A 114,076-nucleotide genomic window follows, 5' to 3' on the forward strand; every position below is an offset into this window, starting at 1 on the left:
TCGGGCGTCCACATCAGGTTGATGAAAAGCTCGCGTTCAAACGCCAGGCCGTCTTCAAACTTCTTCTTGGTGGCGGCTTCCACGGCGTCCACGCACTTGAGCGGCGCGGGGAAGTTTTTGGCCATGCCCTTGACCATGTTGCGGGCAAACTGGAAGTAAGCGTCGCCATTGGGGTGCTTGGCACGCAGGTCGCGCACCAGCGGCAGCGGCCGGGTGTCGGAGACCGACTGCGCAAACGCCAGGGCTTCCTGGGCCAGCGACTCAGGCGAGGCGGAAATCTTGTCGAACAGCTTCTGGCCGGGGATTTGCGCGAGTAGCTCGCTCTTGACGGGTTCACCGCTGACGATCATGTTCAGTGCCGGCTCTACGCCCACCACACGCGGCAGGCGCTGCGTGCCGCCTGCGCCGGGCAGCAGGCCCAGTTTGACTTCAGGCAAGGCCACGTTGGTGCCGGGGGAAGCGATGCGGTAGTGGCAGCCCAGGGCCAGCTCAAGGCCACCGCCCATGCAGACGGAATGGATCGCAGCGACGATGGGCTTGGCGGAGTTCTCGACCACGCGGATCACGCTGTGCAGATTGGGCTCGGACATCGCTTTTGGCGTGCCGAATTCCTTGATGTCGGCGCCGCCCGAAAACGCCTTGCCCGCGCCGGTGATCACGATGGCCTTGACGGCGGCATCGGCATTGGCTTTCTGGATGTTGTCGGCCAGGCTCTGGCGTGTGGCGTGGCCCAGGCCGTTGACGGGTGGGTTGCTCAGCGTGATGACCGCGACGGGGCCGTGAACTTCGTAAAGGGTTGTCATTGCGTTGCTCTTTCCTTGATGGGAGTTTCAGTTTTCAGTTGTCTCGGCTGGCGCTGCGGCCCGGCAAATGCAGGTCGCCTAAAAAAGTACGACCGTTCTTTTCCATTGTAGGGCGCGTTTATGACGGCACAAGGTCCGGCGTGGGCTGTTCAGTCTATTTTTGTCCCTGCGGCGACACGCACGGGACAATCCAAACTGTTTTTTACACTTCCAGCCACTCTTTGCGGATGTAAGCATCGGCCCGCAGGCTGTCGGGCGTGCCGTCAAACACGATGCTGCCGTGGCCCATCACCAGCGCGCGGTCAGAGATCGCCATGGCGATCGTCAGCTTCTGTTCGATCAGCAGTACCGAAATGCCCTTGGACTTCAGCGTTTGCAGATATTGGCCGACCAGTTCAACGATCTTGGGCGCCAGGCCCTCGGTGGGTTCGTCAATGATGATGAGGTCGGGGTCGCCCATCAACGTGCGGCACAGCGTCAGCATCTGCTGCTCGCCACCCGAGAGTACGCCCGCCTCGGTGTGCTGGCGCTCGCGCAGGCGGGGAAACATCTGGTACATGTCTTCAAACGACCAGCGCGAGCCCTTGCCCGAGCCCTTCTGGCCGAGCAAGAGGTTTTGGTGCACCGTGAGCTTGGGGAAGATGTCGCGGTTCTCGGGCACATAGCCGATCCCCAGGTGGGCGATCTGGTAGGCCTTCTTGCCGACGATTTCTTCTTTCTTCCAGAGGATGGAGCCCTGGCAATCTACCAGGCCCATGATGGCCTTGGCCGTGGTGGAGCGGCCCGAGCCGTTGCGGCCCAGCAAGGCCACGATCTGGCCGGGCTGCACATCGAAATTCACGCCGTGCAGTACGTGGCTTTTGCCGTAGAAGGCGTGGAGGTTTTTTATCTGGAGCATCAGTGGCCACCTCCATGTGCTTGGGCATCGGCAACGGATGAACCGAGGTAGGCTTCCTGAACCCGCTGGTCTGCCCGGACTGCCTCTGGCGTGTCGTAGGCAATGATTTCGCCGTAGACCACCACTGCGATCTTGTCGGCCAGGCCAAACACCACGCCCATGTCGTGCTCCACCGTCAGCAGGGTCTTGCCCACCGTGACTTCCTTGATCAGGTTGATGAAGCGGCTGGTCTCGGAGCGGCTCATGCCGGCCGTCGGTTCGTCCAGCAGGATGACATTGGCGCCGCCGGCAATCGTGATGCCGATTTCCAGCGCGCGCTGCTCTGCGTAGGTGAGATTGGTGGCCAGCACGTCACGCTTTTTGTCGAGCTTGATCATGGCCATCAGTTCCTCGGCCCGCTGGTTGGCGTCGTCCAGGTCGGCCAGGAAGCGGAAGAAGGTGTACTTGTAGCCCAGGCTCCACAGCACACCGCAGCGCAGGTTTTCAAACACGCTGAGCTTGGGGAAGATGTTGGTGATCTGGAAACTGCGCGACAAACCCAGGCGGTTGATCTCAAACGGCTTTTTGCCGTCGATGCGCTGGCCGTTGAGCAGCACCTGGCCGCTGGTGGGCTCAAACCGGCCGCTGATCAGGTTGAACAGCGTGGACTTGCCCGCGCCGTTGGGGCCGATGATGGCGACGCGCTCGCCGGCCTTCACCTGCAGGTTGGTGCCGCGGATGATTTCGGTTTTGCCGAAGCTCTTGCGCAGGTCTTTGAGTTCAAGCGAATAGGTAGCCGTGCTCACAATAGTTCCCTTCGCTTGATTTCTTTTTCAATCTCATCCTGGATTTCACCCCATTGCGTCAAAAACCGCCGGCGTGTGAGCTCAAAGAGTCCCAGACCCGTGAGCAGCACAAAACCGGCGCCCAGCCAGCTGTTGATGTTGGTGGCGTTGAGCCGCACACCCATAAAGCCCAGCTCTGCGCCCAATGCCGCATTGAGCTGCAGGTGGTAAATCATCTCCACCATGGCCGCCGCGCCAACCAGCGCGGTCAGTGCCGTGATGCCCAGGCCGAGGTAGCCGACCCACAACTCCCTGAGCTTGCCGAAGGACGCGATGCGCAGGTTCATCATGATCAGGCTGGCAATGCCGCCCGGCGCATACATCACCATGAAGAGGAAGATCAGGCCCACATACAGCAGCCAGGCCATCGACAGTTCAGACAGCAAAATCAGCGCCAGCACCAGCAGGCCGGCGCCGATGATGGGGCCGAAGAAGAAGGTCGCGCCGCCCAGGAAGGTGAACAGCAGCAGGCTGCCCGAGCGCACGCCGCTCACCACTTCCGCCGTGACGATTTCCGAATTGATGGCGGCCAGCCCGCCGCCTATGCCGGCGAAGAAGCCGGCGATGATGAAGGCGTAGTAACGCACGCGCTGCGTGTTGTAGCCGATGAATTCCACGCGCTCGGGGTTGTCACGCACGGCATTCAATATGCGGCCCAGCGGCGTGCGGGTAAAGGCAAACATGGCGGCCGTGCAGATGAAGCAATACACCGCGATCAGGTAGTACACCTGGATCTGCGGGCCGAAGCTGATGCCGAAGACCGGCTTGCCATAGGCCCGGTTGGTGGTGATGCCGCCCTCCCCGCCGAAGAACTCGGGGAACATCAGCGACATGGCAAACACCAGTTCGCCCACGCCCAGCGTGATCATGGCAAAAGTAGTGCCGGCCTTTTTGGTGGTGACGTAGCCGAACAGCACGGCGAAAAGCAAGCCCGACAAGCCGCCCACCAGGGGAATCAGCGGCAGCGGGATGTAGAAGGTGCCCTTGGCGGCCAGGTTCATCGCGTGCACCGCCAGGAAGGAACCCAGCCCGGCATAGACCGCATGGCCGAAGCTGAGCATGCCGCCCTGCCCCAACAGGATGTTGTAGCTCAGGCAGATGATGACCAGGTAGCCGGCCTGCGACAGCATGGTGAGCGCCAGGCTGCTTTTGAACATCATGGGCGCGGCGATCAGCAGCAGCGCGTACAGCGTCCAGAGCACCCAGCGGCCGACGTTGTAGGGTTTGAATTCGTGAAACGGTCTTGTCATGGTGGTCAGCCTTCCCGTGTGCCCAGGAGGCCTTTGGGCCGGAAGATGAGGATCAGCACCAGGAACAGGAACGGCAGGATGGGTGCGACCTGCGAAATGGTGAGCTTGAGCAGCGGATAGCCAAAGGTTTCCGGCGTGACCGTGTAGCTGAACTTCGCCAGCAGTGTCATGAGCGACTGGTCCATGGCCACGGCGAAGGTCTGGATCAGGCCGATCAACAGGGATGCGAGGAAGGCGCCGCTGAGCGAACCCATGCCCCCCACCACAACGACCACAAAAATGATGGCGCCGACCGAGCCGGCCATGGCAGGCTCGGTCACAAAGGTGTTGCCGCCGATGACGCCTGCCAGGCCGGCCAACGCCGCACCACCCCCAAACACCAGCATGAAGACGCGCGGCACGTTGTGGCCCAGCGCTTCCACCGTCTCAGGGTGCGTCAGCGCGGCCTGGATCACCAGCCCGATGCGCGTGCGCGTCAGCAGCAGCCAGATGCTGATCAGCATGACGATGGAAATCAGCATGATGAAAGCACGGGACTTGGGGAAGTTGGTGCCGAAAACAGTAAAGAGAGGCCCCTCCAGCCCGGGCGGCAGCACATAGTTGACGGCCGACCGTCCCCACACCAGTTGCACCAGCTCCAGCAGCAGGTAAGACAGGCCGAAGGTCACCAGCAGTTCCGGCACATGGCCGAACTTGTGCACCTTGCGCAGGCAGTACCGTTCAAACAGGGCGCCCATGGCAAACACCAGCATCGGGGCGACCAGCAGCGACCACCAGAAGCCGATCACCTGCGAGGTGCTGTAGGCAATATAGGCCCCGACCATGTAGAACGAGGCATGGGCGAAGTTGAGCACGCCCATCATGCTGAAGATCAGCGTGAGGCCGGAGCTCAGCATGAACAGCAGCAAGCCGTAGCTCAGGCCGTTCAGGAGCGAGATGGTGAAAAATTCCAGATTCATCAATGACCGCCTGAAGCTGTAGCTCTGGTTGGAGGGAGATTGGAGGGCAAGAAGGTCGAGGTAAGGGTCAGCCCTAAAGAAAAAGGCCCGAGGATTGGTCGGGCCTTCGCCTTGCGGACACCCCTCAGGGCATCAACCCGGACGTTTCATCTGGCACGAGGTCGGCGTGCTGGCCACATAGGGCTCGTAGTACTTCACAGGCACAAAGGTGTAGCCGGTGTTCTCCGCATCGTAGGGGTACTTGCCGCCGGCTTTTTCCCATTTGTCGATGTAGAGGCCTTGTTGCAGCTGGTGGTCGGTCTTGCGCATCTCGACGTCGCCGTTAAAGCTCTTGAAGCGCAGGCCTTCCATGGCCTTGGCCACCACGGCCGGCTCGGTCGATTTGGTCTGCGCCATGGCTTCGGTCAGGATGGTGAAGGCGTGGTAGATCGCGCCGGTATAGAAGTCGTCGTTGAACTTCTTTTTGTAGTCGGCCTGGATCTGCTGGATTTCACCGCCCATGTTGAGGTGGTTGTACGAGACCATGTAGACACGGCCGGCAGAGGCTGCGCCCAGCGCTGTCGGCGTGCCGGTGACGCCTGCGTAGTAGGTGTAGAACTTGACGTTGTTCAGGCCGGCCTCGTTGGCGGCCTTGACCAGCAGCGAAAGGTCGGAGCCCCAGTTGCCGGTGATCACGGTATCGGCGCCCGACTGCTTGATCTTGGCGATGTACGGTGCGAAGTCACGCACCTGGGCCAGGGGGTGCAGGTCTTCGCCGACGATCTGGATGTCGGGGCGCTTGCTGGAGAGGTTGGCCTTGGCGAACTTGGCGACCTGCTGGCCGTGCGAGTAGTTCTGGTTGATCAGGTAGACCTTCTTGATGTCCGGCTGGTCCTTCATGAAAGCGGTCAGCGCTTCCATCTTCATGGAGGTGTCGGCATCCAGGCGAAAGTGCCAGTAGTCGCACTTGCTGTTGGTCAGGTCAGGGTCCACCGCCGCGTAGTTGAGGTAGACCACTTCCTTGCCGGGATTGCGCTCGTTGTATTTGGACAGCGCGTCCATGATGGCCAGCGCCGGGCCGGAGCCGTTGCCCTGCACCACGTAGCGCGCGCCCTGGTCAATGGCCGACTTCAGCGCGTTGGTGGTTTCCTGCGGGCTGAGCTTGTTGTCGATGCCGATGATTTCGAACTTCACGCCGGCCTTGTTCTTTTTGCTGAACTGCTCGGCCAGGAACTGGAAGCCCTTGAGCTGGTTGGTGCCGACGGCAGCCATCAGGCCGGACAGCGGATCGAGCCAGGCGATCTTGACGGTCTGGTTGAGGTTGACGGCGCCGGGCGCCGGCGCTGCGGTAGCGGCTTTGGCCGGAGCGGCGGCCTTGGCAGGCGCCTGGGCCAGCGTCATGCCGCTGTAGAGCATGGAGGACACCGCCAGGGCGATGCCTGCATGCTTTGCGAAAAATCGGTTCTGGGTTGTCATCCCTTGTCTCCTGAAAATTTATGAATTTGTGAACGAAATCTAACGGGGAACCGGCAAAGGTTAGGTTAAAAAATGCTGCACTGCGTCAGGGAATGCCCTACTGATGTCACGGACGTGACCACCGGTTCAGGCACCATGTTCATTCGCTGGATGTAGAGCGCCCTGCCTCTGCTGGTGGCCGAATCTCCCTCCCCGTTCGCCCTGAGGTATCGAAGGGCTGGTGCCCAAAGGCTTCGATACCTCAGCCCGAACGGAGAACCCACGCGCTTCGCTTCGAACTGTTGATGCGCGGCCCTCTCACTTTTGTATTACGACTGTGGCAATTTGTAATCCTTCAGGATCTCGCGCAGCTTGGTTTTGAGCATCTTGCCGGTGGCTCCTAGCGGGATGGCATCGACAAAAACCACGTCGTCGGGGATCTGCCATTTGGCGGTTTTGCCGTCGTAGAAACGGATCAGTTCGTCGCGTGTGACGTCCATGCCCGGTTTTTTGACCACGGCGATGATGGGGCGCTCATCCCACTTGGGGTGGGCCACGCCGATACAGGCGGCCATGGCAACGGCCGGGTGGGCCACGGCGATGTTTTCTACGTCAATCGAGCTGATCCATTCGCCGCCGGACTTGATGACGTCCTTGCTGCGGTCGGTGATCTGCAGGTAGCCTTCGGCGTCAATGGTGCCGACGTCGCCCGTGGGGAACCAGCCGTCCACCAGCGGGTCGCCGCCCTCGCCTTTGAAGTACTCCCGCACAATCCACGGGCCCTTGACATACAGGTCGCCAAAGACTTTGCCGTCCCACGGCAGCTCCTTGCCGTCCGGATCGACGATTTTCATGTCGACACCGTAGATGGCGCGCCCCTGCTTGAGGCGTATCTTCATTTTTTCGGCTTCCGGCAGCGCGTCGTGTTTGTTCTTGAGCGAGCAGAGCGTGCCCAGCGGACTCATCTCGGTCATGCCCCAGGCGTGCAGCACTTCGACGCCGTAGTCTTCGCGGAAGGCATGGATCATGGCGGGCGGGCAAGCCGAGCCGCCGATGACGGTGCGGCGCAAGGTGGAAAACTTCAGCCCGGCAGGCTTCATGTGCGTCAGCAGCATCTGCCACACCGTGGGCACGCCGGCGGCGTAGGTCACCTTCTCGGCTTCGATCAATTCGTAAATCGATTTGCCGTCCAGCGCGGGGCCGGGGAAGACCAGCTTGGCCCCGGTGAGCGCGGCTGAATACGGGATGCCCCAGGCATTGACGTGGAACATGGGCACGACCGGAAGGATCGAATCACGCGCAGAGATGCTCATCACATCGGGCAGCGCAGCCGCGTAGGCATGCAGCGTGCTGGAGCGGTGGCTGTACAGCGCGGCCTTGGGGTTGCCCGTGGTGCCGCTGGTGTAGCACATGCTGGAGGCGGTGTTTTCGTCAAAAGTGGGCCAGGCATAGTCGGCGCTTTGCGCGCCCACCCAGCTTTCATAGCTCTGCAGGTTGGGAACGCCCGAGTCGGCCGGCAGCTTGTCGACATCGCACAGCGCGATGTAGTGCTTGATGGTGGGGCACCTGGCGTGCACGGCCTGCACCAGCGGCAGGAAGCTCAGGTCAAAACACAGCACCTGGTCTTCGGCGTGGTTGGCGATCCAGGCGATCTGGTCGGGATGCAGGCGCGGGTTGATGGTGTGCAGCACGCGGCCCGAGCCGCTGACGCCGTAGTAGAGCTCCAGGTGGCGGTAGCCGTTCCAGGCCAGCGTGGCCACCCGGTCGCTGAAGGCGAGCTTCAGGCCGTCCAGCGCATTGGCCACGCGGCGGGCGCGGTGGCCAAGGTCTTTGTAGGTATAGCGATGCAGGTCGCCCTCGACGCGGCGCGACACGATTTCCGCGTCGCCGTGGTGGCGCTCCGCGAATTCGATCAGTGATGAGATCAGCAGGGGCTGGCTTTGCATCAAACCTAACATCGTCCGTTTTCCTTTTAACTTTGTGCCGCCCGCAGGCTTGCTGTTGAACCGAAATGCCGTGAAAGTGCATCCTACCCCGCACATTTGCGGGAGGCCCTTGGGGAAATCCTCAGCAGCGTTACTTCAAGTGGCACACCGGCTCACCGATGGGCCTAATGTCGTTCGTGCGCGCAGGGGGCGCAAGCCATGTCGTTCTACCGACAGTTCCTAGGTAGATACCCCGCCTTGAGCGGCGCCTCCTGCTGGCTCCGGCGCACAGCAGCCGGGGGACAATCCACGCCATGCCATTTCAAACCGCTCCCGCGCATCACCGCTTTCTGCTCGGCCAGCCCTGGTTCCCGTCTTTGCCGGCCGAACACCAGCAGCGCCTGCTGGAGCGCACGTTGACGCAAAACGGTCACAAGGGCGAGGTCTTGTTGGCGGCGGGTGTGCCGGTCCAAGGCTGGTATGCGGTGCTGTCGGGGCTGGTGAAGCTGCAAAGCATGTCGTCGGAAGGCCGCGTTTCCGCCTTTCTGGGTGTGCCCGACGGCGAATGGTTTGGCGAAGGCTCAACCCTGAAAACCGAGCCGCGGCGCTACGATGTGATTGCCCTGCGGGACACCACGCTGCTGTGCCTGCCGCGCAACCTGTTTGATGAACTGCTGGCCACGTCGCTGGACTTCAACCACTTCCTGGTCGCGCACCTGAACCGGCGCCTGGGCCAGGCCATGACCATCATCGAGGCGGGCCGCGTGCGCGCGCCCGAGCAGCGTGTGGCCCTCTATTTAAGCCGCGTGTTCTGGCAAGGGCGGCGCAAGCTGCTGTTGTCGCAGGAAGAGCTGGGGCTGCTGGCCGGCCTGTCGCGGCAAACCGTCAACAAGGCCCTGCAAACGCTGGAGGGGCTGGGCCTGGTGTCGCTGGAGTTTGGCCGTGTGGCCATGCTGGACGAGCAGGCGCTGGCGGCCTATGCCCACCGGCCGGCGGGCGTTTAACCCCCCTGCAGCAGGGCTACCGTGCCAACAGCACAATAGGCACATGACCTCTGCGATAGATGCCCCTGCTGCCGACCTGACCTGGGTCAACAGCTTTGCCGGCCTGGGCCCGGATTTCTACAACGAACTCCAGCCGACGCCTTTGCCCTCCCCTTACTGGGTCGGGAAAAGCCGTGCGCTGGCGCGCGAGCTGGGCCTTGAAGACACCTGGCTCGAATCGGCCGACACATTGGAGGCGCTGACGGGCAACCGACTGCTGCCAGGCTCAAGGCCGCTGGCCAGCGTCTACAGCGGCCACCAGTTTGGCGTCTGGGCCGGGCAACTGGGCGACGGCCGGGCTTTGCTGCTGGGCGAGTTCGACACCCCGCGCGGGCCGCAGGAAATCCAGCTCAAGGGCGCCGGCAAGACGCCCTATTCACGCATGGGTGACGGCCGCGCCGTGTTGCGCAGCTCGATCCGCGAGTTTTTGTGCTCCGAAGCCATGCACGGCCTGGGCATACCGACCACCCGCGCGCTCTGCGTGACCGGCTCGGATGCGGCCGTGCGGCGCGAAGAAATCGAAACCGCCGCCGTGGTGGCCCGCACGGCACCCAGCTTTATCCGCTTTGGGCACTTTGAGCATTTCAGCTACAACGACCAGCATGCGCAGCTGAAAACCCTGGCCGACTATGCCATAGACCGCTTCTATCCGGCCTGCCGGGAGGCGCCGCAGCCTTACGCCGCGTTGCTGGAAGCCGTGAGCGAACGCACCGCCCACCTGATGGCCGCCTGGCAGGCCGTGGGCTTTTGCCATGGCGTGATGAACACCGACAACATGAGCATCCTGGGCCTGACGATTGACTACGGCCCGTTCCAGTTCCTGGATGCGTTTGACCCCGGCCATATCTGCAACCATTCAGACACTCAGGGCCGCTACGCCTACAACCGGCAGCCCAACATGGCGTACTGGAACCTCTTTTGCCTCGGGCAGGCCTTGCTGCCCTTGATCGGCGACCAGGAGCAGGCGTTGGCGGCACTGGAGCCCTACAAAACCCTCTTTCCCGACGCGCTGCAGGCCCGCATGCGCAGCAAACTCGGCCTGGCCGATGAACAGCCCGGCGACAAGGAACTGGTCGACGGCACCTTCAGGCTGCTGGCCGGCAGCAAGGCGGACTACACCATCTTCTGGCGCCGCCTGAGCGGTTTTACCCCCCAAGCCGGCCATGAGCCGGTGCGCGACCTGTTCTTTGACCGGGAAACCTTCAATGCCTGGGCGCTACAATATTCAGAGCGCGTAACCCACGTGGATATTGGGCTGCGGGCCGATTTGATGATTAAAAACAACCCCAAATTCGTGCTGCGCAACCACTTGGGCGAAGAAGCCATACGCGCCGCGAAACTAAAAGACTTTTCCGGGGTCGATACCTTGCTTGCGCTGCTGCAGGCCCCATTTGATGAACATGCCGGCCATGACAGCTTTGCCGGCTTTCCGCCTGACTGGGCTTCATCGATTGAAATCAGTTGCAGCTCGTAACATCAACCCCAGACACCAACGCCAGGACACGACATGAGCGCCAAAATCCAGAAAACCGATGCCGAATGGAAAGCCCTGCTGGCCGAAAAAGGGGCCGAACCGGCTGCTTTTGAAGTCACCCGCCATGCCGCCACCGAGCGGCCTTACACCGGCAAATATGAAGCTGTGTGGGATGACGGCAGCTACCACTGCATCTGCTGCGGCGCCAAGCTGTTCGACTCCGAAACCAAATTCGACGCAGGCTGCGGCTGGCCCAGCTTTTCCGAAGAGGCCGTGCCGGGCGCGATCGAGGAAATCGTGGACCGCAAACACGGCATGGTGCGCACGGAAACGGTGTGCGCCAGCTGCGGCGCGCATTTGGGCCATGTGTTTCCCGACGGGCCCTCGCCGACGGGGTTGCGCTACTGCATGAACTCGGCCTCGCTGGATTTCAAAAAGAAGTGATGGCCCTTGGCTCCGTTCGCCCTGAGCCTGTCGAAGGGCTGTTCGCACATCAAAAGGCTTCGCCCCTTCGACAAGCTCAGGACAGGCCAAGCTCAGCCCGAACGGGATGAAACATTTCCCACCATCAAGTTGGCGGCCATCAGGCTACTCACGATAATCACCGCATGAAAATTCTTTTCGACTTTTTGCCGATCGCCCTCTTCTTCGGCATGTTCAAGTACGCCGAAGGCAACAAGGACTGGGCAGCCGCCACGGCCACCGAGTGGCTGGGGTTTATGGTTTCAGGCGGTGTCGTCGGCCCCGCTGAAGCGCCAGTGCTGCTGGCCACCGTGGTCGTGATCATCGCCACGCTGGCGCAAATCCTCTGGCTCAAGGTGCGCGGTCAAAAGGTCGACACCATGCTCTGGATAAGCCTGGGGCTGGTCACCGTGCTGGGCGGCGCCACGATTTATTTCCACAGCGAAAACTTCATCAAATGGAAGCCCACCGTGCTCTATTGGGTCATGGGCGGTGCCCTGCTGTTCGGCCAGTTGGTGTTCAAGAAAAACGGCATCAAGTCACTGATGGGCGCGCAGATGACACTGCCTGACGCCATCTGGCGCGTGGTCAATCTGAGCTGGGTCGGCTTTTTTGCGGTGATGGGGGTTCTCAACCTCTGGGTCGCCTTTAATTTTTCCACTGCCACCTGGGTCAATTTCAAGTTGTTCGGCGGCCTGGGCCTGATGCTGGTCTTTGTGCTGGTGCAGGCGGTCTACCTGAACAAGCACATCAAGCAGCCGGACGCCTCGCCATGATGGCCGGCGTTTCAACCGCCCTGCCCATTCGCGCCGACCTGATCGAGCAGCAACTGAGGGCGCAGCTTCAGCCCACCCGGCTGGAAGTGCTGGACGAAAGCGCTGCCCATGCGGGGCATTCAGGCGCCAACGCCGAGGGCTACGGCAGCCACTTTCGGGTGCGGATTGCCAGCCCGCTCTTTACCGGCAGGAACCGCGTGGCGCGCCACCGGCTTGTGTATGATGCACTGCAAAATTTCATCGACCAGGGGCTTCACGCCCTGGCCATCGAAATCATCGAATCACCCTGAAATCCCTGACCTGCCCCGAGCTTCGATCCTGGATCAGGCAACAGCAAACGGGCGAGCATCATGCTGCCAACACCATCACCAAATTACCAAAAGGACTGCAAAGACATCATGAAGAAACAACTCTTACTGGCTACCACCGTTGCCGGCCTGCTGGCCTTTGGCGCGCAAGGCGCCCTGGCGCAGAACGTCGCCATTGTCAACGGCAAGGCCGTGCCCAAGACACGCCTGGATTCGCTGGCCCAGCAGGTCGTCAAGTCCGGCCGCGCGGTCACGCCTGAAATGGAAGGCCAGCTGCGCGAAGAAGTTATCGCGCGTGAAGTCTTCATGCAGGAAGCCGACAAGCTGGGTCTGGCCGCCAGCGAAGACGTCAAGGTGCAAATGGAACTGGCCCGCCAGACCATCCTGATCCGTGAACTGTTTGCCGACTACCAGAAGAAAAACCCGGTGACCGAAGCCGAGATGAAAGCGGAGTACGACAAGTTCGCCGCAGCCAACGGCGGCAAGGAATACAAGGCGCGCCACATCCTGGTGGAAAAGGAAGCCGAAGCCAAGGAAATCATTGCCAGCCTGAAGAAAGGCGGCAAGTTTGACGAAATCGCCAAGAAAAAATCCAAGGACCCCGGATCCGGCGCCAAGGGCGGCGACCTCGACTGGGCCAACCCGTCGAGCTACGTGCCTGAGTTCACCGAGGCGCTGGTCAAGCTGAACAAGGGCCAGACCACCGAAACGCCGGTAAAGACCGAGTTCGGCTACCACGTGATCCGCGTTGACGACATTCGCACGGCGCAATTGCCGTCGTACGAAGAAGTCAAACCCCAGATCGCCCAGCAGATGCAGCAGCAAAAACTGGCCGCTTTCCAGAACGACCTGCGCAAAAAAGCCAAGGTCGAATAAAACCAATTTGGGCGCGGTGCAGACTGCCCTCCTCGGTTCCAAAAGCAGCCTTTCGGCTGCTTTTTTTCTTTGAGGTCCCGTATAAAGGGCAAATTGCTGATTGACGAAGGGGATTGCGGCCGTTCCAATGGCTCACATCCACCAGGAGGTTCCCATGTCCATCAGCCTTAAATTTTCAGCCGTATCCGCAGCGTTCCTGCGAGGCCTGCTTCTTGGCGCCGCCGTGTTCGCCACCACCCTCGCGTCAGCGCAAAACGGCAAGACCGAAGTGCTCTGGCTGGGGCAAGCCGCCGTGCGCATCACAACACCCACCGGCAAGGTCATCATGATCGACCCTTGGCTGACGACCAACCCCAAGACACCGGCCAATTTCCGCACGATCGAGTCAGTGGGCAAGGTCGACCTGATCCTGGTGACGCATGGCCATTTCGACCATTTCGCCGACGCACCCGCCCTGTCGCTGCTGAACAAGGCGCCGATGTACGGCCCGGCGGGGCTTAACCAGTCGGTGATCGCACTGGGCATCCTGCCGGCCGAGCTGGCGCCGCGTTTCGGCAAAGGCGGCACCATCCAGCCCTTTGGCCCGGGCGGCGTGAAAATCACGGCCGTGCACGCTGAGCATTCGTCCGAGCTGGGCTGGAAGAATCCGGCCACCGGCAAGGAAGAAGTCCATGTCGGCGGTGAGCCCGTCGGCTACATCATCGAGATGGAAAACGGCTTCAAGCTTTGGCATATGGGCGATACCGGCGTCTTTGGCGACATGCGCCTGATCGGCGACATGTACCGGCCCGATCTGGTGCTCATTCCCATAGGCGGGCACTTTGTGATGAACCCGGTGGACGCCGCGATGGCGGTTCGCGAGATGATCCGGCCCCGCTTCGCGCTGCCTATCCACTACGGCACCACACCGGTGCTTCGCGGCACACCCGCCGAATTCAACGCGGCACTCGGAACCGCACCTGGAACCGCGCGCATGGTGACCCTCGATCCCGGCCAAAAAGTCGATTTCTGATGCGTGCGTTGGCCCATCGTGCTGTGGTCTTCGGGCTGGCGGCATTGCTGACGGCCTGCGCATCGCGGCCGCTTCCCCCGGCCCCGCCTGTGACTGAACTGGCGCCCGGCGGAACGCTGCGGGCGGCCATCAACTTCGGTAACCCCATCCTGGCCGTGAAAGATGCGGCCAATGGCGAGCCACGCGGCGTTTCCGTGGACTTGTCGCGCGAACTCGGGCGCCGCCTGGGCGTGCCCGTGCAACTCGTCACCTTCAACTCGGCCGGCAAGGTGGTCGAAGCGGTGAGGGATGCGCAGGTGGACATTGCTTTTGTCGCGATTGATCCGGTGCGCGGTGCCGACATGCTGCAAACCCCGCCCTACGTGATCATCGAAGGCGCTTACCTGGTGCGCAACGATTCACCGATCCGGCGCAACGAAAACGTAGACCAGGCTAACAACCGCGTTGTAGTGGGCAACGGCAGTGCCTACGACCTGTATCTGACCCGTGAGCTAAAGGCCGCGAAGCTGGTCAAGGCCCCCACATCACCGGCTGTGACCGACGTCATGATCGCGCAAAACATGGAGGTGGCCGCCGGCGTGAAGCAACAACTGGAAGCGGACGCCAAACGCGTAGGAGGCGTGCGCCTGCTGCCGGGGCGTTTTATGGTCATCAACCAGGCCATGGGCTTGCCCAAGGGACGTGAAAACGCGGCACGCTACCTGGCGGCTTTCATCGAGCAGATGAAAGCCTCAGGTTTTGTCGCGGCTGCACTGGCGCGCCATGGGATTGAAGGCGCTGCGGTAGCACCGCCTTCTGCCCCCTAAAAAGGGCTCAACCCACCCACTTGCGTGCGTTGTGCCAGAGGCTCATCCAGGGGCTGTGCTCGCTGCTGTTGCCTGACGTCCAGCTCTTCTGGATGTTGCGGAACACCCGCTCGGGGTGCGGCATCATCGCCGTGAAGCGGCCGTCGGCCGTGGTCACCGCCGTGAGGCCGCCGGCGCTGCCGTTCGGGTTGGCCGGGTAGGCTTCCGTCGGCTTGCCTTCGTTGTCGGTGAAGCGCATCGCGGCAATTGCCCTGGAGGCATCGCCCCGGAAAGCGAAATTGGCGTAACCCTCGCCGTGCGCCACTGCGATCGGCAGGCGGCTGCCGGCCATGCCTTGCAGGAAAATGCTGGGAGACTCCATCACCTCGACCATGCTCAGGCGGGCTTCAAAGCGTTCGCTGCGGTTCGTGGTGAAGCGCGGCCAGGCTTCAGCGCCCGGAATAATGTCGGCCAACTCGGCAAACATCTGGCAACCGTTGCACACGCCCAGGCCGAAAGTGTCCTGGCGCGCAAAGAAGGCCTTGAATTCTTCTGACAGCACCGGGTTGAAGGTGACGGAGCGCGCCCAGCCTATGCCTGCGCCCAGGGTGTCGCCGTAGCTGAAGCCGCCGCAGGCCACGATGCCCTTGAAGTCGGCCAGCTTGGCGCGGCCGGTTTGCAGGTCGGTCATGTGCACGTCGCAGGCCTCAAAGCCGGCCTGCGTGAAGACATAGGCCATTTCCACATGCGAGTTGACGCCCTGCTCACGCAGCACCGCCACGCGCGGCCGCGACGACAGGTTGAGCGCCGGGGCTGCCGGCGCTTTGGCGGGCTCAAACGTCAGCGCAACATGCAGGCCCGGGTCTGCCGGGTTGCCGGCGGCCGCGTGTTCGTTGTTGGCGCAGTCGGGGTTGTCGCGCTGCTGGCAAATCTTCCAGCTGACCGAATCCCAGACCTGGTGCAGGTCTTGCAGCTTGGCCGAGAACACGGCCTTGGTGTCGCGCCAGACCTGGATCTCGCCCTTGCCGACTTCAAGCGAAGCATGCTGCGGCCGGGTCTTGCCGATGAAGTGGCTGAATTTGGACAGGCCGTGTTCGCGCAGGGTCTGCATGACTTCGTTGCGCGCTGAGGTCGCCACCTGGATGACGGCGCCCAGCTCTTCGTTGAACAGCGCCTTGAGCGTGAGTTCTTCGCGGCGCGCGCCGACCTGGCTTGCCCAGTTCTTGCTGTCGCCCGTATCCATGCGGCTGTCGGAAATGCCGTCGCCTTCAACCAGCAGCATGTCGATGTTGAGCGACACGCCGACGTTGCCGGCAAAACCCATTTCGCAGACCGCGGCAAACAGGCCGCCGTCGCTGCGGTCGTGATAGGCCATCAGCTTGCCATCCTTGCGCAGCGCATTGATGGCGTTGACGAGGTTGACCAGGTCTTTCGGGTCGTCCAGGTCGGGCACATCGCCCTCTTCCTTGTCGAGTGTTTGCGCCAGGATGGAGCCGCCCATGCGGTTTTGGCCCTTCCCCAGATCGATAAGGATCAGGGTGCTGTCGGCCTCATCGCGGTTCAGCTGCGGCGTGAGTGCGCCGCGCACATCGGGCAGCGTGGCGAAAGCGCTCACGATCAGCGAAACCGGCGAGGTGACTTTCTTGCTGTCAGCGCCTTCGCTCCACACGGTGCGCATCGACAAGGAATCCTTGCCAACGGGAATCGATACGCCCAAGGCCGGGCACAGTTCCATGCCCACGGCCTTGACGGTTGCATACAGCGCGGCGTCCTGGCCGGGCTCACCGCAGGCGGCCATCCAGTTGGCGGATAGCTTGACGCGCGGCAGCTCGATCGGCGCAGCCAGCAGGTTGGTGATGGCCTCTGCCACTGCCATGCGGCCGGACGCGGCGGCGTTGACGGTGGCCAGCGGCGTGCGCTCGCCCATGCTCATGGCCTCGCCGGCAAAACCGCTGTAGTCGGCCAGCGTGATGGCGCAATCGGCCACCGGCACCTGCCAGGGGCCGACCATCTGGTCACGGTGCGTGAGGCCGCTCACGGTGCGGTCGCCGATGGTGATCAGGAAGCGTTTGGAGGCGACGGTCGGGTGGCTGAGCACCGCAATCGCGCTTTTCTGCAAGTCGACGCCGGTCAGGTCGATGGGCTTGATCGCGTGCTCGACGGACGTCACGTCGCGGTGCATCTTCGGCGGCTTGCCCAGCAGCACATTCATCGGCATATCGACTGGCGGGGCGGCGTCCTTGTCGGACAGCACCAGCTGCTTTTCTTCCGTCGCCACACCAATCACTGCAAACGGGCAACGCTCACGCTCGCAAAAAGCCTGAAACTGCGCCAGCGATTCAGGCGCAATCGCCATCACGTAGCGCTCCTGGCTCTCGTTGCTCCAGATTTCCTTGGGTGAGAGGCCGCTTTCTTCTAGCGGCACACTGCGCAGGTCAAACTTCGCGCCGCGCCCGGCGTCGTTCACAAGCTCAGGGAAGGCGTTGGAAAGACCGCCGGCGCCGACGTCGTGGATCGCCAGGATCGGGTTGGCCGCGCCCAGTTGGGCGCACTGGTTGATGACTTCCTGCGCACGGCGCTCGATTTCAGGGTTGCCGCGCTGTACCGAATCAAAGTCGAGCTGGGCCGCGTTGGCGCCCGAGGCCATGGAGCTGGCTGCGCTGCCGCCCATGCCGATGCGCATGCCGGGGCCGCCCAGCTGGATCAGCAAGGTGCCGGCCGGGAACAGGATCTTTTTGGTCAGCGCCGCGTCAATCGTGCCGACGCCGCCGGCGATCATGATGGGCTTGTGGTAGCCCCAGCGCTGGCCGCCCACGGTTTGCTCATATTCGCGGAAGTAGCCGTTCAGGTTGGGCCGGCCGAACTCGTTGTTAAAGGCCGCGCCACCCAGCGGGCCTTCGGTCATGATTTGCAGCGGGCTTGCGATGTGCTCCGGCTTGCCGTAGCCGCCATCAAACAGCCTGGACACGGTAAAACCGGTAAGGCCAGCCTTGGGCTTGGAGCCGCGGCCAGTCGCGCCTTCGTCGCGGATCTCGCCGCCCGCGCCGGTCGAGGCGCCGGGGAACGGGGAAATCGCTGTGGGATGGTTGTGCGTCTCGACCTTCATCAGCACGTGCATTTGCACGTCATCGGTGGCGCTATAAGTTTGATAGCTACCCGCCAAGGCTGCGTCTGGGCTGGAGGCCGATTTGGCATAAAACCGCTGGATTTTGTAGCCTTCCATGACGGAGGCGTTGTCGGAATACGCCACCACCGTGTGCTGCGGGTGCAGCTTTTCGGTGTTGCGGATCATGCCGAACAGGCTGATGCCCTGCGCCACGCCGTCAATCGTGAAGTCGGCGTTGAAGATCTTGTGGCGGCAATGCTCGCTGTTGGCCTGGGCAAACATCATCAGCTCGACGTCGGTCGGGTTGCGTTTGAGCTGGGTGAAGGCGTTGACCAGGTAGTCGATTTCATCGGCTGCCAGCGCCAGGCCAAACTCGGCGTTGGCTTTCTCAAGTGCGGCCTTGCCGCCTGCCAGCACGTCAATGGTCTGCAGCGGCGCGCCCTGCAGCTCGGTGAAGAGGCCGGCCGCCTGTGCGCGGTCGAACATCACGCTTTCAGTCATGCGGTCATGCAGCAAGCCGGCGACCTGCTCGCGCTGGACGTCGGTCAGGGCGGTTTTGCTGAAAAAGCCGGATTTCAGCGTGACGCGGTATTCGGTGATGCGCTCAATGCGCTTGACGGCCAGCCCGCAGTTGTGGGCGATGTCCGTCGCCTTGGAGGCCCAAGGCGAGACGGTGCCAAAACGCGGCGAGACGATAAAAACCAGTGCGTCGTCGGCCTTGCCGGCGGTAGCGGTGCACGGTTCACCGTAAGTCAGCAGCGCAGCGAGTTGGGCTTTGGCCGCGTCCGAGGGCGGCGATTCGGTCGCCACCAGGTGCACAAACCGGGCGCTGATGCCCACGATCTTGTCGTGGATGGCTTGCAGGCGGGGAAGGAGTTGCTGGACGCGGAAGTCGCTGAGGGCGCTGATCCCATGGGGTTCGCCCTCAAAAGTCGTCAGGTGCAGGGTCACGGTAGCGGTGGCCTTGTAGTGGGAGGTGGGCAGCTCATGGCTGTTTTGGAGGTTTTTAACCCTCCCTGCAAGCGCCTGTTTGGCCGGCTTTTGCGGGGTAGGCGTTAACCCGCAATTTTATCAGCGACTGGGGAGCTGCCGAGCCCGCTGGACGCCAGACACGGGCACTTTCTCGGCTCATTCAGGCCAAAAAAAGCAAAAGCCCTTGCCCCCCATGCTGAAAATGCATGTACCAGGGAGCGGTGGGATAATCAGGGCCATGAGCATTACTTACAAAGACGCGGCAGGCATTGAAGGCATGCGCCTGGCCGGACGGCTGGCTTCCGAGGTTCTGGACTACCTCACCCCCTTCGTCAAACCGGGCGTCACCACCAACGAAATCGACCGGCTGGCCCACGACTACATGACCCAGGTCCAGGGCACCATCCCCGCCACCCTGGGCTACGGCCCCCCGGGCTATGTGCCCTACCCCAAATCGCTGTGCACCTCCGTCAACCACCAGGTGTGCCACGGCATCCCCAACGACAAGCCGCTGAAAAAGGGCGACATTGTCAACATCGACGTGACCGTGATCACCAAAGACGGCTGGCACGGCGACAACAGCCGCATGTACCTGGTCGGCGAGGCCTCGATTGCCGCCAAGCGCCTGTGCAACATCACTTTTGAAGCCATGTGGCAGGGCATCATGCGCGTCAAACCCGGCGTGCGGCTGGGCGACATCGGCTTTGCCATCCAGACTTACGCTGAAAAACAGGGCTTTTCGGTCGTGCGCGAATTCTGCGGCCATGGCATCGGCAAGAACTTCCATGAAGAACCGCAGGTGCTGCACTACGGCCGCCCCGGCACGCTCGAAGAACTCACGCCCGGCATGACCTTCACCATCGAGCCCATGATCAACGCCGGCAAGCGCGATATCAAGGACGGCCCTGAAAAAGACGGCTGGAGCATCGTGACGCGCGACCATTCGCTCTCGGCCCAGTGGGAGCACACGATTCTGGTGACCGACACCGGCTACGAAGTGCTGACCCTGTCCGCCGGAAGCCCTCCGATTCCGGCTTTTGTGCCCCAGGGCAGCCCGGTACAGGCCGCGGTCAGCGCCTGATCGGCATACCTCGTGCCCGAGCTGCGCACTTCCCAGGAGCCGGCGGGCCCCGCCGGCATGAACGAGCTGGCGCAGGTGCGCGAGCACTACAAGGCCGGGAAAGCCGCCCTTCTTGCGACGCTGGCGGCCAGCGGTGCATCTTCCCGCGGTATTCACAGCCTGCTGCAAAAATTCGCCCGCCATGCCGACGCCACCTTGCAGCTGCTGTGGCAGCGCGCCGGCTTTCCTGCCGCGGCCTGCCTGGTCGCTGCGGGCGGCTTTGGCCGGGGTGAACTGTTCCCCCATTCCGATGTCGACGTGCTGCTGCTGCTGCCGGAAGACACCGATGTGGACGCCGACCCGGCCCTGAAGGCCAAGGTCGAGAGTTTTATCGGCGGCTGCTGGGACGTAGGCCTGGAAATCGGCTCCAGCGTACGCACGGCTTCCGGTTGCGTCGAAGAAGCAGCCAAAGACGTCACGGTGCAGACCTCGCTGCTCGAGGCCCGCCTGGTTGCCGGCTCCAAAAAGAACTTTCTGCAGCTGCAGAGCCGGCTGGCCGCGGTGCTGGACCCGCAGGCGTTTTACGTCGCCAAAACGCTGGAGATGCGCCAGCGCCACAACAAGTTCGAGAACACGCCCTACTCGCTCGAACCCAACTGCAAGGAATCACCCGGCGGCCTGCGCGACCTGCAGGTGATTCTGTGGGTGGCACGCGCCGCCGGGCTGGGCAAATCCTGGGACGACCTGGCCCGCAACGGCCTGGCCACAGCCTTTGAAGTGCGGCAGATCAAGGCCAACGAAGCCTTGCTGAGCCTGATACGCGCGCGCCTGCACCTGATTTCCGGGCGGCGTGAAGACCGCCTGGTGTTTGACCTGCAGACTGCCGTGGCCGAGTCCTTCGGTTATTCGGCCGAAGCCGACGATGGCAGCAAAGTGCCGCGTCGCGCCAGCGAGGCGGTGATGAAGCGCTACTACTGGGCCGCCAAGGCGGTGACGCAGCTCAATCAGATCCTGCTGCTCAACATTGAAGAGCGCCTGAACCCGAACACCTATCCGCTGCGCCCCATCAACGAACGCTTTTCCGACAAGGCCGGCATGCTGGAAGTGGCCAGCGACGACCTGTACGTGCGCGAGCCGCACGCCATCCTTGAAACCTTTTTGCTGTACGAAACGACGGTCGGCATCAAGGGCCTGTCGGCGCGCACGCTGCGTGCGCTCTACAACGCCCGCGGCCTGATGAACAGCAGGTTCCGCAGTGACCCCGTCAACCGCGACACCTTCCGCCAAATCCTGCAGCAGCCCGAGGGCATCACGCACGCCATGCGGCTGATGAACCAGACCTCGGTGCTGGGCCGTTACCTCTGGATCTTCCGCAAGATCGTCGGGCAGATGCAGCACGACCTGTTCCACGTCTACACAGTGGACCAGCACATCCTGATGGTGCTGCGCAATGTGCGGCGCTTTTTCATGGCCGAGCATTCGCATGAGTACCCCATGTGTTCGCAGCTCGCCGCCGGCTGGGACAAGCCCTGGATCCTGTACATCGCCGCCCTCTTCCACGACATTGCCAAGGGCCGCGGCGGCGACCATTCCGAGCTGGGGTGCAAGGACGTGCGCGTTTTCTGCCGCCAGCACGGCATAAGCACTGAAGACTCCCAACTCATCGAATTCCTGGTGGGCGAGCACCTGAGCATGAGCCGCATCGCCCAGAAAGAAGACCTGAGCGACCCGGAAGTGATTGCGGCATTTGCCAAACGTGTGGGCAACGAGCGTTACCTGACAGCGCTCTACCTGCTGACGGTGGCCGATATCCGCGGCACCAGCCCCAAAGTCTGGAACGCCTGGAAAGGCAAGCTGCTGGAGGACCTGTACCGCTACACCCTGCGCGTGCTGGGCGGCCGCGCGCCCGACGCCGATGCCGAGGTGGAAGCCCGCAAACGCGAAGCACTGACCACGCTGGCCTTACACGCCGAACCCTTTGAGGCGCACAAGGCGCTGTGGGATACGCTGGACGTCAGTTACTTCATGCGCCATGAAGCTGCCGACATCGCCTGGCACGCACGCCAGCTCTCGCGCCACGTGGGCAAGGCCAAGGCGATTGTGCGCGCGCGACGCTCGTCGGCCGGCGAAGGCATGCAGGTGCTGGTCTACACGCCCGATGCGCCTGACCTTTTTGCGCGCATCTGCGGCTACTTCGACGAAGCCGGTTTCAGCATTTTGGACGCGAAGATCCATACCGCCAAGAACGGCTACGCCCTGGATACCTTCCAGGTTGTCAGCCCGACTCTGGCCGACCACTACCGCGAGCTGGCGGCCATGGTGGAGGCCGACCTGGACCGCACCATCGAGAACCCGGGCCCGCTGCCGCCGCCGAGCAAAGGCCGCGTCTCGCGCCGCGTCAAAAGCTTCCCCATTGCGCCGCGGGTGGACTTGCATCCCGACGAAAAAGCCCAGCGCTGGCTGCTCAGCGTCTCGGCCAGCGACCGGGCCGGCTTGCTCTACCGCATCGCCCGTGTGCTGGCTCGCCACCGCATCAATCTGCAACTGGCCAAGGTCAGCACGCTGGGCGAGCGCGTGGAAGATACCTTCCTGATCGATGGGCCCGAGCTGCAGCACAACAAGGCGCAGATCGCGATCGAAACTGAGCTGCTCGAAGCGCTCAATAGCTGATCGTCAGATGGCGGGTTTGCGCAGGTACTGCAGCAACCGTCCCTTGTAAGCGCCGCCCACCCCCGGCAACTGGGTCACACGGGTCTCGGTGCGCGAATAGCCCAAAGCATCCATCTTGCGATTGAAACTGGCCCGGTTGCCGCGATCGGGGTCCACGATCAGCACTTCGGTGTGCGGCAGCGCATGCAGCTCGATGAACTGCGACAGCAGCTCCGGCTGCCCGCGGTCGTACAGCACGTCGCTGCCGATGATCAGGTCAAATCGCTCCAGCAGCGGGTTGGCGCGCCCCCAATTGCCCGTCTGGTATTTCATGGCCGGCAGATGGTTGAGTTTGAGGTTTTCCAGCAGGAACGCAGCGGCCAGCGGATGGCAGTCGCTGGCGGTGATGTTGCCGCCGCGGCGATGCACCACCAGGCTGGCGAGCGCCAGGCCGCAACCGAGCTCCAGGATGCGCTTGCCTTCCAGCTCAAAAGTCAGCATGGCATGGGCCAGCACGCGGCCCGAGGGCCAAAGCAGCCCGAATATCGGCCAGGCCGAGGAGGAGATGCCTTCGCGCTCGGCCTCACCGAGGGGATCATGGAATTGCTGCCGGTTTAGCAGCGAGCGCAGCTGCAAGTCGTCACCGCTGCCGCTGACGGTTTCAAACTTGAGGAGGTAGGGCAATGGAGAAGCAGTTCCGGCGATGGGAACTGCCCCCGAAACGGGAGCGTGCGACATCCGGAAAACTTTCCTTGCGTACCACACGCTCAAACGGGGCGAGATAGCCCTCAACCCGGCCAGTGTACGCCCCTCAGCCTTCCCGGCCCGTGCTCTGGCTCATTCCATTTTTCATTCAATGCGAGCGCAGGCGCACCGCCGCAGACAGTGCTGGAGCACGGCAAGACGGGGCAAGGACCGATCGTGTTGAAGGAGAAATGGAATCAGTCGTCGTCGGACGCGTCCAGGCCGGGGAACAGCACTTCCGTAAACCCGAACTGGCTGAAGTCGCGAATGCGCATGGGATAAAGCTTGCCGATCAGGTGGTCACATTCGTGCTGCACGACCCGCGCATGAAAGCCGTCCACCGTGCGCTCGATGGCGTCGCCGTACTGGTCGAAGCCGCTGTAACGGATCCGCGAGAGGCGCGGGACAAGGCCCCGCAGGCCGGGCACGGAAAGGCAGCCTTCCCAGCCGTCTTCCTCCTCAGGGCCCAAGGGCGTGATCAGCGGGTTCAGCAAGACGGTGCGGGGAACGACCGGCGCGTCTGGATAGCGCGGGTTGACCGTATCGGTGCCGAAGATCACCAGTTGTAAATCAACACCGATTTGGGGAGCCGCCAGGCCGGCGCCATTAACGGCGCGCATGGTGTCGAACATGTCCGAAATGAGCAGGTGCAACTCGTCGGTGTCAAACGCCGTGACGGGCTGGGCCACGCGCAACAGCCGCGGGTCGCCCATTTTGAGAATTTCGCGAATGGTCATGCGCCGATTATCGCGGCGCAGTGCAGCGGTGAAAAGTCTTTAGCGCCAATACCTGTGCCGATACGGGCGGTAGTAATAGCCCGGTGCAGGCGCCACCACGATGGGGGCCGGCTGGACATAGACGGGCCGGGACGGGTAAACAGCCACCGGGCCTGGATCAATGGGGGCCACGACGCAACCCGACAGCAAAGCGGCCAGGCCGGCGGCAGCGGCCAAGGCAGACAAACGTTTGTAGTTCATGAAAAGCTCCTGTGTTCCTGTGTACAGGTCTTTTCAACGCCCGGCGCAGCCGCCCGGCCTGACGTCCGGCGTGCAAACCCCGGTAACGCCATGTAAGCCGCACCGCGCCGGCGCTATTCGGTGGTGCTGGCGCTCCAGTAGGCTTGGCTCACCATGGGCAAATCACCCAGTTGTGCGACGAGGCGGTCCATGGCGGCGCCATCCACCGCAATCGCCACCAGCGTCGCCTGGATCTTCACGCCTTCCTCGCCAAAGGCGTACACCTCCAGGTCGTTGGTGGGGTAATGCAGCGCTTCCAGCGATTTCTCGAGGATGGCCAGCACTTCTTTCTGGTGGGCTCCACTGGTGACGACGTAGACCGTATTGGTCACCTCGGCGGACTGCACATCCAGCGGCAACCGGTTGATCTGGTTGACGATGGGCCGCAGCAGCGTGTTGGCGGCCAATACAAAAAGCGTCGCGATGCCCGCCTGCACCACGAGGTCCGCACCTGCGCAGGCCCCCACCGCACCTGAGCACCAAAGGGTCGCCGCGGTATTGAGGCCACGCACATTGCCCTCCTCGCGCATGATCACGCCGGCGCCCAGAAAGCCGATGCCCGAGACCACATACGCCACCACATGCACCGCACCCGAAGCACCTGTCAGCCGGTTCGCCATGTCCACAAAAATCGCGGCGCCCACAGCCACCAGCACATTGGTCCTGAGCCCGGCCGTGCGTTGCCGATACTGGCGTTCAAAGCCGATCAGCGCGCCGAAGACGAAGGCGGAGGACAGGCTGACGAGCGAGTCCAGAAGGTCGGGGATGCTGATGGTTTCAAGCGCCTGCATGGGACCGTCTCCGGAAGTTAACTATCGGCCAGCATGGCCAGCATGGCCAGCAGCGCCGCTTCGTCAATCACGGGAATGCCCAGCGTTTGCGCCTTGACCAGCTTGCTGCCGGCCTCCTCGCCAGCCACCACGTAGTCGGTTTTTTTACTGACAGAACCAGCCACCTTGCCGCCGGCCGCCTCGACCTTGTCTTTGGCCTCGTCGCGGCTCAAGGTCGGCAGCGTGCCGGTGATGACAAAGGTCTTGCCGGAAAGCGGCTGCGGGGCGCGTGCGGCCGGCTCGCCCTCCTCCCAGGTCACGCCGCAGGCGCGTAACTGCTCGACCACTTCGCGGTTGTGCGGCTGCTCAAAGAAGGTGCGGATGCTCTGGGCCACGATGGGGCCGACATCGCTCACTTCCAGCAATTGCTCCTCGGTGGCATCCATGATGGCGTCCAGCTTGCCGAAGTGGCGTGCCAGCTCTTTGGCGGTGGCTTCACCCACATGGCGTATGCCCAGACCGAACAGGAAGCGCGGCAGCGTCGTCTGCTTGGATTTTTCGAGTGCTTCAAGCAGGTTGTTGGCCGATTTTTCCGCCATGCGGTCCAGGCTGGCCAGCGCCGTGAGGCCCAGCTTGTAGAGGTCGGGCAAGGTGCGGATCACATTGGCATCCACCAATTGTTCGACCAGCTTGTCACCCAGGCCTTCGACCTCCACGGCACGCCGGTGCGCGTAATGCAGGATGGCTTCCTTGCGCTGGGCGCCGCAAAACAGGCCTCCGGTGCAGCGGTAATCGGCCTCGCCCTCTTCGCGCACGGCATCTGAGCCGCAGACCGGGCATTTGCGCGGCATGGTGAACTGCGGCGCATCCTGCACACGTTTGTCCAGCAGCACGCTGACCACTTCGGGAATCACGTCGCCGGCGCGGCGCACGATGACGGTATCGCCGACCCGCACGTCTTTGCGGCGGGCTTCGTCTTCGTTGTGCAGCGTGGCGTTGGTGACGGTGACGCCGCCCACAAACACCGGCGCCAGCTTGGCTACAGGCGTGAGCTTGCCGGTGCGGCCGACCTGCACTTCAATGGCCTGCACTGTGGTGAGCTGCTCCTGCGCCGGGTATTTGTGCGCCACGGCCCAGCGCGGCTCGCGCGTCACAAAGCCCATCTTTTTCTGCAGCGCCAGGCTGTTGACCTTGTAGACCACGCCATCAATGTCATAAGGCAGGCTGTCGCGCTGCTTGCCGATGGCCTGGTGAAATGCTATCAATTCAGGAGCGCCTTGTGCAAGCTGCGTCTGGGCTGCAACCGGAAAACCCCATGAACGCAGCTTCAGCAGCAACTGGAAATGGGTCTCAAACGCCGGGCCGCCCTCTTCCGGCGGCGAGATATCCCCCAGGCCGTAGGCAAAAAAGCTCAGGCGCCGCCGCGCGGCCAGGGCCGGATCCAGCTGGCGCACACCGCCGGCCGCCGCGTTGCGCGGGTTGACGAAGGTCTTCTCGCCTTTCGCACCTTGGGCGATCTTCTCGCGCTGCTTTTCGTTCAGCGCTTCAAAATCCGCGCGGCGCATGTAGACCTCACCGCGCACTTCCATGACCGGCGGAGCATCGGCTGGCAGTCGAAGCGGAATCTGGTTGATGGTGCGGATGTTCTGCGTCACGTCCTCACCGACTTCACCGTCGCCGCGCGTGGCGGCCTGCACCAGGATGCCGTTTTCATAGCGCAAGCTCATGGCCAGGCCGTCGAACTTGAGCTCGGCCACGTACTCGACCGGCGGGTCGGACTCGGCCAGGCCCAGCTCCTTGCGCACGCGGGTGTCGAAGTTTTGCGCGCCGCTGGCTTCGGTATCGGTTTCGGTCCGGATACTGAGCATGGGCACCTTGTGGCGCACGCTCGCAAACTGGTCCAGCGGCTTGCCGCCCACGCGCTGGGTCGGCGAATCCGCTGTCAGCAGTTCGGGGTGGGCTGCCTCCAGCGCCTGCAACTCCTTGAACAGCCTGTCGTACTCGGCATCGGGAATGGTCGGCTCGTCGAGCACGTAATAGCGGTGCGCGTGCAGGTGCAGCTCCGCGCGCAGAGCAGCGACGCGCGCCGCGTCGGAGCTCGGCTGCGGCGAAGGTTCAGGCTGCGCAAACAGGTCTTTGGTGGCCATGGAAAAAATCGGAAACGGGCAAAAAACCCGGGGAAATCAAGAGAAAAGGCGGCGGCCCAGCACCGAGCCCGCCGACAAATCGCGGCTGTCCAGCGTGTCGTACAACTGTTCCAGGTCGGCGTGGATGACTTCCATCGCCTCGGGGCGGATCAGGTTGCCGTTGTCGTCGATGATCACGCCGTCCATGTTGGCGGCCAGGGACAGCGCGGCTTCGCACATGCGCGCAAACGGCTGCTCGGAGCGCAGCACCTGGGGCACATCCAGGGAGAGTGTGAGTTCGCGCAGCGCGGTCTGCTCGGGGTCTTCGGCCATGGCGGCTTGCGTGTCAAAGGCCAGGCCCAGGATGGGCGCGTGGCCCTGCTGGTTGGCCGGCAGCACCATGCGCCCGGGGATGGAGCCGGCGACAAAGCCCAGCCGGGCCGCACTTTGCTGCACGTAGCCAGGACTCCAGGCGGTGTTGACGGCGCGCAGGGTAAAGCTCAGCTGTGCATCGTGGCCGCTGGCGAACTGGTCCAGCTCGCGGGCACGGGCGACTTCGTCGAGCATTTCCGGAAATTCGGGCTCACCGCCGATGGCGTCGGCAAACGCCTGCGCCTTCATCACAAACTCGGAGTATTCGATCTGGTTGAGCGCGCCGGTGCGGTTGGCCAGTTGCACGCCGCACTGAAAAGCGCTGTAGCGGTGGCCGGCCGTGGGGAATTCCCATTCGCCGGTGATCACGCTCAGGCCTTCCACGCCAAAAGGCTTGCTGCCGGCGCGGCGCGTGCTGGGCATGGCGGCCAGTGCGGCTTCACCCGAGACCACGCCCTCAATCACCACCGGCGCGACGGCGTCGATCAGCACGTCGAGGCCGGGTTTTCTGTCGGGCGCCATGGCGGTGAGCGACGCCAGCGATGCCAGCCCTGAATCGACGTCAAAACTGGGCTCCAGCCGTTCAGTGACTGCGCCTTCGCCATCTGGCGTCGCCGTAGCCTCCTGTTCGGGCGCGGGTGCCTCCGGCGTGGCCTGCTTGGGCAGGTTTCGGCGCGACGACCAGGCGCTGTGGGCCACCACGGCGGCCAATACCAGCCCGCCCGCCACCGCCAGACTGATCTGCAATGTGCTCATGGTGGATCAGGCGGCTTCGGCAAAACCGATGGCGGCTTCCATGTCCACCGCCACGATGCGTGACACGCCCTGCTCCTGCATGGTCACGCCGATCAACTGCTCGGCCATTTCCATGGCAATCTTGTTGTGGCTGATGAAGAGGAACTGCGTTTCCTTGCTCATGGAGCGCACCAGCTTGGCATAACGCTCGGTGTTGGCGTCGTCCAGCGGCGCGTCGACCTCATCGAGCAAGCAGAACGGCGCGGGGTTGAGCTGGAAGATGGCAAACACCAGTGCGATGGCCGTGAGCGCTTTTTCACCGCCTGAGAGCAGGTGGATGGTCTGGTTCTTTTTGCCGGGCGGCTGGGCGATCACCTGCACGCCGGCGTCGAGGATTTCCTCGCCCGTCATCATCAGCTTGGCGTTACCGCCACCGAAGAGCTCGGGGAACATACGACCGAAATGGCCGTTGACGGTGTCAAAGGTGCTCGAGAGCAAATCACGCGTTTCGATGTCGATCTTCTTGATCGCGTCTTCCAGCGTGGTCATGGCTTCGTTCAGGTCTGCGGACTGCGCGTCGAGGAACTGCTTGCGCTCGCGCGCGGTGCTCAGCTCGTCCAGCGCGGCCAGGTTGACGGCGCCCAGCGACTGGATTTCGCGGTTGATGCGGTCGATTTCGCCTTGCAGGCCGGTCAGGCGCACATTGCCGGACTGGATGGATTCCTCCACCGCGGCGAGGTCGGCCTGCGCGTCAGCGAGCAACTGCGCGTATTGCTCAAAGCCCAGGCGCGCGGCCTGTTCCTTCAGCTGGAACTCGGTGATGCGCTGGCGCAGCGGGTCCAGCTCGCGCTCGAGCTGCAGCCGGCGCTCATCGCTGGCGCGCAGCTTGTTGGTCAAGTCGTCGTACTGGCTGCGTTTGGCGCCCAGGTCGGCTTCGCGTTCCAGCTTGACGCTCAGCGCGCTTTGCAGGCCGGCCTGCGCGGCGGCGTCGGTCAGGCGTGTGAGTTCTTCGCGGGCCTGGGCTTCTTCGGCGGCGATGGAGCCGGCCTGCTGGGCGGCGATGTCGATGGAGCGCGCCAGTTCGTCACGGCGTGAGGCCAGGCTGCGCAGCGCAAACGCGGCTTCCTGCGCCTGGCGTTCGAGTGTGCGTTGCTGCTCACGTGATTCGCCGAGTTTGCGTTCGGTTTCGATCACGCGGTCGTCCAGCTGTGCATGGCGCTCCTGGCTGTCGGCCAGTTGCATGTCGAGCTCTTCAAAGCGGCCTTCAGCGGTGACCTTGCGCTCTTGCAGTTCGCCGAGCTGTGCTTCGATTTCAGCCATGTCGGCCTGGATCTGCTCGCTACGGGCGCGCGTTTGTTCCGCCAGCTGCGTCAGGCGCAGCACTTCGACCTGCAGCTCATGGGTGCGGCTTTGGCCTTCGGCGGTTTCACGGCGGGCCGTGGCCAGGCGCTGGGCGGCGTCGGCATAAGCGGCTTCTGCGCGGATCAACGCGGAGCGGGCCTCTTCGCTGATCAGGGCCTGGGCCTTGAGCTGTTTGTCGAGGTTTTCAATCTCTTGCGCGCGGGCCAGCAAGCCGGCCTGCTCGGAATCCTGGGCGTAAAAGCTCACGCTGTGGTGCGTGACGGCGTGGCCGCTTTGCACATAAATCACCTCACCGGCCTGCAGCTTGTCACGCGCGGCCAGGGCATCGTCCAGGCCCTGGGCTGTGTAGCAGCCTTGCAGCCAGTCTCCGAGCAACGCGGATTGGCCGGCGTCGTTCAGGCGCAGCAGCTCGGTCAGCGGCTTGAGGCTGATCGCGGCATTGGCGCGTGCGGGCGCGGCGGCGCTGGGCGGTGAGTAAAACGAGAGCTTGGCGGGCGGTGTGTCGCGGCCGTCGGTGCCGGCAAAGCCGCGCACCATGTCGAGCCGGCTGACTTCCAGCGCGCCCAGGCGTTCACGCAGCGCGGCTTCCAGGGCATTTTCCCAACCTTGTTCGATGTGGATGCGGCTCCACAGGCCTTGCAGACCATCGAGGCCGTGCTTGGCCAGCCAGGGCTTGAGCTTGCCGTCGGTCTTGACCTTTTCCTGCAGGGCCTTGAGCGCTTCCATGCGCGCCGACAGGTCGGCCCGCTTGGCGGATTCGGTGTTGACGGTGTGCTGCAGCGTACGGCGCTCTTCGTCGAGCTGGGGCACGCTGTCGGTCAGCTCGTGCAGGCGGGCTTCGGCTTCGGCCTGGGCTTCCTGCGCGGCGGTGAACTGCGTGTTCAGGTTGGCCAGGCGGGCTTCGTCGGGGGCGTTGAGGGCGTTGCGGTCGGCGGTGAGCTTTTCCAGGCGCAGACCCAGGCTGCGCGACTGCTCTTCGATGTTGCGCTGGTCGGCGGCCAGCACCTGGATTTGCTGCTGCACCTGGGCGACGCTGGCGCGTTGCTCGTTGGCTTTGGCCTGGGCCTGGCGCAGGGCGTCTTCCAGCGCGGGCAACTGCGTCTGGTGCTCTTCGGTCTGCGCGGCCAGCAGCTCGGCTTTTTCTTCGGCTTCAATGGCTTGCGCGGCCAGGTTTTCCGTCTCGACGGCGGCGTCTTCCTTGCGCGTGGCCCACTGGGCGGTTTGTTCTTTCAGCTGGGCCAGGCGTTGCTCGACGCGCTGGCGGCCGTCGACGACGAAGCGGATTTCAGCTTCCAGCCGGCCGACTTCGGCGCTGGCCTCGTACAGCTTGCCCTGGGCCTGGTTGACCTGGTCGCCGGCGGAGTAATGCGCCTGGCGGATGGTTTCCAGGTCGGCCTCGATGTGGCGCAAGTCGGCCACGCGGCTTTCCAGGTCGTTCACGGCTTTTTCGGCGTCGGCCTTGACCTTGGACTGGTCGGCTTCGCTTTCGGCGCGTTTGAGGAACCACAACTGGTGCTGCTTCAGGCTCGCGTCGGCGTGCAAGGTGTTGTAGCGCATGGCCACCTCGGCCTGCTTTTCGAGCCGGTCCAGGTTGGCGTTGAGCTCGCGCAGGATGTCTTCGACGCGGGTCAGGTTTTCGCGGGTGTCCGACAGTCGGTTGGCGGTCTCGCGGCGGCGTTCTTTATATTTGGAAACACCGGCTGCCTCTTCGAGGAAAAGTCGCAGCTCCTCGGGCTTGGACTCGATGATGCGGCTGATGGTGCCCTGGCCGATGATGGCGTAGGCGCGCGGGCCCAGGCCGGTGCCCAGGAACACGTCCTGCACGTCGCGGCGGCGCACCGGCTGGTTGTTGATGTAGTAGCTGGAGGTGCCGTCGCGCGTCAGCACGCGCTTGACGGCGATCTCGACAAACTGGCCCCACTGGCCGCCGGCGCGGTGGTCGGCGTTGTCGAACACCAACTCGACGCTGGAGCGGCTGGCGGGTTTGCGCGTCGTGGTGCCGTTGAAGATGACGTCCTGCATGGACTCGCCGCGCAGCTCGGAGGCCTTGCTTTCACCCAGCACCCAGCGTACCGCGTCCATGATGTTGGACTTGCCGCAACCGTTGGGGCCCACCACACCGACCAGTTGGCCCGGCAGTACAAAATTGGTGGGCTCTGCAAATGACTTGAAACCAGATAGCTTGATCGAATTGAGACGCACGGCTGTCCCTGTTTTTGTGAAGCTGAGGCTAGCCTTAAGCTAACTCGTTGTTTTTTATAGCGTTTTACAACAAACGCTGGCATATCGGGTGCTGCTTTCGGCAAGCGGCACGGTCCGTCATGTTACCCGAGCAGGACGCAGTTTTTGCCGGGAAAAAGGCCCTTGACGGAGCCAGCGTGAAACACTTTGCTTCGCACGGCAAAGGCCCCCGGTTTCGGGTCCCGGGCGCCGCTCTGGCCCGGGCCGGCCAGACATCCGGAAAATTCAAGCGAAATCGGCCTCCAGCCCATATCCCACCTGGGCAAGTTGCTATGAATTTGATAGTAATCAGGGCAAAACGCGGCAGGCGCCGCCGCTTGCCTGCCAGGGGCCGGCAAGGCAAGGCTGGATAATCCGGGTATGAATCCCCTGCTTTCACGCCTTCAGCCCTATCCTTTTGAGCGGCTGCGCCTGCTGCACGCCGACATCACCCCCAACCCGGCCTACAAACCCATCAGCCTGGGCATTGGCGAACCCCGCCACGCCACGCCGCAGCTCGTCAAAGACGCGCTGACGGCCAGCCTGAACGGCCTGGCCAGCTACCCGGGCACCCTGGGCGAGCCCAAGTTGCGCCAGTCCATGGCCGACTGGATGGCCCGCCGCTATCAGTTGAAGCTGGACCCGGCCACCCAAATCCTGCCGGTCAACGGATCGCGCGAAGCGCTGTTTTCACTCGCACAAACCGTGCTGGACGCCAGCAAACCGGGCGCCACCGTGGTCTGCCCCAACCCGTTTTATCAAATCTACGAAGGCGCGGCCCTGCTGGCCGGCGCCCAGACCTGGTATGCGCCCAGCGACCCGGCACGCAACTTCGGCATCGACTGGGCGGCTGTGCCGGCCGAGGTCTGGGCCAAAACCCAGCTGGTGTTTGTCTGCTCGCCCGGCAATCCCACCGGCTCGGTGATGTCGCTGCCCGAATGGAAGCTGCTGTTTGAACTCAGCGACCGCTACGGCTTTGTGATTGCCTCGGACGAGTGCTACAGCGAGATCTACTTCCGCGACGAAGCGCCGCTGGGCGGCCTGCAAGCGGCCTCGCAGCTGGGCCGGCATGACTTCAAGAACCTGATCTCGCTCACCAGCCTGTCCAAACGCAGCAATGTGCCCGGCCTGCGCAGCGGTTTTGTAGCGGGCGACGCTGCGCTGATCAAGCCGTTTTTGCTCTACCGCACCTACCACGGCAGCGCGATGAGCCCTATCGTGCAGGCGGCCAGCATCGCGGCCTGGAATGATGAGCAGCACGTGGTCGACAACCGCGCCATGTACCGCGAGAAATTCGCCAAAGTCACGCCCATGCTCTCGGCCGTGATGGACGTCGCCCTGCCCGACGCGGGCTTTTACCTGTGGGCGGCAATTCCCGAAGCCTTCAAGGGCTCGGACCCCGCGTTCTCGCGCGAGCTGCTCGCTCTTTACAATGTCGTGGTGTTGCCGGGCAGTTACCTGGCACGCGATGCGCAGGGGCACAACCCCGGCGCCGGCAGAATCCGCATGGCACTGGTGGCAGAAACCGCCGAATGCGTAGAGGCGGCAGAGCGCATCGTCCAGTTCATCCAATCCAAAGTTCACTGAAAAAACCATTCTCATGACTCAAGCCAACCTGCAAGCGCTCCAGCAAACCATTGACGCCGCCTGGGAAGACCGCGCCAACCTGTCGCCCAAATCGGCGCCCAAGGACATCCTGGAGGCCGTGGAGCAAACGATCTCCCAGCTGAACAACGGCTCGCTGCGCGTGGCCACCCGCGAAAGCGTCGGCGTGTGGACGACGCACCAGTGGATCAAGAAAGCCGTGCTGCTGAGCTTTCGCCTGCAGGACAACGAACTCATGCGTGCCGGCGACCTGGGCTTTTTCGACAAGGTCAAAACCAAGTTTGCACACCTGAGCGAAAGCGAAATGCGCGCCACCGGCGTGCGCGTGGTGCCGCCCGCCGTGGCGCGCCGCGGCAGCTTTATCGCCAAGGGCGCGATCCTGATGCCCAGCTACGTCAACATCGGCGCCTGGGTCGGTGAAGGCACCATGGTCGACACCTGGGCCACCGTGGGCAGCTGCGCGCAGGTCGGCAACAACGTGCACCTTTCCGGCGGCGTCGGCCTGGGCGGCGTGCTCGAGCCTTTGCAGGCCAACCCCACCATCATTGAAGACAACTGCTTTATCGGCGCGCGCTCCGAAGTGGTCGAAGGCGTGATCGTCGAAGAGAACTCGGTGATCTCGATGGGCGTTTACATCGGCCAGAGCACGCCGATTTACGACCGCGAAGCGGACACCGTCACCTATGGCCGCATTCCCGCAGGCTCCGTGGTCGTGTCGGGCAACCTGCCCAAGGCCGGCGGCAAGTACAGCATGTACTGCGCGGTGATCGTGAAGCGCGTGGATGCAAAAACGCGCTCCACCACCAGCCTGAACGACCTGCTGCGCGACTAGACATGGCCCCCACGCTTCTCGCTTCGCGTAGCACGCTGCCCCCCGAGGGGGCCGCTGCGCCTGCGGCCCGGCAAAGCCGGTTCCGCGGCCCCTGCTGGCGAGAAACCGTAAGCCGAGTGGCCGGCGTTGTATTTCATTTCAATCAAGAGGGCGGACTATGAGCACGATGGAAAGAATCCTTCGTTTGATGGCGGACAAAAAAGCGTCGGACGTTTACCTGTCTGCGCACTCTCCCGCCCTGATCAAGATCAACGGCCAGGCGATTCCCATCAATGCGCAAATCCTGCCGCCGGACGCGCCGCGCAACCTGCTGGCCGAAGTGCTGCCGCCCGAGCGCATCGAGGAACTCGAGGAAATGGGCGAGCTCAACATGGCCCTGCCCATCGCCGGGCTGGGCAACTTCCGGATCAGCGGCTTCCGCCAGCGCAGCACCTACGCCGCGGTGATCCGTTTCATCCCGAACGAGATCCCGCCGCTGCAAAGCCTGAACGTGCCAGCCATCCTGGCCGACCTGATCATGGAAAAGCGCGGTTTGCTGCTGATGGTGGGCTCCACCGGCGCCGGCAAGAGCACCACGCTGGCCGCGATGATGGACCACCGCAACGAAAACACCCTGGGCCACATCCTCACGATTGAAGACCCGGTGGAGTTTTTGTTCACCAACAAGAAGTCGGTGGTCAACCAGCGCGAAGTCGGCAGCGACACGCAATCGCTGCAGGTGGCGCTGAAAAACGCGCTGCGCCAGGCGCCCGACGTGATCCTGATCGGTGAAATCCGCGACCGCGAAACCATGTCGGCCGCCATTGCCTACGCGCAGTCGGGCCACCTGTGCCTGGCCACCATGCACGCCAACAACAGCTACCAGGCGCTGAACCGTATCCTGAGCTTTTACCCGGTGGAAGTGCGCAGCACCATGCTGGGCGACCTGGGCGCAGCCCTCAAGGCCATCGTGTCGCAGCGCCTGCTGCGCACCCAGGACGGCGGCCGCACGCCGGCCGTCGAGGTCATGCTCAACACCAAGCTGATTTCAGAGCTGATTGAAAAAGGCGACTTCTCAGGCGTCAAAGAGGCGATGGAAAAATCGATGGCCGAAGGCTCGCAGACCTTTGAGCAAGACATCGCCAAGCTGATTGTCGAAGGCATCGTCACGCGCAAGGAAGGCATCCTGTACGCCGACTCGCCGACCAACCTGATGTGGCGCCTGGAAAACGACTTCGCCGTCAAGGCCAAGACGCTGGAGCCCGAGGACGACCCGGATGACGAACCGTCCTTTACCGAGATCACGCTGGACGTCAAGCATTAAAAACACGGCCGCGCTCGTTTTCGGGCCGACTTGAACCCGACTGAACGACATGTCCCGAACCCTGCATCTCGCTGAACAGCTGATTTCCCGACCCTCCGTCACGCCTGACGACGCCGACTGCCAGGCCATGCTGATCGCGCGGCTGGCCCCGCTGGGCTTTCAATGTGAAACCATCGTCAGCGGCCCGGAGAGCTTTCGCGTCACCAACCTGTGGGCCAAGCGGGAAGGGAAATTCAAGGGTTTTAGCCCTCTAGCCCAGGCAGGACATGGACAATCCGCTCCTGAATTGATAGCAAATGGTGGTAAAGCCAAGACGCTTGTATTCGCCGGCCATACCGACGTCGTACCCACCGGCCCACTCGACCAGTGGCTCAGCCACCCCTTTACCCCCAGCCACCGCGACGGCAAGATGTACGGCCGCGGCACCGCCGACATGAAGACATCCATCGCGGCCATGGTGGTCGCGGTGGAGGAATTCCTGGCCGCCAACCCCGACCCAGGCCTGTCGATCGCCTTCCTGGTGACCAGCGACGAGGAAGGCCCGGCGGTCGACGGCACGGTCGTCGTCTGTGAGCAGCTCAAGGCACGCGGCGAAGTGCTCGACTATTGCATCGTGGGTGAGCCGACCTCGGTCGGCCAACTCGGCGACATGATCAAAAACGGGCGCCGCGGCACCATGAGCGGCAAGCTCACCGTCAAGGGTGTGCAGGGCCACATCGCCTACCCGCACCTGGCCAAGAACCCGATTCACCTGTTTGCCCCGGCGCTGGCCGAACTGGTGGCCACCGAATGGGACCAGGGCAACGCGTTTTTCCCGGCCACCAGCTGGCAGGTGTCCAACATCCATGGCGGCACCGGTGCTTCCAATGTCATCCCGGGCGAGCTGGTGGTGGACTTCAACTTCCGCTTCTGCACCGAATCCACGCCGGAGAGCCTGCAGCAGCGCCTGCAGGCGGTGCTCAGCCGCCACCAGCTTGAATACGACCTGAAATGGACGCTGGGCGGCTTGCCCTTCCTCACTACCCCCGGCACCCTGGTCGACGCCGTGCGCGGCGCCATCCAGGCGGAAACCGGCCTGCAAACCGAGCTGTCGACCACCGGCGGCACCAGCGACGGCCGTTTCATCGCCAAGATCTGCCCTCAGGTCATTGAGTTCGGCCCCATCAACGCCACCATCCACAAGATCAACGAGCACGTACTGGTGAGCTCGCTGGACCCGCTCAAAAACATCTACAAAGGCGTGCTGGAACGGCTGGCCCAGGTGGAAGCGGCATGACGGGCGCCACGTCCCCCGCGCCCCTGACGGTGCTTGCGCTGGTCGAGCAATCCGCCGCCCGGCTTGACGCAGCGGGCCTGAGTTATTCAGACGGCTTTGGGCAAGGCACGACCAACGCCTTTGATGAAGCCGCCTGGCTGGTGCTGTGGAAGCTGGGCCTGCCGCTGGACGACCTCGATTCAGTGGAGAATCGGCCCGTAGCCCAGGCGGAATATGAACAGGTTGCTATGCTTTTGGAAGCACGCATCCAGACCCGCAAGCCCGCCGCTTACCTGACGAATGAAGCCTGGTTGATGGGCTTGCCCTTTTACGTGGACGAACGCGTGATCATCCCGCGCTCGCTGATTGCCGAGTTGCTGGCCGACGCCAGCATCGACCCCTGGCTGGGCGAGCATACGCATCGCGTGCTGGACCTGTGCACCGGCAACGGCAGCCTGGCCGTGCTGGCGGCCATCACTTACCCCGAGGTGGTGGTCGACGCCGCCGACATCAGCCTGGATGCTTTGGAGGTGGCGCGCATCAACGTAGACCGCCACCACCTGGACGGCCGGGTCACGCTGATCGAGTCCGACGGGCTGGCGGCCTGCCCGGGTCTGTATGACCTGATTCTGTGCAACCCGCCTTACGTCAACGCAGCCAGCATGGCGGCGCTTCCGGCTGAATTTCGCGCCGAACCCGGCCTGGCGCTGGACGGCAACCGGCACGGCGGCACCGACGGCATGGACTTCATTCGAGACCTTATTCAAAACGCCGCACGCCATATGAGCGAAAATGCCGTACTGGTGCTGGAAATCGGCAATGAGCGCGAGAATTTCGAGCGCGCCTTCCCGACGCTTGAACCGCTGTGGTTTGAAACCAGCTCGGGTGCCGACCAGGTTTTACTGCTCACCCGCGAACAACTGACTTGAAGGCCTGAGCAGACGCTCAGCCCCCGGCCAGGTGACTGGCGCGACGCTTGCACGGCAGGCGTATGCCCCGCCCCGCCGCCCGACTACTTTTCCTGAAGCTGCTATTAAATGATTACCCTTAAAAACGTCGTGCTGCGCCGCGGCGCCAAAGTGATTCTGGACGGCGCGTCCGTCACCCTCAACCCAGGCGAAAACGTCGGCCTGGTGGGGCGCAACGGCGCGGGCAAGTCCTCGCTGTTTGCGATGCTCAACGGCACCCTGCATGAGGACGGCGGCGAGTTTTCGATCCCCACGCAGTGGCGCATGGCGCAGGTCGCACAGGACATGCCGGAAACCGAGCAAAGCGCCACCGACTACGTGATCGAAGGCGACGTGGTGCTGATGGCCGCGCAAGCCGAGGTGACGGCCGCCGAGGCAAGCGGCGACGGCGACCGCATGGCACATGCCTACATGGAGCTGTACGACTCCGGCGCGCATGACTCGCAGGCGCGCGCGCAGGCGCTGATCCTGGGCCTGGGCTTCAAGGTCAGCGAACTCGACAACCCGGTCAACAGCTTCTCCGGCGGCTGGCGCATGCGCCTGCAGCTGGCGCGCGCGCTGATGTGCCCGTCTGACCTGCTGCTGCTGGACGAACCTACCAATCACTTGGACCTGGACGCGCTGGTCTGGCTGGAAGCCTGGCTGAAAAAATACCAGGGCACCATGCTGGTGATCAGCCATGACCGCGAGTTCCTCGACGCCGTGACCGACGTGACGGTGCACATCGAAAGCGCCAAATTGACCCGCTACGGCGGCAACTACAGCAAGTTCGAAGACCTGCGCGCCGAGCAGATGGCGCTGCAACAAACCGCGTTTTCCAAGCAGCAGGACAAAATTGCCCACCTGCAGAAGTTCATCGCGCGCTTCAAGGCCAAGGCCAGCAAGGCCAAACAGGCGCAAAGCCGTGTCAAGGCGCTGGACCGTATGGAGAAGATCGCGCCGCTGCTGGCCGAGGCCGACTTCACCTTCGAGTTCAAGGAGCCGGCCAACCTGCCCAACCCGATGCTGTCGATGCAGAACGCCTTCTTCGGCTACCCGCCGCCCGAAGACGCACCGGCCGGCACACCGCCCACCGTCATCGTCCAAAACGTCAGCAAGTCGGTGCTGGCCGGGCAGCGCATCGGCATCCTGGGCGCCAACGGCCAGGGCAAGTCCACGCTGGTCAAGACTGTGGCGCGCGCACTCGCGCCCATTGAAGGCGAGATGATCGAGGGGAAGGGCCTGAACATCGGCTACTTTGCCCAGCAGGAGCTGGACGTGCTGCGCCCTGCCGACAATCCGCTGGAGCACATGATCCGCCTGGTCAAGGAGGTCACGGCCGCCGGCAAGATGGGCAACCAGCCCACACGCGAGCAGGACTTGCGCAGCTTTCTGGGCAATTTCAATTTCGGCGGCGACATGGTCAAGCAGGCCGTCGGCAGCATGAGCGGCGGCGAAAAAGCGCGGCTGGTGCTGTGCATGATCGTCTGGCAGCGCCCCAACCTGCTGCTGCTCGATGAGCCGACCAATCACCTGGACCTGGCCACGCGTGAGGCGCTGTCAATGGCGCTCAACGAGTTTGAAGGCACCGTGATGCTGGTCAGCCACGACCGTGCCTTGCTGCGCGCCGTCTGCGATGAGTTCTGGATGGTGTCGCAAGGCGGCGTCGCACCTTTTGACGGCGACCTGGACGATTACCAGAAATACCTGCTCGACCACGCCAAGCGCCAGCGCGAGGAGGCGAAGAAAACGGGCGGCGCGGGACCGGCCGCTGCCAAGTCAGCGGCGCCGGCCGCAGCGCCTGAACAAAAGAAACCCGTGCCGCGCGAGACGCCCGAGCAACGCAAGCTCGACGCACAACGCCGCCAGCAGCAGGCCGAGGCGACCAAGCCGCTGCGCAAGGAAATCGAAAAGATCGACCTGCGGATGAAAGCCCTCACCACCGAGCGCGACAGCCTGCAGGCGCTGTTGACGACTACCACCGCGCCGGCAGAGATCGCCCAGACCGGCAAGCGCCTCAAAGCCATCGAAAGCGAAATTGACATGCTGGAAGAGCGGTGGCTTGAGCTGACGGAACAGATCGAGACTGCTGCGGTGTAAAGTGGAATAAGCCCTTCACCGGCCCCCCGGTTGCAAGAACAGGGCCGCCCTTGAAAGGATTGGACCCATGCCTACTGCCCTGCAAATGGCGTCTGATGACGCCTCGCTCGCAGCCGCCGTCAAGCGCAGCCGCAAGCTGCTGAACAAGCGTGCCATGGTTGCCGCTGCGGCCAGCGCTGTGCCTGTTCCCGGCCTCGACTGGATGGTGGACGCGGCGATGCTCTCCAAACTCATTCCCGAGATCAACAAGGAATTTGGCCTCACGCCCCGGCAGCTTGACCAGCTTGAACCCAAAAAGCGTGACCAGGTCCAGAAAGCCGTCACCATGGTGGGCTCGGTGCTGATCGGGAAATTCATCAGCCGCGACCTGGTCATCAAGGCCGCCACCAGGATCGGCGTGCGGCTGACGACCAAGCAGGTCGCCAAATATGTGCCGCTGGCCGGCCAGATCGTCTCGGCCGCCGTGGGCTACGCCGCGATCCGCTACTTCGGGGAAGAGCACATGAAAGATTGCATACGCGTGGCCAGGCAGGCACAGCTTGATGTCCCCGCGCTGGGGTATTCGGCCTGAGTCCATCGCAGCGCCGAATTCGAGATGCGGGGACAAAGATATCGCCCCCGGAAACCGCATCCAGAAAACGCGTCCACAAAGACAAAAGGACTTGGCCTTTCGGCCAAGTCCTTGATGTACTGGTGGGTTCTGACAGATTCGAACTGTCGACCTACGGATTAAGAGTCCGCTGCTCTACCAACTGAGCTAAGAACCCGGAATTCTTCTGGTGGGACCAGCGGGGGTCGAACCCACGACAAACGGATTAAAAGTCCGCTGCTCTACCAACTGAGCTATGGTCCCAAGAACACATCTTGCAATGCATTCCGGTTTTTTACTGCTTCGAGGGCAGCAAAGCCTTGAATTATAGCGTGATTTTTTAGCGCTCCGCAAACTCAAGCGGCAATTTTGTCGAGCGCCCAGCCTGCCGCGCACAGCCCGAAAGTAGAGGTCACGCTCACGACCGAACCGTAGCCATGGCAGTTCAGGCTGCCGTCGGTTTGGGCTGCGGCACCGGGCTGCAAAACGGCCTCACGGCTGAACACGCAGGCCACGCCGATTTTGCCCTTGCGCGCCGCACCGTGCTCCTTGCGCAGCCGGTAACGCAGCTGCGCGAGTAAAGGGTCATGCGTGACCAGCGACAAATCATCGACGTCGACGCGATGCGCCAGGCGCTTGCCGCCGGCCGCGCCGACGCTGACAAGGTTCACCTTGGCGGCCATGGCCCATGCGGCCATGGCCGTCTTGGCCCTGACCTGGTCGCAGGCATCGATCACGGCGAACAGCTTGCGGTCAAACCCGGCTTCAAGTCCCAGGATGCCTGGCCAATTGGCGGCATCGACAAACTCTTCAATGACGTCGACGCGGCAGCCCGGGTGGATTTGCGCGATGCGTTCACGCATGGCTTGCACCTTGGCCTGGCCAAGCGTGCTGTCCAGCGCATGGACTTGCCGGTTGATGTTGGATTCGGCGATATGGTCAAGGTCGATCAGGGTCAGGCGTGCAACGCCGCTTCGGGCCGCAGCCTCGGCCGCCCAGGAGCCCACGCCGCCCAGGCCCACCACCACGATGTGTGCCTGGCGAATCCTTTGCGCACCGGCCGCACCGTACAGCCGCGCCAGGCCGCCGAAGCGGCGCTCCAGGTCCGCAGGAAGTTCTTCAACCAGGGATGTCATGGCTGTGAATGGATGCGCGCGTCAGGCCGAGCGCTCAAGACGCCAGACCTGGTATTTCAGCCCGGCCACGCAACCGGCCAGGATTGCGGCCAGCGCCACAAAGCTGGTTGCGCTCAAGGTCGAAATACCCGACAGGCCCTGGCCCACGGTGCAACCCATGGCGCAGACACCGCCGACGCCCATCAGCGTGGCGCCAACGAGGTGGTTGGCCGTGTCCTCGGCATCCCGGAACCCTTCCCAGCGGAAATTGCGCGAAGACACGGCATAAACGGCCGAGCCGGCGACCACGCCAAACACCGACACGATGCCGAGCGTCAGAACCTTGCTCTTGTCGCTGAAGAACATGAACCAGTCCACGGTGTAGGCGACGGGTGAAACAAAACTCAAAGCCTCAGCCCTGCCCGAGTTGGTGGCCAGAAAGGCCTCCTGCAGTGTTTCAGGATGCTCGGCCACATAGCCGAGCCGTCCGCTGACCCACCACATGGCCGCCACCACGGCGCCTATGCCCAGGCCGGCGAGCAAATTATCGAAGCGCCGAAAGTCCTCGCTCAACAGTGCCCAGACGATCAGGCCCAGGCCGATCAATACAGCCAGGCCGATCCCGGCGGCTGCAGGTGAAATGCCGATCGCACCTGCAACCCAATTCGGCAAGGTGGCGTTGACCGTGAAATCGACGGCCACTTTATCGACGGTTGCAACGCGAACAACAGCGGTAATACCCTTGAGTGTGGCGAAAGCGGCGATGCCCATCACAGCGAACACGACAACGGACTTGAGGCTGCCGCCGCCAATACGCACCAGCGTCTTGCTGCCGCAGCCTGAGGCCAGCACCATGCCGAAGCCGAACATGGCCCCACCCACCAGTGCGGAGAGCCAGATAAAACGGTTGGAGGCATACAGTGTTTTGGCGGGGTCAATCACACCGGCCGCGGCCATGGTGAAAAAGCCGATCATGGCAACGCCGATGGCCATGCCCCACATGCGCATCCGGGTCCAGTCGCCCATGTTCACGATGTCGCTCACGGCGCCCATGGTGCAGAAATGCGTGCGCTGGGCAATGGCGCCAAAAATCATCGAAAGAATGAAACCGGCCCAGAGAACCTGAGCCGTAAGACTGTTGAGTGCTGAGGTATCCATCGCCCAATTTTAGGGCGTAATGCTCCCGGCACCCCGGGCGTAGCAAATGGCCCGCCCGGCTACGGATTACTTCAGCTTGGACAGACGGTCTTTGGCCACAGCGGCGGCTTCCGCCTGGGGATAAGCCTTGACCAGATCCTCAAGCGTCTTGCGTGCCGACCGGGTGTCTTTGAGTTCAATCTGGCAATTGGCCAGTGACAGCAATGCTTCCGGTGCGCGCAAGTGATCGGGCTCTGCCGTCACCAATGCCCGGAAGTTGGTCACTGCGTCGCGGTAGTTGCGCAGGGCGTACTGCGCATTGCCCAGCCAGAACAGGGCCGAGGCGCGGTAGCCGGTCTGCGGGTAGCGCTTCATGAAGGCCACGAAACTGGTCTGCGCAGCCGCAAAGTCGCCTTTGCGCAGTGTTGCCAGCGCGGTTTCGAACTCCTGCCTTTCAGCGGGTTCGGCCACAAACTCCTTGCCGTCCACGGTGACCTTGCCCGGCTCGAACTTGCGCAGGCGCTCGTCGACGCCCGTCGTCAGGTCTTTCTGGGTGCGCTGCATTTCGGCAACGTTTCGCGTGAGGTTTTCGTTCTGCCCACGCAGGCTGGCCAGTTCGTTGCGCAAGGCTTCAATCTGGTTCGACAGATCGAGCAGGCTGCGCCGCAGCTGGGCATTGTCCTCGGTGGTTTTGCGCACTTCATCGGCCATGCGCTGCTGTGAGGTGTCTACCTTCTGCCGCAAATCGAGAATCGCCTTGCGGGCTTCGTCGTCTTCAAACAGGCCGGCGTGTGCACTGAACGCCAGCATGCCGGCCGCGACCGTCGCGGCAATCCGGAACATGTTCACGGTGAGCGCCCTGCTTAGCGGTAGTTGAGTTCAGCGCGGCGGTTCTTCGCCATGGCTTCTTCGTCGGAGCCGGCCACCGCAGGTTTTTCCTTGCCGAAGCTCACGGCTTCCACCTGGGCATCCGAAACGCCCAACAGACCGAGTGCACGGCGAACGGCTTCAGCGCGTTTTTGTCCCAGCGCCAGGTTGTATTCACGGCCGCCGCGCTCGTCGGTATGGCCTTCGATGGCCATTTTGCGGGTCTTGTTGGCGGTCAGGTACTTGGCATGGGATTCGATGGCGCCCTGGAACTCGGGTTTGACCACATAGCTGTCAAAGTCAAAGTAGATGACTTTGGTGGTGTTGGCAGGGCCGGCGAGTGAAGCGTCGGTGCCTTGAACTTCCACCGGCGTCACGCCACTGCCGGTGGCGCCCGATGCATTGCCGCCTTGCTGGGTTTGGCCCGTGCGGTCTTCGACGGGTACGTCGTTCAGCTTGACGCCGGAACCGCAGGCCGTCAGCGTGGCCGCCAGGATGAGGGAGGAAATGACTGAAAAAATGGTGCGCTTCATGAAGTACCTCTACAAAAAATAAAAATGGGCTGAATCAACAATGATGCTTAACGCTGGAAGGGGCCCCAATCGGGCTCGCGGATATCGCCGCTGGCGCCTGACAGTTTGGCCTTGATCTTGCCGTCCAGGGTGGTGGTCATGAGGGCTTCCCTGCCCTGCTGCTGGGTGGCGTACACGATGAGGCGGCTGTTGGGCGCAAAACTCGGGCTTTCGTCGGCCGAGGTGTCGGTGATTGGAGTGACGGTGCCGGTGGCGAGTTCCATGACGTGCAGCTTGAAAGCGCCGCCCACCCGGGAAACATAAGCCAGCCAGCGCCCGTCGGGGCTGACCGCCGGGGAGATGTTGTAGCTGCCGGTGAAAGTGACCCGCTCGGCATTGCCGCCGCCGGGGCTCATGCGGTAGATCTGCGGCGCGCCGCCGCGGTCGCTGACGAAATAAATATAGCGGCCGTCCGGCGAGAAAGCAGGCTCGGTGTCGATGCTGGAAGACTGGGTGAGCCGCTTCGGGTCCCCTCCGTTCAGGCCAATCGCGTAAAGCTGCGAGCCGCCGTCTCGGCTGAGCGTGGCCACCAGCTGTTTTCCATCCGGCGACCACGCAGGCGCGCTGTTGGATCCCCGGAAATTGGCGAGCAGCCGCCGCTTGCCGCTTGCCACGTCATGCGAATAGATGACAGGTTTGCGGGACTCAAACGACACATACGCCAGTTGCGCGCCGTTGGGCGACCACGCGGGAGAAATGATCGGCTCAGGGCTGGTCAGGGCCGACTGGGCGCCCTCCCCGTCGGAATCGGCCACCCAGAGGTTGAACTTCTGGGCTGCCTTGGTCACGTAAGCGATGCGCGTCGAGAAAACGCCTTTCTCGCCGGTAAGCTTTTCATAGACAAAATCCGAAATCCGGTGGGCCGACAGCCGCAGGTCCGCCGCACCCACGGTGTAGCTCTGGCCGCCCAGGTCTTGCCCGCGCACGATGTCCCAGAGGCGCAGGCGGACGTCGTACCGGCCGTCGGCCAGCAGCGACACGCTGCCTGTGACCATGGAGTCCGCGCCCTTTTGCCGCCAGACGCCCAGGTCAGGGCGGGTATTTTCATCGGCCGCGACGCCGGTGGTGTCGACCGGGCGGAACATGCCGCTACGTTCAAGATCAGCTCTCACGATGGCGCCGATTTTTTGCGGCGCCTGCGCATCGCCGCGAAAGGCGGCCACGGCGATGGGCAACTGGGTCAGGCCGACGCCGGAGACCTCGATGCGAAACTGCGCAAAGGCAGGCACGGCGGGAAGTGCCCCTGCGGCCAGCAGGCTGACCAGCGTACGGCGGCGAAGAGGACAAAAAGTAGGTGCAATGCTCATAGGGGAGATTTGGATCCGTTCAGGGGAGTTATTTTGACGGGCGAAGAAGGCTCAAGTTCACGAAGGCCTTTTTCGGCCAGGATCACATCGGTTTTCATGCGTTCAAGCACCCTTTTCTTGTTGATGGATTCCTGGTTGCGCGGGTTCTCGCGATGCCAGAGGTGAAAGACTTCGGTGCCCATGAAACCGTTTTTGCGATGGACGCCCAGATGGTGAAGCCTGAGCACGAGGTCGGCATCTTCGTGCCCCCATCCCTCGAAGGTTTCGTCAAATCCATTGACACCGGCAAAGTCCGAGCGCCAGACACCCAAATTGCAGCTGCGTATGCCATGCCAGTGAAAGCCTTGTTTTACCCTGAATAAACGCCGCGGCCAGCGAAGGAGGTGCAATAATTTGTTGCCGTCCCCCCTCAATCGCGCGCCCAGCCAGAACCATACAGGACGGCTGGGTAAATCAATGGCGCCATTGACTACACGTTCTGTCAGACGTTGGCTGATAAGCACGCGGCTGCCGTTCAGGAAGCAACCTTTTTCCGCAAGCCGCGTGTGCGCAGCCACAAAAGCCCTGTTCGGGACACAATCCCCGTCCAGGAAGACGAGGTAGTCGCCGGCGGCCAGGCTGGCGCCCAGGTTGCGCGCCCGCGCTGCTGTAAAACCCACGTCCGGATGCCAGACATGCCGCACCGGACACTTGAACGCAGGACACTGGTCAAACAACATCTGCACCTGATCCGGTCGGGAGCCGTCGTCGGCCACCAGCACCTCATGCCGTTCATCGCACTGCGCCGACAGCGAGCGCAACACGGCCAGCAAGGCGTCGGTGCGGTTGTAGGTCAGGACGACAAAGCTGATTTTCATTGCCCGGCCGGCGCTCCCTTGCCGTCGCGGCGCAGCAGCCACAGCTTCAGGTAGCGGTAATAGGTGCCTTCCGCATTCGAGATGGCCAGGACCAGCCCCATTTTTCCGTCCAGAAAACCCAGGCGCAAAAAATAGGTGCGAATGAAAGCCCAAAGGCCGTGCACTATCGCCTTGCCGACCGAGCCGCTGCGGCCTTTGTTCAGCAGGCTTTGGGCGCCCGCTGTGGAGTAACGGTTGGCCTTGTCGAGGACGGCCTCGAAATCCCGGAAGCTTTCGTGCAGCAGGTGCGAATTCAGTTGCCCGACCGGTCCCTGGGAAACAACTTTCTCGTGCACAAGATCGTCGCTGAAGCGGGCCGCGGTACGGCGAAACAGCCGGGTAACCCGGTCGGGGTACCAGCCCGAATGGCGCATGTACTGCCCGCAATAGCTTGAAAGGCGCGGAAACGAATACACGTCGGACGAGGGAGCCTTGATGCAGGCGAGGATTTCCATCTGCAGCTCGGGTGTCACCCGCTCATCGGCGTCGATGGACAACACCCAGTCGGAACTGGCCAATGCCAGGGCCCGGTTCTTCTGGATGCCGAAGCCCGGCCAGTCGGGACTGACGCCGACTTCAGCGCCCAGCGAGCGCGCGATCTTCACGGTGTCGTCGGTGCTCCCGGAGTCCAGCACCACAACCTGGTCCGCGAAGCTCACGGAGCGAAGGCAGGCCCCGATGTTGTGGGCCTCGTTATGGGTGATGACGGTGACGGACAAGCTTGCCAACGAATGCCTTTGCAGTGATGAGGGGAAAGATTCGGCACAGGATTTTGCCAGTGAAACTGCCCCGTCTGATGCGCTGACAGCATAGCAGAGCCCCTTCGCGGTTTGGCCGTCGCGCGGGAAATGGAATGGCTGATAATGCGGTCAATCCCCAGGCAACCTCCACGATTATTTTGCGAACAAAGAAGATCAATTTCCGGCTCGCCGCCATCTGCCTGATGGCCGCGTCCGTGGGGTTGCCGATCGCCATCATCAGCATCGCCAAGTTGCTCCTGCTCGGGTGCGTCGTGGCCGTCCCGCTGTTCGCACGGAACCTGCCAAAAAATGGCGCCACGCTGCTGAAGACCTGGACGCTGCCGGCCGTGCTTGCCGCACTGCTGGCATTTGTGTTGAGCCTGCTCTGGACGGTCGCCCCGCAAGAAGAGGCCATCGGCTCGCTCGCCAAATACGGCAAACTCATCATCATCATTGCGATGATGGCCCTGATCCGGGAGCGCCGCGAAGCGGTGTATGCGATGGGTGCGTTTGCACTTTCGCAGTTGCTGGTGGTGGCGGGTTCATGGCTGCTTTTTGCCGACCTGCCTGTCGCCTGGGCCACTTCCCGCACCACCCTGAGCCATTACACGGTCTTTTCCGGCTACCTCGACCAGGGCATCATGAGCGCGGTATTTGCCGCCGTGTGCTGGCATTTGCGCGGACTGGTGCCCGGCCGTTACGGCCCGCAAATTGCCATCGCCGTGGCCCTGGCGTCCCTGGCCAACGTTTTCTTCGTGATGGTCGGCCGCAGCGGCCAATTGGTCGGCGTCGCGTTGCTGTCGCTGGCCATCATGTGGCAACTGCCCGGGAAGTATCGAATGGTCGTCGCCCTGCTGCCATTTCTTTTGGTGCTGGCCCTGTTTTTCAGCTCGCCAGCCGTGCGGGAAAGATTGACCTTGCTCAAGGCTGAAGTGCAAGCCTATTCACAAAAACAGGACTCCTCCACGTCCTCGGGCGTTCGCCTCGCTTTCTGGAGCACGGCTGCCCAAATCATTGCCCAGCGCCCCATCGCGGGCGCGGGCGTCGGCAGCTGGAGCACCGAATACGACAGGCTGGAGCGCGAGAAAAACCCCCAACACAAAAACATCAACCCCGGCAGCAACCCTCACCAGGAATACCTGCTGTGGGGCGTGCAGCTTGGCATCCCGGGCATGCTGCTATTTGCCGCTTTCATGCTCTCCGTGCTGCGCGACAGCATAAAAATGGAAGCCCCCTATGCCCGGGCCACGCAATCCGCGTTGCTGGCGCTGGCGGTGGCCTGCCTGTTCAATTCCACGCTTTATGACGGACTGATAGGTGACTTCTTCTGTGTCCTGATCGGTTTATTGCTGGCACTGGGGCTGAGTAAACCTGCGGACCCGTCCCCACTCGAACGCGCAACGTGAGCTCTCCCTCCGACACCCCTCCTTCTGTTGCCGCCGCAAGGCCAGGCCTGTGGCGCCGTATCACGCGGGTCTGGCCTTATTTCAGCGGCTCACGCACGGGCTGGGCACTGGCCATAGGCGCGACGATTGCTGCGTCGGCGACCGAACCCTTCGTTCCGGCCCTGCTCAAGCCGCTGCTGGACCGCGGGTTTCAAAAAGGGGCGCTCGACCTGTGGCTGGTGCCGGTGTCGCTGATCCTGCTGTTCACCGTGCGTGGGGTCGCCGGCTTCGTTGCGCAATACGCGCTGGCCAAGGTGACCAATGAGGGCTTGCAGGCCTTGCGCCGGGCCATGTTCGGCAAATTGCTGAGTTCGCGCCTGTCCATGTTCGCCGACCAGTCCTCCAGCGCCATCGCCAACACCGTGGTCTACGAGGTGTTCAACGGCTCGTCGATGATGATCAACGCCATCATGAAGCTGGCGCGCGACATCCTGACGCTGGTGGCTTTGGTGGCCTACCTGCTGTTCCTCAACTGGAAGCTGATGCTGATCGTCTCCCTGCTGTTTCCGGCGGTGGCGCTGGTCATCCAGCTGCTGACACGGCGCCTTTACCGCCTGACCAAGGAAAGCCAGATCGCCACGGACAACCTGGCCTATGTGGTCGAAGAAAACGTGCTGGCCCACCGCGACGTGCGGCTGCACGGTGCGCAGGCCGGCCAGGCGTCGCGTTTTGAGGCGCTGAGCAACACGCTGCGCCGGCTGTCCATCAAGTCCACCGTCGCCTACGCCGGCATGAGCGCCATCACCCAGGTGCTGGCCGCCATGGCGCTGTCGGCCGTGATCTCCATCGCACTGCTCCAGGGCTCGGAAAACACCACGACAGTGGGCGGCTTTGTGGCCTTTGTGACGGCGATGCTGCTGCTGATCGCGCCCATCAAAAGCCTCTCCGACGGCGCAACACCCATCACGCGCGGGCTGGCGGCGCTGGAGCGCGGGCTGGACCTGGTGGACCTCATTGACGACGAGAGCAGCGGCAGCTTCACCAAGGCCAGGGTGGCCGGTGATATCGAGTTGTCAGACGTAAGCGTGGTGTACAAGCCGGACGCGCCCCCGGCGCTGGATGGCGTCAGCCTCTCCATACGCGCCGGTGAAACGGTGGCGCTTGTCGGCTCTTCCGGCTCCGGCAAGACCACGCTGGCGAGCCTGCTGCCGCGCTTTGTCGACTACAGCGCCGGCAGCATCCGGCTGGACGGCACGGAGTTGCGGGACTGGGAGCTGGCGTCGCTGCGTTCGCAGTTCGCCTTCGTCAGCCAGCATGTCGTCATGTTCAACAACAGCATGGCTTTCAACGTGGCACTGGGCCAGTCTTTCGACAGTGACAAGGTGGTCCGCTGCCTGGTCGCCGCCAACCTGGGCCAGTTGCTGGACGAACTGCCGCAAGGCATAGACACCGTGCTGGGCCACAACGCCATGCAGCTATCCGGCGGCCAGCGCCAGCGGCTGGCGATCGCCCGGGCGCTCTACAAAGATGCGCCTGTGCTCATCCTCGACGAAGCCACGTCGGCGCTGGACACCGAATCGGAAAAAGCCGTCCAGGAAGCCATACAGCGGCTGGCCGCGGGCCGTACCTCGCTGATCATTGCGCACCGGCTCTCGACCATCCAGCATGCGGACCGCATCATCATGATGAACGCCGGCCGCATCGTGGAGCAAGGCAGCCATGCGGAGCTGCTCCAGAATAACGGCGCCTATGCCCACCTTTACCGGCTGGGCTTTCAGGGCGCGACCTAAAAACCGACAGTCGGAAAGACTTATCGATGCCAGTTTCCATCAGCGGCTTTACCTTTATTCGCAACGGCGTGGGCCTGGGCTTTCCCTTTGAGGCATCCATCCGCTCCCTGCTGCCCCTGGTCGACGAATTTGTGGTCGCCGTGGGCAAGGGTGAGGACGACACGCTGGCTCGCGTCAAAGCCATCAACGATCCGAAGATCCGCATCATCGAAACGCTCTGGAACGAACGCATGGCCGACCGCGGCTTTGTCTATGCCCAGCAAAAAATGATCGCCCAGTACTCCTGCACGGGCGACTGGGCCTTCTACCTGGAAGGCGACGAAGTCGTGCATGAGGGCGAACTGGACGCCATACGCGCCAGCGTCGAGCGCCATCACGGCAACCCGGCTGTCGAGGCGCTGGTTTTTGACTACCTGCACTTTTATGGCTCGCCGGACTGGATCTCTATCAGCCCCGGCTGGTACCGCCGTGAATGCAGGCTGATCCGCAACACCATTCGCAGCTACGCACCCGACGGCCAATACTGGCTGGTCACGACCCAACATAAGCGCGGGCGCAATCCCCAGGCCGCACTGGCCAACGCGCATATCTACCACTATGGCTGGATACGCCGCAACGAGGAAATGCAGAAAAAGCTGGACCAGGTCAGCAAGTACTGGGGCGAAGCCAGGGCCGCGCAGATCACCTACAGCCAGTTTGACCGCCGGGCCCTCGCCCCCTTCACCGGCACGCACCCGCAAGCCGTGCAGTCATGGCTGGCGACCGAGGCGGAGCCGGTTTTGAACATCGACCCGGCCTACAAACCCACGCCCAAGGAAAACAAGTACCACTTCATGCGCCAGGTCGAAAGCCTGACCGGGCTGGACTTCAGCCGCAAGCACTTCAAGCTGGTGGCCTGAATGGCGCCCCGGCGGGGGATCCGACGAGTGTGTTTGCTATAAATTTAATAGCTAAAAGCCAAGACACTGCCTGGGCTGGAGGGCGATTTCATCAATAAATCTGCTAGCCACGGGCCTTGGCCGCGACGGCCGAAAAGTAAAGCGCCTCTTGCTGCAGCGCGATTTCCTTCCACTGGTAGTGCGTTGCGAAGGCCACAACGCCCCCTGACAGCGTTTGCCGCAGCACCGGCTGCCCCAGCAAATTCTCCAGAACCGATGTCAGCTCGCCCGCATCCCTGGGGTCGTCAAGCAACAAGGCGTTCACGCCCTGCTGCAGCAGGCCGGAAATCCCGCAGTACTTCGGACCGCTGACAACCACCGGCAGGCCATGGGCCATGGCCTCCAGCACCACCATCGCAAAGGTGTCCTCAAACGTGGGGTGCACCAGGATGTCGGCAGCCTCGTAGGCCGGAGCCACATCCTTGAGCGCGCCCAGGAAAACCACCCGCGCGCCCAGCTTGAGCGCGTCGGCCACAGCGCGAAATTCGGCAATGTGGGCCGGATTGCCCACCACCGCCAGCACTACGTCGCCCGGCAACCGGGCCATGGCCTGCAGCAAGGCCTCCAGGCCTTTCTTGCGGTAATCGTTGCCCACAAACAGCAGGCAGGTGGCTTCGGCCGGCAAGCCGAGGCTCGCCCTCGCCTCGCGTTTGCGGTCTGCGCCGACCGGCAGTTGCGGCAGGGTGATGCCCGGCGTGACGACGGAAACCGCGTCGCTGCAAGCCGGGTAGCAGGCTTTCATGATGGGCCGCAGGCTTTCAGACGCCACCACCACCTGCCGGCCGGGGCGGCCGGCATAGCGGGCGCGCTCCAGCCACAGGTAGGCCAGCAGCCGCGGGCTGGTCACCACCTTGACCCAGCGCAGCACGCGCCGAACGCCGTGCCGCCCCTGGAACAGGCTGTGCTTGACCGGCAGCACGTGCACCGTCTGCACCTCTCCGTGCCAGGTGTTTTCGTGGGAATGCACGATGTCAAACCCGCGTCGTGTCGCCCACCAGGTGAGGGTGGCAAACCACAGCTGGTTGATCCAGCGCGGCTTGCGCAGCGGCGCGGATACCTTGTGGTAGGTCACGCCGGGCCAGTGGTGGTCAATTTCCTGCGCAAACACATGCATTTCATGCCGGGCTGCGAGCTGCTCGACCAGCGCAATCGAATAACGCTCCGCCCCGCCGCCCGTCGGCGAGAAAGTGCGGTTGAAGACAGCGATGCGCAGTTTCTTTGGCTCGGGCGCGGTCATTTTTTCCGGCGGTCCTCGTAAGCCGTGGCGATCTTGAGCCAGAACACCGGCAAGGTGGTCGAGCGCAGCACCGGCACACGCGGCAGCTGCAGCATGTCCATGCCTGCAAGGCAGCGGCTGCGCTGTGTGGTGGTGGCGGTGGCAAAGCCGATGTCCCTGGCCAGTTCCACATGCCGCGCCTCGTAGTGGCCGTAGGGGTAGCAGAAGTGCTCGACCGGCCGGCCGGTGACGGACTCCAGCCCGGTCTTGCCAAGCATCATTTCCTCGCGGCAACCCGCCTCACTGGTTTCCAGCAGATTGACATGCCGATGTGTGTGCGAGCCGATCTCCTGCCCACCGGCCACCCATTGGCGAATTTCGCCTTCGTCCATCAGTGGCGTCTGCGGGATACCGATGCGTTCGTCCCAGATATTGGTTTTACCGAGCAGGCCGCTGACCGCGTAGCAGGTGGACGAAAACCCGTGCCTGGCCAGCACCGGCAGGGCCTGCGTGAGGTTGTTCTGGTAGCCATCGTCAAACGTAATCCCAACCACCTTGCCCGTGCGCTCACCCTGCAAATAAGGCTGCAAGGCGCTCATGGACAAGCCCGTGTAGCCCAGCCATTTGAGCCATGCCATCTGCCGCGCAAAAGCCTGCGGCGACACATAAAGGCCGCGAAACGGGCTGCCCTTGGGCGGCGCGACGGCGATCTGGTGATAAACCAGTATGGGAATGGGCCGGCGGTTGGCGGTCAGCATGGCGCTCACAGCAGCACGATGTCGTATTGCTCCTGCGCCATCGCGGCCTCGGCCTGCAGGGAAATCGGTTTGCGGATGAAATCGCTGAGGCTGGCCAGGTGCTGGCTCTCTTCATCGAGGAACAGCTCAATCACCTTGGGCGAAGCCACCACCCGGAATTCGCGCGGGTTGAACTGCCGGGCCTCGCGCAGGATCTCGCGCAGGATGTCGTAGGTCACGCTGCGCGCCGTCTTGACCACGCCCTTGCCCATGCAGGCGCTGCAGGGCTCGCACAGCTGGTGGGCCAGCGATTCGCGGGTGCGCTTGCGCGTCATCTCGAGCAGGCCCAGCGCGGAAAACCCGTTCACGGTGGTCTTGATGCGGTCGCGCGCCAACTGCTTCTGGAACTCGGCCAGCACCGCGTCGCGGTGGTTTTCCTTGATCATGTCAATGAAATCGACGATCACAATGCCGCCCAGGTTGCGCAGGCGAAGCTGGCGGGCAATGGCCTGCGAGGCCTCCAGGTTGGTCTTGAAGATCGTGTCGTCAAAATTGCGCGCACCGACAAACCCGCCCGTGTTGACGTCCACCGTGGTCAGGGCTTCGGTCTGGTCAATGATCAGGTAGCCGCCGGATTTGAGGTCGACCCGCCGGCCCAGCGCCTTGGCGATTTCCTCGTCGATGCTGAAGAGGTCGAAAATCGGCCGCTCGCCGCCATAGTGCTGCAGCTTTTGCTCGGTCGCCGGCATGAACTCCACCGCGAACGCCTTGAGCTTTTCAAACTGCTCACGGGAGTCGATGCGTATGGTCTGCGTGTCCTCCACCACCAGGTCGCGCAAAACGCGCTGCAGCAAATTCAGGTCCTGGTGCAGCACCGAGGCCGGCGGCAGGCGCAGCGACGCGTCCTTGATGCGCGCCCAGGTCTTGCGCAGGTAGGTGATGTCTTCGGCCAGCTCGGCGTCGGTCGCGTCTTCGCCGTTGGTGCGCAAAATGAAACCACCGCCCATGTCGCCGGTCAGGGCCTGCACGCGCTGGCGCAGTTCTTCCCGCTGCCGGGGCGGTATTTTTTGCGAGACGCCGATGTGGTTGTCCTGCGGCAAAAACACCAGCAGGCGTCCGGCGATGCTGATCTGTGCCGTCAAGCGCGCGCCCTTGGTGCCTATCGGGTCCTTCAGGACCTGCACCATCACCGCCTGGCCCTCAAACAATTGCTTTTCGATCGGCTGCAGCGAGGCCATCGCGGGCGCCGCCAGGCCGCCGGCCGCCTGGGCATCCGTTTCGGCGTGGCGGCTGTTGATGCTGCTCATCAGATCAGCCACGTGCAAAAAGGCCGCCCGGTCCAGGCCGATGTCGATAAAGGCCGACTGCATGCCCGGCAGCACGCGGGCGACCTTGCCGAGGTAAACATTGCCGACCAGGCCGCGCTCCAGCGTGCGTTCGACGTGAAGCTCCTGCACCGCGCCATGCTCAACCACGGCCACCCGGGTTTCCTGGGGCGACCAGTTGATCAGGATGTCTTGTTGCATGTTGTTTTGACTATTGGGTTCTAGAGACGAATACCGGCGGCCTGCAGCAGTTGGGCCGTTTCCCTCAGCGGGAGCCCCATGATGCCACTGTAGCTGCCGTTGATCCGGTTGATGTGCATCGCCACCCTGCCCTGCACCGCATAGGCGCCGGCCTTGCCCATGGGCTCGCCGCTGGCGACGTAGCGGCGGATTTGCGCCGGCGTCAGCGCATCAAAACTCACCTTCGAGTCGCTGAGCGCCTCGAAGCGACGGCGCCCGGCTTGCACGGCCACAGCGGTCAGCACCCGGTGGGTGCCGCCCGACAGCTCGCGCAGCATGCGGGCCGCGTCGTTTGCGTCGTCCGGTTTGCCGTAAATCACTCGGCCCATGGCCACGGTGGTGTCCGAGCACAGGATGGGCGCCGGTGGCAGCTTGCGCCGCTTCATCCGGGCAAGCGCCGCATCCAGCTTCAGGCCGGTAACGCGCTGGACATAGGTGGCCGGCACTTCATTCCTGAGCACCGCCTCCAGCGATTCGGCGTCCTCGTCGGCGTCCGGCAACAGCAGCTCGTGGCGTACGCCGAGTTGTTCCAGCAGTTGCCGCCGCCTCGGGCTTTGCGAGGCCAGGTAAATGAATTCAGGCATAAAAACAGGGTCTAGCAGGTGTCTTGTGAGTTCCATACCAGCAGGAGCCGCGGAACCGGCTTTGCCGGGCCGCAGGCGCAGCGGCCCCCTCGGGGGGCAGCGCATTACACGCAGTGAAAAGCGTGGGGGCCATTACTCGCGATGGTAAGGATGGTTGATCGTGATGCTCCAGGCGCGGTAGAGCTGCTCAATCAGCAGCACACGCACCATCGCATGGGGCAAAGTCAGGTCCGAGAGGCGCAGCCGCTCGTGCGCGGCCTGCTTGAAACCGGCGTCCAGGCCGTCGGGCCCGCCGATGACGATGGCGACATCGTCACCGGACAGTTGCCAGCTTTTGAGCCTTTCAGCCAGCGCCACGGTGGTGACGGCAGTGCCGCGCTCATCGAGCGCCACGACGCGGGTGCCGCGGGCAATGCTGGCTTCAATGCGCCCGCGCTCGGCGGACAGCAGGTTTTCCAGGGTTTTGGAGGCGCGCGGTTCGGTCTTGACGGCCTTGAGCTCGACCTTGAGCTCAGGCGGAAAGCGTTTGGCGTAGTCGTCATAAGCCGTCTGCGCCCAGTCAGGCACTTTCTGGCCGACGGCTACGATCGTCAGCCTCATTTGCTCCGGGGGGCGGATTTCCTGGGGGCGGGTTTGCGGGCCGTTTTGGCCGCAGTCTTGGCGGCCGTTTTCTTGGCTGCGACCTTCTTGGCCACCGGCACCTTGATGATGGGGGTCTTCACGGCGGGTTTTGCCGACTTGGCAGGTGCGGCCTTGGCGCCGGCCCGGGCCGGCTTGGCGGCGGGCTCGGCCGCCGTTGCGGTCGCATTGCGTTTGGCAGTCCAGTCGTTGGTTTTGCCGACACGGCCCACATAGCTGGAGTCGGGCGCCTTCGCTGGTGCCTTGGCAGGCGCTTTCGCTGCAGATTTTCCGGCGGTTTTTGCCCCGGCCTTTGCGGCCGTTTTTGCAACGGCGCGGGACGTCTTGGGTTTGGCCTCGGGCTCGGCTTCGGCTTTGGACGCCTTCACCAGCGGCGCGGGCGCGCCCAGCTTGAGCTTGATGGGCTTGTCGCCCCAGAGTTCTTCGAGGTGGTAGTACTGGCGGATGGTGGGCTGCATGATGTGCGCCACGGCGGCGCCGCAGTCGACGATGATCCATTCGCCGTTGTCTTCGCCTTCAATGCGCGGCTTGGCAAAACCGGCGTCGCGCACCGCATCGCGCACGCTGGCGGCCAATGCCTTGGTCTGGCGGTTGGAGCTGCCCGAGGCGACGATCACGCGCTCGAACAGGGAGGTGATGTGCTCGGTGTCAAAAACCTGGATGTCCTGCGCCTTGACATCCTCCAGGCCATCAATGATGGCGCGCTGCAGTTTTTGCACGTCCTTTTTGTCTGCGGCGACGGAGGTTTTGGCTGTGGTGGAGGTCATGCAGTGTTTTGCTTCGATAAGGGAGTGGATGAATGGGAACGGTACAGCTGGTGAAGTGAAATATAACGCGCAACGGCTTCAGGTACCAACTGGGTAATTTCCCCCGCCGTGGCGGCGCCGGAGGCCGTTAACTGGCGTATCTGGGTGGCGCTGACGGGCATCAGGGGGAGATTGAGCTGGGCAAAACGGTCGCGGCGGCTTTCATAAGCCTCAACTTCGGCATCAAATTGGGCTCCAGCCCGCGTGGATTGTGCGCGATCAGCTATACAAATTATAGCAAGATCAAGGATGTCCTGCCATCGGTGCCATTGCCTGAAAGCGGCGAACTGGTCCGCCCCGATAAACAGGTAAAGCTGCGCTTCGGGGTTCTCCGCCTGCAGTGCCAACAGGGTGTCAATCGTAAACGTCGGGCCCGGGCGCTGCACTTCGCGCGCATCCACCCGGACATGGGGAATATCCTCAAACGCCAGCGTTGCCATGGCCAGGCGATGCTCTGCCTGGCTCAAGGCCTGCGACTTGTGCCAGGCATGGCCGGTGGGCACCACATACAGCGTATCCAGGCCAAACTGCGCAATGGCCGCCTGTGCCAGCGCGACATGGGCGTTGTGCGGCGGGTCAAACGCACCGCCGAAAACGCCGATGCGCTGTTTCACAGGAGGCGCCACGGCGTTCAAACCCAGTCCCGCCGGGGCAGGAATTGTGTGTACAGGCGCTCTTCAGGGCTGCCGGCCTCTACCGCACGCTGGTAAGACCAGCTCGCCAGCGGCGGCATGGACATGAGGATGGACTCCGTGCGCCCGCCGGACTGCAGGCCGAAGTGGGTGCCGCGGTCCCACACCAGGTTGAACTCCACATAACGGCCGCGCCGGTAAAGCTGGAATTCCCGCTCGCGCTCGCCATACGGCATGTCCTTTCGCCGCGCCACGATGGGCAGGTAGGCCTGCAGGAAGGAGTCCGCCACGCCCTGCATCATGGCAAAGCTGCGCTCCATGCCGAGCTCCTGGAAATCGTCAAAAAACACGCCGCCAATGCCACGCTGCTCCTGGCGGTGCTTGAGGTAGAAGTATTCGTCACACCACTTTTTGAAGCGCGGGTATTTGTCGTCCCCGAAAGGCGCCAGCGCATCCTTGCAGGTCTGGTGAAAGTGCACCGCGTCTTCGTCAAAGCCGTAATAAGGCGTCAGATCCATGCCGCCGCCAAACCAGCAGACCGGCGCGTCCGGGCTCGAAGCCGGCGCCGCGGCCAGCATGCGGACATTCATGTGGACGGTGGGCACGTAAGGATTTCGCGGATGAAATACGAGCGAAACACCCATGGCCTCAAAGGGCGCGCCCGCCAGTTCCGGCCGGTGCTGTGTCGCCGAGGGCGGCAATTTCGGCCCGCGAACATGCGAGAACCCGCAGCCTGCACGTTCAAACACCCCGCCCTGCTCAAGAATCATGGTGATGCCGTTGCCTTGCAGCGGCTCGCCGGGTTCTTTTTGCCAGCGGTCCGCCACAAAGGGCTGGCCGTCAATGGCACTGGCCGCATCCGTGATGCGCGCCTGCAGCGCCAGCAAAAAATCTTTAACAACAGAAAGGTCGGTCATGCTCATTTACCTGGATTCACGATGGTATCGGCCCGGCGCACAGCGGTGTCCAGCAATTGCACGGGTGCCGCGCCGGCCGGCTCAAAACCGGCACAGCCGCTGAAAACAGCCGCAATGCGCGCCATGTCCTGCGGCTCCTGCCCTGTCAGCCGCACAAAAGTGCGCAAAACCAGGCACTTGCGCGAATAGTCCAGCGCGGCCAGCCCGACAGGTACATCCGCCCCCAGCGCGACGCGGTAAAACCCGCTGCGCCAGCCCGGCGTGTATTTGCGGGTTCCTTCCGGCGACAGCGCCAGCCAGAAATACTCGCCGCGCTCCTTCTTTTGCCTGATCAGCGACACCATCTGGGCCACGGCGCCGTTCGGCGCGGTGCGGCTGACGGGCACCCCGCCCAGCCAGCGCAGCCAGCTGCCGAAGAGCGGAATGCGAAACAGGCTTTCCTTGCCCCAGAACTGCAGGGGAACCCCCAGGGACCACTTCAGCAGCACACCCACCACAAAATCCCAATTCGACGTGTGGGGATAGACCAGCAAAACGCCCTGTAGCGTCGGCAGGCCTTCGAATTCCGCCCGCCAGCCGGTGCAGCGCAACAGGAATTGCGCCACCCTGCTCCCCCGGAACTGCAAGGGATGCGGAGGCAGGAAACCAGCGCTCATCCCCAGGTCAGGATTTGAGGGCGCGATAGCCGATGTCCTTGCGGAACTGCGCGCCGTCAAAAGCGATTTCCTGCGCGACTTCATAAGCGCGCTGCTGCGCCGCCTTGACGGTACTGCCCAGCGCCGTCACGCACAGGACACGGCCGCCCGAAGTCAGGATGGCATCGCCTTCCTTGCGCGTGCCGGCATGAAAAACCATGGCGTCTTCGGGCATGTCGGTGCCCTTGACGAGACCCTTGATGGCATCGCCCTTGCGCGGGTTGAGCGGATAGCCGTGTGCGGCCATCACGACACCCAAAGCCGGCCGGCGGTCCCAGTCCAGCTCGATCTGGTCCAGCGTGCCCGAGGTGGCCGCCATCATCACGTCGTACAAATCGGTCTTCAGCCGCATCATGATGGGCTGCGTTTCCGGGTCGCCCATGCGGCAATTGAATTCGAGCGTCTTGGGTTTTCCCTCGGCGTCGATCATCAGGCCGGCATACAGAAAGCCTGTAAAAGGGATGCCGTCTTTTTCCATGCCCTTGATGGTGGGCAGGATGATCTCGCGCATGGCGCGGCCGTGCACTTCAGGGGTGACGACGGGCGCCGGCGAATACGCGCCCATGCCGCCGGTGTTGGGGCCCTGGTCGGCGTCCAGCAGGCGCTTGTGGTCCTGGCTGGTGGCCATGGCCGCCACGTTTTTGCCGTCGCACATCACGATGAAGCTGGCTTCCTCGCCCTGCAAAAACTCTTCAATCACCACACGCGCGCCGCCTTCGTTGTGCGTCACGCCCAGCGGGTTGAAGTCGGGGTTGGGCGCGAGCATGAATTCGATGGCCTCATGCGCCTCATGCAGGGTCATGGCCACGACCACGCCCTTGCCGGCGGCCAGGCCGTCGGCCTTGACGACGATGGGTGCGCCTTTTTCGTCGACGTAGGCATGGGCGGCGGCCGCGTCGGTAAAGGTTTCGTATTCAGCCGTCGGGATGCCGTGGCGCTTCATGAAGGCCTTGGAAAAAGCTTTGGAGCTTTCGAGCTGTGCCGCTGCCTTGGTCGGGCCAAACACCCGCAGGCCGTGCGCGCGAAATTCATCCACGATACCGGCCGCCAGCGGCTGCTCGGGGCCCACCACCGTCAGCGCGATTTTTTCGGCCAGCGCCCATTCACGCAGCGCCTTCACGTCGGTGATGGCGATGTTTTCCAGCCGCGCATCAAGCACGGTGCCGCCGTTGCCGGGCGCGACATACACCGCCTGGACTTTCGGGGACTGCGCCAGTTTCCACGCCAGGGCGTGTTCACGGCCACCGCCGCCCACTACGAGAACTTTCATGCTGCTGCTTTCATTGCTGTTGTTTCTTTATTCGTCTGCGGACAGTGCAGCGTTATGGAAGACGTCCTGCGTATCGTCCAGGTCTTCCAGGACGTCCAGGAGCTTTTGCATCCGCTGGGCATCGTTGCCGGTGAGCTCGATGGTATTGTCGGCACGCATGGTGACTTCAGCCACTTCGGGCTTGAGGCCGGCGGCTTCCAGCGCATTCCGGACCGCTTCAAAGCCGGTGTAAGGCGTCAACACCTCAATCGCACCGTCTTCGTGGGTGATCACGTCGTCGGCGCCGGACTCCAGCGCCACTTCCATGATTTTGTCTTCGCTCGCGCCGGGCGCAAAAATAATCTGGCCGCAATGCTTGAACTGGAAGGCCACCGAGCCTTCGGTGCCCATGTTGCCGCCGTGCTTGGAAAACGCATGGCGCACTTCGGCCACCGTGCGCACCTTGTTGTCGGTCATGCAGTCGACGATGATGGCCGCGCCACCGATGCCGTAGCCCTCGTAACGCACTTCTTCGTATTGAATGCCTTCCAGGCTGCCGGTGGCCTTGGCAATGCCGTATTTGACGTTTTCATTGGGCATATTGGCCGCCTTGGCCTTGTCCACCGCCAGGCGCAGCCGCGGGTTGGTGCCCAGGTCGCCGCCGCCCATGCGGGCCGCCACCATGATTTCGCGCATCACACGTGTCCAGATGCGCTGGCGTTTCTCGTCCTGTCGGCCCTTGCGGTGTTGAATATTCGCCCATTTACTATGACCAGCCACGACAGAAACCCTTAAATGATGGATTAATTGATTTAATCTACAACCAGCATTTTACTTTTTCACCCACTCCACACCGCCATGGCCGAAACCACCGCCCTCCCCCTGCTCATCGCCCGCAATGCCGATACCCAGTGCGAACTGCTCCCCGGCCTGGCCAACCGCCACGGGCTGATCACCGGCGCCACCGGCACCGGCAAGACGGTCACGCTGCAAACACTGGCGGAAAACTTCTCCAAAATCGGCGTTCCGGTCTTCATGGCCGACGTCAAGGGCGACCTGACCGGCATCAGCCAGGCCGGCACCATAGGCGCCAAGATGGCCGGCGTCCTGAAGGAGCGCGGCATCGACCCCCCCGAATCCCTGGCCTGCCCGGCCACGCTGTGGGACGTTTTTGGCGAACAGGGCCACCCGGTGCGCGCCACCGTGTCCGACATGGGGCCGCTGCTGCTGGGCCGCATGCTGAACCTCAACGAGACCCAGGCCGGCGTGCTCAACCTGGTCTTCAAGATCGCCGACGACAACGGCATGCTGCTGCTGGACCTCAAAGACCTGCGCGCCATGTTGCAGTACGTGGGCGACAACGCCAGCGAGTTCACCACCAAATACGGCAACGTCAGCGCCGCCAGCGTGGGCGCCATCCAGCGCGGCTTGCTGCAGGTTGAAAGCCAGGGCGGCGACAAGTTCTTCGGTGAGCCCATGCTCAACATCAGCGACTTCATGCAGACGGTCGACGGCAAGGGGGTGATCAACGTGCTGGCCGCCGACAAGCTGATGAACTCGCCGCGCCTGTACGCCACCTTTTTGCTGTGGATGCTGTCCGAACTGTTCGAGCAGTTGCCCGAAATCGGCGACCCGGAAAAGCCCAAACTCGTCTTCTTCTTCGACGAGGCGCATTTGCTCTTCAACGAAGCGCCCAAGGTGCTGGTCGAGCGCATCGAGCTGGTGGTGCGCCTGGTGCGCTCCAAAGGCGTCGGCGTCTACTTCGTGACGCAAAACCCGCTGGACATCCCCGACTCAGTGCTGGCCCAGTTGGGCAACCGGGTGCAGCACGCCCTGCGCGCCTTCACCCCGCGCGACCAGAAAGCCGTCAAGGCCACGGCGCAAACCATGCGGCAAAAGCCCGGGCTGGACATCGAAACGGCCATCACCGAGCTGGCCGTGGGCGAGGCGCTGGTCAGCCTGCTCGACGCCAAGGGCCGCCCCGGTATCACCGAGCGCGTGTATGTGCTGCCGCCCGGCAGCCAGATCGGCCCCATCACGCCGCAACAGCGCCAGGCGCTGATCCAGGGATCGCTGGTGGCCGGTGTGTATGAAAAAACCGTGGACCGCGAATCGGCCTACGAAAAGATCAACGGCCGCGCCGAAGCCGCAGCCGCCGAAGCCGCCAAGGCGCCCCAGGGCGGGGCAGCCGGCACCACCGATTCGGGCGGCATCATGGGCGGGCTCAATGACGTGCTCTTCGGCACCACCGGCCCGCGCGGCGGCAAGCATGACGGCCTGGCGCAAAGCATGGCCAAGTCGGCCGTGCGCACCATGGGCTCAGCCGTGGGCCGCGAGATCATCCGCGGCGTGCTGGGCAGCATTTTTGGCGGCAAGAAGCGCTGATGACGGCCGGTGAGGCCTGTCGCGAATTCGCGACCTGAAGCGGCTTGCGGGCTTGTCAAGCCCGGTACGCATCGCTACATTGGTTTTTTTGAAGGATCCGCAATGCCTGCTGAAGTTGCCGCCACGCCTGCCGTACCCGCAGCGCCCGCCAGTCCCTCCTCATCCGCACCTTCCCAGCACATCCGGCTGACCTCCCATGCGGGCGGCCACGGTGCGCTGCCCATTCACTGGGGCGCGGCCACCCCGGCCGAACGCGGGCCGGTGGTCGGCACCACCACCAAACGCAGCCACCGCAATGTCATCGGCACGCACAGCGGCTCATACAGCGTGTACCGCGCGCTGGCGATTGCCTCGGGGGCGCTGTCGGCCAAACACAAGGCCGACCTCACCAACACCTCGCCCACCGACATCATCGGCCCCTACCCGCAGTGGAGCGAGCCCGGCCGCATCGTCGCCATGGACCCCTGGGGCGCTACCGTGGCAGATGTGTTTTCGGCAGAACTCGCTGCTGGCTACGACATCCGCCCCACCATTGCCGTCACGCAGGCGCATGTCATCCTGCCCGAGGTCATTGAAGCCCTGCAGTCTGGCCGCCTGAAGGCCGACGGCAAATACCTCACGGCCGGCGGCGCCGCCATGGTCACCAAGGTGGCGGTCGAGCCCGTCTGGTACCTGCCCGAAGTCGCCCGGCGTTTCGGCTGCAGTGAAACCGACCTGCGCCGCGTGCTGTTTGAAGAAACCGGCGGCATGTACCCCGAACTCGTCACGCGCAGCGACCTGGAGGTGTTCCTGCCGCCGATTGGCGGACTCACCGCCTACATCTTCGGCAAGCCGCGCGACCTGGCCAACCCCGACATCGAACTCACCGCCCGCGTGCATGACGAGTGCAACGGCTCGGACGTCTTCGGCTCCGACATCTGCACCTGCCGCCCCTACCTCACGCACGCCATTGAAGAATGCATCCAGGGCGCGCAGCGCGGCGGCGTGGGCCTGGTGTCCTACTTCCGCAAGGAAGGCCGGGCGCTGGGCGAAGTCACCAAGTTCCTGGTCTACAACGCGCGCAAGCGGCAAGTCGGCGGCGACACCGCCGAGCAGTACTTCAACCGCACCGAATGCGTCGCCGGCGTTCAGGACATGCGCTTTCAGGAGTTGATGCCCGACGTGCTCAACTGGCTGGGCATCCGCAAAATTCACCGACTGGTCTCCATGAGCAACATGAAATACGACGCCATCACCCGCGCAGGCATCGAAGTGGTGCAGCGCGTCAACATCCCCGATCACATGATTCCCGCCGACGCCCAGGTCGAGATGGACGCCAAGATGGCGGCGGGCTATTTCACCCCGGGTGCAGTGCCCACCGCCGAAGAGCTGAAAAAAGCCAAGGGCCGGGGGCTGGATGTCTGACGCCAAAACGCCTTCGACGCCTGCAGCAAACGCCGCCTACACCATTGCGGGCAACATTCGCGGCATAGGCGCCGCCGCAGAGTTGCGCTCCACCACCACCATACGCACCCGCGCCAAGGCCCTGCTTGAGCGTGCGCGCCGCGGCGAATCCGCCTGGTTTACCGTCAACGACGGCGCCATGGTGACGGCCGCCGCGCTGGTCGCCGAAATCACCCGCGCCCGCTACCCCGACCTGCGCATTCCGTACCACAGCCGATGGCGGCATTTCGAGGCCGGCGGTGTGGACCGCCTGGGCCAGCTCAATGACGCGCTGGCAGCCGCCACACCGGCCGGCCGCGCCCGCGCCCAGATCGACCTGGCGCTCGTCAGCGTGCTGCTTGACGCCGGCGCCGGCCCGGAGTGGCGTTACCTCGAAGCCGCGCAGGACGAACGGCCGAGCTGCGAATACAGCCGCTCTGAAGGCCTGGGCGTGGCAAGCTTTCACGCTTTCACAGCCGGGGTTTTCTCCAGCGATCCACAAAACCCCATGCAGGCCGATGCGGCTGGCCTCAAGGCCATCACCGCCGGCCAGATCGCCAACGCCTTCCAGGTCACGCCGAACAACCCGCTGGTCGGCCTTGAAGGGCGCGCCGCGCTGCTGCGCCGCCTGGGCCAGGCGCTGCAAGACCAGCCTGCGCTCTTCGGCCAGCGCGGCCGGCCCGGCCATTTGTTTGAGGCGCTCGCGCAGCCGGGCAAAAGCGCCATCGAGGCGCATGAATTGCTGTCCATCCTGCTCACCAGCCTGTCATCCATCTGGCCGGCGCAAAACACGCTGGGCAATATCCCGCTGGGCGATTGCTGGCAACACCCGGCGGCGGGCGACGCAGACTCGGGCCCCAGCCGGGGCTGGATGCCGTTTCACAAGCTCTCGCAGTGGCTCACCTACTCGCTGCTGGAGCCCTTTGAATGGGCCGGTGTGCAGGTTCACGGGCTGGACGCGCTGACGGGCCTGCCCGAGTACCGCAACGGCGGCCTTTTCCTCGACGCCGGCGTGCTGCATCTCAAAGACCCGGCCCAGGCCGGGCGCCTGCATGCCGCCGGCGACGAGCTGATCGTGGAGTGGCGGGCGCTGACGGTGGCCCTGCTCGATGAGATCGCGCCGCTGGTGCGTGAGCAGTTAGGATTGACCGCCGCGCAAATGCCGCTGGCCTGCGTGCTCGAAGGCGGCACCTGGGCCGCAGGACGCGCACTGGCACAGCAATTGCATCAAGGTTTGCCGCCCCTGAACATCCAGAGCGACGGCACCGTATTCTGAAAATTCAACAAGAGGCACCCGACAACATGACCACCCCCAGCGCACAGGCCAACCCCAAAGTCCACCTGGTCGACCACCCGCTGGTGCAGCACAAGCTCACCCTGATGCGCCGCAAGGACGCATCCACCAACACCTTTCGCACCCTGCTCAACGAGCTCAGCATGCTGATGGCCTATGAGGTCACCCGCGACATGCCCATGCAGGACATCGAGATCGAAACGCCGCTGGAGGTCACCACCTCCAAGGTCATCGACGGCAAGAAGCTGGTGTTTGTCTCCATCCTGCGCGCCGGCAACGGCATCCTGGAAGGCATGCTCAGCGTGGTGCCCGGCGCCCGCGTCGGCCACGTCGGCCTGTACCGCGACCCGAAAACGCTGACGGCGGTGGAGTACTACTTCAAGATGCCGCACGACATGGAAGAGCGCGATATCGTGGTGGTCGACCCGATGCTGGCCACCGGCAACTCCGCCATCGCGGCGGTCGAGCGGCTCAAGGAGCTCAACCCCAAGTCCATCAAGTTTGTCTGCCTGCTGACCTGCCCCGAAGGCATCAAGGCCCTGCAAACCGCCCACCCCGACGTGCCCATCTACACCGCCGCCATCGACCGCGAACTCAACAGCCACGGCTACATCCTGCCCGGCCTGGGGGATGCAGGAGATCGCATTTTCGGAACGAAATAGGCCTCCAGCCCAATACCCACATGGGCATGTAGCTCCTGAATTGATAGCAACCAGATACCGTTACCCACCTGCAACCCAACCGGAGAGTCCCATGCCCCAGATCTTCAAGCGCCGACAACTCGTCCTGCTCGCCACCGCAGTGGCCGTCGCCCTGCCCGGCTTTGCCTTCGCCCAGGCCAAGACCAAAGTGGCCGGCATCTACACGGTTCCGTTTGAGCAGCAATGGGTCAGCCGCCTGCACAAGGCGCTCAAGGCCGCCGAGGCGCGCGGCGAGATCGAATACAAGGCGACCGAGAACGTGTCGAATGCCGACTACGAACGCGTGATGCGCGAATACGCCACGGCCGGCAACGCATTGATCGTCGGCGAGGCTTTTGCCGTCGAGGCCGCCGCCCGCAAGGTCGCCAAGGATTTCCCCAAGGTGTCCTTCCTCCTCGGATCGTCCGGCAAGGTGCAGGCACCCAACTTCTCGGTGTTTGACAACTACATCCAGGAGCCGGCCTACCTCAGCGGCATGATCGCCGGCGGCATGACCAAGTCCAACAAGATCGGCATGGTCGGCGGCTTCCCGATTCCTGAAGTCAACCGCCTGATGAACGCCTTCATGGCCGGCGCCAAAGAGACCAACCCCAAGGTCGAATTCAGCGTGAGCTTCATCAACAGCTGGTTTGACCCGCCCAAGGCCAAGGAAGCGGCCTTCGCCATGATCGACAAGGGCGCCGACGTGATGTACGCCGAGCGCTTTGGCGTGAGCGATGCCGCCAAGGAAAAGGGCAAGCTCGCCATCGGCAACGTCATCAACACACAAGACAAATACCCCGACACCGTGGTGTCGTCGGCCCTGTGGAACATGGAGCCCAGCATCGACCGCGCCATCAAGCTGGTCAAAGAGGGCAAGTTCAAGGCCGAAGACTACGGCCCGTATTCGATGATGAAACACAAGGGCTCCGAACTCGCCCCGCTGGGCACCTTTGAAAAGAAGATTCCCGCCGACATCGTAGCCAAGGTCAAAGCCAAAGAGAAAGACATTCTTGACGGCAAGTTCACCGTCAAGGTCGACGACGGCCAGCCGAAATCCACCACTAAATAAGCCCGAAAAGTAAGCCAGGAAAGGCGCCGTATGCTTTCCCCTGTGTGCCTGCGGCGCCCTGCAAAAATCCTTCCCGGCCTGATGCACTGGCTGGCGGCAGGCCTGCTTGCCCTGGTGCTGGGCGGCTGCGCGGCGCCGGCCGCCGGCCCCAAGGCCGCAGCTTCAAGCGCCGGCATCCCTGTACGGCTGGACGAAACGCCGCGCATCGCCGTGATGTCGGCCTTCGAGCCTGAGCTGACCCTGCTGCTGAACCGCCTGCAAACGCCTGTCAGGCATACCGTCAACGGCATCACCTTCACCACCGGCACGCTGCAGGGCAAGCCGGTCGTCCTTTTCCTGTCCGGCATCAGCATGGTCAACGCGTCCATGAGCACGCAGATGGCGCTGGACCGCTTCAACGTCACGCACATCGTCTTCAGCGGCATCGCCGGCGGCGTCAACCCCGCGCTCCACATCGGCGACGTCAGCGTGCCCGCCCAGTGGGGCCAATACCTTGAGGTGCTGATGGCGCGCGAAACCGCCCCCGGCCAGTTCACCGTGCCGGAGCGCATGGCCGGCCAGACCCTGCCGCCCTTCGGCATGCTCTACCCCCGACCGGTCGAAACACGCACCGCCGCCAACCCCACGCCGGTGCGCAAGTTCTGGTTTCAGGTCGACCCCACGATGCTGGAGGTCGCCCGTGGCCTGAGCAATATCGATCTGGGCGCCTGCAACGCCGGCGTGTGCCTGGTGCACAAGCCGCAGCTGATGGTCGGCGGCAACGGCGTGTCAGGCCAGGCCTTTGTCGACAACGCCGCCTTCCGCGAATACGCCTTCAAGACTTTCCAGTCCAATGTGCTCGACATGGAGACCGCGGCTGTCGGCATGGTGGCCTACAGCAACGGCGTGCCCTACATCGCCTTTCGTTCGCTCAGCGATCTGGCGGGTGGCGGCAAGGAAGCCAATGAGATGGTGACTTTTATGCACATTGCGGCGGACAACTCGGCCAAGGTTTTGCTGGCGTTTCTTTCCGCATGGAAATAGTGCACACCCCTGTCGGATGCTCACTGCGTGTAGCACCTTCTCCCCTTGCAGGGGACAGCGCCCGCGGCATGGCCAAGCCAGTTCCGCGGCGCCTGCTGGTCTGGGAGCCACACCTCCAAACATCACCCCTCTAGGATGACCACCCCCGTCCTGCGCCTGTCCGGCATCACCAAACGATTCGGCAGCCTTGTCGCCAACGACGCCATCTCGCTCGACCTGCACAGCGGCGAAGTCCTCGCGCTGCTGGGTGAAAACGGCGCGGGCAAATCCACGCTGGTGTCCATCCTCTTTGGCCACTACACCGCCGACGAGGGGCAAATCGAAATCTTTGGCCAGGCGCTGCCGCCCGGTAATCCGCGCCTGGCGCTGGCTGCCGGCATCGGCATGGTGCACCAGCATTTCACGCTGGCCGACAACCTGAGCGTGCTCGACAACGTGATGCTGGGCAGCGAGCCGCTGTGGCAGCTTTTCTCTCGCCGCGGCGCCGCGCGGGCGAAGTTGCTGGACGTGGCCCGGCGCTTTGGCCTGCCTGTAGCACCCGACGCCAAGGTCGGCAGCCTCTCCGTCGGCGAGAAGCAGCGGGTGGAGATTCTGAAAGCGCTGTACCGTGGCGCACGCATCCTGATCCTGGACGAACCGACCGCCGTGCTGACGCCGCAGGAAAGCGAGGCGCTGTTTGACACCCTGGGCCAGATGGTCACCCAGGGCCTTTCCATCATCTTCATCAGCCACAAGCTGGGCGAGGTGCTGCGCGTGTCCCATCGCGTGGCCGTGCTGCGCGGCGGCAAGCTGGTAGCGGAAGCGCCCGCCGCCGGCACCAGCCAGGCGCAACTGGCGCAATGGATGGTCGGCCACGCCGTGACGGCCACGCAGCGCCGCCCCGCGCAATCTCCGGAAGAAGCGGTAGAAGCGGTCTGTACGCTGGAGGCCGTCAGCACAGCGGGCACGGAGCGCGGCCAGCTGGACGGCGTCTCGCTGCAACTCAAGGCCGGCGAGATCGTCGCGATTGCGGGGGTGTCCGGCAACGGTCAACTCGCGCTGGCCGAGCTGCTGTGCGGCACGCGTGCCGCCAGCCGGGGCGCAGTCACCTTTTTGGGCCAGCCGATGAAAGCGTCACCGGCCTGGCTGGTCACGCAAGGTGTCGCCCGCATCCCGGAAGACCGGCACGGCGTGGGCGTGGTCGGCGACCTCAGCGTGTGGGAGAACGCGGTGTCGGAGCGCCTGCGCAGCCCGGCGTTTTCCAAAGCGCTGTGGGTGAAGCGCCAGGCGGCACAGGCGCACGCGGGCCGCATCGTGCGTGAGTTTGACGTGCGCGGCGGCGGGCCGCACACGGCGGCGCGCTCGCTCTCAGGCGGCAATATGCAAAAGCTGATTCTCGGGAGGGCGCTGGTGGCCCCCTCTTCAGAGTCCGCCGCCTCACAGCCGCCCAAACTCATCATTGCCCACCAACCCACCTGGGGCCTGGACATCGGCGCCGTCGCTTATGTGCAGCAGCAGCTGATCGCCGCGCGCGACGCCGGTGCAGCGGTGCTGGTGATTTCCGACGACCTCGACGAAGTGATGGCGCTGGGCGACCGCGTGGCGGTGATGCATGCCGGCCAGCTGACGGAGGCCCTGCCCGCCGAGGCCTGGACGCGAGAGGCCATCGGGCTGGCCATGGCTGGTGTTCGGGCCGAACCTGAACTGGAAGTGGCCCCATGAGGCTGGAGAAAAGAACGCAAACTTCGCGTTGGGCCCTGGTACTGGCGCCCATGGCGGCAATCGCCTTCACCCTCCTCATCAGCGCACTGCTGGTGTTGTGGGCCGGCGCGCCCTTGGGGCAAACCTATGTCCTGCTGTTCAAGGGCGGATTCGGCTCAGTCTTTGCCCTGAGCGAAACCTTGACCCGCGCGGTACCGCTCATCCTCACAGGCCTGGCCGCCACCGTGGCCTTCAAGGCGCGGCTCTTCAACATCGGGGCTGAAGGCCAGCTGTATGCCGGCGCGCTGGCCGCCGTGGCTGTGGGCGGACTGCACGGCGGCGCCGGGTTTGAGTTGCCCATCTGGCTACTGTTTGCGCTGATGATGCTGGCCGCGGCCGTCGCCGGCGCCCTGCTGCTGTTGGGGCCGGCGCTGCTGAAGGCGCGGCTGGGCGTCGATGAAGTGGTGACCACCCTGCTGCTGAACTTCATCATGCTGCTGTTTGTTTCGGCCATGCTCGACGGCCCCATGAAAGACCCAACCGCCATGGGCTGGCCGCAAAGCGTGGCGCTGCAAGGCGACCTCGAGCTGTCCAAACTGGTGGCGCAGACACGCATCCACACCGGGCTGTTCTGGGCGGTGGGCTTGGCCGTGGCGCTGTGGGCCTTGCTGAAATACACGGTGCTGGGTTTTGACATACGCGCCATGGGCGCCAACGCCAGGGCCGCCGCCTTTGCCGGCGTGCCCGTCACGCGCACCGTGGTGCTGGTGGCCTTGCTGTCGGGCGCACTCGCCGGGCTGGCCGGCGCAATTGAGGTGGCCGGGCGCACCAGCTACGTCACGCTCGACATGTCGCCCGGCTACGGCTACACCGGTATCGTGATCGCCATGCTGGCGGCACTCAACCCCATGGGCGTGCTGGCCGCCGCCGTGTTTGTGGCCGGTGTGCTGGTGGGCGCCGACACCATGAGCCGGGCGGTCGGCGTGCCGACCTACATTGCCGACGTGATCGTCGCGGCTTCGCTGATTTCGGTGCTGGTGGCGACGCTGATGACGCAGTACCGGCTGGTGTGGGGGCGCAAGCCGTGAAGCCGGGCCGCTTATTTTTCAAGCAAAAAGTGCCTGTAGCCCAGTCTCCGCCTTGGCTTATAGCTATCTATTTGATAGCAATTCACCTTGCTGTGCCGGAGTGATGCCGTGACAGAAATGTTCGATATTCTCGCCGCCGCACCCTTCTGGATCGCCGTGCTCCGCATCGCCACGCCGCTCATCCTCGGCACGCTGGGTGTGCTGCTGTGCGAGCGCGCCGGCGTGCTTAACCTGGGCATCGAGGGCATCATGGTCGCCGGCGCCTTCAGCGGCTGGCTGGCGGTGTATGGCGGCGCGCCCTTGTGGGTGGGCGTAGGGGTAGCGGCACTCACCGGCGCGGTGTTTGGCCTGTTGCACGCCTTTCTCACGGTGGGCCTGGCGCTGTCGCAGCATGTGGCCGGGCTGGGCATCACGCTGCTGGCCACCTCGCTCAGCTACTACGGCTACCGCGTGAGTTTCCCCAAAGTCGACACGCCGCCCACCGTCTCGCCTTTTGCACCCATGCAGTGGCTGGACGATTTATTGGGCGGGGGCCTGAGCGTGCTGGCCGCGCAAACCCCGCTCACGCTGTTCGCCCTGCTGCTGGTGCCACTCATCGCCTGGCTGCTTTACCGCACACCGGCCGGCCTGGCGATCCGCATGGTCGGCGAAAACCCCCAGGCCGCCGAAGGCCAGGGCGTCTCGGTCGCGGCCACACGCACCGCCGCCATCGTGGCCGGCTCCGCGCTGATGGGCGTGGCGGGCTCCTTCCTCACGCTCTCGGCCTTCAACGCCTTTTTCTTCAACATGGTCAACGGCCGCGGCTGGGTCTGTGTGGCGCTGGTGGTCTTTGCCTCCTGGCGGCCCGGCAAGGCGCTGCTGGGCGCGTTGCTGTTTGCGTTTTTTGACGCACTGCAGCTGCGCCTGCAAACCTCGGGCATCGTGAATGTCCCGTACCAGGTGTATTTGATGCTGCCCTACGCCCTTTCCATCCTCGCGCTGGTGCTGGTGGCGCGCAAGGCGGCGTATCCTCAGGCGCTGATGAAACCGTATCGAAAAGGCGAGCGTTAGGCTTGCCTTGCCAGGAGTCCCCAAGATGCTCGACCTGCTGATCCACAACGCCACCCTCCCCGATGGCCGCAGCCATATCTCCATCGCCGTGCAAGACGGCAAGATCGTCCAGGTCAGCGAAGGCCCCATTGCCGGCGCAAAAGCCCGTGAAACGGTAGACGCCGGCGGCTACCTGCTCAGCCCACCCTTCGTCGACCCGCACTTCCACATGGACGCCACGCTCAGCTACGGCCTGCCGCGCGTCAACGAAAGCGGCACGCTGCTGGAAGGCATCGCACTGTGGGGCGAGCTCAAACCGCTGCTGACAGCCGAAGCATTGGTCGAACGCGCCCTCACCTACTGCGACTGGGCCGTTGCCCGGGGCCTGCTGGCCATTCGCAGCCATGTCGATACCAGCGACGCCAGCCTGCTGGCGGTAGACGCCTTGCTCGAAGTGAAGAAACAGGTGGCGCCCTACATCGACCTGCAACTGGTCGCCTTCCCGCAAGACGGCGTGTTGCGATCCAAGGGCGGCGTGGAGAATTTGAAGCGCGCACTCGACAAAGGCGTCGACGTGGTCGGCGGCATCCCCCACTTTGAACGCACCATGGCCGAGGGCGCCGCCAGCGTCAAGCTGCTCTGCGAAATCGCCGCCAAACGCGGCCTGCTGGTCGACATGCACTGCGACGAATCCGACGACCCGCTCTCCCGCCACATTGAAACGCTGTCGTTTGAAGCCCAGCGCCTGGGCCTGCAAGGCCGCGCCAGCGGCTCGCATTGCACCTCCATGCACAGCATGGACAACTACTACGTCAGCAAGCTGCTGCCGTTGATTGCCGAGAGCGGCGTCAGTGTCATCGCCAACCCGCTCATCAACATCACCCTGCAAGGCCGCCACGACACCTACCCCAAACGCCGCGGCATGACCCGTGTGCCTGAGCTCATGGCGGCAGGCGTGACAGTCGCCTTCGGCAACGACTGCGTGATGGACCCCTGGTACGGCATGGGCAGCGCCGACCTGCTGGAGGTCGCGCACATGGGCATGCACGTGGCGCAGATGACCAGTCAGAAAGGGATACGCCAGTGTTTTGAGGCGGTGACGACCCACGGCGCCAAAGTGATGCACCTCAAAGGCTATGGACTGGATGTTGGCTGCGACGCGAGCTTTGTGCTGCTGCAGGCGCGGGACCCGGCTGAAGCGATCCGGCTGCGGGCGAACCGCTTGAAGGTGTGGAGAAACGGCAAACTTCTGGCCGAGACGCCGGAAGTCGCTGCCAAGCTCCATACCCCGGGACGGCCAGAACGGGTGACTTTTCAGACTGGCAACACCGGCGCATAACAGGAGACAAGCATGCTGAAGGTGAAGACCGGCGCACAAAAAGAACGGAGTATCGACTACGTTGAATCCGGCGCCGGCCCGGCCGTGCTGTTCCTGCCCGGCTCCTACAGCACCACCGCCGCCTGGCGCCAGGTGCAGCGTCACCTCAACCCGGGCTACCGCATCGTGACCACCAGCCTCGCCGGCTACGGTGGCACCACTGACTCGCGCACCCTGCAAGACTGCGGCATTGAACATGAAGTGCATATCGTGCACGAACTGGTCCGCCACATCGGCCAACCCGTCCACCTGGTCGGCCATTCCTTTGGCGGCACGGTCGCGCTGGCCGTTGCCCTTTCACATACCGTTGACATCGCCAGCCTGAGCCTTTTCGAGGCCAACCCCATTCCCCTGATCCGCGAGCACGATGGCGGCAGGCTGTATGACGAAACGCTTCGCATGAGCCGGGCCTTTGAGGCTGCCGTCAACGCCGGCGAGCAGGACGCCCCCGCTCGTGTCATCGACTTCTGGGGCGGCCCCGGCGTCTTTGCCGCCATGCCCGACGCCGTCAAGGCCTACTGCCGCGAGACGGCCGCCGTGAATGTGCTGGACTGGCGCACGGTCACTTCCGAAGTGGCAGCCAGGGACTGCGCTGCGCTGGACATCCCCGTGCTGCTGGTGCGTGGCGGCGAAGCCAACCCGGCCATGGTGGCAATCACCGAGACCTTGCGGGCTTGCCTGCCCGATGTACGCTACTTTGCGGTAGACGGCGCAGGCCATTTCCTCATCACCAGCCATGCACCCCGGTGTGCTGAACTACTGTCGGCGTTTCTGGACGAAGCCGCAGCCAGAAAAAATTCTCCATGACGTCATCCACTGCCCATGCCGAACTCATCGCCACTTTCAAAAGAGCGGAGGCTGAGGCTGCCCACAAATTCGGGTTGGTCAAAACCGTTGCAAGTAAAGGCCCCAAGGCGATTCAGATGGCCAGCGAAACAGCGGAAAAAGCCGCCAAACGACGGGATGCCTATGCCAAAAAGCTTGCGGCGTTGAATGTGGATCTCAAAGCTTAGCTGCGTCCAGGCGGGTTGCGGATAATCAGGATTTGGAGAAAACCTGATGGAACCCGAAGCACCCGATGACGAACCGGAACCGATTGAGGAATACGTACCCGGCGTCGCCAACGGCCGCAACTACATGGCCCGGCTCTGCCATTTTCCTGACGGCCCCTGGTATATCGATGTCATACATGTTGAATCGCTGCCGCCCTTGCACGACAGCGACAGGACCTGGCCCACACGCGCTGAGGCCGTTCAAGCGGCAGACAAGCTGGTGGCCGACCTGGCGCACTGATTCGCTGCGGATGTAACGCCCTGTTCGAGCTCTTGCAGCCCGGAAAACCAGCGCCATCTGGATGCCAGCGGCCCGCCGGGGTTGCACCTTCACGCAAGGAGCTTTCATGTTCAAACGCCTGACCCTGCTCTGGGTTCTGATACGCGGCGACGCGCGGCGGCTGTGGACCGCGTTACGCCACCCCCAAGCGCCCGCCTGGCTGAAATGGGGCACCGCTGCGATTGCGCTCTACCTGTTCTCACCCATCGACTTCATCCCGGACATGCTGCCCATCATCGGCATTGCCGACGACCTGGTGCTGGTTCCGCTGGCGATCCGCTGGCTGCTCAATCGCCTGCCGCCAGGCATCGCCGATCCTGCGGCAAAACCTTAGCCATGACACGCGCCACTTCGCTGACCATTGCGCTTCCCGCCGGCGGCGCCATTTCGGGCCTGCTGCAGAAGCCGGCCGACGCCAAAGCTGGTTATGTGTTTGCCCACGGCGCAGGTGCAGGCATGAACCACGCCTTCATGGACGCCATCGCCCAGGGCCTCGCGGAACGCGGCATCGCCACCCTGCGCTTTAATTTCCCGTTCATGGAACAAGGCTCCAAACGCGCGGACGCTCCCGCCGTTGCACATGCGGCGATCCGGGCGGCGGTCGAGGAAGCGGCGCGGCATCTGCCCGGTGTTCCGCTGTTTGCCGGCGGCAAGTCCTACGGCGGCCGCATGAGCACGCAAGCGCAAGCGGCTAGGCCCTTGCCCGGAGTGAAAGGCATCGTGCTGGTGGGCTTTCCGCTGCACCCCGCCGGCAAGCCCTCTACCGAACGCGCTGCGCACCTGGCGGATGTCAAGCTGCCCATGCTCTTTCTGCAAGGCACGCGCGACGCCCTCGCCGATCTGGCGCTCGTCACGCAGACCACGGCAAGCCTGGGCAAAAAGGCGACCCTGCATATCGTGGAGGGCGCCGACCATGCTTTTCACGTGCTGGTGCGTTCAGGGCGTAACGATGCGCAGGTGCGCGAGGAGCTCCTCGACACCATGGCCGCGTGGATGGCAAAACGCTAGCGCCGCAGCATCATTTCAGGGCAAATAGCAGCCTTAGCCTGACCACCGTTAGGCGTGGCTGCTGACAGACCATGTGCCTGAGTCCCACCAGACTGGCACGACTACGAAAGCCCTGTCATGTCACTCGATGCCCATTCATCCCTGCGCCTTGCGCGTCCGCCAATCTCCCGCCGCACGCTCGTTGCGGCCTTGTGCCTCACCGGGCTGAGCCTGGCCAGCCACAGCGCCTGGGCGGCCAAACCCAAGGGCAAGGCTGCTGATGGCCCTTTCGACATGGAAGCCTTTAACAACGCCACCGACGCCCCCCTGTTGCGCAGCGGCAGCCAGGGCGCCGCAGTGGCCCGCGCGCAAATCATGCTGGACCGCGCCTGGTTCTCCTGCGGTGAGATCGATGGGCGCTTTGCCGCCAACATGCAGCGCATGGTCAAGGCCTACCAGACGGCGCACGACCTGAAGGTCACCGGCACCGTCACGCCAGAGACCTGGACATCCCTGCGCAAGGACGGTGCGCCCCTGTTGACGACCTACACCGTGACCGAAAAAGACGCCGCCGGCCCATTTGAAAAAACACCGGTCGCCATGGACGAGCGCGCCAAAATGAAAGCGCTGGTGTATGAGTCGGTCGATGAAGCCCTGTCCGAGAAATTTCATACCAGTCCCGCCTACCTTAAACAGCTCAACCGCGGCAACATCGAGTCCGGCAAGCAGATCACCGTGCCCAATGTGGCGGCCAGTGCCACGCCGACGAGCGCGGCATCCATCGAAATCGACAAGTCCGAGCGCGTGCTGTATGTGCTCGACACTGCGCAGCGGCTCGTGGCGGGTTTCCCCATCAGCATCGGCAATGAAAAGAACGACCCGCTGCCGCTGGGCATGATGGCCATCAAGAATGAGGTGAAAAACCCAGGCTTTACCTACAACCCCGCGCTGCTCAAAACTGCGCCCAAGGACGCGCAAAAGGTCGACATCGCAGCCGGGCCCAACAACCCCGTGGGCAGCATCTGGCTGGGCCTGACCAAACCGCACTGGGGCATTCACGGCACACCCAACCCGTCCAACGTGGGCCACTCCGAAACGAATGGCTGCATCCACATGACCAACTGGGACGCCGAGCGCCTCTCGACCCTGGCAAAAGCCGGGTTCAAGGTCAACGTCAAGGCGTGATGGCTTCCACAACGGCTGTCTTGAAACGCGCCGCGCTTGCCTTGGGAGCGCTCCTGGCGGTGGCGCTGGGTGTGATGTACGGCACCCGCATGGAGGCCACCACGCAGGTGGTTTCTCCGCTGCCCACAACACAAACTGCAGCACAAACTCCAGCTGCGTCCGGCACACAGCCTGCTGCCGCTGCTGCCACTAACGCGACCGCGCCACCCGCAGAGCAAGGCGACCCTCTGGCGGCCCTGATTGAAAAAGTCGCACCGACCTCGCCCGACACCCCATCGGCAGATGCCGCCGCCCCTACCGGCCCGGTAACCGGCGAGGCCGACATCTCGCTGCTGCGCAAGCGCGCCCTGACCCTGCCCGTGCAGGGCGTCAACGCCGCCCAGCTCACCGACACCTACAGCCAGGCGCGTGCCGCCGGCACGCCGCATGAGGCCGTCGACATCATGGCGCCGCGCGGCACACCCGTGCTGGCGGTGGAAGACGGCAAAGTGCTCAAGCTGTTCTTGAGCAAGCCCGGCGGCATCACGATCTACCAGTTCGATCCGGGCAGCAACTACGCCTACTACTACGCCCACCTGGACCGCTACGCCGACGGCATCACTGAAGGCGCCAGCCTGCGCAAGGGCCAGGTGATCGGCTATGTCGGCAGCACCGGCAATGCATCACCCGACGCGCCACACCTGCACTTTGCAATCTTCAAGCTGGGGCCAGAGCGCCAGTGGTGGCGCGGCGCGCCGCTGAATCCCTATCTCGTGTGGCGTGATCCGAAGCCCTGACTCGCCTGATGCTGCCGCGCCGTGGGCGGCCTGGACCTGAGGAGGGGCCGTCCTGTAGGACGCCGCCTCAAACCGTGCCAAACCGCCGCCGCAAGCGGGCCAAACACCCCACGGATTGCACGCCCCTCTATAGAATCAAACGCAAAAATCGAAGGCGGGTTGCCAGTGTTGCTCCAGGCGCCTGATTCCGTCAACCTGCAGCCCACCATTTAACGCCGCCTGTGAACAACTCAGACATCCAGCGACTCTTTGGCCCGCTGCCCGGGCTCTTCCTCGTCCTGAAACCGGATGACGGTTTCACCATCGTGGGTGCGAGTGAGGAATACCTGTCGGTGACCTACACCACCCCGGCCATCTTCGGGCGCAAGCTTTTCGATGTGTTTCCCGACAATCCGCAGGATCCCGGGGCCGATGGCGTTCAAAAACTGGATGCGTCGCTGCGCGAAGTAATGGCTACGCGCAAGCCGCACGTGATGGCGCCCCAGCGTTACGACCTGCGGGCGCCCGGCAAGGAGGAGTTCCTGGAGCGCTACTGGACGGCGATGAACGCGCCCGTCCTCGATGCGCATGGCGAAGTTGAATACCTTCTCCTCACCGTTGAAGTGGCCGCAGCCAAGGGCAAGCGCGATGCGGTGGCCATTCTTGAAAGTATCACGGAAGGTTTTTTCACCCTGGACCGCCAATGGTGCTTCGACTACGTCAACGCCGAGGCATACCGCATCCTGGACAAGGCCCCTGGGGAGCTGACGGGCAAGGTGCTGTGGGCCGTCTACCCCGGCATGGAAGGCACCGAATTCGAGCACAGGTACAAGCAGACCATGCTGCAGCGGGAGAAAACGTCCTTCACGGCGTTCTATCCTGACCACGAACGCTGGTACGACGTCACCACCTTTCCGGCGCCGGAAGGCATGGCGGTCTATTTCCGCGATGTCACCGCACAGCGAAGCCTGCTGGCTGACCGCGACCAGGTCTTGGCGGAATCCGAAAGGCAGCGGCGCATTTACGAAACTGCGCTGAACAGCACGCCCGATTTTGTGTACGTGTTCGACCTGGACCACCGGGCGCTGTATGCCAACGATGCCCTGCTCAAGACCTGGGGCGTGACGGAGGTGCGCGGCAAGACGTGGATGGACCTGGGCTACGAACAGTGGCACGCCGACATGCACGACCGGGAGCTGGACCAGGTCATTCAAACCCGTGCGCCCATACGCGGCGAAATTCCCTTTACCGGCACCACGGGCACCCGCATGTACGACTACATCTTTGCGCCGGTGTTTGATGCCGCTGGTGAAGTGGTGGCCGTGGCCGGCACCACGCGCGACATCACCGACCGGCAGGCAGCCGAGCAGTCGATCCAGGAGCAGGCCACGCGGCTGGCGGCATCGGACCGTGCAAAAGATGATTTCCTGGCCACGCTGTCGCACGAACTGCGCAACCCCCTGGCCCCCCTGCGCAGCGCGATTTCCCTTCTGCGCCGCGGTGACCTGGAGGGGGACAAGCTGGCCAAAATCAATGGGGTGATGGAGCGCCAGGTCAACCACATGGTTCGCCTGGTGGATGACCTGCTGGAGGTGTCGCGCATCAGCCGTGGTGTGCTGTCGCTGCGCAGCGAACGCGTCGAACTGGCCGCGCTGGTCAAAACTGCGGTCGAGACCAGCAACCCGCTGATCCAGTCGGCAGGCCATCAACTGCTGTTGGATGTGCCGCTGGAGCCGCTTTGGCTGGTGGGCGATGCCGTAAGGCTGGCCCAGGTAATCTCCAACCTGCTGAACAACGCCGCCAGCTACACGGATGCAGGTGGAACCATCACCTTGACCGTAGAGCGCCAGGACGACAAGGTGTGTATCAGCGTCAGGGACACAGGCATCGGCATCGAACCGGCCGCGATCCCGCACATGTTTGAGATGTTCAGCCGCGGCAACCGCGACAGCGCCCGCAACCAGGGTGGGCTGGGCATCGGGCTGGCACTCGCGCGCCGCCTCACGGAAATGCACCAGGGAACGCTGGAGGCACGCAGCGAAGGCCTGGGCAAGGGGACGGAGTTCACCATCTGCCTGCCGCTGGCGCACGCGGACAGTAGCGGTGCGCAGGAAAATTCCGACCACGACGTCCGTCTGGACAAGACACGGGTGCTGGTGGTCGACGACAACGTGGATGCGGGCGATACGCTGGCCGTGGTGCTGGACATGCTCGGGGCTGAGGTGCGCGTAGCGCGCGACGGCGCCCAGGCGCTGGAAGTCTTTGCCGACTACAGGCCCTCTGTTGTGCTGCTGGACATCGGCATGCCCGGCATGAACGGGTATGAAGTGGCGCGGGCTATCCGAAGCCGTTTTGCGGAGCACCCTGCCATACTGGTCGCCCTGACAGGCTGGGGCCAGGAGGACGACCTCCAGCGCGCCAAAGAGGCCGGCTTCAACCACCATTTGCTCAAGCCTGCGGAAATCGACGCGTTGCAGCAGTTGCTGGCAGACATTGAAAGCCCCAAACCGGTGGAGTTGACAGCATGACGAACTACTGGCTCATGAAATCCGAACCCGAAGAGTGCTCGGTTGACGACGCGCTCGCGGCGAAAAAATCCACCGTGCCCTGGGTAGGTGTGCGCAACTACCAGGCGCGCAACTTCATGCGGGACGGCATGCGTGTGGGTGATGGCGTGCTGTTCTATCACTCCAGTTGTGCGGAGCCGGGGATTGTCGGCATTGCGGAGGTGGCGTCTACCGCCTACCCCGACCCCACGCAGTTCGACCCGAAATCGCATTACTACGACGCCAAATCCAAACCGGAAGAGCCGCGCTGGCAGCTGGTGGATGTGAAGGTGTTGAAGAAGACGCGCAACCTTGCCCTGCCGGAGCTGCGGGCCAACAAGGACCTGGAAGACCTGGTGATCCTGCGCAAGGGCAACCGGCTGTCGATCACGCCGGTGGAGCCGCAGCACTGGCGGCTGATTACCAGGCTGTTGGCCAAGGGCTAGGGACTTGTTGCCCAGCACCAGACACTTCACCGGCTGCGTGATGCTGTCATGGCGGGCCACGGTGTGGATGTCGTTGCGGATTTCGTAAAAATTTTGGCCCGGTGTCAGCGGGACTTCCTTGCGTGATTACCGCAAACGTTTTGCGCGCTAAGCATTAGTTCTTCATGCGCTTTCGCGGCAGATAACCAATGGCTTAAGGCGCGAAAAAACCAATCGCGCCCAAAGTTTCAACCGCGCAACAGCCGCAAATTGGCCTCCGGCTTCGCTGTTATCTCTGACAAAAAAGCGCAAAGCCTGCATACACCGCGTGCCCACGCCATTGCGGCGATGTTCCTGGTGGTTCAGCGCACCTGCCGGGCACACCGCTCATCTCCGTTTACCTGCCTTACATCCCGCAACCCTGTCATCCCTGACAGGGTTGCCACCGCCATACACGCTCCACAGAATGGCCTCCATAGACAGGGGCGGACAGCCAGGAGGGGAGCGCAGGATGCGCGGAGCGGGAGGGCTCCCGCATCACCCGCGCCACACACCCGCAGATGGAAGCCGCAACACCCTGCTCTCAGGCAACTGCGGTTTTTCTACTTTCAAAAAAAGGACATCTCATGAAGCGGATCCATCTCTCACGGCGCGCGCACATCCTGCAAGCGGCCCTGTTAGCGCTAACCGGCAGCAGCGCATTTGCGCAAGCGCCGCAAGGCAATACCGCCAGCGGCAAGGTCGCGCCGGCGCCTGCTGCCAAAGCAGCGGCTACGCGCCCCGCTGCTGCCGCCGCTGCTCCCGTTGCGCTCGACTGGCCGACCAAACCCATTCGCCTGCTGATCGGCTTTCCGCCGGGCTCGGTACAGGACTTGTCGGCTCGCGCCATCAGTGAGCAGTTGTCCAAGTCGCTGGGCCAGCCCGTGGTGGTGGAGAACAAGGCCGGTGCATCCGGCACCATCGCCGCCGACCAGGTCGCCAAGGCGACCGACCTGCACACCTTCGGTGTCATGAACAACAGCCAGCTCACCATCGCCAAGCTGCTCAACCCGATGGCCTCTTACGACCCCGCCGTTGACCTGGCGCCCATTGCCTTGATCGGCACCACGCCCATGGTGCTGGTGGTCAGCAATTTCGCGCTGGGCAGCACGCCGCAAGAGTGGCTGACCTGGCTGCGCAACCAGGGCGACAAGGCCAACTACGGCTCACCCGGCGCGGGCACGCCCGGCCACCTGGGCATGGAGCTGATCAAAAGCCGCAGCGGCGGCCTGGGCGTGATGCATGTGCCCTACCCCGGCAACCCGCAAATCATCACCGCCATGCTGGGCGGCCAGTTGCAGGCCGCCTTGCTGCCGCCGGGCCTGGCGATGCAGCAGGTCAAGGCCGGCAAGATGAAAGCAATAGGCGTCACCTCGGACCAACGCAGCATGCTGGCGTCCGAGCTGCCCACGCTGCGCGAAGTCGGCATCATGGGCGCGGATATGGAACTGTTCACCGCGCTGGCCGGCCCCGCATCGCTGCCCGCCCCGGTGCGCGACAAGCTGGGCGCCGCCGTGATCGAGGTGCTCAAGACCAGCGAGACACGCCAGCGCCTGATCACCGTGGGCTGGCAACCAGCGCCCTCCACCGCCGAAGGCCTGCGCACCCGCATGCGCGCCGACACGCGCAACCTGGGCGGCATCATCATGCTGCGCGGCATCCGGGCTGACAGCTGAGCGGCTGCAGTGGCCGGGCTTCGCAGAACGCGACATGCCCGGCTGCTACGGCCGTTGCAGCTTCAACGCGGCGTGCAACTGGCCCATGGCGTGCACGCACTCCAGCACGGTAACCTGGGTATGGCCGGCCGCGTCGCCCGCTGCCGGCGCGCGGGCTGAATCCGGGCGGTCACCCACCGCCGTGACCAACCGCGCCTGGATAGCGCGAAACATCATGTCCCAGTCTTCCGCTTGAATCAGGCGCGGGTCTGGCGGGTCGCCCCGCAAGGCGCGAAGCAATGGCTGCGCGCCGCTGCGGCCTTGAAGCGCTTCAGCTTCAGCCTCCCCCGACCCCGCCTGCACGGGCGCACCGGATTGGCGGCTACGCGATTCAAAAAGGCGATTGAGATTGACGAAGCCGAGAGACTTCATCGCTTCGTAAGCGGCGCTTCGGGCCTTGATCCCGGGCAAGGGGCTTGGATGTTTCATCGGGGCACCTCCATAAAACTGCAGGGCGTTGCAGCGACGGTCACGCGCGCATGCGGGCGAGGCTCGGTCGCTATGGCCATACCCTGTTTATAGAAAGGCGGGCAAGCGCAGTCGGTCCGTTAACGAACACAGCGCAAGAAAATCGTGCGAAACCGCTTTCTTTACCCTGCGGGGCTGCCCTGCCGCCCGGAAAGCATGGCCATGCGCACTGCTTATGCGGCCATCTGCGCCGGCAACAGGCGGTCGTATTCGTCCTTGACAACCTGATAGCACTCGCAGGAGCGCTTTTCCAGGCCCAGGCGGTCCAGTACCTGGATGCGGCCGCGAGAGTACCGAATCAACCCGGCGTCCTGCACCTTGAGCGCCGCTTCGGTCACGCCGACGCGTCGCACGCCCAGCATGTTAGCGATCAATTCCTGGGTCATGACAAGTTCATTGCCCGGCAGGCGGTCCAGGCTGAGCAGCAGCCACCGGCACAGTTGCTCGTCCAGCGAGTGGTGGCGGTTGCAGACCGCTGTTTGCGACATCTGTGTGATCAAGGCCTGGGTATAGCGCAGCAGTAAATGCATGGCGGGGCCACCCTTGCCGAACTCGTCCTTTATGAACTGGGCTTTCATGCGAAAGTCCGTGCCGGCGCTTTGCACCACCGCCCGGCTGGGCGTTGCGTTGCCACCGAGAAACAGCGAAATGCCGACAAGGCCCTCATGGCCGACCACCGCAATCTCGGCCGAGTCGCCGTTTTTCATCACGTACAGCAAAGACACGATGGAAGACGTCGGAAAGTAAACGTAGCCTCCGGTGGTTCCGGACTCGTACAACACCCTGCCCAGCGGCATGTCAAACACTTCAAGCTGAGGCAGCCAGCGCTTTAGCTCCTCGTCGGGCAACGCGGCGAGCAGACGGTTGAGCTTGATTTCACTCGCGCTGGCAACGACGGGTTTGTGATGCGAAGCCTGCGGGGAAGAAGCCCGGGGCTTCGATGTTTTGGGAGGAGATAGCGGCAATGGGAAACCATGTGATGGGCCTGTCTTCAACTGCGGACGATCTGCATCTGAATAAGCTCTGGTCCCAGCATACGAAGCGGGCGGCGAGGCGTATGTGCGGCAGCGCACAGCGGCAAGACCGGTTTCATCGCCTGTCCGTGTAGGCCTTGCGCCCGGCCCCTCAAGCTAGCGTTGGGCACGGCGGTCTCCCCAATCCGCCAGTGGCGCCAAAGCCTTGTTGAGCGACTTGCCGAGATTGGTCGTGGGTTGATGATGGGCGGCAATGATCAAGTTGCTGCGTGCTTGAGCCATCACCTTATGAGGCCGCCGCAAGAAGCCTTGGAACGTAAAGTTCGCAGCTTTTGACCTCGGTTTACGCCCGCTTTACCGCGCCACTACATGCCCGACGTTTGCCCGCCTTGAAATGTTCCGGGCGCAGATGGCTGCGCGTAAAAAACCGGGAGAAGACATGCAATTTTCATTGGCGGCAGGCAGCGCTTTTTCAGGCTGGCGAATGGGGGCCGGCGCCCTTTTCCTGTTGGGCGTGGCCTGCAGCAGCCATGCCCAGTTTGGCGGCGGCCAGCGCCAACGGGGCGCGCAGGCCCAGATGGGAGGCCCCGCCTCGCAGCGCCCCCAGACACGCTGGGAACAGGTCAGCCGCAGGCTGTATGACCTGCGGGTCCAACTGCTGATCACGAAAGAGCAAGGCCCTGCCTGGGAGAATTTTCGGGGCCGCTTCCTTGACATGGCCACCAGCGGGTCGCCAGATCAACGGGTGGTCGACGAGCAAACGGCAAAAGACGCTTTCGATCAGCTGCTGGGTGATGCGCAAAGGCGCTCCAACGTCCTGGCAACACTCGACGCCACCGCACAGGTCTTGCTGTCCCAGTTCAGCCCCGAACAGCTTCAGGCGGCCGACAAGGCGCTGCCGCCGCTGCTGGCGGAGTTTGGTGGCAACCGCTAGCGCGGCGGCCTCTGCGCAGCCGCTAAGCGTTCTTGCTCTCGAGCAACTTCACCAGCGACCACAACACCCGGTTCGCCGGCACCGGCACGCCCAGCGCATCGCCGCGCTTGACGATCAGGCCGTTGAGGTAGTCGATCTCGGTGGGTTTGCCGCGGGCCAGGTCCTGTGCGGTGGAGGCGTACTGGTTGGGCATGCTGCCGGCAAGTTTGTCGACGGCGGCGTGCACGTCGCCTGCCACCTCGACGCCTTCGGCTTTGGCCACGGCCAGGCATTCGGCGACCACATCGCGCATCACGTCCGTGACGCCGACGCCCTGCACGGTTTTGCCGTAGGGCAGCTGCGCGATGGCCGAGACGGCGTTGTAAGCGCTGTTGAGGATCAGCTTGGCCCAGAGTGCGCCGCGCACGTTGCCCGACACTTCTGTCGGAACGCCGGCGGCAATCAGAGCCTGCGCCACGGTGTCGCTCAGGGCGGAAGGCTCAATCACCAGGTCGCCGCGGCCGTGGTGTTTGAGGTGGCCGGGGCCGGCCATTTCGGTGGCGACGTATACGACGGCGGCTGCCACTGCATGCCCGGGCAGCACGGCGCGCAGGCGGTCGGCGTTGTCGACCCCGTTTTGCAGGCACAGCACCAGAGCACCGGGCGCCAGGTGCGGGCGGATCAGCGCGCCGGCCGATTCGGTGTCGGTGGACTTCACGCAGAACAGCACCAGTTGCGCGCCTTGCACCGCGCTGGGCTCGCTGCTGGCGGCCAGGCGCACGTGTTCGTCGAAGGTGCGCGTTTCCATGTGCAGGCCGCTCTCTTCAATCGCGTCGACATGCCGCGGCCGGGCGATCAGCACAACGTCGTGCCCGGCGCGGGCCAGCATGCCGCCGAAATAACAACCGACGGCGCCTGCGCCCATCACGGCGACTTTGAGGTGGGGGAATTGGGTGGTCATGAAGAGCCTTCAGCTTGCGCAAAAGTGATTCAAGGGAGATGCAAAGACCCGGATTGTGGGTGAAGTGCGCGATGTTTGCTGGCGACGCCCGCAAGCCCGTCAAATCGCTGCCGGCGCCCTATCCCAGGCTGCCTGCAAAGCGCCGGCTCAATTGCCCGCGCTCAAACGCCTCGGCCACAAAGTCAATGAAGGCGCGGGTCCTGGCCGGCATCTGGCTGCGCGTGGGGTAATACACCGAGATCGCGCCGGCATCCACATACCACTGCGGCAGCACGCGCACCAGCTCGCCGCGCTCAAGCTGCGGCAGCACGTCGGGCACGGCGATCAGCGTCACGCCCAGGCCCATGAGCGCGGCGGCGCGCATGGCGGTCGGGTCGTTCAGCACGACAGACTCGCTCGTGCCCGCCGCCATTTCAGCGCCGGCAGCGTCGCGCATCACCCACTGGCGCACACGGCCGCTGGCGCTGGAGCGCATGACGATGCCGGGCAGCGCCGCCAGGCCCGCCGGATCCGTGGGTGCGGGCCGGCCGGCCATCAAGGCGGGGGACGCGACGGCGACCAGGTGCATGGGCGCCAGCGGGCGCGAGACCACGCCCGGCGAGAGCGCAAAGCCGCCGCCTATGGCCGCGTCATAACCCTCGGCGATCAAATCGACCGGGCGGTTTTCAAAATGCCAGTCGGGCCGAAGCAGCGGGTAGCGCGCCAGAAAATCGGGCAACAGCGGCACGATGTATTCGATGCCAAAGGTGGGCGACATGCTGACCTTGAGCGGCCCGGCCGGCGCGCCGGTGTCGCTCGCCACCGCCGCAATTGCCGACTGCAGCGCGTCGAGGTTGCCGCCAATCGATGCGAGAAAGCGCTCGCCGGCCTCCGTCAGCGTGAGCTTGCGGGTGGAGCGCTGGAACAGGCGCACGCCGATGTTGCGCTCCAGCATGGCGACGTTGCGGCTGACGGCGGCGGGCGTCAGCGCCAGGTGCCGTGCGGCTGCCGAGAAGCTGCGGCCTTCGGCGCTGCGGACAAAGGATTCGAGGTTGGCCAGGGTTTCCATGGGCCGATGTTAGGGCCGTTCGGGCATTTCTTCAATCAATGCTTGAAGATGATTCAAGGAATTACTGGCTTATCAAAAGGCAATGCAAATCCCATCATTCACCCCATCAGCAGCGATTGAGCACTGATCGGCAACTTACCAACCACCCAAGGAAAGAATTTATGACTACCGCAACTACCCCAACCACCGCTATCACCGCTATCACCTCTACCACCCCCAGCATCGGCATCATCGGCTCAGGCGCCATCGGCTCGGCCGTCGCCAAAGTCCTGGCCCGCCATGGCATCCAGGCCACGCTCTCCAACAGCCGCGGCCCCGATTCGCTGAAAGACCTGGTGCGCGAGCTGGGCCCGACCATACAGCCCGGCACCCGCGAAGAAGCCGCCGCCAAAGACATCGTCTTTGTCGCCGTCAACTGGGGCAAATTGCCTGCCGCGCTGGCCGGCCTGCCCGACTTCGGCGGGCGCATCGTCATCGACACCAACAACCCGATCGAAGCGCCGCTCTTCAAGCCCGCCGAACTGAACGGCCGCCTCTCCAGCGAGATCGTGACGGATCTGGTGCCCGGCGCACGCGTGGTCAAGGCCTTTAACCACCTGGCCGCCGCGCTGCTGGCCACCGATCCGGCCGACAAGGGCGGCAAGCGCATCCTCTTTTATTCAGGCGACGACGCGGCCGCCAAAGCCACCGTGGCCGCGCTGATCGGCCGGCTCGGGTTTGCGGGGATCGATCTGGGTGCCTTGTCTGTCGGTGCGCGCCTGGCGCAGTTTCCGGGCGGCCCGCTGCCGATTTTGAATCTGGTGCAGTTCGGCTGACGTGCTGTGGCGAGCTGCCCCGCGGTTACGCCCGGGGCAGCCAGGCTGATATCAGGCACGCTTTACCCTGCACAAAACCGTCAACGCGGTTTCGCCGGCAACCGACGATTTTTAAGCAAAATCGTGCTCTAGCCCAATAACCACCTTGGCTATTCGCTATCAAATTAATAGCGACACAGGCAAGCAGCAGGATCAGCTTGCCGGCAAACCGGAACGCGGCGGTGGCCGAGAACGCTCACACAGCGGGTGAGGTTTCTTCCCGCGGCAAGGTGATCCGGGCACGCAGGCCGCCGCTTTCAGCCCGGAGCAATTCCAGCGTGCCACCATGCGCCCGCACCAGGCGATCAACGATGGCCAGGCCCAGGCCGGCTCCGGCCGGCCCGCTTCGCGTGCCCTGCGCGCGTCGAAAGGGCTGCTTCAGGACTTCGGCCTGGCCGGGCGCGATGCCGGGGCCGTGGTCGCTGACCTCTATCCAGACCGATCCGGCCTGCGCGCCGGTGCTGAGGACCACCGGCGGGCGGCCATGGCGCCGGGCGTTTTCAAGCAGGTTGGTCAACACCCGCCGCATGGCGCGCGGCCGCAAGGAAACTGCAGGCGGGTGACCGAGCCGCAGCGACACCGGCACGCCCTGGCGGGTCGATGCCGCCGCCAGCTCCGCCGCCAGGGCGTCAAGGTCCACCGGCGAAGAGGGTTCGCCGTCGCTGCTGCGCGCAAAGTCGAGGAACTGGCCAATGATGGCGTCCATCTCCTGCACGCCGCGGGTCATCCGTTCCATGGTTTCTTCATCCGCCTTGTCGCGCAGTATTTCGATGCCCAGGCGCAGCTTGGTCAGCGGCGTGCGCAGGTCGTGCGAAACGCCGGCCAGCATCAGCGTGCGCTCGTCGTCGGCCTCGGCGAGGCTGCGCACCATCTGGTTGAAGCTGCGGCTCAGGGCGGCGATTTCCGTGGGGCCGCCTTCAGGCAAGGGTTCAGGGCGGCTGCCGCCGGCCAGCGTGTGGGCCGAAGCCACCACGCGGCGCAGCGGCCGGTTCAGGTAGCGGTGAATCAGCAGCGCGCCCAGCAATGCCAGCACGGCGCTGGTGAGGGATGCGGCCAGCCACGCGCCGGTGAATTCACGCGCGGGCAACACGCCGGGCAGCTTGATCCAGTAGTCGGCGGCATCCAGGCGCAGCCGCACGGCCAGGCTGCCGCCGGCCTCCCGGCGCCAGACGATTTCGGCGCCCTCACCCTGCACGGCGATGCCGCGCGATGCCTCGCTGACGAAACGGCGCTCGAGCCGGCTGAGCGCCAGGCGCGCGCCGCGCGCAACGGGCTCCTGCGCCTCGTCCTCCTCCTGCGCCACGTCCTGCATGGCGCGGCGGTTGAATTCAGCAACAAATGCCTCGCGCTGGGCGGGCGGCAATGCGACCAGTCCGGCGTGGATAGAGCTCACATTGCGCGCGACCGCCACTGACAGCTGCCCCAGCCGCGGCTTGAGGATCAGCTGGCGCACGAGCAGTGCGCCGGCCAGCTGGCCAACCACAATGAGCGCGACGAGCAGCAGCACGTTGCGCCCGAACAGGCTGCGCGGAAGCAGACTCATGGCTTGCCCGCCTTGCCGTTTCTGGCGGCGCCACCTTCAGGCACAAAGACATACCCCACGCCCCACACCGTCTGGATGTAGGCGGGCTGCGAGGGATCGGTCTCGATGAGCTTGCGCAGACGCATGACCTGCACGTCGATGCTGCGGTCGGTGGCTTCGCGGTCGCGGCCATAGGCCAGCTCGATCAGCCGGTCTCGGCCCAGGGGGCGGTTGGGGTGTAAGGCCAGCGCCTGCAGCAAACTGAATTCGCCGGTGGTCAGGGGTACATCGTCGCCACTTTTTTCGAGGCGGCGTGCCTCCAGCGTCAAAGTGAACGCGCCAAACTGCACCGTGCCCTGGCCCGGCAGCGGGCCGCTGTGCGCGCCCAGCATGCGCTGGCGCCGCACCAGCGCCTGGATGCGCGCCAGCAGCTCACGGGGGTTGAACGGCTTGGGCAGGTAATCGTCGGCGCCCATCTCCAGCCCGACGATGCGGTCCACCGGGTCGCCCCGGGCCGTGAGCATGACGATGGGGATGGTCTCGCCCTGCGCGCGCAGCCGGCGGCAGACTGCCAGCCCGTCTTCGCCCGGCATCATCACATCCAGCACCAGCACGTCAAACCGCTCGCGCGCCAGCAGGGTGTCAAGGTTTTTGGCGTCTTCCAGCGTGCGCAGGGCATAACCCTGGTCACTCAGGTAGCGCTGCAGCAGGCTGCGCAGGTCGGACTCGTCGTCGACCACCAGAACGCGGGCCAGCGGCTCACTCATGGAGAGGTGCCCGCCTGTGGCAAGGGCAAGGAAATCGCATCGAAAAGGCCATGAAAGCATCCGTCGCAAGAAAGATGCCCCCATGGTAGCGGCCGGGCGACGGCGCCCTTCCCGGTAAATCATGACAAACGATGACAGAGCCCGGTCTCGTTCATGCCTTGTCATCAAGCGGCCCGCTCCAGCCATCTCCGGTTCACATCTGGCGGCCACAGTGGCGTCACGGCGCTGCAGTGCAGGTTTGTGCGGCGCCGAAAGCCTTTCAGCCCCCTTCAATCTTCCAGGAGTTCGCCATGAAAAAACCGCTTTCTGCCATGGGCCTGTCTGCCGCCTTGTCTGCCGCCGTGTCCGTCGCCCTTGCAGGCGCCCTGTTGGCCACAGGTTTCGCCGCTCCCGCCGCCGAGGCGGCAAGCCGTCACGTGGTTCGCGCCAATGCCGCCGGCGGCACCACCGCGACCAAAGCCGTTGTCCGCCAGGGCCATGACGGCGGCATCCGCGCCCGGGGCCGGGCCACCGCCACCGACGGCCAGGGCAATGCGCGCACCGTCAGCGGCGCATCGACCACAGGCCCCAACGGCGCCACCGCCGTGCGCAGCGGCGAAGCCAGCCGCCATGCCGACGGCTCTGCAGAACGCAGCGGCAGCTTTGCCGCCAGCGGCGCCAAAGGCAGCGTCGAGAGCAGCGGCAGCCGCAGCAAAAACGCCGACGGCAGCGTCACGGCCACCCGCAACGCCAGCGCCACCAACACAGCGACCGGCAACAGCGTACAAAGCACCGCTTCTTACAACCAGGCCACTGGCGTCACCCGCAGCACGACCTGCTACGACGCCGGCGGTGTGGTCATGAACTGCCCGGCGCGCTAGACGGCGTCCCTTCATTTGCCCTCTCTTTTCCTTTAGTCGTTCACTCACTCAATCTTTCTTTCACCCAACCAAACCGGAGCACCTTATGACCTTCTCTTCATCTTCCCTTCGCACGCCTTTCATTCTTGGCGCCCTCGTACTGGCGACCACGGCACAAGCCCAGGCGGCTAATCCGGCCCGGCTGGAGAAAGCCCGCAGCGAGTTGCAAAAGCGTTTTGAGGCCGCGGATGCCAACAAAGACGGCAAGCTGACGCGTGAAGAGGCGCAGGCCAAAATGCCGCGCGTTTACAAAAACTATGACGCCATCGATGCCAGCCGCAGCGGCGCCATTTCTCTGGCCGACATCGAAGCCTTTATGGTGTCGAAGAAAGGCTCACGCTAACCAGCCGGCGGGCCGTTGTCCTGATTCATTCACCGCGGGCGGCCACACGGTCTGCCCCGCGCAACACCTGGAGTCATCCATGTCCCTTTCCCTCCAAAACCGAACCGCAGGCCCGCCGGCCCTGGCGCTGCTGCTGGCTGCAGTCTTGCACGCCGGGCCCGCGCCTGCCCAGCAAGACAGCGGCCTGGCGCGTAAAGCCGCCAAGGCCACCGTGCCGGCCGGGGTGCAGCAAATCCCCGATATCGCCTACGGCGACGATCCGCGCCAGCGCATGGATGTCTACCTGCCGGCCGCCGCGACGCACACGGCGAACGCGCCCGTCATCGTCATGGTGCACGGCGGCGCGTGGATGCTGGGCCACAAGGCAATGGCCCATGTGGTCGACAACAAGGCCGCTTACTGGGTACGGGAAAAGGGCTACGTGTTTGTCTCGGTGAACTACCGCCTCTGGCCGCAGGCGGACCCGTTGGCGCAAGCGCATGACGTGGCCGCGGCGCTGGCCAGGGCGCAGTCGCTGGCGCCCTCCTGGGGAGGCGACCCGGCAAAAGTGATCCTCATGGGGCACTCAGCCGGCGCCCACCTGGTGGCACTGCTCGGCGCCTCACCCGCGCTGGCACGCGATGCAGGCGCCAGGCCCTGGCTCGGCACTGTCGCGCTCGACAGCGCCGCGCTGGACCTGGAGCGCATCATGAACGCCCGCCACATGCGCTTTTACGACCGCGTATTCGGCGCCGACCCGGCCTATTGGCGCAGCGTGTCGCCCGGCAGCGTGCTGGCACCTGACGCCACGCCCATGCTGCTGGTGTGCTCCACGCAAAGGCCGGACGATCCGTGCGCGCAGGCACGGGATTTTGCCGCGCAGATGGCGGCCCGACACACACGCGCCATCGTGTTGCCGCAGGATCTCACGCACGAGCAGGTCAACGCCGCGCTGGGACTGCCAGGCCCTTACACCCAGGCTGTGCAGCGCTTTATGTCAGAAGTGGGGGCCCTGTAGAAAATCTGAATCAAATGAGGCTCCAGCCCAATAACCACCTTGGTGTGTAGCTATCAAATGAATAGCGCCACAGGAAACCTGCCGGGATCAGGCTTGCGGCAAAGCGGGAATACGGCGGTGGTAGCTGAAGAAGGTCCACATCATCAGCGTGGCGTCGGGGCCCTGCGGCTCGCTGAATTTCACGCTGCCGTCGCCGCCGCTCCAGGCGTGGCCCAGCGCGTTGACGTCGCACTTCACCAGCTGCGGCTTGCGGCCCGCGTACCAGGTGGAGGTCTGGTAGGCGTGGCGCGGCTTGCGGCCGCCGCGGCGCTCGGGGTAGCGGCGCAGCGCCGGCCCTTCGCGTGATGCGCTTTGCGCCAGCACCGGGCCGTTGATGATTTCAAACTGCTCGGCCAGTTGGTCGGCATTGACCCGCCGCACCACGCTGTCGCTGTCGCCATGGATCAGGATCGCCGGCATGCCGGGAAACTGCGCCTGGGCGCCGGTAAATTCACGCGCCGCCGCACCATACGACGAGGCCGAGCCGTGCTGCATCGCGCGGTAGGCGCTGAAGGGTGAATGGGTGGTGCCGAACACCGGCGCCGAATGCATGCCCACGGCGGCAAACAAACCCGGGTGACGCAGCGCCACGATGGCCGCCAGCGCGGCGCCGGCCGACAGGCCCGCCACGTAGGTGCGAGTGGTGTCCAGGCCGTGCTTTTGCTGCACCTGCGCGACCATCGCGGCGATCACGGCGATGTCGCCCTCGCCCTTTTGCGTGGCGCGCTTGTACCAGTGCCAGCAGCGGTGTGCGTCGGCCGTGCTGGATTGCTGCGGGTACAGCACCGCAAAGCCCTTGCGCTCGGCCAGCTGGTTCATGCGGCTGCCGGCGGCAAAGTCGGCGGCCGACTGCTCGCAGCCGTGCAGCATCACGACCAGCGGGCGTGGCGCTGCTGGCGTGGCAGCGGTCGTGATGGGATCGGGCACACCGGCAGGCAGGTAGAGCCAGTACAGCATGCGCCGCGTATCCGACAGCGGGCCGTCGCCGGGCAAGGTAAACCAGGCTTTGCGCCAGGTGCCGGGCAAACCGGCGGCGGCGCGCGCCTGAGCGGCCGTGGGGCGGCGCGTTTTCTGCGCGGTGTTGGCCGGCGTACCGGGCGTGGCCGCCAGCAGCTTGAGCGTCTTCAGCGTGGGCCTGCGCGGCTTTTTGGCCAGCGCAACCTTGGGCAGCATGCTTTCAAACAGCCGCATACCCTGCGCCTGCTGGGCCTTGCTCACGCGGCGCATGCTTTTCAGCCAGAGGCTGCTCAGGCTTTTGGCCATGGCTGAAGGGGGCGGTAGAGGTGTGGCGTCATGAAAAGAGAGGGCAATGCTTTAGCCCTCAATCGATAAGCATACGTTTATTCTGCTGCATTGCAGCAAAATATCTATCAGCCAAGGTGCCGCGTGCTCGTACGCCGGCTTGAATCCGGTGTTTTTCGTCACAAAATCAAGGCTTGGATTGCGTGTAAAGGCGAAAATCAGGCCTTGGCATCCGAATCACCCTGTTTTGGTGCCCCCGCCTACCTTCCCGTTTACTGCCTTCCCGTTCTGCCGTCTCCTTGCCCATGCCCCAATTCCTCACCGCCGCCCTTTACCAGTTTGTTGAGCTGCCCGACTTTGCCGCGCTGCAGGCGTCGCTGCTCGCGCAGTGCGAGGCCCACGGCGTCAAGGGCACGCTGCTGCTGGCCGCCGAAGGCATCAACGGCACCATCGCCGGGCCCGAGGCCGGCGTGCGCGCCGTGCTGGCGTACCTGCGCAGCGATGCGCGCCTGGCAAAACTTGAGCACAAGGAAGCCTGGGCCGACGCCATGCCCTTCTACCGGATGAAGGTGCGCCTCAAACGCGAGATCGTCACCATGGGCGTGCCCGAGGTGCACCCCGCGCTGATGGCCGGCGAATACGTCAAGCCCGAAGACTGGAACCAGCTCATCCAGGAGCCCGGCGTGGTGCTGGTCGACACGCGCAATGATTACGAGGTCTCCATCGGCACCTTTGAAGGTGCGATCAACCCGCACACCAGCAGCTTTTCAGAGCTGCCGGGCTGGGTCGAGCGCGAGATGGCAGAGGGCGGCAAACTTGCGCCGCAGAACGGCAAAAAACCCAAGGTAGCGATGTTCTGCACCGGCGGCATCCGCTGCGAGAAATCCACCGCGCTGCTGCGCTCCAAAGGTTTTGACGAGGTCTACCACCTGCAGGGCGGCATCCTCAAATACCTGGAGACCGTGCCCGAGGCGCACAGCATCTGGGAAGGCGAATGTTTTGTGTTTGACGAGCGCGTTTCCGTCGGCCACGGGCTCAAGCCCGGCGACTTCACGCTGTGCAGATCGTGCCGAGACCCGCTCAGCGAAGCCGACCGCCAGTCGCCGCTGTATGAGCTGGGCGTGAGCTGCCCGCACTGCCACAGCAGCACCACCGAAGAACAGAAAGCCGGCTACCGCGAGCGCCAGCGCCAGGTCGAGCTGGCCGAAAAGCGGCAAGCCGCGCACATCGGCGTGCGCCAGCCCGGCGCTTGAGTCTTGAATTCATGAGTGGCGCCCTGCCCGTCCTGTATTCGTTTCGCCGCTGCCCGTATGCGATGCGCGCCCGGCTGGCCCTGGCCGTTAGCGGTGCCAGGGTCGAACACCGCGAAATCACGCTGAAAAACAAGCCCGCCGAAATGCTGGCCGCCTCGCCCAAAGGCACGGTGCCCGTGCTGGTGCTGCCGGGCGGTGACGTCATCGAAGAGAGCCTGGACGTGATGCTGTGGGCGCTGCGGCGCAATGACCCTGAGCAGTGGCTCACGCCCGCGCAAGGTTCTATCGACGACATGCTCGCGCTCGTCGCCGGCAATGACGGCGCCTTCAAGCGCAGCCTGGACCGCTACAAGTACCCGAATCGCTATGCCGAAGAATCCGCCGGTGATGCGAACGCCTTTGCACAGCAGCAGCGCGCCCTGGGCGCGGCATGGCTGCACAAACTCGACGGCATGTTGGAAGGCGGCTGGCTGTTCGGTGCGCGCGCCAGCCTGGCCGACATGGCGTTGCTACCCTTTGTGCGCCAGTTCGTGCATACCGATCCCGCCTGGTTTGCCGCACAACCCTGGCCCAGGCTGCAGGCTTGGCTGGCGCAGTTTGAGGCGAGTGCACTGTATACGGGTGTCATGGAAAAGCACGCGCCGTGGCAGGCCAGCGTGGTTTGAATTCAGAACGCCCTACTCACCCCGGAGACTTCCTTGAAGACATCACTACAACCAGGCCTGAAGTACGTTCACCGCTTCATCGTCCCCGCCAGCAAAACCGTCCCCGCGCTCTATCCCGAGTCTGAAGAGTTCGTGGCCATGCCGGAAGTCTTTGCGACCGGCTACCTGGTCGGCTTTCTCGAGTGGGCCTGCGTGATGGCGATCAAGCCGCACCTGGACTGGCCGGCCGAACAATCGGTCGGCACGCACATCAACGTGAGCCATGCGGCCGCCACGCCGCCGGGCATGGAAGTGACGGCGACGGTGGAGCTGATTGAGGTGAATGGCAAGCGCCTGGTGTTTGCCGTGCAGGCGCATGATGGCGTTGACACCATCTCTGAAGGGCGGCATGAGCGCTTTGTGATCGACAAGGAGCGCTTTGAGGCGCGGGTCGGTTTGAAACGCTCTCAGCGCTGAAAGCGCGTCGACAACACCACCGAGGTGTGGGTGCGCTCCACCCCTTCCAGCAAACCAATGCCGTCGATCAAGGCATCCAGCCGCTCAATCGAGCCGGCCTGCACGATGGCGATCATGTCGAAAGTGCCGCTGATGGAGAGCAGCGAACGCACTTCGGGGATCTTGCGCAGCGCCGCTTCCACGGGGCCCGAAAGCTTGGGTCCGACGGTGAGCATCACATGCGCTGATACCTGCGACTGCTCATAAGCATCGCCAATGCGCGCGCCGTAACCGGTGATGACCTTGTCGCGCTCCAGCCGCGTGATGCGGGCCTGCACGGCCGTGCGCGAGAGCCCGACCTTGCGGGCCAGCAAGGCCATGGGGCAGCGGGCGTTTTCGCGCAGTTCACTGAGCAGGGTCTGGTCGATGGCGTCGAGTTGCATGGAAGGCCCCCGAGAGAGAGAGAGAGAACTTAGTTAAATCGCGCATTTTTATAGTTTATTTACCTAAATTATGGCGTTATTTTTACTATTCTGATACTGGTAACCGCCTGCACAGGCTTTCACAATGAGTCATTCCCCCACATCGGGCCACACCCCTCAAGGAGACAGACATCATGAAAAAGAAAATCCTGGTCGCAGGCGCCGGCAAGATCGGCTCGGCCATCGCCGGGCTGCTGGCCGCCACGCCGGACTACATCGTGACGGTGGCAGACGCCTCGCCGCAGGCACTGGCCGGCATTAAAACCGGCCCCAGCGTGCAACGCCTTACGCTCGACATCACCGACCCGATCGCCTTGCACGCCGCGTTGGCCGGGCATTACGCCGTGCTCAGCGCTGCGCCCTTTCACCTCACCACCCTGATTGCCGAAGCCGCGGTGGCCGAAGGCGTGCACTATCTCGACCTGACCGAAGACGTGGCCAGCACGCGCCGTGTCAAAGAGCTCGCCGCCACGGCGCGCACAGCACTGATCCCGCAGTGCGGCCTGGCGCCGGGTTTTGTCTCCATCGTCGCGGCCGATTTGTGCCGGCGTTTTGACAGCCTGCACAGCGTGCGCATGCGGGTGGGTGCGCTGCCGCAGTTCCCGTCGAACGCGCTGAACTACAACCTGACCTGGAGCACCGACGGCGTCATCAACGAGTATTGCGAGCCCTGCGAGGCGATTGTCGAAGGCGTGCTGCGCCAGGTGCCGCCGCTGGCCGAACATGAAGAGTTTTCTTTAGACGGCGTGACGTACGAGGCCTTCAACACCTCGGGCGGCCTGGGCACGCTGTGCGAAACCCTGCAGGGCAAGGTCACCCACCTCAACTACAAAACCATCCGCTACCCGGGCCACGCCGCCATCATGAAGGTGCTGCTGAACGACCTGCGCCTGCGCGAGCGCCGCCATGTGCTGAAAGACCTGCTGGAAAACGCCCTGCCGGTGACGCTGCAGGACGTGGTGATCGTGTTTGTCACCGTGAGCGGCCAGCGCGACGGCCGGCTGACGCAGGAAACCTATGCCCACAAGGTCTACAGCCAAGTGATGGGCGGCGTGTTGCGCAGCGCGATCCAGGTCACCACGGCGTCCGGCATTTGCGCGGTGCTGGACTTGCTGGCGGCCGGGCGTTTGCCGTCGCGGGGATTTGTGCGGCAAGAGGAAATCGGGCTGGGGGATTTCCTGGGCAACCGGTTTGGCAAGGCGTATGCGGAACACGCAGCTGAAAGGCTTGCGGCTTGATTTTATGAATGAAATCGGCCTCCAGCCCAATCACCGCCTGGGCTGATAGCTATTGAATTGATAGCAAGCGAGGCTTCCTCAAACCTCAGGCGCCACAAACTCCGCGTACTCATACAAGGCGCCCAGGATCTCTTCTCCGCGCTCGTCGGCTGTCTCCGACAACTCGTCGATGCGGGCGAACAGCGCATCCACATTGCGCGCCCCGCCCTCGCCCTCCAGCAGCCGAGCCACGCGGTGGGCTTCCCAGCGCTCGGCGTCTTCGGGCGACAGGGTCTCGGGGAAGTTGCGGGCGCGGTAGCGAAACAGCATCTCCTCGAGCCGGTCGTCGTCAAAACCGGTGCGGCTGTGCGCCAGCTCGGCGGGCGACATAGCGCGCAGCTGGTTCAGGCGGCGCCGGTCGGCATTGCCGACAAAGCCGCCGTAGAGGTCTTCGTCGACATCCGGCGCGGCCTCTTTGGGGCGCTGAAAGACCTCGGGCCAGATGGCGCTCATGTCGGGCAGCGCTGCGGCTTTTTCAGCGTTGCGCAGGGCGGCATCGATGTCGATACCCCATTGCGCGGCCTTTTCGGGCGTGAGTGTGGCGAGCTTGCGCACCACCATGGGCGACTTGTTGAGGTGCACCGACTTGATGGGCAGGCGCTGCACGCCCTCGGGCAGGTCGGCTGATTTGCTGAAGAGGCGCTGGCGCAGCGTGGCGACGTCCAGCAGCGGCAGCTCGCTGGGGTCTTGCGACAAATCCCAGGCGAGCAGCTCGTTCTTGTTGCTGGGGTGCGTGGCCAGCGGCCACATCACGCCCAGGCAACCGCGCTCGGGCGGGAACATGCCAGAGACATGCAAAAACGGCTGCGCCGTCTGCGGGCTGGTGGGCAGGCCCAGTTCGGTCGCGACGCGGTCCTTCTTGTGCAGGCTCAAGGCAAAGTCAAACAGCTTGGGCTGCGCGTTGCGGATCACCCGCGCCAGTGCAATCGTGGCGCGCACATCCGAGAGCGCGTCGTGCGCGGCTTCATGCATCAGGCCATTGGCGCGCGCCAGGTCTTCGAGCTTGAAGCTGGGGCGGGTCACGCTGGCGTCGTTGGGGAAGCGCTCGTCGGGCTTGCGCGGCCAGCTGATGCCTTCGGGCCGCAAGGCGTAGGCCATGCGCACCACGTCCAGCAAATCCCAGCGCCCGCAGTCGTTTTGCCATTCGCGCGCATACGGGTCGATCAGATTGCGCCAGAACAGGTGGCGCGTGACTTCATCGTCAAAGCGGATGGTGTTGTAGCCCACGCCTATGGTGCCGGGCTCGGCCAGCACGGCCTCGATGCGGCTGGCGAATTCATGCTCGGGCAGGCCGCGCTCCAGGCACAGCTGCGGCGTGATGCCGGTGAGCAGGCAGGACTCCGGGTCCGGCAGGTAGTCGTTGGCGGGCTTGCAGTAAATCATCACGGGCTCGCCGATTTCGTTGAGCTCTGCGTCGGTGCGTATGCCGGCAAACTGCGCGGGCCGGTCGCGCCGCGGGTTGATGCCGAAGGTCTCGTAGTCGTGCCAGAGGAAGGTGTGGGAGGCCATGGGGAGTTTCAGGGTCTTTAGAGCAAAGGGGAAAAGAGCCGCGCGGTCGAGTCGGCCAGGCGCATCAAAAAGCGCTGCGGCCTGTGGGCGCGCACTGCGGCGGCGCTGCGCAAATCGGTTTCGAACTGCGCGGCCAGCGGGCCGGCCAGCGCGGGGCCGTAGACCACCGCCATCACCTCGAAGTTCAGCCGGAAGCTGCGGTTGTCGAAATTGGCGGTGCCGGCCATGGCGCAGTTGTCGTCGACCACCAGCGTCTTGGAGTGCAGCATGCGGGCCTTGTACTCCCACACCTTGACGCCGGCGGCGATCAATTCGTCGTAGTAGGAGCGCGCGGCAGCGCTGACGATCAGGCTGTCGCTGCGGCGCGGCACCAGCAGGCGCACGTCAACACCGCGCAGCGCGGCGCTGGTAAGCGCCATCAGCGCGGGCTCGCCCGGCACAAAGTACGGCGTGGTGAGCCAGGCGCGCTCGGTCGAGGCATTGATGGCCGCGACATGCATGCGGTGGATGGGTTCCAGCGTGGTGTCGGGCCCGCTGGTGACGATTTGCACCGGGATGTCGCCGGCCCCAGCGCCGGGAAGGAGCTGCGGCAGCAGGTGCGGCAGCGCGCGGTTCTTGTCGCTTGGGTGATCGCCGGTGGTGTAGGCCCAGTCTTCCAGGAAGGTGGTCTGCAGCCAGCGCACAGCGCTGCCCTCGATACGCAGGTGGACGTCGTGGTAAGCGTCCTTCTGGGTGCGCATGTCTTCTTCATCGGTGATGTTGACACCGCCGGTAAACCCGATGGCGCCGTCGCACACCACAATCTTGCGGTGGGTGCGGTAGTTGGTCACCGGGCGCAGCCGGCGGCCTATGCGGGTGTCGTGGAAGAACGCGACCTCGGCGCCGGCGGCCTCCAGCGGCGCCAGGAACTTGCTGCCCAGGCGCTGCGAACCCAGGGCATCGACCAGCAGGCGCACGGTGACGCCCTCCCCGGCTTTTTGCACCAGCAAGTCACGCAGCGCGGTGCCGATTTTGTCGGGCTCAAAGATGTAGTACTCAAGGTGAATGTGGTCGCGGGCATTGCGCACAGCCTCGAAGATGCTGTCGAAGGCCTGCGCGCCGCCCGACAGCAGCTGCACCGATGTCGCGCTGGACACCGGCAGGCCGCAGGCGGCGGTGCCCAGGGCGGCCATCTGCCGCAAAGATTCAGGTGCGCTTTGGGCAGCCTCGCGCAACAGGGCGAGGTCGTCGCCCGCGCGCTCACCGGCGCGGCTGCGCAGGCGTTTGAGGCGCTGCTTCTTCAGGCGCTGAGGGCCGAGGAAGTAATAAATGACAAAGCCCGCAAACGGCAGCAAGGCCAGCGACAGTATCCAGCTCATGGTGGATACGGGGGCGCGCTTTTGCATCACGATCCAGACCGACAGCACCGCAATGTAAAGACTCCAGGCCAGTGAGAGGCCGGTTTTCCATTCAGAGCTGAGTTCAGGAAGTGTCAAGGCAGGGGCTGGGAGGGATAGACGGCGCTGGCAGACATGAAAAAGGCCGATAGCGTGATGCTACCGGCCTTTTGAGGGTGCGCTGGAAAATCCGCGCTTCTGGGCTTCTGGTCCCAGCCTTGCCTTAGTTGGTCTCTGCCGCCTCGGCTTCCGGCTTGGCCTTGCCCTCTTTCTTGGGCAGCGGCTGGATGTCGAGCTCGACTTCGCCGGTCTCCACGCCTTTTTCGTCGGTCGTCACTTTCATGTCGACCGTCAGGCGGCCGCCGTCGATCAGGCGGCCGAACAGCAGTTCGTCGGCCAGGGCGCGGCGAATCGTGTCCTGGATCAGGCGCTGCATCGGGCGTGCACCCATCAGCGGATCGAAACCCTTCTTGCCGAGGTACTTGCGCAGCGTGTCGGTGAAGGTGACTTCGACCTTCTTCTCGGCCAGTTGCGTTTCAAGCTGAAGCAGGAACTTGTCGACCACGCGGAGGATGACGGTCTCGTCCAGCGCCTTGAAGCTCACCGTCGCATCGAGGCGGTTGCGGAACTCGGGCGTGAACAGGCGCTTGATGTCTGCCATCTCGTCGCCGGACTCGCGCGGGTTGGTAAAACCGATCGTCGCCTTGTTCATCGTCTCGGCACCGGCATTGGTGGTCATGACGATGATGACATTGCGGAAATCGGCCTTGCGCCCGTTGTTGTCCGTCAGCGTGCCGTGGTCCATGACCTGCAGCAGCACGTTGAAGATGTCCGGGTGCGCCTTTTCGATTTCGTCCAGCAGCAGCACCGCGTGCGGCTTCTTGGTGATGGCCTCGGTCAGCAACCCGCCCTGGTCAAAACCGACATAGCCCGGGGGCGCGCCAATCAGGCGGCTCACGGCATGGCGCTCCATGTACTCCGACATGTCGAAGCGGATGAGCTCAATGCCCATGATGTAGGCCAGCTGCTTGGCCGCCTCGGTCTTGCCGACGCCCGTGGGGCCGGAGAACAGGAAGGAGCCGATCGGCTTGTCGTCCTTGCCCAGGCCCGAACGCGCCATCTTGACGGCGGACGAGAGCACGTCCAGCGCCTTGTCCTGGCCGAACACCACACTCTTCAAGTCGCGTTCCAGCGTCTTGAGTTTGCCGCGGTCGTCGTTGGACACGTTGGCGGGCGGGATGCGGGCAATCTTGGCGACGATCTCTTCGACCTCGGCCTTGGTGATGATCTTCTTGCGCTTGGACGCGGGCAGGATGCGTTGTGCGGCGCCCGCCTCGTCGATCACGTCAATCGCCTTGTCGGGCAAGTGGCGGTCGTTGATGTACTTGGCGCTGAGCTCGGCCGCGGCCTGCAAAGCAGCCACCGCGTATTTGACGCTGTGGTGCTCTTCAAAGCGCGATTTCAGGCCCTTGAGGATGTCGACGGTTTCCTGCACGGTCGGCTCGACCACGTCAACCTTCTGGAAGCGGCGTGACAGGGCCGCATCTTTTTCAAAGATGCCGCGGTATTCGGTGAAAGTGGTCGCACCGATGCACTTGAGCTGGCCCGAGCTGAGCGCCGGCTTGAGCAGGTTGGACGCATCCAGCGTGCCGCCAGACGCTGCGCCCGCACCGATCAAAGTGTGGATTTCGTCGATGAAGAGGATGCCGTTGGGCTTGTCTTTGAGCGCTTTCAGCACGCCCTTGAGGCGCTGCTCAAAATCACCGCGGTACTTGGTGCCTGCGAGCAAGGCGCCCATGTCGAGCGAATACACATTGGCTTCGGCCAGGATCTCGGGCACATCTTTTTGGGTGATGCGCCAGGCCAGGCCCTCGGCAATGGCGGTTTTGCCCACGCCGGCCTCACCGACCAGCAGCGGGTTGTTCTTGCGGCGGCGGCAAAGGATCTGGATGACACGCTCGACCTCGTATTGGCGGCCGATCAGCGGGTCGATCTTGCCGTCCTTGGCGAGTTGGTTCAGGTTGACGGTGAACTGCTCGAGCGGAGAAGCCTTTTCGTTTTTCTCGCCGCCTTCTTCGTTCTCAGCGGCGCTTTCGCCGGCCTTGGCAGGCTCCGGCGGGTCGCTTTTCTTGATGCCGTGCGCGATAAAGTTCACCACGTCCAGGCGGGTGACGCCTTGCTGGTGGAGGTAATACACGGCGTGTGAGTCTTTTTCGCCGAAGATGGCGACCAGCACATTCGCGCCGGTGACTTCCTTCTTGCCGTTGCCGGTGGACTGCACGTGCATGATGGCGCGCTGGATCACACGCTGGAAGCCCAGCGTAGGCTGCGTGTCGACGTCGTCGCTGCCAGCGACCTGCGGGGTGTTGTCTTTGATGAAGTTGGCAAGCGACTTGCGCAAATCATCCACGTTGGCGGAGCACGCACGCAGCACTTCGGCGGCACTGGGGTTGTCCAGCAAGGCAAGCAGGAGGTGCTCAACGGTAATGAACTCGTGACGCTGCTGACGCGCCTCGACAAACGCCATGTGCAAGCTGACTTCTAGTTCCTGGGCAATCATTGATCTTCCTTTCGGCTTGCTTGGGTTAACTTAACTGACTTATAGCTCGAATATTGGCCGGATTTCCGATTATTCAATGGGCTCGCTCACACACTGGAGCGGATGGCCGTTCTTGCGGGCAGCTTCGGTGACCTGGTCGACCTTGGTCGCCGCCACGTCCTTGGAAAAGACCCCGCAAACACCTTTACCGTCCAGGTGGATCTTCAGCATGATCTGCGTGGCGGTTTCCCGGTCTTTGTTGAAAAACTCCTGGATGACCACCACCACAAACTCCATGGGGGTGTAATCGTCGTTGAGCAGAACCACCTGGTACATCTGCGGTGGTTTGGTCTTTTGCGGCCGGCGCTCCAGCACCACCGACTCCCCTCCGTTGCCGTTATCCGGCCTGACGGCTGGAGGCGCGGGCTGCGCCGGGATGTTGGGGGACTTGGGAGACTTGGTTGCCATGGAATTCATTCTAGCCACCGATATAGTCCAGTGCGCCTGATAGGGAAATTGGTGGCGGGAACGCGACATTCAAGCGTGATTTTTTGCCTTTTTTCCGCCCAAGAAAAAACCGCCTCGGGATTGCTCCCGGGCGGCTTCAAAATAGAGGGCTCAGCCCGCCATCGGCACTTTACATGTGGTCGATCATGACCTGGCCGAAGCCGGAGCAGCTCACCTGCGTCGCGCCTTCCATGAGGCGGGCGAAGTCATAAGTGACCTTCTTGGAGTCGATGGATTTCTCCATCGAGCTGATGATCAGATCGGCCGCTTCGGTCCAGCCCATGTGCCGCAGCATCATTTCGGCAGAGAGGATCTCGGAACCGGGGTTGACGTAGTCCTTGCCGGCGTACTTGGGTGCCGTGCCGTGGGTGGCTTCAAACATCGCGACGGTGTCGCTCAGGTTGGCGCCGGGGGCGATGCCGATACCGCCAACCTGGGCTGCCAGCGCATCGGACACGTAGTCGCCGTTCAGGTTCAGGGTGGCGATCACGCTGTATTCAGCGGGACGCAGCAAAATCTGCTGCAGGAAGGCGTCGGCAATGCTGTCCTTGACCGTGATTTCCTTGCCGGTCTTGGGGTTCTTGAACTTCATCCATGGGCCGCCGTCGATTTCCACCGCGCCGAATTCCTTCTTTGCCAAAGCGTAAGCCCAGTCACGGAAGCCGCCTTCGGTGAACTTCATGATGTTGCCCTTGTGCACGATGGTCACGCTGGGCTTGTCATTGTCGATGGCGTACTGGATCGCCTTGCGGACCAGGCGCTCGGTGCCTTCGCTGGAAACCGGTTTGATGCCGATGCCCGAGGTGTTCGGGAAGCGGATTTTCTTGACGCCCATCTCGTCCTGCAGGAACTTGATGAGTTTTTTGGCCTTGTCGCTGCCGGACTCGAACTCGATGCCGGCGTAGATGTCTTCCGAGTTTTCACGGAAGATGACCATGTTTGTCTTGTGCGGCTCCTTGACCGGGGAAGGAACGCCCTTGAAGTACTGGATGGGGCGCAGGCAGACGTAAAGGTCGAGTTCCTGGCGCAGCGCGACGTTCAGGCTGCGGATACCGCCGCCCACAGGCGTCGTCAGAGGGCCCTTGATGGAGACAACATAGTCGCGCACGGCATGCAGGGTTTCTTCGGGGAGCCACACGTCAGGGCCATACACCTTGGTGGACTTTTCTCCGGCGAACACTTCCATCCAGTGGATCTTCTTCTTGCCGCCGTAGGCTTTGGCAACAGCAGCATCAACCACTTTCAACATGACCGGCGTGATGTCGGCGCCAGTGCCGTCGCCTTCAATGAATGGAATGACGGGTTCGTCAGGCACGTTCAGGGAGTTGTCGGCGTTGACAGTGATTTTTTTGCCTTGGGAAGGCACTTTGATGTGCTGGTACATGTAGGAAGGTCTCCGGTGAGCGCTGTGGCGTGGGTGCATCGCCGCGCAGCAGTTTAGGTAAAAACCCCTAAATTCTAGCCGTAAAACCATTGGGCAAAAGAATTTGAGGGCATCTGTCAACGGCTTGTGAACGGGCTCCGTTACGGAAGGGCCTCCGAGAAGTTCGGGGTATTTTTTCCAATAACGTTATCAAGGAAACTCCAAATGAACAAAATCCTCGCTGCTTTGATCGCTGGCCTCTTCGCTGTTGGTGCATACGCACAAGCTCCTGCCGCCAAGCCTGCTTCCGCTCCTGCCGCTGCAGCTGCACCAGCCCCGGCTGCCGCCCCTGCCGCCACCCCCGCTGCCAAGCCAGCCAAAATGACCAAGGAAGAAAAAGCTGCCGCTGCTGCAGCTGCAAAAAAGGCAAAGGCTGAAGCCGCTGCCGCCAAGAAAGAAAAAGCCGCTGCTGAAAAGAAAGCAAAAGCTGAAGCTGCTGCCGCCAAGAAGGCCGAAGCCGCTGCTGCAAAAAAAGCGAAGGCTGAAGCCGCTGCCGCCAAGAAAGCTGAAGCCGCAGCCGCAAAAAAGGCAAAAGCTGAAGCCGCTACCGCCAAGAAGTAAATTCCCGGTGACTTCGGTCAAAATGCCCGCCCCGTGCGGGCATTTTTTATGCGCGTCGTTTATGCTGGCAGATCAACTTCATGCGTGGTGACACTATGTTTTCAAAATCCGGTGCAGTGTCTTTCGGCAAAGCACTTCAAGGCTTTGCCTCTGCCATGGCCCTGGCAGCCCTCTTCTCCCCGATAAATGCTTTTGCGCAGGAGAGCCCGCAGATGAACCTGCAGCGCGTCAAGCTGACGGCGGGCATGCACCTGATAGATGCACAGGTTGCGTTCACACCCGAGCAGCGGCAAATCGGCCTGATGTTCCGCAAGGAAATGCCCCAGCAGGAGGGGATGATCTTCGTGTTCGAGCAGCCTTCCCAGCAATGCTTCTGGATGAAAAACACCCTGCTGCCCTTGACGGCGGCTTTCGTCGCAGATGACGGCACTATCGTGAACCTGGCCGACATGAAACCGCAAACCACAGACCCCCACTGCTCGGCCCAGCCGGTGCGCTATGTCCTGGAAATGAACAAGGGCTGGTTCGCCAAAAAGGGCATCAAAGCCGGCAGCAAGCTCGGTGGCCCCCCTTTTGAAGCGAAACGCTGACCCCGACAACCCATCAACACCATAAAAAAAAGCTGACTCAAGTCGGCTTTTTTATCGGCACCGGACGTGTCGATCAGGCGAAATTGGCTTCCGCGAAACTCCAGTTGACCAGGTTGGACAGGAAGGTCTCAACGAATTTCGGGCGCAAGTTGCGGTAGTCAATGTAATAGGCATGCTCCCAGACGTCGACCGTCAGCAAGGCTTTGTCGGCCGTCGTGAGCGGTGTACCGGCGGGACCGGTATTCACGATGTCGACAGTGCCGTCCGCCTTCTTGACCAGCCAGGTCCAGCCGGAACCAAAGTTGCCCACAGCGGATTTGACGAATGCCTCTTTGAAAGCGGCGTAGGAGCCGAATTTGGCGTTGATGGCCGCTGCCAGCGCGCCGCCGGGCTCACCGCCACCGGCCGGCTTCATGCAGTTCCAGAAAAAGGTGTGGTTCCAGATCTGCGCTGCGTTGTTGTAGACGCCGCCGCTGGACTTCTTGACGATCTCTTCGAGCGTCATGGACTCGAACTCGGTGCCTTTTTGCAGGTTGTTGAGGTTCACCACATAAGCGTTGTGATGCTTGCCGTGATGGTATTCAAAGGCTTCCTGGCTGTAGTGCGGCGCCAGTGCGTCGATGGGGTAAGGGAGCGGGGGGAGCTTGTGTTCCATGATTTTCCTCGTGGTGATGAATGAACTCTTTTAAAACCTTGTCCGAACCATTGTAAAAACTAAATCAGCCGGCGCGCAGAAACGGTTAAATCGACCTCGCCGCCGGCAAGGGTAGCGCGCACGGGCTGGCCCACATGCGTCTTTTCGGGACTGGTGATGGGCTGGCCCTGCAAGTCAGCAAGCCAGGCATAGCCGCGCTTCAGCACCAGCTTCGGGTCCAGCAACTCAAGCCGCAGCTGCGCGCGCTCAACTCGCTGGCGGCCATGCTGCAAACTGCTTTGTACCTGGCGGGGGAAATCTGCGCTCAAGGCATGAAGCCTCTGGCGCTCTTGCAGCACGGATGCGCGCACGGCGTGGTTCAGATTTTGGCCGAGCCCGGCCAGGCGGGCATGTTGCCGTGTCACAAGGTGCGAAGGCCTGCTGACGCGCGATGCAGCCCAGTCCAGGCGCTGGTTGTGAGATTGCATCTGCCGGTCAACGCCGTTTTGCAGGCGAGAGAAGGCCAGGCCCAGCGCCCCCAGCCACACACTTTGCGGCTGCGCGCACAGTTCTGCGGCGGCAGTCGGTGTGGGCGCGCGCAAGTCGGCGCAAAAGTCGGCAATGGTGAAGTCCGTCTCATGGCCCACGCCGCTGATCACCGGCATGGGCGCTTCAACAATGGTGCGCGCGAGCTGCTCGTCATTAAAGGCCCACAGGTCTTCTATCGCACCGCCACCGCGTACCAGCAGCAGCACGTCCACTTTGTCCTGCTGCCGCCTCTGGAAGGCCTTGAGCAACGCGCCCCGCAATTCCCCCGCGGCCTGGCCGCCCTGCACGCTGGCGGGGTAAATCACCACCGGGATATGCGGCACCCGGCGCTGGAGCGCGCTCACCACGTCATGCAAGGCAGCCGCGCCCAGCGAGGTGACGACGCCGATGGCGCGCGGCAACAAAGGTAGAGGCCGCTTCCGGCCGGGCTCGAAAAGGCCCTCGGCCTCCAGCCTGGTTTTGAGTTGCAGGAATTGTTCAAACAGATTGCCCTGGCCCGCCTGCCGCATGGACTCCACGACCAGTTGCAGCTCGCCGCGCGGCTCATAAACGCCCAGGCGCCCCCGCAACTCAACCAGTTGGCCATCGCGGGGCGAGAAGTCCAGCAGCCCGGCTGCGCGGCGAAACATGGCGCAGCGAACCTGCCCTTGCTCGTCCTTGAGGGAAAAATAGCAATGCCCACTGGCGGCGCGCGAAAAACCGCTGATCTCGCCCTGCACCGCCACCGGGTTGAAGCGCGCTTCCAGGCTATCGGCAATCGCACGCAACAAAGAGCCCACGGGCCAGATACGAGCACCCACTTCACGAGGGGCTATAAAAGGTTTTTCAGGGTGCGGGCCCGCTTCAAACATGGCTAAAACCCTTGATTTCGCAGGGGTAGTACTCCACAGAGCGCCGCGCAATATGGGCAAACTCGCCACTTTCCTGCGGACGGTGCGATAACTTCGTGTAACTCATTGATTTTGAATAACTTAATTCTGCTCAAAATTTCATCGTTTTGTCATATGCACGATTTGGCGCGGCTCGCGGGGCTCTGCACCTCTACTTGCTCACAAAGTTATCCACAACTTCTGTGGGCTAAGTCTTACAACCGGTGATCTGGCAAACATTGGCAGCGCTGCGCTGCAACTGCGGATACTGCAATGTCCGTAAGACATAATCCACCACAAATTATCTGCTTGGAGATGTGCATTGTTTTCGATCATACAAGCCGCAGGCTGGCCAATTTGGCCCTTGGTTGCCTGTTCCGTCTTGGCTCTGGCGCTGGTTATTGAGCGTTTTACCAGCCTTAAAATCCGCAAAGTCGCCCCCCCAAAGTTGCTTGACGAAGCCATCACAGTCTCGCGGGCTGCGGTGCCGTCTCCTGACGTCGTGGCGCAGCTCGAACAGAATTCCCTGCTCGGTGAAGTGCTGGCCAGCGGCTTTCGGGCCCTGAACACGAACCCGCGAATCAGCGAAGATGACTTGCGCGCCACGCTGGAAGGCGCCGGTCGCCAGGCGGCTCATAAACTGGAGCGCTACCTTGCCGCGCTGGCAACCATTGCCTCCGCAGCACCGTTGCTTGGCCTGCTGGGCACCGTCATCGGCATGATCGAGATCTTCGGTTCGCAGGCGGGCGGCGGCGGCGTGAGCAGCGCGGCCGGGGGCAACCCGGCGCAACTCGCGCAAGGCATTTCCATTGCGCTCTACAACACCGCATTCGGCCTGATGGTTGCCATCCCGTCGTTGATTTTCTGGCGCTACTTCCGGGCTCGCGTAGACGGCTACCTGCTGACCATGGAGCTTGCGGCAGAGCGCTTCGTTCGCCACCTCAACACGATCAGAAAATGAACTTTCGCCCTCACCCGCATGATGAACCGGAGATCAACCTGATCCCCTTCATCGACGTGCTGCTCGTGGTGCTGATCTTCCTGATGCTGTCGACCACCTACAGCAAATTCACCGAGCTTCAGGTCAAGTTGCCGGTTGCCGATGCCGAGCAGCAGCGCGACTACCCCAAAGAAGTCATTGTTGCGGTGAGCAGCGACGGCCGCTATATGGTCAACAAGACATTGGTGGAAGGACGCAGCATGGAGGTGCTCGGCGCCGCACTGGCCGATGCTGCCAAGGCCGGCAAGGAAAGCGTCATCATCATCAGCGCCGACGCCAGCGCAACGCACCAGGCCGTCATTACGGTCATGGAGGCCGCGCGCCGCCACGGCCTCACACAAATCACTTTTGCCACCCAAAGCGCCGCGATGGCCGGGGCGAAATAAGCCAGGGGCCTTGCGCACCCCACAGCGCTTATCCCGGCAAACGGCTTGAGTCGCGTGAAACAAACCCTGCAAACAGCCTGGCTCACCCGGGGATGGCTGGCATGCATCCTCTGGCCGCTGGCACAGGCATACGGCCTTGTGGTCCGCTTGCGCCGGGCTTTGTACCGTCACGGTTTTTTCCGGTCGGAGCGTTTCAAGATCCCGGTCGTTGTGGTCGGCAACGTGATTGCCGGTGGCGCCGGAAAGACGCCGCTGGTGATTTCTCTTGTCAATCATTTGCAGGCGCAACAGCTGAAGGTGGGCGTCGTCTCTCGCGGTTACGGACGCTCCAGCCAGGACTGCCTGGAAGCCGGCCCACGCACTCCCGTTGAAGAGACGGGGGACGAGCCAGCCCTTATAAAACGTGCCACCTCCGCTCCTGTTTTTGTAGCAAATAAGCGCACCGAAGCACTGCGCGCCCTGCTTGCCGCGCATCCCGACACGGCGGTCGTGATCTGCGATGACGGACTGCAGCATTACGCCTTGCAGCGCGACATCGAGATCGCGGCGTTTGACGACCGCGGAACCGGCAACGGCTGGCTGTTGCCGGCGGGCCCCTTGCGCGAGCCCTGGCCAGAGCGCCGGCGCCAAGGCCTGGACCTGGTGCTGCATACGGGCAAACAAGCTGCGTTTGAGGGATACATCTCCAGCAGGCGGCTGGCGGACGAAGCCTGCAACTCGAACGGCCATCGGGTTGCTCTGGCCAGCCTGCAAGGCCGGCCGCTGGTGGCGATGGCAGGCATTGCCAACCCCGGAGCCTTTTTCGGAATGCTCCGGGATCGTGGCTTGACACTTGAGACCGTTCTGGCGCTGCCCGATCACCACGATTTCAGCGGCCGCGACCTGGCCGGACTGCAAGGCCGGACTGTGCTCTGCACCGAGAAAGACGCCGTCAAACTCTTCGCCCTGCCAGAAGCTGCCCTGCTGGAGCTCTTGGCCGTGCCCCTGGTGTTTTCTCCTGAGCCCGCCTTTTTTGCGGCGTTCGACGCCTTGCTGGCGCCGCGGCTTTCGGCCCCTTCTCCATTACCATCGAAGCATGGACACCAAATTGCTTGAACTGCTGGTCTGCCCCGTAACCAAAGGCCCGCTGGACTATGACCGGGAAAAACAGGAGCTTGTCTCGCGCAGCGCCCGGCTGGCCTATCCCGTGCGTGACGGCCTGCCCGTGCTGCTGGAAAGCGAAGCGCGAACGCTGACGGACGAAGAGCTTGGCCTGTGAGTTTTACCGTTCTCATCCCGGCGCGGCTGGCCTCCACCCGCCTGCCTAACAAACCGCTGGCCGACATTGGCGGTGCGCCCATGGTGGTGCGTGTCGCGCAGCGCGCCATGCAAAGCGCTGCCCTGCGGACGGTGGTTGCCACCGACAGCGCGGAGATCGTCGAGAAATGTGCGGCTTTCGGCGTCGAAGCGGTGCTAACCCGCGCCGACCACCCCAGCGGCAGCGACCGGCTTGCCGAGGCCTGCGGTGTGCTCAAACTCGCCGACGACGAGATTGTGGTGAATGTGCAGGGCGACGAGCCGCTGATCGACCCGGCGCTGATTGATGCCGTGGCTGGCTTGCTCAACGAGCGTCCCGATTGCGCCATGAGCACGGCCGCGCACTCCATCGACCAGTTGGCAGACCTGCTCAACCCGAATGTGGTCAAGGTGGTGCTGGATGCCCGCCACACCGCGCATTACTTCAGCCGCGCGCCCATTCCGGCGGGCCGCGACTTTGCGGGCCAGGCCTGGTGGGAGGCCGGCAGCAAGCTGCCCAAGCCACTTCGGCATGTCGGCATCTACGGCTACCGCGTAGGCTTCCTGCGGGAATTTCCCCGCTTGCCCCAGTCGCCGCTGGAGCAGCTCGAATGCCTGGAGCAACTCCGGGCGCTGTGGCACGGCCACCGCATTGCCGTGCACATCACCGACGACGCGCCCGGTCCCGGCGTCGACACGCATGAAGACCTGGTTCGCGCCCGCAAGCTGTTCTCTTGACCTCCTGCGGGGGCTCCCCGTGTAAGTTGCTGTCAGGGGCGTGCATGCTATCCTTGGGAAAACGCAAGTGTGAGGCCTGCAGGACGTGCTGGCAGCCCTCAACACCCGCCAAGCAACCCCAGCGGATCATCGGCTCGCCGGCCCGGGGTTGACTTCAAGAATTCATAAAATCCGAGGACATCCATGAGACTGATTTTGTTGGGCGCGCCTGGCGCGGGCAAAGGGACGCAAGCGACCTTCATCTGCCAGAAATACAGCATCCCCCAAATTTCCACAGGCGACATGCTCCGCGCAGCGGTCAAGGCCGGAACGCCGCTGGGCATCGAAGCCAAAAAAGTCATGGACTCCGGCGCATTGGTCAGCGACGACCTCATCATCAACCTGGTGAAGGAGCGTATTGCCCAACCCGATTGCGCCAAAGGCTTCCTGTTCGACGGCTTTCCACGCACCATTCCCCAGGCCGACGCCATGAAGGCAGCCGGCGTCAAGCTTGACTACGTGCTTGAAATCGATGTTCCCTTCGAGGCCATCATCGAGCGCATGAGCGGGCGCCGCTCGCACCCGGCATCGGGCCGCACCTATCACGTCAAGTTCAACCCGCCCAAGGCCGAAGGCAAGGACGACGTGACCGGCGAGCAGCTGATCCAGCGGGAAGACGACAAGGAAGAAACCGTGCGCAAGCGGCTCGAGGTCTACAGCGCGCAAACCCGGCCCCTGGTCGAGTACTACTCAAGCTGGGCCAAGGCCGCTCCGGATGCCGCACCCAAATACCGCGCGATCAGCGGCATGGGCGGCGTGGACGAGATCACCGCCCGGGCGTTCAAGGCGCTTTCAAGCTGAGCTGATTCGACACGCCTCAAAAACAAAAGCCGTCTTGCCGACGGCTTTTTTTATGGGCTTTGTCTATGGGCGTTGTTTTGTCAGGCCGGGCTTGAGCGAAACCCATAGGCTTTGCCATCGATAAACAGGTATTCGGCGCGCAGCACCGCATCGCCCTTTTCACCGGTCAACGTGAACCCAACGATGGAGACCATGGCGCCCGGCTTGATCTCGGCCAGATTCCACGCCTGCAGCCGCGTCAGCGGCGCCAACTCGATCTCCCAGCGCTGGTCCTTTCGATTGGGCAGGACGGCCTTGGCCAGCAAGGCCCTGCCATCGACAGGCGCGGTCTGCGCCGGCACTGCGCGCTGGGCCAGGTCAGCGGGCAACTTCAGCGTTGCCGGAACGTCGATTTCAAGCTCGGCATGGGGGTTTTGCCACACTACCTTGGCCACCCTGCCCTCCAGGTAAATCGGCCTGTCCTGGTCAAAACTGCTCCAGCCGTGATGGGCGACGGCCAGCGGCGCTGCGCCGCCGGCAGCCAGGAATAACGACCCCTTCAGCACTTCACGTCGTTTCATCATCCACTCCTTTGGCCTGGGTTACAGATAGGCGATCCAGCGGCCGCAAGCCACGACAGCCAGCCAGATCAGGCTTGACAGAACCATTTGCGCGCGAGCCCAGGCATCGAGTCTGTCCAGCGACCCGCGCCCGTGAAACCATGCCGCATTACATCCGGCGGCGAATAACAGCACCATCTTCAGGGTAAAGGCCCGGTTGCTCAACAGTTCGGCGGCTTGCGAGGCAAACATCAGCAAACCGGAAGCCGCCGCGAGGGTAAAACCAGCCAGCGCCACGCTGAGACTCAGGCGGGCCAGGTCTTTCACCGGCAATCCGGCGCCCAAACCAAATACCCGCAGCTCCAGCAACACAAGGTTGCCCAGCAGCAGCGCAATCCCGCCGATGTGCGCGATCTCGAGCGCCGGGTATGCCCAGGCATGGGTCTGGAGTGCAGTGAACATCGCGACTGGCCTGCCGTCCCGCCGTCAGGCCCCGGCCATCAACTGGAGCATCAGAGCAATCCTGGCCTTGACGGGGCTCAGCCCCTGCGAATCAGGAATTTTGTCTTTTGGCGCGGGCAGCACCCGGCCATTGGGGCACCGGGTCGCGCGCACCACCTGCACACCCTCGGCCTGCGCCTGCAAAAGCGCCGCCTCCAGGTCCTGGTGCAGGGAGCCATTGCCCGTCCCGGCGACCACCAGCCCCCGCACCCCCTGCGCCTGCAGGGCTTGCACGATGGCGCCGCCGGCGCCGGCATGGCTCATGACGATCTCAACGCGTGGCCATAAAGCCGTGTCAGGCCAGTTTGCTATATTTTTAATAGCAACATGTCCATGCAGGTCCTGGGCCGGAGGCCAATTTCTTGTTAATCTGAGGGAGCCCTCCTCGACGTAGCCCAGCGGCCCGGCGTCACCCGAACTGAAGGCGTCGAGCCTGTAGGTGTGCACCTTCTGTACATCCAGGGCGCTATGGATGGCTCCGGCACATACCAGCACCACGCCTGCGGCGCCGGGGTGGCGCGCCACAGCCATGGCGTCCAGCAGATTCTGGGGACCGTCGGGCACCAGCGCTGTCGCGGGCCGCATCGCGCAGGTCAGCACAACCGGCTTGGCGGGCCGGCACACCACCTGCAGGAAATACGCGGTCTCCTCGATCGTGTCGGTGCCATGCGTGATGACAACGCCCTG

108 protein-coding genes and 2 tRNA genes (2 of these 110 cut by a window edge) are annotated in these 114,076 nt (G+C 63.5%); 57 read left to right on the forward strand and 53 right to left on the reverse strand.

Annotated elements, in window-relative coordinates; translation table 11 throughout:
* The 7 genes from DT070_RS17045 to DT070_RS17075 all read right to left on the reverse strand — a co-directional run.
* On the reverse strand, positions 1-803 hold the start of the coding sequence (locus tag DT070_RS17045; RefSeq protein WP_122956471.1) for a 3-hydroxyacyl-CoA dehydrogenase NAD-binding domain-containing protein. 1,306 nt of this gene lie to the left of the window's left edge; 803 of the gene's 2,109 nt are visible here — the first part of the coding sequence; it begins with the start codon at positions 801-803; its stop codon lies beyond the left edge, outside the window.
* A 202-nt stretch (positions 804-1,005) separates the two neighbouring features.
* Positions 1,006-1,701, reverse strand: a complete 696-nt coding sequence (locus DT070_RS17050; RefSeq protein WP_122956472.1) for an ABC transporter ATP-binding protein — start codon at positions 1,699-1,701, stop codon at positions 1,006-1,008.
* On the reverse strand, positions 1,701-2,486 hold the full coding sequence (locus DT070_RS17055; protein ID WP_122956473.1) for an ABC transporter ATP-binding protein: 786 nt from the start codon (positions 2,484-2,486) through the stop codon (positions 1,701-1,703). The genes DT070_RS17050 and DT070_RS17055 overlap by 1 nt, the downstream gene beginning before the upstream one ends.
* Positions 2,483-3,775, reverse strand: coding sequence for a branched-chain amino acid ABC transporter permease (locus DT070_RS17060; protein WP_122956474.1), 1,293 nt, complete (start codon positions 3,773-3,775; stop codon positions 2,483-2,485). The genes DT070_RS17055 and DT070_RS17060 overlap by 4 nt, the downstream gene beginning before the upstream one ends.
* A gap of 5 nt (positions 3,776-3,780) precedes the next feature.
* Positions 3,781-4,734 (reverse strand): branched-chain amino acid ABC transporter permease, encoded by a 954-nt coding sequence (locus DT070_RS17065; protein WP_122956475.1) that lies wholly within the window; start codon positions 4,732-4,734, stop codon positions 3,781-3,783.
* Between the two features lie 132 nt (positions 4,735-4,866).
* Positions 4,867-6,114 carry a branched-chain amino acid ABC transporter substrate-binding protein gene (locus DT070_RS17070; protein ID WP_122957465.1) on the reverse strand — a complete coding sequence of 416 codons (1,248 nt, stop codon included), beginning with the start codon at positions 6,112-6,114 and terminating at the stop codon, positions 4,867-4,869.
* Positions 6,115-6,497: 383 nt separating this feature from the next.
* Complete coding sequence (locus DT070_RS17075) at positions 6,498-8,126, reverse strand: 3-(methylthio)propionyl-CoA ligase (RefSeq protein ID WP_122956476.1); 1,629 nt, start codon at positions 8,124-8,126, stop codon at positions 6,498-6,500.
* Between the two features lie 281 nt (positions 8,127-8,407).
* On the opposite strand from DT070_RS17075, the gene DT070_RS17080 reads away from it, so the two are divergent.
* From DT070_RS17080 to DT070_RS17115, 8 genes are all read left to right on the forward strand, one after another.
* On the forward strand, positions 8,408-9,097 hold the full coding sequence (locus DT070_RS17080; protein ID WP_122956477.1) for a Crp/Fnr family transcriptional regulator: 690 nt from the start codon (positions 8,408-8,410) through the stop codon (positions 9,095-9,097).
* A 43-nt stretch (positions 9,098-9,140) separates the two neighbouring features.
* Positions 9,141-10,610: a YdiU family protein gene (locus DT070_RS17085; protein WP_122956478.1), complete on the forward strand. Its 1,470-nt coding sequence runs from the start codon at positions 9,141-9,143 to the stop codon at positions 10,608-10,610.
* 33 nt (positions 10,611-10,643) lie between these two features.
* Positions 10,644-11,054 (forward strand): peptide-methionine (R)-S-oxide reductase MsrB, encoded by a 411-nt coding sequence (msrB, locus tag DT070_RS17090; protein WP_122956479.1) that lies wholly within the window; start codon positions 10,644-10,646, stop codon positions 11,052-11,054.
* 164 nt (positions 11,055-11,218) lie between these two features.
* Entirely contained in the window at positions 11,219-11,848 is a 630-nt protein-coding gene (locus DT070_RS17095) for a septation protein A (protein ID WP_122956480.1), read from the forward strand.
* Entirely contained in the window at positions 11,845-12,138 is a 294-nt protein-coding gene (locus tag DT070_RS17100; protein ID WP_194965905.1) for a BolA family transcriptional regulator, read from the forward strand. The genes DT070_RS17095 and DT070_RS17100 overlap by 4 nt, the downstream gene beginning before the upstream one ends.
* A 108-nt stretch (positions 12,139-12,246) precedes the next feature.
* Positions 12,247-13,032, forward strand: a complete 786-nt coding sequence (locus DT070_RS17105) for a peptidylprolyl isomerase (protein WP_122956481.1) — start codon at positions 12,247-12,249, stop codon at positions 13,030-13,032.
* Positions 13,033-13,186: 154 nt separating this feature from the next.
* Positions 13,187-14,044 carry a metal-dependent hydrolase gene (locus tag DT070_RS17110; RefSeq protein ID WP_122956482.1) on the forward strand — a complete coding sequence of 286 codons (858 nt, stop codon included), beginning with the start codon at positions 13,187-13,189 and terminating at the stop codon, positions 14,042-14,044.
* Complete coding sequence (locus DT070_RS17115; protein WP_122956483.1) at positions 14,044-14,850, forward strand: ABC transporter substrate-binding protein; 807 nt, start codon at positions 14,044-14,046, stop codon at positions 14,848-14,850. Before DT070_RS17110 ends, DT070_RS17115 begins: the two co-directional genes overlap by 1 nt.
* Before the next feature lie 7 nt (positions 14,851-14,857).
* Here DT070_RS17115 and purL read toward each other — a convergent pair whose 3' ends face one another.
* A complete protein-coding gene (purL, locus tag DT070_RS17120; RefSeq protein ID WP_122956484.1) occupies positions 14,858-18,886 on the reverse strand; it encodes a phosphoribosylformylglycinamidine synthase in 4,029 nt (1,342 codons plus the stop codon).
* A gap of 259 nt (positions 18,887-19,145) precedes the next feature.
* Between purL and map the strand changes: the two genes are divergently transcribed.
* Together map and DT070_RS17130 are read left to right on the forward strand one after the other, a co-directional pair.
* Complete coding sequence (map, locus tag DT070_RS17125) at positions 19,146-19,988, forward strand: type I methionyl aminopeptidase (protein ID WP_122956485.1); 843 nt, start codon at positions 19,146-19,148, stop codon at positions 19,986-19,988.
* A 57-nt stretch (positions 19,989-20,045) separates the two neighbouring features.
* Positions 20,046-22,637, forward strand: a complete 2,592-nt coding sequence (locus DT070_RS17130; RefSeq protein WP_122956486.1) for a [protein-PII] uridylyltransferase — start codon at positions 20,046-20,048, stop codon at positions 22,635-22,637.
* A gap of 3 nt (positions 22,638-22,640) precedes the next feature.
* Here the strand turns inward: DT070_RS17130 and DT070_RS17135 are convergent, their stop codons facing one another.
* From DT070_RS17135 to smc, 7 genes are all read right to left on the reverse strand, one after another.
* Positions 22,641-23,354, reverse strand: a complete 714-nt coding sequence (locus DT070_RS17135; protein ID WP_122956487.1) for a methyltransferase — start codon at positions 23,352-23,354, stop codon at positions 22,641-22,643.
* A 203-nt stretch (positions 23,355-23,557) separates the two neighbouring features.
* Positions 23,558-24,097 (reverse strand): peptide deformylase, encoded by a 540-nt coding sequence (gene def, locus DT070_RS17140; RefSeq protein ID WP_122956488.1) that lies wholly within the window; start codon positions 24,095-24,097, stop codon positions 23,558-23,560.
* A gap of 39 nt (positions 24,098-24,136) precedes the next feature.
* Entirely contained in the window at positions 24,137-24,337 is a 201-nt protein-coding gene (locus tag DT070_RS17145) for a hypothetical protein (protein ID WP_122956489.1), read from the reverse strand.
* A gap of 113 nt (positions 24,338-24,450) precedes the next feature.
* The gene (locus DT070_RS17150) at positions 24,451-25,167 is read right to left on the reverse strand and encodes an MgtC/SapB family protein (protein WP_122956490.1); all 717 of its coding nucleotides are present in this window, start codon (positions 25,165-25,167) and stop codon (positions 24,451-24,453) included.
* A 17-nt stretch (positions 25,168-25,184) separates the two neighbouring features.
* Entirely contained in the window at positions 25,185-27,293 is a 2,109-nt protein-coding gene (gene ligA, locus DT070_RS17155) for an NAD-dependent DNA ligase LigA (RefSeq protein WP_122956491.1), read from the reverse strand.
* 36 nt (positions 27,294-27,329) lie between these two features.
* A complete protein-coding gene (locus DT070_RS17160; protein WP_122956492.1) occupies positions 27,330-28,400 on the reverse strand; it encodes a cell division protein ZipA C-terminal FtsZ-binding domain-containing protein in 1,071 nt (356 codons plus the stop codon).
* Positions 28,401-28,406: 6 nt separating this feature from the next.
* A complete protein-coding gene (smc, locus tag DT070_RS17165) occupies positions 28,407-31,943 on the reverse strand; it encodes a chromosome segregation protein SMC (RefSeq protein ID WP_122956493.1) in 3,537 nt (1,178 codons plus the stop codon).
* 399 nt (positions 31,944-32,342) lie between these two features.
* Here smc and dapC point away from each other — a divergent pair, with 399 nt between their 5' ends.
* The 7 genes from dapC (at position 32,343) to DT070_RS17200 (ending at position 40,574) form a co-directional block, all read left to right on the forward strand.
* Positions 32,343-33,548, forward strand: a complete 1,206-nt coding sequence (gene dapC / locus DT070_RS17170; RefSeq protein ID WP_122956494.1) for a succinyldiaminopimelate transaminase — start codon at positions 32,343-32,345, stop codon at positions 33,546-33,548.
* A 13-nt stretch (positions 33,549-33,561) separates the two neighbouring features.
* Positions 33,562-34,398, forward strand: a complete 837-nt coding sequence (gene dapD / locus DT070_RS17175) for a 2,3,4,5-tetrahydropyridine-2,6-dicarboxylate N-succinyltransferase (RefSeq protein ID WP_122956495.1) — start codon at positions 33,562-33,564, stop codon at positions 34,396-34,398.
* A gap of 157 nt (positions 34,399-34,555) precedes the next feature.
* Positions 34,556-35,701, forward strand: a complete 1,146-nt coding sequence (locus DT070_RS17180; RefSeq protein ID WP_122956496.1) for a PilT/PilU family type 4a pilus ATPase — start codon at positions 34,556-34,558, stop codon at positions 35,699-35,701.
* A gap of 49 nt (positions 35,702-35,750) precedes the next feature.
* Positions 35,751-36,977 (forward strand): succinyl-diaminopimelate desuccinylase, encoded by a 1,227-nt coding sequence (gene dapE, locus DT070_RS17185; RefSeq protein WP_122956497.1) that lies wholly within the window; start codon positions 35,751-35,753, stop codon positions 36,975-36,977.
* Positions 36,974-37,885, forward strand: a complete 912-nt coding sequence (gene prmB, locus DT070_RS17190; RefSeq protein ID WP_122956498.1) for a 50S ribosomal protein L3 N(5)-glutamine methyltransferase — start codon at positions 36,974-36,976, stop codon at positions 37,883-37,885. Before dapE ends, prmB begins: the two co-directional genes overlap by 4 nt.
* Positions 37,886-37,993: 108 nt before the next feature.
* Positions 37,994-40,003: an ABC-F family ATP-binding cassette domain-containing protein gene (locus tag DT070_RS17195; RefSeq protein ID WP_122956499.1), complete on the forward strand. Its 2,010-nt coding sequence runs from the start codon at positions 37,994-37,996 to the stop codon at positions 40,001-40,003.
* A gap of 67 nt (positions 40,004-40,070) precedes the next feature.
* Entirely contained in the window at positions 40,071-40,574 is a 504-nt protein-coding gene (locus tag DT070_RS17200) for a hypothetical protein (protein WP_122956500.1), read from the forward strand.
* A gap of 120 nt (positions 40,575-40,694) precedes the next feature.
* On the opposite strand, the gene DT070_RS17205 is transcribed toward DT070_RS17200, so the two are convergent.
* The 9 genes from DT070_RS17205 to DT070_RS17245 form a co-directional block, all read right to left on the reverse strand.
* Positions 40,695-40,770, reverse strand: a tRNA-Lys gene (locus DT070_RS17205).
* Positions 40,771-40,780: 10 nt separating this feature from the next.
* Positions 40,781-40,856: transfer RNA gene (locus DT070_RS17210), tRNA-Lys, on the reverse strand.
* Positions 40,857-40,948: 92 nt separating this feature from the next.
* Positions 40,949-41,728 carry a ThiF family adenylyltransferase gene (locus DT070_RS17215; protein WP_122956501.1) on the reverse strand — a complete coding sequence of 260 codons (780 nt, stop codon included), beginning with the start codon at positions 41,726-41,728 and terminating at the stop codon, positions 40,949-40,951.
* A 21-nt stretch (positions 41,729-41,749) separates the two neighbouring features.
* A complete protein-coding gene (locus DT070_RS17220; protein ID WP_122956502.1) occupies positions 41,750-42,865 on the reverse strand; it encodes a YeeE/YedE family protein in 1,116 nt (371 codons plus the stop codon).
* Positions 42,866-42,931: 66 nt separating this feature from the next.
* Entirely contained in the window at positions 42,932-43,687 is a 756-nt protein-coding gene (gene ybgF / locus DT070_RS17225; protein ID WP_369973955.1) for a tol-pal system protein YbgF, read from the reverse strand.
* Between the two features lie 20 nt (positions 43,688-43,707).
* Positions 43,708-44,244, reverse strand: a complete 537-nt coding sequence (pal, locus tag DT070_RS17230; protein ID WP_122956504.1) for a peptidoglycan-associated lipoprotein Pal — start codon at positions 44,242-44,244, stop codon at positions 43,708-43,710.
* A 47-nt stretch (positions 44,245-44,291) separates the two neighbouring features.
* On the reverse strand, positions 44,292-45,590 hold the full coding sequence (gene tolB / locus DT070_RS17235) for a Tol-Pal system beta propeller repeat protein TolB (RefSeq protein WP_122956505.1): 1,299 nt from the start codon (positions 45,588-45,590) through the stop codon (positions 44,292-44,294).
* The gene (locus tag DT070_RS17240) at positions 45,587-46,447 is read right to left on the reverse strand and encodes a glycosyltransferase family 2 protein (RefSeq protein ID WP_122956506.1); all 861 of its coding nucleotides are present in this window, start codon (positions 46,445-46,447) and stop codon (positions 45,587-45,589) included. The genes tolB and DT070_RS17240 overlap by 4 nt, the downstream gene beginning before the upstream one ends.
* Positions 46,444-47,214: a glycosyltransferase family 2 protein gene (locus DT070_RS17245; RefSeq protein ID WP_122956507.1), complete on the reverse strand. Its 771-nt coding sequence runs from the start codon at positions 47,212-47,214 to the stop codon at positions 46,444-46,446. The genes DT070_RS17240 and DT070_RS17245 overlap by 4 nt, the downstream gene beginning before the upstream one ends.
* Positions 47,215-47,339: 125 nt before the next feature.
* Between DT070_RS17245 and DT070_RS17250 the strand changes: the two genes are divergently transcribed.
* Genes DT070_RS17250 through DT070_RS17260 form a run of 3 tightly spaced genes read left to right on the forward strand, consistent with a single transcriptional unit; the run spans position 47,340 to position 51,300 of the window.
* The gene (locus tag DT070_RS17250; RefSeq protein ID WP_228778462.1) at positions 47,340-48,632 is read left to right on the forward strand and encodes an O-antigen ligase; all 1,293 of its coding nucleotides are present in this window, start codon (positions 47,340-47,342) and stop codon (positions 48,630-48,632) included.
* Entirely contained in the window at positions 48,629-50,401 is a 1,773-nt protein-coding gene (gene msbA / locus DT070_RS17255) for a lipid A export permease/ATP-binding protein MsbA (protein WP_194965904.1), read from the forward strand. Before DT070_RS17250 ends, msbA begins: the two co-directional genes overlap by 4 nt.
* Before the next feature lie 26 nt (positions 50,402-50,427).
* Positions 50,428-51,300, forward strand: a complete 873-nt coding sequence (locus DT070_RS17260) for a glycosyltransferase (protein WP_122956508.1) — start codon at positions 50,428-50,430, stop codon at positions 51,298-51,300.
* Positions 51,301-51,403: 103 nt separating this feature from the next.
* Here DT070_RS17260 and DT070_RS17265 read toward each other — a convergent pair whose 3' ends face one another.
* The 11 genes from DT070_RS17265 to DT070_RS17320 all read right to left on the reverse strand — a co-directional run bounded on the left by DT070_RS17265 (position 51,404) and on the right by DT070_RS17320 (position 61,159).
* The gene (locus DT070_RS17265) at positions 51,404-52,576 is read right to left on the reverse strand and encodes a glycosyltransferase family 4 protein (protein ID WP_122956509.1); all 1,173 of its coding nucleotides are present in this window, start codon (positions 52,574-52,576) and stop codon (positions 51,404-51,406) included.
* Positions 52,573-53,313 carry a polysaccharide deacetylase family protein gene (locus tag DT070_RS17270; protein ID WP_122957469.1) on the reverse strand — a complete coding sequence of 247 codons (741 nt, stop codon included), beginning with the start codon at positions 53,311-53,313 and terminating at the stop codon, positions 52,573-52,575. The genes DT070_RS17265 and DT070_RS17270 overlap by 4 nt, the downstream gene beginning before the upstream one ends.
* A 5-nt stretch (positions 53,314-53,318) precedes the next feature.
* A complete protein-coding gene (gene rng, locus DT070_RS17275; RefSeq protein ID WP_122956510.1) occupies positions 53,319-54,818 on the reverse strand; it encodes a ribonuclease G in 1,500 nt (499 codons plus the stop codon).
* A 20-nt stretch (positions 54,819-54,838) separates the two neighbouring features.
* Complete coding sequence (locus tag DT070_RS17280) at positions 54,839-55,441, reverse strand: nucleoside triphosphate pyrophosphatase (protein WP_122956511.1); 603 nt, start codon at positions 55,439-55,441, stop codon at positions 54,839-54,841.
* 132 nt (positions 55,442-55,573) lie between these two features.
* The gene (rlmH, locus tag DT070_RS17290; protein ID WP_122956512.1) at positions 55,574-56,041 is read right to left on the reverse strand and encodes a 23S rRNA (pseudouridine(1915)-N(3))-methyltransferase RlmH; all 468 of its coding nucleotides are present in this window, start codon (positions 56,039-56,041) and stop codon (positions 55,574-55,576) included.
* Positions 56,038-56,847 (reverse strand): ribosome silencing factor, encoded by an 810-nt coding sequence (gene rsfS, locus DT070_RS17295; protein ID WP_122956513.1) that lies wholly within the window; start codon positions 56,845-56,847, stop codon positions 56,038-56,040. The genes rlmH and rsfS overlap by 4 nt, the downstream gene beginning before the upstream one ends.
* Positions 56,844-57,500 (reverse strand): nicotinate (nicotinamide) nucleotide adenylyltransferase, encoded by a 657-nt coding sequence (gene nadD, locus DT070_RS17300; protein WP_228778461.1) that lies wholly within the window; start codon positions 57,498-57,500, stop codon positions 56,844-56,846. The genes rsfS and nadD overlap by 4 nt, the downstream gene beginning before the upstream one ends.
* 17 nt (positions 57,501-57,517) lie before the next feature.
* Positions 57,518-58,441, reverse strand: coding sequence for an oxygen-dependent coproporphyrinogen oxidase (gene hemF / locus DT070_RS17305; RefSeq protein WP_122956514.1), 924 nt, complete (start codon positions 58,439-58,441; stop codon positions 57,518-57,520).
* A complete protein-coding gene (locus DT070_RS17310) occupies positions 58,438-59,091 on the reverse strand; it encodes a 1-acyl-sn-glycerol-3-phosphate acyltransferase (protein WP_164483776.1) in 654 nt (217 codons plus the stop codon). Before DT070_RS17310 ends, hemF begins: the two co-directional genes overlap by 4 nt.
* A gap of 7 nt (positions 59,092-59,098) precedes the next feature.
* Positions 59,099-60,400, reverse strand: a complete 1,302-nt coding sequence (gene purD, locus DT070_RS17315) for a phosphoribosylamine--glycine ligase (RefSeq protein WP_122956516.1) — start codon at positions 60,398-60,400, stop codon at positions 59,099-59,101.
* Positions 60,401-60,427: 27 nt separating this feature from the next.
* Positions 60,428-61,159: a YebC/PmpR family DNA-binding transcriptional regulator gene (locus DT070_RS17320; protein WP_122956517.1), complete on the reverse strand. Its 732-nt coding sequence runs from the start codon at positions 61,157-61,159 to the stop codon at positions 60,428-60,430.
* A 78-nt stretch (positions 61,160-61,237) separates the two neighbouring features.
* Between DT070_RS17320 and DT070_RS17325 the strand changes: the two genes are divergently transcribed.
* The 20 genes from DT070_RS17325 to DT070_RS17425 all read left to right on the forward strand — a co-directional run bounded on the left by DT070_RS17325 (position 61,238) and on the right by DT070_RS17425 (position 82,375).
* Complete coding sequence (locus DT070_RS17325; protein ID WP_122956518.1) at positions 61,238-62,764, forward strand: helicase HerA-like C-terminal domain-containing protein; 1,527 nt, start codon at positions 61,238-61,240, stop codon at positions 62,762-62,764.
* Between the two features lie 102 nt (positions 62,765-62,866).
* Entirely contained in the window at positions 62,867-64,168 is a 1,302-nt protein-coding gene (locus DT070_RS17330) for a GTP cyclohydrolase II (protein ID WP_122956519.1), read from the forward strand.
* Positions 64,161-65,462 (forward strand): URC4/urg3 family protein, encoded by a 1,302-nt coding sequence (locus DT070_RS17335; protein ID WP_122956520.1) that lies wholly within the window; start codon positions 64,161-64,163, stop codon positions 65,460-65,462. Before DT070_RS17330 ends, DT070_RS17335 begins: the two co-directional genes overlap by 8 nt.
* 26 nt (positions 65,463-65,488) lie before the next feature.
* Entirely contained in the window at positions 65,489-66,142 is a 654-nt protein-coding gene (upp, locus tag DT070_RS17340) for a uracil phosphoribosyltransferase (protein WP_122956521.1), read from the forward strand.
* 91 nt (positions 66,143-66,233) lie between these two features.
* Positions 66,234-67,232: a BMP family protein gene (locus tag DT070_RS17345; RefSeq protein WP_122956522.1), complete on the forward strand. Its 999-nt coding sequence runs from the start codon at positions 66,234-66,236 to the stop codon at positions 67,230-67,232.
* A gap of 30 nt (positions 67,233-67,262) precedes the next feature.
* Positions 67,263-68,255, forward strand: coding sequence for a 5'-methylthioadenosine/S-adenosylhomocysteine nucleosidase (locus DT070_RS17350; RefSeq protein WP_228778459.1), 993 nt, complete (start codon positions 67,263-67,265; stop codon positions 68,253-68,255).
* A 135-nt stretch (positions 68,256-68,390) separates the two neighbouring features.
* Positions 68,391-69,956, forward strand: coding sequence for an ABC transporter ATP-binding protein (locus DT070_RS17355; protein ID WP_122956523.1), 1,566 nt, complete (start codon positions 68,391-68,393; stop codon positions 69,954-69,956).
* Positions 69,953-71,023, forward strand: coding sequence for an ABC transporter permease (locus DT070_RS17360; RefSeq protein WP_122956524.1), 1,071 nt, complete (start codon positions 69,953-69,955; stop codon positions 71,021-71,023). Before DT070_RS17355 ends, DT070_RS17360 begins: the two co-directional genes overlap by 4 nt.
* A 108-nt stretch (positions 71,024-71,131) precedes the next feature.
* Positions 71,132-72,073 carry an ABC transporter permease gene (locus DT070_RS17365; protein WP_122956525.1) on the forward strand — a complete coding sequence of 314 codons (942 nt, stop codon included), beginning with the start codon at positions 71,132-71,134 and terminating at the stop codon, positions 72,071-72,073.
* A 25-nt stretch (positions 72,074-72,098) separates the two neighbouring features.
* Complete coding sequence (locus tag DT070_RS17370; RefSeq protein WP_122956526.1) at positions 72,099-73,391, forward strand: amidohydrolase family protein; 1,293 nt, start codon at positions 72,099-72,101, stop codon at positions 73,389-73,391.
* Between the two features lie 12 nt (positions 73,392-73,403).
* The gene (locus DT070_RS17375; RefSeq protein ID WP_122956527.1) at positions 73,404-74,237 is read left to right on the forward strand and encodes an alpha/beta fold hydrolase; all 834 of its coding nucleotides are present in this window, start codon (positions 73,404-73,406) and stop codon (positions 74,235-74,237) included.
* Entirely contained in the window at positions 74,234-74,443 is a 210-nt protein-coding gene (locus tag DT070_RS17380; RefSeq protein WP_122956528.1) for a hypothetical protein, read from the forward strand. Before DT070_RS17375 ends, DT070_RS17380 begins: the two co-directional genes overlap by 4 nt.
* 46 nt (positions 74,444-74,489) lie before the next feature.
* Positions 74,490-74,723 (forward strand): hypothetical protein, encoded by a 234-nt coding sequence (locus DT070_RS17385; protein WP_122956529.1) that lies wholly within the window; start codon positions 74,490-74,492, stop codon positions 74,721-74,723.
* Positions 74,724-74,829: 106 nt separating this feature from the next.
* A complete protein-coding gene (locus tag DT070_RS17390; protein ID WP_122956530.1) occupies positions 74,830-75,096 on the forward strand; it encodes a YkvA family protein in 267 nt (88 codons plus the stop codon).
* 2 nt (positions 75,097-75,098) lie between these two features.
* A complete protein-coding gene (locus DT070_RS17395; protein ID WP_122956531.1) occupies positions 75,099-75,770 on the forward strand; it encodes an alpha/beta family hydrolase in 672 nt (223 codons plus the stop codon).
* A gap of 117 nt (positions 75,771-75,887) precedes the next feature.
* Positions 75,888-76,934, forward strand: a complete 1,047-nt coding sequence (locus tag DT070_RS17400) for a L,D-transpeptidase (protein WP_122956532.1) — start codon at positions 75,888-75,890, stop codon at positions 76,932-76,934.
* On the forward strand, positions 76,934-77,710 hold the full coding sequence (locus tag DT070_RS17405; RefSeq protein WP_228778458.1) for a M23 family metallopeptidase: 777 nt from the start codon (positions 76,934-76,936) through the stop codon (positions 77,708-77,710). Before DT070_RS17400 ends, DT070_RS17405 begins: the two co-directional genes overlap by 1 nt.
* Before the next feature lie 221 nt (positions 77,711-77,931).
* The gene (locus tag DT070_RS17410; RefSeq protein WP_122956533.1) at positions 77,932-80,217 is read left to right on the forward strand and encodes a PAS domain-containing protein; all 2,286 of its coding nucleotides are present in this window, start codon (positions 77,932-77,934) and stop codon (positions 80,215-80,217) included.
* Positions 80,214-80,681 carry an EVE domain-containing protein gene (locus DT070_RS17415; protein WP_122956534.1) on the forward strand — a complete coding sequence of 156 codons (468 nt, stop codon included), beginning with the start codon at positions 80,214-80,216 and terminating at the stop codon, positions 80,679-80,681. The genes DT070_RS17410 and DT070_RS17415 overlap by 4 nt, the downstream gene beginning before the upstream one ends.
* A gap of 605 nt (positions 80,682-81,286) precedes the next feature.
* Positions 81,287-82,375: a tripartite tricarboxylate transporter substrate binding protein gene (locus tag DT070_RS17425; RefSeq protein WP_122956535.1), complete on the forward strand. Its 1,089-nt coding sequence runs from the start codon at positions 81,287-81,289 to the stop codon at positions 82,373-82,375.
* 45 nt (positions 82,376-82,420) lie between these two features.
* Here DT070_RS17425 and DT070_RS17430 read toward each other — a convergent pair whose 3' ends face one another.
* Both DT070_RS17430 and DT070_RS17435 read right to left on the reverse strand, forming a co-directional pair.
* The gene (locus tag DT070_RS17430; protein WP_122956536.1) at positions 82,421-82,843 is read right to left on the reverse strand and encodes a hypothetical protein; all 423 of its coding nucleotides are present in this window, start codon (positions 82,841-82,843) and stop codon (positions 82,421-82,423) included.
* Positions 82,844-83,055: 212 nt separating this feature from the next.
* Positions 83,056-83,730, reverse strand: a complete 675-nt coding sequence (locus DT070_RS17435; RefSeq protein ID WP_122956537.1) for a Crp/Fnr family transcriptional regulator — start codon at positions 83,728-83,730, stop codon at positions 83,056-83,058.
* A 565-nt stretch (positions 83,731-84,295) separates the two neighbouring features.
* On the opposite strand from DT070_RS17435, the gene DT070_RS17440 reads away from it, so the two are divergent.
* Positions 84,296-84,790 (forward strand): hypothetical protein, encoded by a 495-nt coding sequence (locus tag DT070_RS17440; RefSeq protein ID WP_153976342.1) that lies wholly within the window; start codon positions 84,296-84,298, stop codon positions 84,788-84,790.
* A 22-nt stretch (positions 84,791-84,812) separates the two neighbouring features.
* Here DT070_RS17440 and DT070_RS17445 read toward each other — a convergent pair whose 3' ends face one another.
* Together DT070_RS17445 and DT070_RS17450 are read right to left on the reverse strand one after the other, a co-directional pair.
* A complete protein-coding gene (locus DT070_RS17445) occupies positions 84,813-85,730 on the reverse strand; it encodes a ketopantoate reductase family protein (RefSeq protein WP_122956539.1) in 918 nt (305 codons plus the stop codon).
* A 118-nt stretch (positions 85,731-85,848) separates the two neighbouring features.
* The gene (locus DT070_RS17450) at positions 85,849-86,778 is read right to left on the reverse strand and encodes a LysR family transcriptional regulator (RefSeq protein WP_122956540.1); all 930 of its coding nucleotides are present in this window, start codon (positions 86,776-86,778) and stop codon (positions 85,849-85,851) included.
* Positions 86,779-86,939: 161 nt separating this feature from the next.
* Between DT070_RS17450 and DT070_RS17455 the strand changes: the two genes are divergently transcribed.
* Positions 86,940-87,593 (forward strand): NADPH-dependent F420 reductase, encoded by a 654-nt coding sequence (locus DT070_RS17455; RefSeq protein WP_122956541.1) that lies wholly within the window; start codon positions 86,940-86,942, stop codon positions 87,591-87,593.
* A 235-nt stretch (positions 87,594-87,828) separates the two neighbouring features.
* Here the strand turns inward: DT070_RS17455 and DT070_RS17460 are convergent, their stop codons facing one another.
* Both DT070_RS17460 and ompR read right to left on the reverse strand, forming a co-directional pair.
* The gene (locus DT070_RS17460) at positions 87,829-89,175 is read right to left on the reverse strand and encodes an ATP-binding protein (RefSeq protein WP_122956542.1); all 1,347 of its coding nucleotides are present in this window, start codon (positions 89,173-89,175) and stop codon (positions 87,829-87,831) included.
* Positions 89,172-89,921: a two-component system response regulator OmpR gene (gene ompR / locus DT070_RS17465; protein WP_122956543.1), complete on the reverse strand. Its 750-nt coding sequence runs from the start codon at positions 89,919-89,921 to the stop codon at positions 89,172-89,174. Before ompR ends, DT070_RS17460 begins: the two co-directional genes overlap by 4 nt.
* Before the next feature lie 290 nt (positions 89,922-90,211).
* On the opposite strand from ompR, the gene DT070_RS17470 reads away from it, so the two are divergent.
* The 3 genes from DT070_RS17470 (at position 90,212) to DT070_RS17480 (ending at position 92,160) form a co-directional block, all read left to right on the forward strand.
* Positions 90,212-90,781: a hypothetical protein gene (locus tag DT070_RS17470; RefSeq protein WP_228778457.1), complete on the forward strand. Its 570-nt coding sequence runs from the start codon at positions 90,212-90,214 to the stop codon at positions 90,779-90,781.
* Between the two features lie 85 nt (positions 90,782-90,866).
* Positions 90,867-91,163 (forward strand): EF-hand domain-containing protein, encoded by a 297-nt coding sequence (locus DT070_RS17475; protein ID WP_122956544.1) that lies wholly within the window; start codon positions 90,867-90,869, stop codon positions 91,161-91,163.
* Between the two features lie 79 nt (positions 91,164-91,242).
* Complete coding sequence (locus DT070_RS17480; RefSeq protein WP_122956545.1) at positions 91,243-92,160, forward strand: alpha/beta hydrolase; 918 nt, start codon at positions 91,243-91,245, stop codon at positions 92,158-92,160.
* An 87-nt stretch (positions 92,161-92,247) separates the two neighbouring features.
* On the opposite strand, the gene DT070_RS17485 is transcribed toward DT070_RS17480, so the two are convergent.
* Positions 92,248-93,462 (reverse strand): PHB depolymerase family esterase, encoded by a 1,215-nt coding sequence (locus DT070_RS17485; RefSeq protein WP_122956546.1) that lies wholly within the window; start codon positions 93,460-93,462, stop codon positions 92,248-92,250.
* Between the two features lie 284 nt (positions 93,463-93,746).
* On the opposite strand from DT070_RS17485, the gene DT070_RS17490 reads away from it, so the two are divergent.
* From DT070_RS17490 to DT070_RS17500, 3 genes are read left to right on the forward strand one after another with little or no spacing between them, the layout of a single operon-like run.
* The gene (locus DT070_RS17490) at positions 93,747-94,694 is read left to right on the forward strand and encodes a rhodanese-related sulfurtransferase (protein ID WP_122956547.1); all 948 of its coding nucleotides are present in this window, start codon (positions 93,747-93,749) and stop codon (positions 94,692-94,694) included.
* An 11-nt stretch (positions 94,695-94,705) separates the two neighbouring features.
* Complete coding sequence (locus tag DT070_RS17495; RefSeq protein WP_122956548.1) at positions 94,706-95,359, forward strand: glutathione S-transferase; 654 nt, start codon at positions 94,706-94,708, stop codon at positions 95,357-95,359.
* Between the two features lie 33 nt (positions 95,360-95,392).
* Complete coding sequence (locus tag DT070_RS17500) at positions 95,393-95,815, forward strand: thioesterase family protein (RefSeq protein WP_122956549.1); 423 nt, start codon at positions 95,393-95,395, stop codon at positions 95,813-95,815.
* Here the strand turns inward: DT070_RS17500 and DT070_RS17505 are convergent.
* Complete coding sequence (locus tag DT070_RS17505; RefSeq protein ID WP_092127776.1) at positions 95,806-96,237, reverse strand: Lrp/AsnC family transcriptional regulator; 432 nt, start codon at positions 96,235-96,237, stop codon at positions 95,806-95,808. The genes DT070_RS17500 and DT070_RS17505 overlap by 10 nt on opposite strands.
* A gap of 173 nt (positions 96,238-96,410) precedes the next feature.
* Between DT070_RS17505 and DT070_RS17510 the strand changes: the two genes are divergently transcribed.
* Positions 96,411-97,514 carry a saccharopine dehydrogenase family protein gene (locus DT070_RS17510; protein ID WP_122956550.1) on the forward strand — a complete coding sequence of 368 codons (1,104 nt, stop codon included), beginning with the start codon at positions 96,411-96,413 and terminating at the stop codon, positions 97,512-97,514.
* Positions 97,515-97,592: 78 nt separating this feature from the next.
* On the opposite strand, the gene sbcB is transcribed toward DT070_RS17510, so the two are convergent.
* From sbcB to icd, 5 genes are all read right to left on the reverse strand, one after another.
* Positions 97,593-99,062 (reverse strand): exodeoxyribonuclease I, encoded by a 1,470-nt coding sequence (gene sbcB, locus DT070_RS17515; RefSeq protein ID WP_122956551.1) that lies wholly within the window; start codon positions 99,060-99,062, stop codon positions 97,593-97,595.
* Positions 99,063-99,079: 17 nt separating this feature from the next.
* On the reverse strand, positions 99,080-100,537 hold the full coding sequence (cls, locus tag DT070_RS17520) for a cardiolipin synthase (RefSeq protein ID WP_122956552.1): 1,458 nt from the start codon (positions 100,535-100,537) through the stop codon (positions 99,080-99,082).
* A gap of 124 nt (positions 100,538-100,661) precedes the next feature.
* Positions 100,662-102,998: an ATP-dependent Clp protease ATP-binding subunit ClpA gene (clpA, locus tag DT070_RS17525; RefSeq protein ID WP_122956553.1), complete on the reverse strand. Its 2,337-nt coding sequence runs from the start codon at positions 102,996-102,998 to the stop codon at positions 100,662-100,664.
* A gap of 69 nt (positions 102,999-103,067) precedes the next feature.
* Entirely contained in the window at positions 103,068-103,445 is a 378-nt protein-coding gene (clpS, locus tag DT070_RS17530; protein ID WP_122956554.1) for an ATP-dependent Clp protease adapter ClpS, read from the reverse strand.
* A gap of 169 nt (positions 103,446-103,614) precedes the next feature.
* Positions 103,615-104,868, reverse strand: a complete 1,254-nt coding sequence (gene icd / locus DT070_RS17535) for an NADP-dependent isocitrate dehydrogenase (protein WP_122956555.1) — start codon at positions 104,866-104,868, stop codon at positions 103,615-103,617.
* Between the two features lie 360 nt (positions 104,869-105,228).
* Here icd and DT070_RS21635 point away from each other — a divergent pair, with 360 nt between their 5' ends.
* Together DT070_RS21635 and DT070_RS17545 are read left to right on the forward strand one after the other, a co-directional pair.
* Complete coding sequence (locus tag DT070_RS21635; protein WP_228778456.1) at positions 105,229-105,468, forward strand: hypothetical protein; 240 nt, start codon at positions 105,229-105,231, stop codon at positions 105,466-105,468.
* Between the two features lie 155 nt (positions 105,469-105,623).
* The gene (locus tag DT070_RS17545) at positions 105,624-106,058 is read left to right on the forward strand and encodes a DUF192 domain-containing protein (protein ID WP_228778673.1); all 435 of its coding nucleotides are present in this window, start codon (positions 105,624-105,626) and stop codon (positions 106,056-106,058) included.
* Between the two features lie 73 nt (positions 106,059-106,131).
* Here the strand turns inward: DT070_RS17545 and DT070_RS17550 are convergent, their stop codons facing one another.
* On the reverse strand, positions 106,132-106,713 hold the full coding sequence (locus DT070_RS17550; RefSeq protein WP_074574173.1) for a Fe-Mn family superoxide dismutase: 582 nt from the start codon (positions 106,711-106,713) through the stop codon (positions 106,132-106,134).
* 59 nt (positions 106,714-106,772) lie between these two features.
* On the reverse strand, positions 106,773-108,092 hold the full coding sequence (gene xseA, locus DT070_RS17555; protein ID WP_122956558.1) for an exodeoxyribonuclease VII large subunit: 1,320 nt from the start codon (positions 108,090-108,092) through the stop codon (positions 106,773-106,775).
* Positions 108,093-108,432: 340 nt separating this feature from the next.
* On the opposite strand from xseA, the gene DT070_RS17560 reads away from it, so the two are divergent.
* The 6 genes from DT070_RS17560 (at position 108,433) to adk (ending at position 112,349) form a co-directional block, all read left to right on the forward strand.
* The gene (locus tag DT070_RS17560) at positions 108,433-109,071 is read left to right on the forward strand and encodes a MotA/TolQ/ExbB proton channel family protein (RefSeq protein ID WP_122956559.1); all 639 of its coding nucleotides are present in this window, start codon (positions 108,433-108,435) and stop codon (positions 109,069-109,071) included.
* The gene (locus tag DT070_RS17565; RefSeq protein ID WP_122956560.1) at positions 109,068-109,496 is read left to right on the forward strand and encodes a biopolymer transporter ExbD; all 429 of its coding nucleotides are present in this window, start codon (positions 109,068-109,070) and stop codon (positions 109,494-109,496) included. The genes DT070_RS17560 and DT070_RS17565 overlap by 4 nt, the downstream gene beginning before the upstream one ends.
* Before the next feature lie 54 nt (positions 109,497-109,550).
* Complete coding sequence (gene lpxK / locus DT070_RS17570; protein WP_122956561.1) at positions 109,551-110,591, forward strand: tetraacyldisaccharide 4'-kinase; 1,041 nt, start codon at positions 109,551-109,553, stop codon at positions 110,589-110,591.
* On the forward strand, positions 110,572-110,754 hold the full coding sequence (locus tag DT070_RS17575; RefSeq protein WP_122956562.1) for a Trm112 family protein: 183 nt from the start codon (positions 110,572-110,574) through the stop codon (positions 110,752-110,754). The genes lpxK and DT070_RS17575 overlap by 20 nt, the downstream gene beginning before the upstream one ends.
* Complete coding sequence (kdsB, locus tag DT070_RS17580; protein WP_122956563.1) at positions 110,751-111,509, forward strand: 3-deoxy-manno-octulosonate cytidylyltransferase; 759 nt, start codon at positions 110,751-110,753, stop codon at positions 111,507-111,509. The genes DT070_RS17575 and kdsB overlap by 4 nt, the downstream gene beginning before the upstream one ends.
* 183 nt (positions 111,510-111,692) lie before the next feature.
* Complete coding sequence (gene adk, locus DT070_RS17585) at positions 111,693-112,349, forward strand: adenylate kinase (RefSeq protein WP_122956564.1); 657 nt, start codon at positions 111,693-111,695, stop codon at positions 112,347-112,349.
* Positions 112,350-112,429: 80 nt separating this feature from the next.
* Here adk and DT070_RS17590 read toward each other — a convergent pair whose 3' ends face one another.
* The 3 genes in view from DT070_RS17590 to DT070_RS17600 are tightly spaced (at most 24 nt apart) and all read right to left on the reverse strand, a layout consistent with a single transcriptional unit that may run on beyond the window.
* On the reverse strand, positions 112,430-112,912 hold the full coding sequence (locus DT070_RS17590) for a DUF6152 family protein (protein WP_122956565.1): 483 nt from the start codon (positions 112,910-112,912) through the stop codon (positions 112,430-112,432).
* A gap of 18 nt (positions 112,913-112,930) precedes the next feature.
* A complete protein-coding gene (locus DT070_RS17595; RefSeq protein ID WP_122956566.1) occupies positions 112,931-113,350 on the reverse strand; it encodes a hypothetical protein in 420 nt (139 codons plus the stop codon).
* 24 nt (positions 113,351-113,374) lie between these two features.
* Positions 113,375-114,076 carry the 3' portion of an asparaginase gene (locus tag DT070_RS17600; RefSeq protein ID WP_122956567.1) on the reverse strand. Its footprint extends 255 nt past the window's final position, so 702 of the gene's 957 nt are visible here — the last part of the coding sequence; its start codon lies off the right edge, out of view; its stop codon occupies positions 113,375-113,377.

Origin of the sequence: Polaromonas sp. SP1 (genome assembly GCF_003711205.1) — a bacterium.
Classification (GTDB): domain Bacteria; phylum Pseudomonadota; class Gammaproteobacteria; order Burkholderiales; family Burkholderiaceae_C; genus Polaromonas.

Coding starts and splice junctions, on each gene's coding strand:
- dapE (WP_122956497.1), top strand. CDS start 35,751: ATGTCCCGAACCCTGCATCTCGCTGAACAGCTGATTTCCCGACCCTCC.
- DT070_RS17080 (WP_122956477.1), top strand. CDS start 8,408: ATGCCATTTCAAACCGCTCCCGCGCATCACCGCTTTCTGCTCGGCCAG.
- DT070_RS17240 (WP_122956506.1), bottom strand. CDS start 46,447: ATGAAAATCAGCTTTGTCGTCCTGACCTACAACCGCACCGACGCCTTG.
- DT070_RS17380 (WP_122956528.1), top strand. CDS start 74,234: ATGACGTCATCCACTGCCCATGCCGAACTCATCGCCACTTTCAAAAGA.
- rlmH (WP_122956512.1), bottom strand. CDS start 56,041: ATGAGGCTGACGATCGTAGCCGTCGGCCAGAAAGTGCCTGACTGGGCG.
- DT070_RS17395 (WP_122956531.1), top strand. CDS start 75,099: ATGACACGCGCCACTTCGCTGACCATTGCGCTTCCCGCCGGCGGCGCC.
- dapD (WP_122956495.1), top strand. CDS start 33,562: ATGACTCAAGCCAACCTGCAAGCGCTCCAGCAAACCATTGACGCCGCC.
- DT070_RS17160 (WP_122956492.1), bottom strand. CDS start 28,400: ATGAGCACATTGCAGATCAGTCTGGCGGTGGCGGGCGGGCTGGTATTG.
- DT070_RS17375 (WP_122956527.1), top strand. CDS start 73,404: ATGCTGAAGGTGAAGACCGGCGCACAAAAAGAACGGAGTATCGACTAC.
- DT070_RS17590 (WP_122956565.1), bottom strand. CDS start 112,912: ATGATGAAACGACGTGAAGTGCTGAAGGGGTCGTTATTCCTGGCTGCC.
- DT070_RS17095 (WP_122956480.1), top strand. CDS start 11,219: ATGAAAATTCTTTTCGACTTTTTGCCGATCGCCCTCTTCTTCGGCATG.
- icd (WP_122956555.1), bottom strand. CDS start 104,868: ATGTACCAGCACATCAAAGTGCCTTCCCAAGGCAAAAAAATCACTGTC.
- prmB (WP_122956498.1), top strand. CDS start 36,974: ATGACGGGCGCCACGTCCCCCGCGCCCCTGACGGTGCTTGCGCTGGTC.
- DT070_RS17545 (WP_228778673.1), top strand. CDS start 105,624: ATGGCCCTGGCAGCCCTCTTCTCCCCGATAAATGCTTTTGCGCAGGAG.
- DT070_RS17260 (WP_122956508.1), top strand. CDS start 50,428: ATGCCAGTTTCCATCAGCGGCTTTACCTTTATTCGCAACGGCGTGGGC.
- DT070_RS17470 (WP_228778457.1), top strand. CDS start 90,212: ATGAAAAAACCGCTTTCTGCCATGGGCCTGTCTGCCGCCTTGTCTGCC.
- DT070_RS17565 (WP_122956560.1), top strand. CDS start 109,068: ATGAACTTTCGCCCTCACCCGCATGATGAACCGGAGATCAACCTGATC.
- DT070_RS17405 (WP_228778458.1), top strand. CDS start 76,934: ATGGCTTCCACAACGGCTGTCTTGAAACGCGCCGCGCTTGCCTTGGGA.
- DT070_RS17325 (WP_122956518.1), top strand. CDS start 61,238: ATGGCCGAAACCACCGCCCTCCCCCTGCTCATCGCCCGCAATGCCGAT.
- DT070_RS17130 (WP_122956486.1), top strand. CDS start 20,046: ATGAACGAGCTGGCGCAGGTGCGCGAGCACTACAAGGCCGGGAAAGCC.
- DT070_RS17135 (WP_122956487.1), bottom strand. CDS start 23,354: ATGTCGCACGCTCCCGTTTCGGGGGCAGTTCCCATCGCCGGAACTGCT.
- DT070_RS17595 (WP_122956566.1), bottom strand. CDS start 113,350: ATGTTCACTGCACTCCAGACCCATGCCTGGGCATACCCGGCGCTCGAG.
- DT070_RS17575 (WP_122956562.1), top strand. CDS start 110,572: ATGGACACCAAATTGCTTGAACTGCTGGTCTGCCCCGTAACCAAAGGC.
- DT070_RS17215 (WP_122956501.1), bottom strand. CDS start 41,728: ATGACATCCCTGGTTGAAGAACTTCCTGCGGACCTGGAGCGCCGCTTC.
- ligA (WP_122956491.1), bottom strand. CDS start 27,293: ATGGCCACCAAAGACCTGTTTGCGCAGCCTGAACCTTCGCCGCAGCCG.
- DT070_RS17450 (WP_122956540.1), bottom strand. CDS start 86,778: ATGGAAACCCTGGCCAACCTCGAATCCTTTGTCCGCAGCGCCGAAGGC.
- DT070_RS17360 (WP_122956524.1), top strand. CDS start 69,953: ATGAGGCTGGAGAAAAGAACGCAAACTTCGCGTTGGGCCCTGGTACTG.
- clpS (WP_122956554.1), bottom strand. CDS start 103,445: ATGGCAACCAAGTCTCCCAAGTCCCCCAACATCCCGGCGCAGCCCGCG.
- DT070_RS17440 (WP_153976342.1), top strand. CDS start 84,296: ATGCAATTTTCATTGGCGGCAGGCAGCGCTTTTTCAGGCTGGCGAATG.
- DT070_RS17110 (WP_122956482.1), top strand. CDS start 13,187: ATGTCCATCAGCCTTAAATTTTCAGCCGTATCCGCAGCGTTCCTGCGA.
- clpA (WP_122956553.1), bottom strand. CDS start 102,998: ATGATTGCCCAGGAACTAGAAGTCAGCTTGCACATGGCGTTTGTCGAG.
- DT070_RS17505 (WP_092127776.1), bottom strand. CDS start 96,237: ATGCAACTCGACGCCATCGACCAGACCCTGCTCAGTGAACTGCGCGAA.
- DT070_RS17180 (WP_122956496.1), top strand. CDS start 34,556: ATGAGCACGATGGAAAGAATCCTTCGTTTGATGGCGGACAAAAAAGCG.
- DT070_RS17220 (WP_122956502.1), bottom strand. CDS start 42,865: ATGGATACCTCAGCACTCAACAGTCTTACGGCTCAGGTTCTCTGGGCC.
- DT070_RS17115 (WP_122956483.1), top strand. CDS start 14,044: ATGCGTGCGTTGGCCCATCGTGCTGTGGTCTTCGGGCTGGCGGCATTG.
- DT070_RS17280 (WP_122956511.1), bottom strand. CDS start 55,441: ATGCCTGAATTCATTTACCTGGCCTCGCAAAGCCCGAGGCGGCGGCAA.
- DT070_RS17495 (WP_122956548.1), top strand. CDS start 94,706: ATGAGTGGCGCCCTGCCCGTCCTGTATTCGTTTCGCCGCTGCCCGTAT.
- msrB (WP_122956479.1), top strand. CDS start 10,644: ATGAGCGCCAAAATCCAGAAAACCGATGCCGAATGGAAAGCCCTGCTG.
- DT070_RS17425 (WP_122956535.1), top strand. CDS start 81,287: ATGAAGCGGATCCATCTCTCACGGCGCGCGCACATCCTGCAAGCGGCC.
- rng (WP_122956510.1), bottom strand. CDS start 54,818: ATGCAACAAGACATCCTGATCAACTGGTCGCCCCAGGAAACCCGGGTG.
- DT070_RS17400 (WP_122956532.1), top strand. CDS start 75,888: ATGTCACTCGATGCCCATTCATCCCTGCGCCTTGCGCGTCCGCCAATC.
- hemF (WP_122956514.1), bottom strand. CDS start 58,441: ATGAGCATGACCGACCTTTCTGTTGTTAAAGATTTTTTGCTGGCGCTG.
- pal (WP_122956504.1), bottom strand. CDS start 44,244: ATGAAGCGCACCATTTTTTCAGTCATTTCCTCCCTCATCCTGGCGGCC.
- DT070_RS17355 (WP_122956523.1), top strand. CDS start 68,391: ATGACCACCCCCGTCCTGCGCCTGTCCGGCATCACCAAACGATTCGGC.
- upp (WP_122956521.1), top strand. CDS start 65,489: ATGACCACCCCCAGCGCACAGGCCAACCCCAAAGTCCACCTGGTCGAC.
- DT070_RS17475 (WP_122956544.1), top strand. CDS start 90,867: ATGACCTTCTCTTCATCTTCCCTTCGCACGCCTTTCATTCTTGGCGCC.
- DT070_RS17250 (WP_228778462.1), top strand. CDS start 47,340: ATGGCTGATAATGCGGTCAATCCCCAGGCAACCTCCACGATTATTTTG.
- DT070_RS17385 (WP_122956529.1), top strand. CDS start 74,490: ATGGAACCCGAAGCACCCGATGACGAACCGGAACCGATTGAGGAATAC.
- DT070_RS17065 (WP_122956475.1), bottom strand. CDS start 4,734: ATGAATCTGGAATTTTTCACCATCTCGCTCCTGAACGGCCTGAGCTAC.
- DT070_RS17060 (WP_122956474.1), bottom strand. CDS start 3,775: ATGACAAGACCGTTTCACGAATTCAAACCCTACAACGTCGGCCGCTGG.
- xseA (WP_122956558.1), bottom strand. CDS start 108,092: ATGTTTGAAGCGGGCCCGCACCCTGAAAAACCTTTTATAGCCCCTCGT.
- DT070_RS17550 (WP_074574173.1), bottom strand. CDS start 106,713: ATGGAACACAAGCTCCCCCCGCTCCCTTACCCCATCGACGCACTGGCG.
- DT070_RS17070 (WP_122957465.1), bottom strand. CDS start 6,114: ATGACGCTGGCCCAGGCGCCTGCCAAGGCCGCCGCTCCGGCCAAAGCC.
- ybgF (WP_369973955.1), bottom strand. CDS start 43,687: ATGTTCCGGATTGCCGCGACGGTCGCGGCCGGCATGCTGGCGTTCAGT.
- sbcB (WP_122956551.1), bottom strand. CDS start 99,062: ATGGCCTCCCACACCTTCCTCTGGCACGACTACGAGACCTTCGGCATC.
- DT070_RS17085 (WP_122956478.1), top strand. CDS start 9,141: ATGACCTCTGCGATAGATGCCCCTGCTGCCGACCTGACCTGGGTCAAC.
- DT070_RS17480 (WP_122956545.1), top strand. CDS start 91,243: ATGTCCCTTTCCCTCCAAAACCGAACCGCAGGCCCGCCGGCCCTGGCG.
- DT070_RS17490 (WP_122956547.1), top strand. CDS start 93,747: ATGCCCCAATTCCTCACCGCCGCCCTTTACCAGTTTGTTGAGCTGCCC.
- DT070_RS17195 (WP_122956499.1), top strand. CDS start 37,994: ATGATTACCCTTAAAAACGTCGTGCTGCGCCGCGGCGCCAAAGTGATT.
- DT070_RS17335 (WP_122956520.1), top strand. CDS start 64,161: ATGTCTGACGCCAAAACGCCTTCGACGCCTGCAGCAAACGCCGCCTAC.
- purD (WP_122956516.1), bottom strand. CDS start 60,400: ATGAAAGTTCTCGTAGTGGGCGGCGGTGGCCGTGAACACGCCCTGGCG.
- DT070_RS17310 (WP_164483776.1), bottom strand. CDS start 59,091: ATGAGCGCTGGTTTCCTGCCTCCGCATCCCTTGCAGTTCCGGGGGAGC.
- adk (WP_122956564.1), top strand. CDS start 111,693: ATGAGACTGATTTTGTTGGGCGCGCCTGGCGCGGGCAAAGGGACGCAA.
- DT070_RS17330 (WP_122956519.1), top strand. CDS start 62,867: ATGCCTGCTGAAGTTGCCGCCACGCCTGCCGTACCCGCAGCGCCCGCC.
- DT070_RS17050 (WP_122956472.1), bottom strand. CDS start 1,701: ATGCTCCAGATAAAAAACCTCCACGCCTTCTACGGCAAAAGCCACGTA.
- DT070_RS21635 (WP_228778456.1), top strand. CDS start 105,229: ATGACCAAGGAAGAAAAAGCTGCCGCTGCTGCAGCTGCAAAAAAGGCA.
- dapC (WP_122956494.1), top strand. CDS start 32,343: ATGAATCCCCTGCTTTCACGCCTTCAGCCCTATCCTTTTGAGCGGCTG.
- DT070_RS17455 (WP_122956541.1), top strand. CDS start 86,940: ATGACTACCGCAACTACCCCAACCACCGCTATCACCGCTATCACCTCT.
- DT070_RS17100 (WP_194965905.1), top strand. CDS start 11,845: ATGATGGCCGGCGTTTCAACCGCCCTGCCCATTCGCGCCGACCTGATC.
- def (WP_122956488.1), bottom strand. CDS start 24,097: ATGACCATTCGCGAAATTCTCAAAATGGGCGACCCGCGGCTGTTGCGC.
- DT070_RS17430 (WP_122956536.1), bottom strand. CDS start 82,843: ATGAAACATCCAAGCCCCTTGCCCGGGATCAAGGCCCGAAGCGCCGCT.
- DT070_RS17075 (WP_122956476.1), bottom strand. CDS start 8,126: ATGTTAGGTTTGATGCAAAGCCAGCCCCTGCTGATCTCATCACTGATC.
- DT070_RS17510 (WP_122956550.1), top strand. CDS start 96,411: ATGAAAAAGAAAATCCTGGTCGCAGGCGCCGGCAAGATCGGCTCGGCC.
- rsfS (WP_122956513.1), bottom strand. CDS start 56,847: ATGACCTCCACCACAGCCAAAACCTCCGTCGCCGCAGACAAAAAGGAC.
- DT070_RS17445 (WP_122956539.1), bottom strand. CDS start 85,730: ATGACCACCCAATTCCCCCACCTCAAAGTCGCCGTGATGGGCGCAGGC.
- tolB (WP_122956505.1), bottom strand. CDS start 45,590: ATGAGCATTGCACCTACTTTTTGTCCTCTTCGCCGCCGTACGCTGGTC.
- DT070_RS17460 (WP_122956542.1), bottom strand. CDS start 89,175: ATGAGTCTGCTTCCGCGCAGCCTGTTCGGGCGCAACGTGCTGCTGCTC.
- DT070_RS17200 (WP_122956500.1), top strand. CDS start 40,071: ATGCCTACTGCCCTGCAAATGGCGTCTGATGACGCCTCGCTCGCAGCC.
- map (WP_122956485.1), top strand. CDS start 19,146: ATGAGCATTACTTACAAAGACGCGGCAGGCATTGAAGGCATGCGCCTG.
- DT070_RS17265 (WP_122956509.1), bottom strand. CDS start 52,576: ATGACCGCGCCCGAGCCAAAGAAACTGCGCATCGCTGTCTTCAACCGC.
- DT070_RS17345 (WP_122956522.1), top strand. CDS start 66,234: ATGCCCCAGATCTTCAAGCGCCGACAACTCGTCCTGCTCGCCACCGCA.
- DT070_RS17485 (WP_122956546.1), bottom strand. CDS start 93,462: ATGGCCAAAAGCCTGAGCAGCCTCTGGCTGAAAAGCATGCGCCGCGTG.
- DT070_RS17415 (WP_122956534.1), top strand. CDS start 80,214: ATGACGAACTACTGGCTCATGAAATCCGAACCCGAAGAGTGCTCGGTT.
- DT070_RS17105 (WP_122956481.1), top strand. CDS start 12,247: ATGAAGAAACAACTCTTACTGGCTACCACCGTTGCCGGCCTGCTGGCC.
- ompR (WP_122956543.1), bottom strand. CDS start 89,921: ATGAGTGAGCCGCTGGCCCGCGTTCTGGTGGTCGACGACGAGTCCGAC.
- DT070_RS17145 (WP_122956489.1), bottom strand. CDS start 24,337: ATGAACTACAAACGTTTGTCTGCCTTGGCCGCTGCCGCCGGCCTGGCC.
- DT070_RS17350 (WP_228778459.1), top strand. CDS start 67,263: ATGCTTTCCCCTGTGTGCCTGCGGCGCCCTGCAAAAATCCTTCCCGGC.
- DT070_RS17390 (WP_122956530.1), top strand. CDS start 74,830: ATGTTCAAACGCCTGACCCTGCTCTGGGTTCTGATACGCGGCGACGCG.
- DT070_RS17270 (WP_122957469.1), bottom strand. CDS start 53,313: ATGCTGACCGCCAACCGCCGGCCCATTCCCATACTGGTTTATCACCAG.
- DT070_RS17150 (WP_122956490.1), bottom strand. CDS start 25,167: ATGCAGGCGCTTGAAACCATCAGCATCCCCGACCTTCTGGACTCGCTC.
- DT070_RS17370 (WP_122956526.1), top strand. CDS start 72,099: ATGCTCGACCTGCTGATCCACAACGCCACCCTCCCCGATGGCCGCAGC.